Source organism: Sphaerisporangium sp. NPDC051017, from assembly GCF_040683095.1.
Classification (GTDB): Bacteria; Actinomycetota; Actinomycetes; order Streptosporangiales; family Streptosporangiaceae; genus Sphaerisporangium.
Map to the genome: position 1 here is coordinate 1 of NZ_JBFBCI010000002.1, position 115343 is coordinate 115343.

Here is a 115343-nt window from a genome sequence, read left to right on the forward strand (position 1 = left end):
GCGATGCCACCGAAGGTCCTACCCGGTATTAGACCCGGTTTCCCAGGCTTATCCCGAAGTTGAGGGCAGGTTACTCACGTGTTACTCACCCGTTCGCCGCTCGAGTACCCCGAAGGGCCTTTCCGCTCGACTTGCATGTGTTAAGCACGCCGCCAGCGTTCGTCCTGAGCCAGGATCAAACTCTCCAAACAATGTCTGAAAAGCAACCCCGGCAGACACCCCATCACATGGAATGCCAACCAAAGGAATCCATCCCCACACAGACCACCGAACCGGCAGCCCGCCATGAGAGACGGAGGTTCATGCATGATTCATGCACTGGCTTTTAACACACTGTTGAGTTCTCAAGAAACGGACGCGTACACCGCCAGAACCGTGATCTAGATGATCGCGGCCCCGCCCGGGGCGTTCATCTTCATTTTTTACTTTACCAGACCCGAGCGATTCGGCCAAATCAATTGATCTGAATCGAATCACTCAAATCCGTAAAAGTATTTCACCCCGTCGCCAAGGCAACCCGGTCAACTTACCCTGTCACCCACAGCGTGTCCAATCGAGCCGTCAAAGACAGCTAGAGCCGTACCAGCGTGGGTGACACGTCAGAGTCAGACCCTTCATCATGAGACGGAGGAATCCGAGAGCCTGTCGTTCGGGATACCCCGGAGTCAGGCGCCGTTCGGCAGCCCGTCGTTCCTGGAGTGATCAAAACATTAAGCCTCGTTCGCGGGTCCGTCAAATCGCCGCTGAGCCCGGACAGGCGCGCCACCTCGCCGACCTGCGACGACGCGCCAAAGTCTCACGGAGCCGCTACAGGACTGTTACCAACGGCGCACCGGCCCCTGGCGCCGCGCGCAGGGGCCGGTGGCGGTGGCACAGGGGTCACCCGGCGGCGACCTCTACCCCGCCGACGGACCGCTTCCCGCGCCGGAGCACCAGGAAGCGCCCGTTCAGCAGGTCTTCGGCGGCCGGGACGTACGCCTCGTCGGTGACGCGCGTGTTGTTCAGGTACGCCCCGCCCTCCTTGACGGCACGGCGGGCGGCGGACTTGCTCTCAACGACCCCGCTCTCGGCGAGCAGGTCGACGTAGGAGGCCCCGAGTGCGGGCACGGTCGTCCTCGGCACCTCGGCGAGCGCCGCAGCGAGCGTCCGCTCGGGCAGCTCGGTCAGGGAGCCCTGTCCGAACAGCGCTCCCGAGGCGGCGATGACGGCGGCGCACTCGCCGGCGCCGTGCAGCAGGGTGGTGAACTCCTCGGCCAGCGCGCGCTGGGCCTCGCGGGCCGCCGGCCGTTCCGACGCGCTCTTCTCCAGCGCCTCGATCTCCTCACGCGACCTGAAGCTGAAGATCTTCAGGAACTTGACGACGTCGCGGTCATCGGAGTTGAGCCAGAACTGGTAGAAGGCGTACGGCGAGGTCAGCTCGGGGTCTAGCCACACGGCGCCGCCTGCGGTCTTGCCGAACTTCGTGCCGTCGGCCTTGGTGATGAGCGGGACGGTAAGCGCGTGCACGTGCCCGCCCTCGACGCGGCGAATGAGATCGCAGCCCGCGGTGATGTTGCCCCACTGGTCGCTGCCGCCGATCTGGAGCGTGCAGCCGAACCGCCGGTGGAGCTCCAGGTAGTCGTTCGCCTGGAGGATCTGGTAGCTGAACTCGGTGTAGCTCAGCCCTTCTCCGGCCAGACGAGCCGAGACGGACTCGCGGGCCAGCATGCGGTTGACGGGGAAGTGCTTGCCGACGTCGCGCAGGAAGTCGATCGTCGACAGGCCCGCCGTCCAGTCGAGGTTGCTCACCAAGACGGAGCCGGAGACCTCGGACAGGTCGAGGAACTTCTCCACCTGAACGCGGATGCGCTGCACCCACTCGGCGACGACCTCGGTGGAGTTGAGCGCGCGTTCCTCGCTCTTGCCGCTGGGGTCGCCGATGAGGCCGGTGGCGCCACCGACCAGCCCGACGACGCGGTGCCCCGCGCGCTGGATGCGCGTGAGGGTCAGCAGCGGCACGAGGTTGCCGACGTGCAGGGAGGGCGCCGTGGGGTCGAAGCCGCAATAGACCGTGATCGGACCCTCGTTCATCGACGCCCTGAGCGGGTCGATGTCGGTGGACTGCGCGATCAGGCCGCGCCACGCAAGGTCATCGAGGATGTCGGTCACGATCCTGGCTTTCGTTCGTCGTCGGTCGGATTGGTGGCTGTTCGCCTTGTTCACAGCCTGCCCGATCATCTCACCGCCGCGCCACTCGAAAGCGGTGCCGGGGCGGCGCGGGGCCGGGGCGGGTCAGTTCGGCCTGGTCTTGGGGACGTGCTTGCGGTACGGGGAGACGGTGGGGTCCGCGTCGATCCAGAAGCGCCAAGGGACGTCGGCCGCGGAGGAGACGCCGGTGCGCGGGCCGGAGCGGATCAGCGCGGGGTCGGCCGGGTGGCCTTCCAGAACGCGGAACGTGCCGCCCTCGGCGCAGCAGTCCAGGCCGTTGTGCGCGCGGCCGATGCCGAGCGCGACGGCGAGCCGCGCGGGCCCGCGGGCCAGGTCACGCTCCGGCAGGGGGCGGCCGGGGCGGGTGAGCGCGGGGGCCGTGGCCGGCCTGTGGCGGCGGGTGCGGACGAGGTCCGCCCCTTCGATCACCTCCGCGGCGCGTAGCAGCACCCCGGAGCCCATGCCCTCGGGCAGGCATACGAGGTTGGCGCAGAAGTGCATGCCGTAGGTGAAGTAGACGTACAGGTGGCCGGGCGGGCCGAACATCACGGCGTTGCGGGGGGTGCGGCCCCGGTAGGTGTGGGACGCGGGGTCCTCTCCCGGAGGGCCGTACGCCTCGACCTCGGTGAGGCGCACGGCGACCGGCCCGTGGACGAGGACGCGCCCGAGCAGGGCGGGCGCGACCTCGGCCGAGGGCCGGTCGAAGAACTTCCTGTCTAGGAGCCGCTCGCCCACGCCGCCTGGCCGTCGACGATCTCGCGGAGGGCGCCGAGCTGGTCGCGGACCCGGTCGGGGGCGGTGCCTCCGAACGCCTTGCGGGAGGCCAGCGCGCCCTGGACGTTGAGCACGTCGAGGGCGCCGATGCCTTCCCCGGTGGCGGTGGCGAAGTGGGGAGAGATCTTCGCCAGGTCCTCCTCGGTGAGCTTCTCGAAGGTGGTGTCGTTGACCTGGCACCACACGACGAGGTGGCCGACCGCCTCGTGGGCGTCGCGGAACGGCACGCCCTTGCGGACGAGCAGCTCGGCGAGGTCGGTGGCGAGGGCGAAGCCGTCGGGCGCCGAGGTCTCCAGGCGGGCGGTGTTCACGCGCATGGTGGCGACGAGGCCGGACATCGCGGGCAGGACGAGCAGGAGGGTGTCGACCGTGTCGAAGATCGGCTCCTTGTCCTCCTGCAGGTCGCGGTTGTAGGTGAGCGGCAGGCCCTTGAGGATCGTGAGCATGGTCGTCAGGTTGCCGATGAGCCTGCCGGACTTGCCACGCGCCAGCTCGGCGACGTCGGGGTTCTTCTTCTGCGGCATGATCGACGAGCCTGTGGAGTAGGCGTCGTCCATCTCGATCCAGTGGAACTCCTGGGAGGCCCACAGGACGATCTCTTCGCCGAGCCGCGACAGGTGGACCCCGGCCAGGGCGGCGCAGAACAGGAACTCGGCGGCGAAGTCGCGGTCAGCGACGGCGTCCATGGAGTTCGGCGCGGCGGAGGCGAAGCCCAGTTCCTCGGCGACGGCCTGCGGGTCGAGGGGCAGGGACGACCCGGCCAGGGCGCCCGCGCCGAGGGGGGACACGGCGGCGCGGCGGTCCCAGTCGCGCAGCCGGTCGACGTCGCGGGCGATGGCGTGGACGTGCGCCAGCAGCTGGTGGCCGAAGGAGACCGGCTGGGCGTGCTGGAGGTGGGTCATGCCGGGGGCCGCGGTGGCGGCGTGCACTTCGGCCTGGCTCATCAGCGCGGTCTCCAGCTCGACCAGCCGCGAGACGATGTGGCGGACGTGGTCGCGCAGGTAGAGGCGCAGGTCGGTGGCGACCTGGTCGTTGCGGCTGCGGCCGGCGCGGAGCTTGCCGCCCAGCGAGCCGAGACGTTCCAGCAGGCCGCGCTCCAGCGCGGTGTGGACGTCCTCGTCGGCCACGGTGGGCCGGAACGCCCCGGACCTGCAGGCCTCTTCGAGATCTTCCAGCGCGTCGAGCATGCGCGTCAGCTCGTCCTCGCTGAGCAGCCCGGCGCGGTGGAGCACCCGGGCGTGCGCCCGGGACGCCAGCAGGTCGTACGGCGCGAGGCGCCAGTCGAACTGCACGCTGACCGACAGGCGCGTCAGCGCGTCGGCCGGACCGCCCTCGAACCTGCCACCCCAGAGCCGCATGGGCTTGCCACCCTCAGCCACCGTGTCCTCGTCTTCCTGTGATTCCTGTGTCATCGACTTGCCCGTTCGAATGCTCAATCCGCGACCCTAGCCCAAAACAGGGACCGGTCGAACGGCGTGGAGGGGGCGCGCCTCCGCTCGCGTCATGCGGTCTGGCCTCGCCGCTCCGTCAGCCTGACCAGGGCCTCCGCGAGGAGGGTTCCTCCCGTGGGGTCCCGGCTGATCACCAGGACCGTGTCGTCGCCCGCGACGGTGCCGAGGATGGACTCCCAGTCGGCGTGGTCCAGGGCGGAGGCGAGGAACTGCGCGGCGCCTGGAGGCGTCCGGACGATCACGATGTTGGCCGAGGCCTCGGCCGAGACGAGGAGTTCCTCGGCGACGCGCCGGAGCCTGGCCGCCGGTGTCTCGCCCGAGCCGACGCGGGTCAGCGGGATGCGTGCGCCGCCCTCGCCCGGCAGGGCGTACACCAGGGAGCCGTCGTCGGCGCGGAGCTTCATCGCACCCAGTTCGTCAAGGTCGCGCGACAGGGTCGCCTGGGTGACCTCGACGCCGCCTTCGGCGAGGAGCCGGGCGAGCTCGGGCTGGGACTTGATCTTGTGCCGCTTGACCAGTTCGGCGATCTTGGCGTGCCTGCCGACCTTGGTGAGCGGGACGTTCATCGTGCCACCAGCCACTGGAGCAGGGCCTTCTGTGCGTGCAGGCGGTTCTCGGCCTGGTCCCAGACGACGCTGCGCGGGCCGTCCAGCACGTCGGCGGTGATCTCCATGCCGCGGTAGGCGGGCAGGCAGTGCAGGACGATGGCGTCGGGCGCGGCCAGGGCGAGCGTCTCGGCGTTGAGCTGGTAGGGCATGAGGGAGGCCACGCGCTCGTCCTTGCCCTCCTGGCCCATGGAGACCCAGGTGTCGGTGGCCAGGACGTGCGTGCCGGCGACGGCGACGGCCGGGTCGGTGAGGACGGTGACCGAGCCGCCGGTGGTCGCGGCGATCTGCGCGGCGCGGTTGAGGATCAGCGGGTCGGGGTGGTAGGCGGCGGGGGCGGCGATCCTGACGTGCATGCCGGCGGTCGCGCCGCCGAGCAGGTAGGAGTGGGCCATGTTGTTGGCGCCGTCGCCGAGGTAGGTGAGGGTGCGCCCGGCCGTGCCGCCCTGGTGTTCGCGGATGGTGAGCAGGTCGGCGAGGATCTGGCAAGGGTGGAACTCGTCGGTCAGGGCGTTGACGACGGGCACCGAGGAGGCCGAGGCCATGGCCTCGATGCGCTCCTGGCCGAAGGTGCGCCAGACGATGGCGGCGACCTGCCGTTCCAGGACGCGCGCGGTGTCCTCGATGGGCTCGCCGCGCCCGAGCTGGGAGCCGCCCGCGTCGATGATGAGCGGGTGGCCGCCGAGTTCGGCGATGCCGACCGCGAAGGAGATGCGGGTGCGGGTGGAGTGCTTGTCGAACAGGACGGCCACCGTCATCGGCCCGGCGAACGGCCGGTGGCCATAGCGGTCCTTCTTCATGGCCTCGGCGAGGTAGAGCACCTCGGACTGTTCGGCGGGGCTGAGGTCGTCGTCGCGCAGGAAGTGCCGGACGGCCGTGAGGGTGCTGTGGGCGGGGCTCATGCGGACGCCTCCGTGAGGATGCCCGGGAGGGCGGTGACGAAGGAGTCGGCCTGCTCGGCGGTGATCACCAGCGGCGGCGCGATGCGGACGGCGTCGGGCTGCACGGCGTTGACCAGGAACCCGGCGCGCTGCGCTTCGGCCTGGACGGCGGCGGCGGAGTCGGTGGTGAGCACGGCGGCCAGCCACAGGCCGCGTCCCCGGACGCGGGCGAGCAGGGGGTGGTCGACGGCGTCGATGGCGGCGGCGAGCCGGGCGCCGACGGTGCGGACGTTCTCCAGCAGCCCGTCGCGTTCGATGGTGTCGAGGACGGCCAGGGCGGCGGCGCTGGAGACGGGGTTGCCGCCGAAGGTCGACCCGTGGTCGCCCTTGGCGAAGATCGTCCCGGTGTCGCCGAAGCCGACGCAGGCGCCGATCGGCATGCCGCCGCCGAGGCCCTTGGCCAGGGTGAGCACGTCGGGGGTGATGCCGTCGTGCTGGTGGGCGAACCAGTGGCCGGTGCGGCCGATCGCCGACTGGATCTCGTCCAGGACGAGCAGCGCGCCGGTGGCGTCGCAGATCTGCCGGGCGGCGGTGAAGTAACCGGCGGGCGGGGGGACGACGCCGGCCTCGCCCTGTGTGGGCTCCAGGAAGACGGCGGCGCAGTCCTCGGTGACGGCCTGCTTGAGCGCGTCGGCGTCGCCGTAGGGGACGAAGCGGACGTCGATCGGGAACGGGCCGAACTGGTCGCGGATCGAGGGCTTGCCGGTCAGGGACAGGGCGCCGAGGGTACGGCCGTGGAAGCCGTTCTCGGCGGCGACGAAGTACGTCCTGCCGGTGGCGGTGCCGTGTTTGATGGCGAGCTTGAGTGCGCACTCGTTGGCCTCGGTGCCGGAGTTGGCCAGGAACACGCGGCCGGGGGCCTTGAGCAGGCCGAGCAGGCGTTCGGCGAGCAGCACCTCGGGCTCGTTGACGAACAGGTTGGAGGTGTGCGCGAGCGTCGCGACCTGGCGGGAGACGGCCTCGACGAGGGCGGGGTGGCCGTGGCCGAGGGAACTGACGGCGATGCCCGCGATCAGGTCGAGGTAGCGCCTGCCGTCGGCGTCCCAGACGTGGCAGCCCTCGCCGCGTACGGGCACCAGGGGCGGCACACCGTAGTTGGGCATGAACGCGGCCTCGAAGCGCTCGCGCAGCGATCCGGCGCTCGCGCTGATCACGTCCGAGCCGGACGCGGCGACGGCTTCTTCCAGGCCGCTCATGACTGGACCTCCGGCAAGACCATGGTTCCGATTCCCTCGTCCGTGAAGATTTCGAGCAGCACCGAGTGCGGCACCCTGCCGTCCAGGACGTGGGCCTGGGGCACGCCGCCGGTGACGGCGGTGAGGCACGCCTCCATCTTGGGCGCCATGCCGCTGGACAGGGTGGGCAGGAGCACCTTGAGCTCCGGCGCCGAGATCCGGCTGATGACCTGGGACGGTGTGCCGTCCGCCGCGACGGGCCAGTCGGCGTACAGGCCCTCGACGTCGGTGAGCACGATGAGCTTGCCCGCGTCCAGGGCCACCGCGAGCGCGGCGGCGGCGGTGTCGGCGTTGACGTTGTAGACCTCGCCGTCCTCGCCGCGCGCGACGGACGACACGACCGGGATGCGGCCGTCGTCCAGCAGGGCGCGCACGGCTCCGGCCTCGACCTTGACGATCTCGCCGACCTGGCCGATGTCGACCTTGCGCCCGTCGACGTCGGCGTGCTTGCGCTCGGCGGTGAACAGGTGGGCGTCCTCGCCGGACATGCCGATGGCGAAGGGCCCGTGCCGGTTGATCAGGCCGACGACGTCGCGGTTGACCTGGCCGACGAGCACCATGCGGACGACCTGCATCGCCTCGGGGGTGGTGACCCGCAGCCCGGCGGTGAAGCTGCTCTCGATGCCGAGCCGGTCCAGGTGGGCGTTGATCTGCGGGCCGCCTCCGTGCACGACGACGGGCTTGAGGCCCGCGTGCAGCAGGAAGACCATGTCGTCGGCGAAGCCCTGGCGCAGGGTCTCGTCGGTCATCGCGTTGCCGCCGTACTTGACGACGACCGTGCGGCCGCGGAAGCTCTCGAGCCAGGGCAGGGCCTCGATGAGGACTGCGGCCTTGGCGTGCGCCTGGTCGCGGCCGGTCCCGGCCCTGAGCTCGCCGATCGTCTCGCCGCTCATGTGGAGTACGCCGAGTTCTCGTGGACGTAGTCCGCGGTGAGGTCGGTGGTGTGGACGGTCGCGCTGTGCGGCCCGGCGGACAGGTCGATGGTGATCGTCACGTCGCGGGGGCGCAGGTCGACCTTGTCGCGGTCGTCGCCCGCGGCGCCGGCGCGGCAGATCCAGATGCCGTTGATCGCGACGTTGACGCGGTCGGGCTCGAAGGCGGCGGCGGTGGTGCCGACGGCGGACAGGACGCGGCCCCAGTTCGGGTCCTCACCGTGGATGGCGCACTTGAGGAGGTTGGACCTGGCCACGGCGCGGCCGACCTCGACGGCGTCGTCCTCGGTGGCGGCGCCCACGACCTCGATGGCGATGGCCTTGGTGGCGCCCTCGGCGTCGACCAGGAGCTGGCGCGCCAGGTCGGCGCAGACGTCGGTGATCTTCTTCTCGAACTCGGCGGGGTCGGGGGTGACGCCGGAGGCTCCGCTGGCCAGCAGCAGGACGGTGTCGTTGGTGGACATGCAGCCGTCGGTGTCGAGCCGGTCGAAGGTCACGGCGACGGCCTTGCGCAGGACGCGGTCGAGCTCGCCGGCGGGGACGTCGGCGTCGGTGGTGACGACGCACAGCATGGTGGCGAGGGCCGGGGCGAGCATGCCCGCGCCCTTGGCCATTCCGCCCACCATGTAGCCGTCGCCCCTGCGGAAGGAGATCTTGGTGACGGTGTCGGTGGTGCGGATCGCGTCGGCGGCGGCAAGGCCGCCGTCCCGGGAGAGCTGGCCGGCCGCGGCCTCGACCCCGGGCAGCAGGGAGTCCATGGGGAGGCGCTCGCCGATAAGCCCGGTGGAGCAGACGGCGATCTCGCCCGCGGAGTCGCCGAGGAGGTCGGCGACCTTCTCGGCGGTGGCGTGGGTGTCCTGGAAGCCGGCGGGGCCGGTGCAGGCGTTGGCGCCGCCGGAGTTGAGGACGACGGCCTTCACCCGGCCGCCGGTGAGCACCTGCTGGGTCCACAGCACGGGCGCGGCCTTCACGCGGTTGCGGGTGAATACGCCGGCGGCCGCGCGGGAGGGGCCCTCGTTGACGACGAGGGCGATGTCGCGGGCGCCGTGCGACTTGAGCCCGGCGGCGACGCCGGCCGCGCGGAAGCCGAGGGGGGCGGTGACGCTCACGCGCACCCCCGGTGGTTCGTGCCGGGCGTCTTCTCGCTGCGCTCGCTCATGGTGCGACTCCGTTGAAGGGAAGGCCGAGTTCTTCTGCAAGACCGAGGGCGACGTTGGTGCTCTGGATCGCCCCGCCCGCGGTGCCCTTGGTCAGGTTGTCGATGGCGATGACGGCGACGACGCGGCCGGACCGCTCGTCGAGGGTCACCTGCAGCGCGGCGGTGTTGGCGCCGAGGGTCATGGAGGTGGCGGGCCAGGCACCCTCGGGCAGCAGCCGCAGGAACGGCTCGTCCTGGACGGCCGTCGCGTACGCCTCGCGCAGGGCGGCGGCGGTGAGGCCGGGGGCGGCGGGGGCGGTGCAGGTGGCGAGGATGCCGCGGCTCATGGGGGCCAGGACGGGCGTGAAGGAGACCGTGACCGGGGTGCCGGCGACCCGCGAGAGGTTCTGCTCCATCTCGGGGGTGTGGCGGTGGGCGCCGCCGACGCTGTAGGCGCTCGCGGAGCCCATGACCTCGCTGCCCAGCAGGTTGGGCTTGGGCGACCTTCCGGCGCCGGAGGTGCCGCTGGCGGCGACCACGACGACGTCGGGTTCGGCGAGCCCCGCGGCGAAGGCGGGGTACAGGGCGAGGGTGGCCGCGGTCGGGTAGCAGCCGGGGACGGCGACACGGCGGGCGCCCTTGAGGACCTCGCGCTGGCCGGGCAGCTCCGGCAGCCCGTACGGCCAGGTGCCGGCGTGCGTGCCGCCGTAGAAGCGGGTCCACTCGGCGGGGTCCTCGAGCCGGAAGTCGGCGCCGCAGTCGACGACGAGGACCTCGTCGCCCAGCCGCTCGGCGATGGCGGCGGACTGCCCGTGAGGCAGGGCGAGGTAGACGACGTCGTGGCCGGCCAGGGTCTCGGGCGTCGTGTCGAGCAGCACCCTTCCGGCCAGGGTGGGCAGGTGGGGCTGGTGGGCGCCGAGCGTGCCGCCGGCGCTGGAACCGGCGGTGAGGGCGCCGATCTCGATGGTGGGGTGGCCGAGGAGCAGGCGCAGAAGCTCTCCCCCGGCGTATCCGCTGGCTCCGGCGATCGCCGCCTTCATCGGACCCCTTTCTGCATGGTCATGCACTGCGACTCATGACCTCCCTAACGAGAGTGAGTATGCATCGTGAAGCATCTTCATGCAAGCGAGACTTGACGACATGGCCGCGGGTTTCTGCCCCCTGGCCTCCGTACCTACCGGTCGGTATCGTCACGTGCCAAAGGGCACTACTCACTCTCGGGAGTCACCGCGCATGACTGTCACTCACGAGCAGGTGCGGGCACAGCTCACCGGCCCCGGACAGCTCTTCGAGATGGAGGAGATCGAGGTCCGCGGGGCGAGGATCCGCACGTGGAAGCACGCCCCCCTGACCTTCCGGGCGATGCTCGGCAACAGCCGCTTCCACGGCGAGCAGGTCTTCCTGGTCTACGAGGACGAACGGCTCACCTACGAGGAGCACTACCGGCGGGCCGCCACGCTGGCCGGCCGGCTCGTCGAGGACTACGGCGTCGTCAAGGGCGACCGCGTCGCCATCGCCATGCGCAACCATCCCGAGTGGGTCGTCGCCTTCTCCGCCGTGCTGGCCGCCGGGGCCATCGCCGTGCCGCTGAACGCCTGGTGGACGACACCCGAGCTGGAGTACGGGCTGTCGGACTCGGGCGCCCGGCTCGTCATCGTCGACGGCGAGCGCGCGGAGCGGCTGCGCGGCAGCGCCGTCCCCATGATCGTCACCCGCGCGGGCGTCGACCTGCCGCCCGGCGCGCGGGAGTTCGGCGAGGTCCTCGGCGAGGTGCGCGCCGACGTCACGCTCCCGGCCGTGGACCTCGGCCCGGAGGATCCCGCCACGATCTTCTACACCTCCGGCACCACGGGCCTGCCCAAGGGCGCCCTCGGCAGCCACCGCAACCTCGCCCAGTCGCCGATGAGCGTGGCGTACGCGGTGCTGCACAGCGTCGCCCTGGCCGGCAAGGACCCCGCCACGGCGGCGGGCCAGCGGCGGATCACCCTGCTCGCGGTGCCGCTGTTCCACGCCACCGGCTGCTTCGCGGTGCTGACGGCGACGATGTTCGCCGGCGGCGGACTGGTGCTGATGTACAAGTGGGACCCCGGGCAGGCGCTCGCCCTCATCGAGCGGGAGAAGGTCACGATCATGACCGGCGTGCCGACCAACACCTGGCAGCTGCTCTCCCACCCCGACCTCGGCACGTACGACATCTCCAGCCTCGGCGGGGTGAGCTACGGAGGCGCGCCGGCCCCGCCGAAGCTGCTGGAACGCATCGGCCACCAGTTGCCGAGGCGGCAGGCGTCCAACGGGTACGGCATGACCGAGACGACGGCCCTGGCCATCTACAACAGCGGGCCCGCCTATCTGGCCAAGCCCGACAGCATCGGCCTGCCGCTCGCGGTCTGCGACGTGCGCGTCCTCGGCCCCCTCGGCGACGAGCTGCCCCCGGGCCAGGTCGGCGAGCTGTGCATGCGCGGGCCGAACGTGATCACGGGGTACTGGAACCGGCCCGACGCCACCGCCGAGACGTTCGTCGACGGCTGGCTGCACACGGGCGACCTCGCCAAGGTCGACGAGGAGGGCTTCGTCTACATCGTCGACCGGGCCAAGGACATGGTCATCCGGGGCGGCGAGAACGTGTACTGCGCCGAGGTCGAGGCGGCCCTGTTCGAGCACCCGGCCGTGGACGACGCCGCCGTCATCGGCATCCCGGACGAGGAGCTCGGCGAGCAGGTGGGCGCGGTCGTCCGGCTCAAGCCGGAGGCGGACGCGACCGTGGAGGAGCTCCAGGAGTTCCTCCACGGGACGCTGGCGCCCTTCAAGATCCCGGTGCGCTTCTGGTTCCGGGAGGCCGAGCTGCCGCGCAACCCCGGAGGCAAGATCCTCAAGACCCACCTCAGGAGGGAGACGCTGGGTCTCTGACCCACTCGGCCGGTGACGGCGGCCACGATCATCGCGGTGTGTGAGCCCCGGGCCGCCCTCGGGGCTCACGCCGCGCGGGAAAAAGCGGTTGTCCGCCGCACGGCGCGGCCTTCACACTGCCGCCTGTGCCAACCACCCCCGCGCGAGCGCTGAAGGCGCTGCTGCTGCGCCTGCGGCTCGACGTGAGCCCGATCCGCGAGTCCCGCGACTTCCGGCTGCTCCTCGGGTCGAGCACGATCTCGATATTCGGCAGCGTGCTCACCATGGTGGCCGTGCCGTACCAGATGAAGCAGCTCACCGGTTCCTACATCGCGGTCGGCCTGGTGAGCCTGGCCGAGTTCGTGCCGATGGTCGTGTTCGGCCTGTGGGGCGGCGCGATCGCCGACGCGCTCGACCGGCGCAGGATCGTCATCCTGTCCGAGGTGGGCCTGTGCCTGACCTCGGTGCTGCTGATGGCCAACGCCGTGCTGCTCCCCCGCGCCACGCAGATCCCGGTCCTGTACGTGGTGGCCGCGATCTCCGCCGGGCTGACGAGCCTGCGCAGGCCGAGCGAGCAGGCGATCATCAACCGCGTGCTGAAGCTGGACCAGATGGGCGCCGCCTTCGCGATCCAGTCCCTGGCCGGCAACGCCGGAATGATCGTGGGCCCGGCGATCGGCGGCGTCGTCGTGTTCGCCCTGGGCCCGGCCACGTCCTACGGCATCGACGTCGTCACCTTCGTGCTGTCGCTGGTGCTGCTCGTCCGCGTCGGCCCGGTCCCCCTGACCGGCGACGCGGCCCCGGCCTCGCTGCGGTCGCTGGCCGAAGGCGTGCGATATGCCGTCCGGCGGCCCGACCTGATGGGCACCTACCTGGTCGACATCGCCGCGATGATCTTCGCCTTCTCCAACGCGCTCTACCCCTTCCTCGCCGACGAGCTGCACGCCACCGCCGCGCTCGGCCTGCTGTACGCGGCGGGCGGGGTCGGCTCGGTGATCGCCTCGGTCACCTCGGGCTGGACGGGCCACGTCCACCGCCACGGCCGCGCGGTCATCGTCGCGGCGGCGGCCTGGGGGGCGGGGGTCGCGCTGGCGTCCGTCATGCCCAACATCTGGCTGATGGCGGTGTTCCTCGCGGTGGCGGGCGGCGCGGACACGATCAGCGGGGTGTTCCGCGGCACCCTCTGGAACCAGACGATCCCGGACGAGTACCGCGGCAGGCTGGCCGGCATCGAGCTGCTGTCGTACTCCACCGGGCCGATGCTCGGCGACGCCCGGGCCGGCCTGATGGCCAACGTGGGCGGCAGCCGGTTCTCCCTGGGCGCCGGCGGGCTGCTGTGCGTGGCGGCGGTCGCCGTCATGGCCGCCGCCCTGCCGAGGTTCCGCCGCTACGACGCCCGCACCGACGAACACGCCCTCGCCGAACGCGCCCGCCGCGAGCAGCCGGCCACCACGTGACCGAAGCACCAGGCACAAGGCGAACCACTTGCTACGGTGGGATGCATGAAGGTCCAGGTCCGGAGCGGAACAATGACAAATTCGGAGCTACCCGACTGGCTGATCCCTCCTCCTGAGGGGTTCCACGCCGAAGACCTCGATCACCTTCCGGATTTGCCTCCGCACACAGAGTTGATTGATGGAAGCTTGGTGCTCGTGAGCCCGCAGAAAGACTTCCGCACTCTGATGCTGTATCTGCTGGAGAACGGCTTGCGCCGCACGGTTCCGGCCGATCTGCGCGTGCGTCGCGAGATGAGCGTGGTTCTGGGCCCGCGACAGCGACCAGAGCCGGACGTCATCGTCTTTCACGCCCGAGCTCTCCGAGGCCCTGACGCCACGGCCTACCAAGCCGAAGATCTGGTGCTCGCGGTCGAGGTGGTCTCCCCCGAGTCAGAAGAGCGCGACCGCAAGCGGAAGCCGTTGTTGTACGCCGAGGCGGGCATCCCTCACTTCTGGCTCGTCGAGAGCTCCGAAGGACGTCCCGCGGTGAACGTCTACGAGCTGGACCCGACGACGCACAGCTACGTCCTTTCCGGGAGCCACCAAGAACGTGTGCGACTCACGGTGCCGTTCGACATCGACATCGACTTGACGGAGATCGACAGGCTCTGACGTCCCCTCCGCGCCTTCAGGTGAGAGACGCTCACCCACTGGGCGGATTGCCGCTTTGCCGCCCGCCACCACGGGTCGCGAACGACACCACCGCACCGACGCCCACCGCTCGGGGCACGAGGGGCCGGATGCCTTCGCCGGGCGTGTGAGGACTTGCTCTCCGCCGCCGTCTAGGGGTGGAGGGCCGTACGCCCCCTCGGCCTAACCCTCGCTCCGCAGTCCTCGCAGATGACGGCGCACCTGGTCGCGGGCGGAGGGGGGCAGTCCTTCGAGGATCCTGCCCGCCCGGTCGCGCGGCAGCGCCCGCAGAACCGTGGCGACGGTCTTCGGCGACACGTAGGCGAGCACCCCGCAGGCCTGGCGTACCGACACCGCCGACAGCGCCTCCACCATCGGGACGGCGGGCGCCGCACCGACGGCCTGGACGACGTAGGCGGCGGTGCGGGCGTGGGCGTGGGTGAGGATCCGGGCGGCCTCGCCGGGCCGGATCCTCACCAGCAGCGCGGACGCCTGGTCCAGGTCCATGTGGTCGATCGTGCGCCCGGCGCGGCTCGCGTTCAGCGTCCGCAGCACCGAGGCGGCGCGGCCCGGGCTGGACGTCATCGTCTCCAGCAGGCGGCCCGCGGTCTTGTACGCGACCGCGGCCAGCACCGCGGCGGCGGTGGTGCCGGGAAGTGCGGCCAGCACCCGCCCGGCCATCTGCGGCTCCAACTCTGCGAGCGCCTGGCCGGCGGCCTTTGGGGGCATCGAGGCGCACAGCCGGGCGGCCGTGTCCGCGTCCATGCCGGCGATCCGCCTGGCGGCCTCGGCCGGTCCCAGGCCGCCGAGCCCCTCGGTGGGCTCGGGCGGGCCGACGACCGGTGGCCGTTCCTCCCGATCGTCACGCGGCGGTTTCAGGGTGGGGGCCGTCGAGCGGCCCGGTTCCACGAAGGTCGGCTCGAAGGAAGGCGGGACCCGCGGGCCGTCGATGACCGAGCGCAGGACCGCACGCAACTCGGGCACGGTCATCCGCCTACGCGGGTCCTTGTCCAGCAGGCGTTCCACCGCGCCGGCCAGCGGCCCCGGGCGAGCAGGCTTGGGCACGGGCACGTCCAGGATGGCCCGCATCATGGCGGGGACGTCGTCGTGCCGGAAGGGCGAGTAACCCTCCAGCGCGCAGAAGAACGTGACCCCGAGCGACCACAGGTCCGACGCCGGGCCGAGCGGCCGTCCCTCGATGCGCTCGGGGGCCATGAACTCCAGCGTGCCGACGAACGCGTGACGGCCGGTGAGCGTGCTCTGGCCGGCCACGTGCGCGATCCCGAAGTCCGCGAGGTACACCCGGCCGTCGTCGCCGACGAGGATGTTGGCGGGCTTCACATCGCGGTGCAGGACGCGGGCGCGATGGGCCGCTTCCAGGGCGCCGAGGACGCGCACGCCGATCCGGGCGACCTCGCGCTCGGCGAGCGGGCCGTCCTCGATCAGGTCGCGCAGGGAGCGGCCCCTGATATAGGGCATGACGATCCAGGGGCGGCCGTGCTCCTCGAACATGTCGTAGATGTCGACCACGCTGGGGTGTTCGATGGCCGCCGCCGCTCTGGCCTCGCGCAGGGCGCGCTTGCGGCGCACGGGCAGCGGCTCCCCGTCGTCGGAGACCACCAGCTCCTTGATCGCGACCTGGCGGCCGAGCACGCGGTCGTCCGCGAGCCAGACGTCGCCCATCCCTCCCCCGCCGAGAAGCTCCACGAGCGCGTAACGGTTCTTGAGCAGGTGTACCGGTCCTCGATCCATCGGGACGGATCAGTCCTCGTCGGGGAACAGCTCGTACCCCCGGGTGCGCTCGGAGCGCCCGCCCGGCAGCGCGGCGGTGCGCGTGTCGGGCATCCCGCGCAGCGCCTCGTCCTCCAGGTCGCCGAAATCGTGACTCGTGCTGACCTGCTCGGACGGCTCCGCCTCCGCGTCGCGGGCGCGCGGCGGGACGAAGGGCTCGGGACCGCGCGGCGGACCGGCGGCCGGGGCGTCGGGTTCGGTGGCGGACGGCCGGTTCCAGATCTCGCGCACCGTCGCGGAGGTCCCCCCGGATCCGAGCCTCGGCCCGGCGTTCAGGCTGTCGCGGGCGTCCAGCAGCTCGTTGCGCGCCACCAGCGCGAGGACCTTCTCGTAGTTGCCGGGCTTCTGCATGAGCTTGACCGCGACCGGCAGGCACTCGATGAGCAGGAACATCAGGAACAGCAGGAGGCGCGCTCCGTTCAGCGTCATGTCCTTGCCGGACACCTCGTTGAGCGCGCGCAGCCGGATCAGCAGCCCGTTGAGGCTCTGGTTCTCCGCGTCGAACGACGCCTGCAGGCCGGCCTGCTGGCGCAGCGCGGCGTCGAGCTGGGAGCGGAGGGCGGGCAGCGCGGCCTTGGCCGAGGCGAGCCGTTCGCTCTTGGCGTTCGCGTCGTTGGCGGCCAGTTCCCGCTTACGGTTCTCGATCTGCGCGTTGAGCGCGTCGACCCTGTTCTTGGCCTTCTTGTAGGCCTTCTCGCTGGCCTTGGCCAGCACCCCGTCGCCCTTGCGCGGGCAGTCAGGGCCGCCGTAGAGCTGGCACTGCCACTCGTCATACTGCCTTTCGCGCTCGTCGATCGCCTTGGCACGCTCGGCGGTCAGCGACTTGATCTTCGGATCCGCGTCCGGGGCCTGTGCGCCCTCGCCGCCGGAGGTGACGATCGCCTCCTGATCGGCCACGGCCTTGCGCAGCCGCGCGATCTGCTGCCCGACGGTGCCGCTGTTCTGCTCGCCCGTGAACGAGTTGGCCCGGTCCTGCTTGATCTCGACGATCTGCGCGTCGATCTCGGACTTGAAGATCTGCAGCACCAGCGGTGTGGAGGTCACGACGCCGAGGAGTACGGCCATCAGGATGCGGGGAACGGCCATCCGCCACCGGCGCGGCCCGTCGGGCTGGATGGAGCTGACGAGCCATCGGTCCAGGCTCAGGATCGCCAGGCCCCAGACGATTCCGGCGGGGACGGCGACGAAGATGCTGAGGCCCAGGGCACTGGACAGGGCGAACGTCATGGAGATGGTGGCCAGGACGCTGGTGGTGAGGACGGCTCCGCCGATGCCCTCGAATTTACCCCGGTCCGTCGGCCACCGTTCGAGGATGTCCGGCCTAGCGCCGGATAGGACAATTAGTAACTTTCTCATCTATTCTCCCCGCAATGGCGGCCTAGGTGGAGCGGAGGACATCCTAAATCGTCCATGCCAGGACCACGAGGTTGTAGCGCGATTAGGCTATACATGTACCTTGCTATAGGGATTGACACCACGCCGCGGGGGCGGCGCCGAGAGGCTCGGCCATATGTGCATGCGTGTGCAACGAGAAGCGCGAGCATTTATCACATTATGGGGAGTGATGGCCGGTTTGTTGTGCCGCGTCATGGGAGCGTTCTTTGACCGAATCGGGTGAGAACCTCCTCGGTAAGGCCCTCGTCGCGGCGATCGCGGAACTCGCCGCCCCCAGGTTTCTCCTCGTGTTCGAGGCGGGCGCCGAGGGCATCGCCGTCCTGCACGTTCGCCGGGACCAGACGGGCACTCCGCGCGGCCGGGTGGGCCACCCCGTGCCCTGGGCCGGCGACCCCGTCGCCACGGCGGAGCGGGCGCTCGCCGCCGCCGAGGGCGGTCCCGGCGACCCCGCCGTCGTCATCGTGTGCACCGCCCCCGAGGACGGGCGGGCCCGCCGGGCCATGGCGTCGCTCCAGGCGGCCCACCCGCGGGCGCTCGCCTTCACCGAGGCCGGCGAGTCCGTCGCCGACCTGCTGCGCCAGGCCATCATGGACGAGCCGCTGACGCAGTCCTACGAACTGGTGGTGCTCAAGCGGCACCCGGCGACCGGGCAGCTACGGCTCGCCTCCCTCCCCTTGTTCGGGCTGGAGGCCCGCCGCGGCGATCGCGTCGAGTTCGCCGTCCGGTGCGAGCCGAGCGACGAGAACGGGACCGTGTTCGCGATCACCGCGTGGCAGGCGCTGCGTCCGGCCCTGCTGTCCGTGCACGCCGCCAAACTCCCGCCCGGCGCGCACACGATCGTGGCGGAGCTGGAGCGCCCGGGCCGCGTGCGCTTCACGGGCCTGCCGGGGCTCGCCCGGTGCGACAGCACCTGGGACGAGCTGGTGGCCGCCGTGCCACAGCGGCTGGACCGTCCTGCCGACCCGGCCCACCTGATCTGCGCCGTCCAGGTCAGCGGGCCGGAGGAGCGCGTCCGGGCGCGGCTCGACCGCGTCGGCCAGCTCCTCTCGACGCTGGCCGACGCAGAGGCGGGCCGCACGGTGGTCTCGCTGATCGCCTATGCCTCGCACGTCTTCCAGCGCGGCGTGCCCGACCAGCCGGTCACCGTCCCCTGCTGGCGCTCATCCCCGCGCCGGGCACAGGAGGTCCTGCTCCGGCTGGAGGAGCGGCACGTGCGCCCGCCGGAGGCCGGGACGCACGACTACGCCTACGCGGCGCAGGTCGAGGACATGCTGGCCGAGGTGACGCACAGGCTGGGCGACGGCGGCCGGGAGCGGACGGCGCTGCTCACCGTGGGCGACCGGCCGCCGCACCCGCCCCGGGCGAACGCCTCGGAGATCCTGCCCTGTCCCCGGCGGCTCGGCTGGGAGGCGCTCCTGGCCGGTCTGGAGAACAGGCTCGCACTCGGGGCGATCTGCGACCAGCCCCCCGAACGCGCCCACCCGGTCTGGTCCCGCCTCGGCGCCACCGCGCTCGCCCACCTCGACGCGATGGACGTCGACGAGTTCGGCGCGTCCCTCGGCCTCGTGGCGTCCCAGGTCCAGCGCGTTCCCTTCCCCTTCTCAGCGGCGTCCTGACGAGGACGCGATGCGTCAGATCCGGCGTCAGATCCAGATGAGGACACCATGCCCCCCGAACAGCAACCATCGGCACGTCCCACACCCAACATCGCCGTTTGGGGCGCACCCGGCAGCGGGAAGACCACGTTCCTGGCCGCGCTCAACATCGCCCTGATCCTCAAGAAGGGCCCGTGGAAGGTGGTCGGCGCCGACGGCCCGTCCCGCGACTTCCTCATCGAGATGACCAGCGCGCTGTCGGAGCAGCAGCGCTTCCCCGACGCGACGCTGGCCCTCGGCCAGTACAAGTGGTTCCTCACCCGGCAGATCGAGAAACGGCGCTGGCCGCTCGGCCGCAAGAGCGTCCAGAGCGAGCGGATCGGGCTGGACGTGCTGGACGCGCCGGGCGGGTTCTACAGCGCCAAGCGGGCCAGCGCGCCCACCAGCCGCGAGGAACTGCTGAACAACCTCCAGGGCAGCCGCGGAATCGTCTATCTGTTCGATCCCATCCGCGAGCACAAAGTGGGCGACGCCTTCAGCTATCTGCACGGGGTGCTCACGGAACTGGCCGGGCGGATGCTCACCGGGAACCGGTACGCCGGCGACGTCCTGCCCCACCATCTGGCGGTGTGCGTCACCAAATTCGACGAGCTGAAGGTTCTGCAGACGGCGGAAAAGCTCGGATTGCTGGCCCCCGACCCCGATGACCCTTTCGGATTCCCGCGGATTGACGACGACTACGCCGAAGAGTTGTTCGAACAGCTCTGCGGCATATCGCGCTACGGCAACGCGAAGATGGTGGTGCCCGCTCTCAAGCAGCATTTCCGGCATGACCGCATCAAGTTCTTCGTGACCTCGTCGATCGGGTTCTACCTGGACAACGAGAAAGGCGCGTTCGATCCGGACGACCCGCAGAACCTGGTGCCGACCGCGAGGCCGGCCGCCGGCGAGGCCGGCACCGCGACCTCGCCCGGAAGCGGCTTCCAGATCCGCGGCCCGGTCCATCCGATCAATGTGATGGAGCCGATGGTCTGGCTCGGCCGGCGGATCTCCGCCGAGCGCCCGGCAGGGGAGACGAGAGGGTGAGCCGCGAAGTGAAGGTCACCGCCGAGTGGGCGCTGTGGGGAAAGCGTCCCGGCACCGACGACGACTACAGCGTCCTGGACTGCAGCCGGGGCCCGTTCACCCGCGAGGACTTCCACGAGATCCTCACGAAGTGGTCGCCCGGCACCCTGCCGAACCTGCCCCAGGTGACGATCAGCTGGGTGTACGGGCGCGGCGACGTGCCGTACGTCGGCCTGGCCGTCCAGGCGTGGTCGGGCCAGCGCGACGGCTTCGGGCGGCCGATCGCCGTCACCAGCTACTTCTGCGTACCCTACGCCCAGCTGGCCGCCGGGCCGGTCTCCTACCAGGCGCTGTACGAGGTCCTCGCCGCCCACAGCCTGCCGGTGGACGGACCGCTCATCGTGAGCGTCCCGGCGTCGGAGCCGCACCGACTCGCGGACACCGCCGACGACACGGCCATGGCGGCGGCCGCGCTGCTGCTCGCCGACGCGCAGGTCTGCGTGACCGGTGGCGGCCACCTGCCCATGACCGAGCGCCTGCGGTACCTGGACACGGTGGCCGCGCTGCTCCCCTACGGCCTCCGGACCCGGCTGACCGCCTCCACGTGGACCGACAGCTCGGCGACGCACCAGATCAAGCTCTCCTTCGCCAAGCGCCCGCGTGAAGGGGCCTCCACCCTGACCTTGGGCGGAGGAGCGGAAGGATTCAGCACCTGGTCCGACGTCTCCCGCTATTTCTACGACGTGCTGACCCGCCGGGCCCCCGGCGAGATAGCCGAGGCCTTCGCCGTGGCGACCGACCCGCTGACGTTCAAGGAGGCGCCGAGGCAGGCACTGGCCGCGCTCGGCGACTCCGGGCACCGGCCCGTCCACGGCTCCTCGCCGCTGCCCGCGTTCTACAGAGGCCTGAACCGCTGCGGCGAGCTTCTGGAACAGGGGGAGTACGCCGATCTCGACGACCAGGTGGCGGAGCTGGCGCGGTTGCTGCGCTCCCAGGTGCCGAGCGCGCACGAACGCGAGCACTACCGTGACATCGTCGAGTCGCGGCTGCTGCCCCGGGTGGACGCCATCCCCCGGGCCGGCCTCAGGGACGCGGTCTACGACCTGGCGCTGCCTCTCGGGTACGGACGGCTTCTGACGATCAACATCATGGAGCGGGTCCTGTCGTTCACCGGAGGGGGATCCCCGGCGTACACGGCCATGGCGCGTATGAAGACGATGGAGCCGCAGGCCATGCTGCTGCTGGCCATGCGCGTCCAGGATCCCGACAGGTCGCGCCTCCTCTCGGCGATACAGACGCCCGATCTCGTCAGGTTCGCCGCGGCCGAGGCGTGCGACCCGCCGGTCGTCCGGTTCATCCACGCCGAGCTGGTCGGCCGCGGCGGCGAGGGCGGCGACGACCCCGAGATCGCGCCCGCGCTGAGCGCGCACGCCTACCTCGCTCCCGCGATCGCGAGGCTGTACCGCGACGACCACACGGCCCAGAGCGCCGCGCTGCGGGGGCTGCTGGTGGCCGCCTACGGGCCGTCCCTCGACCACGCCCAGGTGCAGGAGGTCCTCGGCAGCGTGCTGCCCCCGGAGTGGCGGCCGGTGGTCTCGGCCGCCACCTCGCTGTACGGACACGCCGCGCCGGCCCGGGAGCAGGCCGCGCCGGACGCGCGGACCTGGCAGAACTCCCCGGGATCACCCCCCGGCGCGATGCTGGAGGCGCTGTCCGGCGGCCCGTCCACGCGGCGATACGAGAAGGATGAGGCCCGCGACCCGTGGTGGCGCCGCGTCTCACTGTCCAACGGGATCTTGTTCATCTGGTTCACGCTGGTGATCATTGTCTGCGCCATCGGTGTGTCCCTGCTCGTGGACTTCCTGAACCGCTAGCCCCCGCGACCGATGAGGACGGCCGATGGTACGAATCACCGCCGAGTGGGCGCTATGGGGCAAACGTCCGGGAACCGCGGACGGCGACGACGTCCTGGCGTGCAGCGACGGGCGATTCGACCGGGACGACTTCGGCGAGATCATCGCCCGGTACACCCCCGGCGCCCCCGCCAACCTGCCCCGCGTGACGATCAGCTGGGTCAACGGGCACGGCGATACCCCCCACGTCGGCATGGCGGTCCAGGAGTGGTCCGCCGAGCGTGACGGCATGGGCCGCGACATCGCCCTCACACGGTACTTCTGCCTGCCCTACGCCGAGCTCGCCCAGGGTCCGGTCGATTACGAGACGCTCTACCGGGCACTCGCCCCCCGCACACTGCCCGCCGCGGGCCTGCTGACCGCGGACGTTGCGGCGCTGGACGTGGAGGAGACGACCGACCGCGCCGACCAGACCGCCATGGGCGCGGCGGCGCTGCTGCTCACTGGGGATCCGGTGTGCGTGGTGGGCGCCGAGGGAGTCCCGATGCCGGCCCGGCTTCGTTTCCTCGACAGCGTGGCGGCTCTGCTCCCCTACGGCCTCAGGAGCAGGCTGACGCTCTCGACGTGGACCGACAGCGCCTCACGCCACCGCATCAAGCTGTCGTTCGCCCGGCACGCCCCCGAGGGCGCGCACGTGATCGGGTGGGGGGAGCCGGTACGGGTCGCCGAAGCGCCGGAGACCGTCCGGCGCTACCACGACCTGCTGGCCGACCACCCCCGCCTCGGCGACCTGGTCGCGCGGTTCGCCCGCGACACCACACCGCGGTCGCTGAGATCACCGGACATCGCCGAGCTCGACGATCCGTCCCCGGGCGGCGGGTCCGGATCCGCTCCGCCGCAGACCCTGGGCGGGCTGCTGCTCGCCTGCGCCGACGGCGTCGATGAGGGGGACACCCGGCGCGTGGCCCGGTGCCTGTCCCGGCTCGGGTCCCTGCCGCGCACCGGGGACGCCGCCGAGCGCGACGCCCTGCGCCGGATCGTCCGCGACCGCCGGATCCTGGTGGCGGCCCGGTCCCTGGACCCTGCGCTGGAGGCACACCTGTACCCGGTGGTGCTGGACCTGGCCTACGGCCCCGACCCGACCGTGGACGACTTCGAAGACCTGCGCCGGAACGCCGACCACTGGCTGTCGCCACAGCTCGCCATGGCCCTGTCCCGGATGGCCGTGACCGATCCGGCGGTCACGCTGCGGCTGGCCGCGTACCTGCCGCCCGGCGAACTCGTGAAGGTCCTCGCCCCTCTGCCGACCGGCGACCTGGTCGCGGCCGCGGTGCGGGAGCCGCTGGACCGGCAGGCGCTGGACGTCATGTGCGCCGAGCTGAGCGTGCGAGGGGACGATCCGGCCGGTCGGCCGGCCGTCCACGCGGCGCTGCGCCGGCACGGGTACGCCGTCGCGGCGATCCACTGGCTGCATCCCGGCGACCCCGAGGGGCAGATCCGCCGGTTCCACCCCCTGCTCGCCGCCGCTCACGGCCCGGTGGTGGAGGCCCGCGTGGTGGCCGAGGACTTCCCCGCACAGCCCGACCCGGCGTACCTGCCGCTGCTGGCCGCGCTGGCGGCGCTGTGCTCGCCGGACGCCCGCAGGGAGCTCACCGAGACCGTCTTCGCCGGCATGCTGCGGCGGGCCGACATCAGCGAGGAGACCGTCGGCCGTGCCCTCTCGGGCACGCCGGGGGGAGGCGAAGAGGCGCCCGCCGCCCGGGCAGGAAACGGCCGCCGTTTCGGCCTGTTCGATCGCCGCCGCTCCCAGGCGTGACCCGGCGTCCGCCGCCGGACGAGCCGAACCGAGCCATTTTGTCCGGGTCGGTATCACATCGGCCATTGATCCGATGTGGGGGCGAGCGTATGTTCCTCCCAAGTTCCCTAAATTCGAGCACGCCTCATGTTTTGGGGGTCCTCACATGCACGCTCGTCTCCGGCGGACGATCACGGCGGTCTCGGCGCTGGCGATCATCGCGCTGGCATCCCCCGTCGTGCCCGCGTCGGCGGCCGTCTACACCGCCGACGACTACTGCCTCGGCCAATGCGCGGACGTCCTGCCACCCGGTGAGAACGGCAACGCGACGCTGGTCGAGATCCTCGCCAACCAGGCGTTCGGCACCATGCCGCGCCACAGCGGCGACCAGCTCGGCAAGTACGCCGGCCTGATCGGCGGGTACACCGGGCTGACCGACGACCAGATCGCCAGGTTCTTCAACGACTCCTCCTTCGGCGTGCCCGCCGGGCAGGTGGAGAGCACGGTCAGCCCGCGCTCCGACGTGACCATCGTCCGGGACAAGGCGACCGGCGTCCCGCACATCACCGGCACCACCCGCGAGGGGACGATGTTCGGCGCCGGGTACGCGGGCGCGCAGGACCGGCTGTGGCTCATGGACCTGATGCGGCACGTCGGCCGGGGCGAGCTGACCCCCTTCGCGGGCGGCGCGCCGGGCAACCGCGCGCTGGAACAGAGCGTCTGGCGCAACTCGCCCTACACCGAGGCCGACCTCCAGGGGCAGATCACCCGGCTCAGGGACTCCGGCCCGCGCGGCGCCCAGCTCTACGCCGACGTCCAGAGCTACATCGCCGGGATCAACGCCTACATCGACCGCTGCATGGCCGACCGCAACTGCCCCGGCGAGTACGTGCTGACCGGCCACCTGGACGCGATCACCAACGCGGGCGGCCCCAAAGACTTCACCATGACCGACCTCGTCGCGGTCTCCGGGGTGATCGGCGGGCTGTTCGGCGGGGGCGGCGGAGCGGAGATGCAGTCCGCGCTGGCCCGCGTCGCCGCGCGCGCCCGGTACGGGACCACGGCCGGCGACCAGGCGTGGGCGGCCTTCCGCTCGCAGAACGACCCCGAGGCGACACTGACCCTGCACGACGGCCAGAGCTTCCCCTCGGGCGACGCGCCGTCCGGCGCCACCGGCGTCGTGCTGCCGGACGCCGCCACCACCGCGCCCGTCGACATCACCGAGAACGAGTCGGGCTCCGCCACGGCGCCGGTCCCGGCCGCCGCCCGCGCCAAGGGCGTTCTGGACGGGCTGACCGTCGACAACTCCCACCCCGGCATGTCCAACGCCGTGGTCGTGTCGGCCGCCGAGTCCGCCACCGGGCATCCCATCGCGGTGTTCGGCCCGCAGACCGGCTACTTCGCCCCGCAGCTCCTCATGCTCGAAGAGCTGACCGGGCCCGGCATCAAGGCGCGCGGTGCCGCGTTCGCCGGGCTCAACCTGTACGTGCTGCTCGGCCGCGGCACCGACTACGCCTGGAGCGCGACCTCCAGCGGCCAGGACATCACCGACACCTACGCCCTGGAGCTCTGCGACCCCGGCGGCGGCCCGGCGACCACGTCGTCCGACCACTACATGTACCGCGGCGCCTGCACGGCCATGGAGACGCTGAAGAAGACCAACGCGTGGAAGCCCAACACCGCCGACTCCACCGCCGCGGGCTCCTACGACCTGGTGATCAAGCGGACCAAGTACGGCCTGGTGACCTGGCGCGGCACCGTCGGCGGCAGGCCCACCGCCTTCGCCGCGCTGCGCTCGACGTACCAGCACGAGGCCGACTCGGCGGTCGGGTTCCAGATGTTCAATGAGCCCGCCCAGATGGGCGACGCCGCGGCCTTCACCAACTCGGCGTCGAAGATCGGCTTCGCGTTCAACTGGTTCTTCGTCAACTCCTCCGACGCGGCGTACTTCATGTCCGGCAACACCCCGGTCCGCTCGGCGGTCTCCGACCCGAACCTGCCGATGACCGCGGACGCCGCGCACGAGTGGGCGGGGTACGACCCGGCCACCAACACCGCGACCTACGACGCGCCCGGCACGCATCCGCAGACGGCGAACCAGGACTACCTGGTGAGCTGGAACAACAAGCAGGCCAAGGACTACGGCGCGGCCGACGGCAACTTCAGCTTCGGCACCGTCCACCGGGTGGACCTGCTGGACGTCCCGGTCAAGGCCGCGCTCGCCGGGGCCGGCAAGCTCGACCGGGCCGGCACCGTGAAGATCATGGCAGACGCCGCCGGGACCGACCTGCGCGGCAAGGAGGTCCTCCCCCACCTGCTGCGCGTCCTCAACAGCTCCCCCGTCACCGACCCGGCGCTGTCCTCCACGGTGTCCAAGCTGTCGGCGTGGGCCTCGGCCGGGGCCAGGCGGCTGGAGACCACACCCGGCAACCCCGGGAGCAAGATCTACGCGCACGCCGACGCCATCCGCGCCTTCGACGCATGGTGGCCCAGACTCGTCCAGGCCGAGTTCAAGCCCGGCCTCGGCGACGGGCTGTACCAGTCGCTGGTCAACGCGCTGCAGATCAACGAGTCGCCGTCCGGGCACCAGCAGGGCGACGTCTCAAGCTTCCCGACCTCGGCGAACGAGGCGCAGGCACACAAGGGGTCGGCGTTCCAGTACGGCTGGTGGGGCTACGTCAGCAAGGACGTCAGGTCCGTGCTCGGCGACCCGGTGGCCGGTCCGCTGCCCCAGAAGTACTGCGGCGGCGGGACGGTCGCGGGCTGCCGCACCGTCCTGCTGAACAGCCTGTCGGCGGCGCTCACCGAACCCGCCACCACGACCTACCCGGCCGACGACGCGTGCGCGGCGGGCGACCAGTGGTGCGCGGACGCCGTCCGGCACTCACCGCTCGGCGGGATCAAGCAGTCGCTGATCTCCTGGCAGAACCGGCCGACCTACCAGCAGGTCGTCTCGTTCCCCGCCCACCGGGGCGACCCGATCGCCAACCTGGCGGCCGGGGTCAGCGCCAAGGCGTCCAGCACGCAGATCATCCCCTACTACCCGGCCGGCAACGCCGTGGACGGCGATCCGACGACCCGCTGGGCGAGCGCCTCCAGCGACGACCAGTACCTGCAGGTCGACCTCGGGTCCGCCAAGACGGTGTCCCGGGTCGTGCTGCGGTGGGAGGCCGCCTACGCGGCGGCGTACGCGATCCAGACCTCGGCGGACGGCTCGACCTGGACCACCGTCGCCTCCACGACCACCGGCGACGGCGGCGTGGACAACGTCACCTTCTCCCCGGCCACGGCCCGCTACGTCCGCATGAAGGGCGTCACGCGCGGCACGACGTACGGGTACTCGCTGTACGAGCTGGAGGTCTACTCACGCTGAGACGACCGAGGGGTGGCGCGGGAACACGATCGCTCCCCGCGCCACCCCTCGGCGGCGGGCCGTCAGGCGCCGCGGAGCTGGGCCCCGGTGCGCTCGGCGGCCAGGGCCACGGCGGCGTCGCGGGCCGCGGTGGTCTCCTCGACGGTGAGAGTGCGGTCGGGGGCGCGGAAGCGCAGGGTGTAGGCGAGGGACTTGTTGCCCTCGCCGGCCTGCGCGCCGGTGTAGACGTCGAACAGCCGGATCGACTCCAGCAGCTCGCCCGCCCCCTGCTTCAGCGCCGCCTCGACGTCGGCGACCCGGACGTCCGCCGGGACGACGAGCGCGACGTCCTGCGTGGCGACCGGGTAGGCCGACACCGGCCTGGCCTGGGCAGGACCGGGCAGCGCGTCCTCCAGGACGCTGAGCTCCAGCTCCATGGCGCAGGTGCGCGGCGGCAGGCCGAAGGCCTCGGCCACGCGCGGGTGCAGCTCGCCGGCGTGGCCGACCAGCGTCTCGCCGAGGTGGAGGGCGGCGCACCGGCCGGGGTGCCAGGGCGCGTGGCGGTCGGCGCTGATCGACAGCTCGACGCCGGCCTCGCGGGCCACCGTGCGGGCCGCCTCGATGGCGTCGGCCCAGGTGGCCGGGCGGCCCTGCCCCCACCAGCCGGACCGGTCGCGCTCGCCGGCCAGCACGACGGCGAGCCGCAGCGGCTGCCGGGGAAGGGCCGCGGTGATCGTGGCCACCTCCTCCTCCGTGGGCTTGCGGTCGACTCCCAGCACCGGCGCCTTGCCGGGAGCGCCGGGCTCGGGGCGGTACACCAGGCCGGTCTCGAACAGCGCGACGTCGCCGAAGCCACGGCCGACGTTGCGGACCAGGGTCTTGAGCAGCCCCGGCAGCAGCGTGGTGCGCATCAGCGGCTCGTCCTCGCTGAGCGGGTTGGCCAGGCGCATCGCCCGGCGCCGCGCGTCGTCGGCCGGAAGCTGCAGGTCGTCCAGGTCGCGCGCGCCCACGAACGGGTAGGCGAGCGTCTCGACGTACCCCGCCGCGGCGAGCGCGCGGCCCACGCGGCGGCGCAGGCGCTGCGCCTCGGTCAGCCCGGCCCCGGCGGGCGCGGCGGGCAGCACCGAGGGCAGCTTCTCGTACCCCTCCAGCCGGATGACCTCCTCGGCGAGGTCGTTGGGGTCGGTCAGGTCCGGGCGCCACGACGGCGGTGTCACCGTGAGCAGCCCGGCGGCCGCGCTCGGCCCGTCCAGCACGTCGGCGGGGTACGAGGCGCCCTCCGCGCCCTCCTGCCCGCCGGCGTCGGGTGTGCCGGTGACCGTGCAGCCGACCTGCTCCAGGCGGCGCACCACGGTCTCGCGGCCGTAGGTCACGCCCGCGACGCGGTCCGGGTGGTCGGCCGGGATGGTGATCGTCGGGGGCTCGACGTCGATCGAGACGTCGGTGACCCCGGCGCCGGCCGTGCCCCCGCCGAACGCGACCAGCAACTGCACCGCGCGCCACGAGGCGTACAGCGGCAGCTCGCGGTCGACGCCGCGCTCGAAGCGGCGCGACGCCTCGCTGATCAGGTTGTGGCGCCGGGACATGCGCGCGATGCCGCTGGCCGAGAAGTGGGCCGCCTCGATCACCAGGTCGCTCGACTCGCCGGAGATCTCGGTCTCCAGGCCGCCCATCGTGCCGGCCATCGAGATCGCCCCGGACTCGTCGGTGATCAGGATGTCCTCGGGGTGGAGCTCGCGCACGACGTGGTCGAGCGTCTCCAGCCTCTCGCCCGGCTCGGCCCTGCGCACCGCGATCGGGCCGGTCAGGCGGGAGCGGTCGAAGGCGTGCAGCGGCTGGCCGAGCTCCAGCATGACGTAGTTGGTGACGTCGACGGCCAGCGAGACGGGACGCATGCCCGCGCGTACCAGGCGCACCTGCATCCACATCGGCGTCTCGGCGGAGGGGTCGAACCCGGAGACCGCGCGCAGCACGAAACGGTCACACGCCGAGGGGTCGGCGATCGAGGCCGGGTGGGCCTCCTCGGTGAAGGCGGGCGGCTCGACGTCGGCCGGGTCGCGCCAGGGCACGCCGAACGCGGCGGCGGCCTCGCGGGCCACGCCCCGGATCGACAGGGCGTACCCGCGGTCGGGGGTGACCTCCAGCTCGATGACGTCGTCGCGCAGGCCGAGCAGCTCGACGACGTCGGCGCCGAGGTGGGTGCCCGCGGGCAGGATCAGGATGCCGTCGTGGTCGTCGCCGACGCCCAGCTCGCGGGCCGAGCAGATCATGCCGTCGGACACATGGCCGTAGGTCTTGCGGGACCCGACCTCGAACCCGCCCGGCAGCACGGCGCCGGGCAGCGCCACCGCGACCCGGTCGCCGACCGCGAAGTTGGTGGCGCCGCAGATCACCCAGCGCGGCGCGGCCTCGCCGACCTCCACCGAGCAGTAGCGGATCGGCTTCTTGAAGCCGGTGAGCTCCTCGATGGACAGGACCTCGCCCACCACGACGTTCTTGATGTCGTAGCCGACCGACTCGATCGACTCCAGCTTCAGGCCCGCGGCGGTGAGCTTGTCGGCGACCTCGTGGGCGGTGACGGCGGGCAGGTCGACGTACTCCCGCAGCCAGGAAAGCGGGAACCTCATCAGGCCTCCATACCGAAGGGGAGCGTGAAGCGCACGTCTCCCTCGACCATGTCTCGCATGTCCTCGGCGTTGTTCCGGAACATCAACGTCCTCTCGACGCCCATTCCGAAGGCGAAACCGCTGTAGCGCTCGGGGTCGACGCCGCAGGCGACCAGCACGCGCGGGTTGACCATGCCGCAGCCGCCCCATTCGATCCAGCCCTCGGACTTGCAGGTGCGGCACGCCGGGTTGCCCGGGACGGCCGAGGCGCCGCGGCAGACGAAGCAGCGCAGGTCCATCTCGGCCGACGGCTCGGTGAACGGGAAGTAGTTCGGCCGGAACCGCGTGTCGATGCCCTTGCCGAACATGACCTCGGCGAACCGGTCGAGCGTGCCCTTCAGATGGGCCATCGTCAGGCCCTCGTCGACGGCCAGGCCCTCGACCTGGTGGAACACCGGCGTGTGCGTGGCGTCGAGCTCGTCGGTGCGGAAGACCTTGCCCGGCGAGACGACGTAGACCGGCAGCTCGCGCGACAGCAGCGCGCGGATCTGCACCGGCGAGGTCTGGGTGCGCAGGACCATGCCGGAGTCGACCGAGCCGACGAAGAACGTGTCGTGCTCGGAGCGGGCCGGGTGGTCGGGCGCGATGTTGAGGGCGTCGAAGTTGAACCACTCGCCCTCGAGCTCCGGCCCCTCGGCGACCTCGTAGCCCATCGCGACGAACCCGTCGGCGATGCGCTCCTGGAGCGTGGTGAGCGGGTGCCTGGCCCCCCTCGGCGCGCGGTCCCACGGCAGCGTGACGTCGACGGTCTCCTCGACCAGGACGCGTTCGTCGCGCTCGGCCGTCAGCACCGCCTGCCGGGCGGCCAGGGCCTCGCCGATGGTCTTGCGGGCTCCGCCGACGCGCTTGCCCGCCTCGGCCCGGGCCTGGGGCGGCAGCGCGCCGATCTCGCGGTTGGCCAGGGCGATCGGCGACCGGTCGCCGGAGTGCGCGAGGCGCACCTGCTTGAGTTCGTCGAGGTCGGCCGCCGCTTCGATCGCGGCGATGGCTTCGGCCTCCATGCGCGCCACCTCGTCGGCGTGCAACGGCGTCACCTCGACCGGGTCATAGGTGTTCGACAAGAGTGAGCTCCGTATCCAGGGCTTGAGCGGGCACGAGTCTAGTCCGTCCGGGGCGGCGGACCTGCCGGGCGGCGGGCGGCTGTGGACAACCCGCCCGCGCTCCTCGTAGGCATCCGGGCGCGGCGGTGGCCGGCCGGTGAATCACGGCGTGGTCAGGCCCACCGGGCGCTCCCCGCGACGCCTCAGGCGAAGTCGGGAGTGCCGGCGGGCATGGTAAATCGGAACTCCGCGCCGCCGCCGGGCGCCCGCTGCACGGTGATCGTGCCGCCGTGGGCCTCGACGAGGCCCTTGACGATGAAGAGGCCGAGGCCGGTGCCACCGCGACGGCGGGCGTTGCCCCGCCAGAACTGGCGGAAGACGCGCGAGGCCAGCTCGGGTGCGACACCCTCACCCTGGTCACGCACGGACACGGCCACTCCCCATTCGACAGGCTCCACCACTATCGTCACCGTACCGCGTCCGTGACGCACCGCGTTTTCCAGCAAGTTGCCGAGGATCTGGTCGATCTTGTCCTGGTCGAGCCACATCTCGGGCAGATCGCCGAGCACGCCCAGCCGGAAGCGGTCCTCGGGCTCGCCCGCGGCCACACGGCCCTCGATGATCTTACGGGCGCGGGCCGGAACGTCGACGACCTGGCGGTGGACCTGCAGGCGGCCCGACTCGATGCGCGAGACGTCGAGCAGCTCGGTGATCAGCCGCGTGACGCGGTCTGCGTCGGCGTTGACCGTCTCCAGCATCACGCGCTTCTGGTCGTCGGTGAAACGGCCCCACTTGGCCAGCAGCGTCGCGGTGAAGCCCTTCACGCTCGTCAGCGGGGAGCGCAGCTCGTGGGCGACGGTGGAGACCAGGTCGGCCCGGCTGCGCTCCAGGCGCGCCCGGGCCGCGGCGCCGCGCAGTGTGATCACGACGCGGACGACGTCGCCGCCGCGCGCGGGGTTGCGCACGAACCGCGCCGACACCAGCAGCTCGTGACCGCCGGGCAGGTAGAGCGAACACTCGGGCTGGCGGCTGCGGATGCGCAGGCCGCCGTAGGCGTCGAGCCACTTCCACCAGTCGCGGCCGTCGTTGTCGCGAAAGGGCAGGACGTCGGGAAGGTGGCTGCCGACCACGACCTCGCGGTCGGCGCCGGTGAGCCGGCAGGCGGCCTGATTGAAGGCGATCACCCGGCCGCGCTCGTCGGCCACGACGACGCCGTCGGGGAGGTCGTCGACCTCGATCAGGCATGCGGCATCGGCAGTCCGCCGGTGGGTTGGTCCGCCGCGCACAATCGCCTCCTCGACCCTACAGGGCCGACAATAGCGGGTTTCCCGTGCCCGACGGCAGCCCTACGCCGGGCATCAGCCACGCCTCCATGCCCGATCGGACTGGCCGTACACCTCCCCGGGGCCGGGTCCCGGGCGCGTCCGGACGCGCCCGGGCCGCGCGCGTCACGGCGTCCGGGCGGAGCGCTGGGCGCGCGCCGAGGCGTACAGGCAGACGGCGGCCGCCGTCGCCAGGTTGAGGCTCTCGGCGCGGCCGTAGATGGGCACGCGGACGACCTCGTCGGCGAGGGCGAGGATCTCCTCGGGCAGGCCCCACGCCTCGTTGCCGAAGATCCACGCGGTGGGCCCGGTGAGGTCGACATCGTCCAGCGTCCGGTCGCCGGCGCCGTCGGCGGCCAGGACCCGCAGGCCCGCCTCCTTCAGGTGGCTCACCGTCCCGGCCGTGGGCGCGGAGGTGACCACGGGCAGGTGGAACAGGCTGCCGGCGCTGGCGCGGACGCACTTGCCGTTGTAGGGGTCCACCGAGGCGTCGGTGAAGACGACGGCGTCCGCGCCGGCCGCGTCCGCCGTCCGCAGAACGGTGCCGGCGTTGCCGGGGTCGCGCACGTGCGCCAGCACCGCCACCAGGGACGCGCCGCCGGTGACCGCCTCGGCCAGGGGCACGTGGACGAACCGGCACACCGCCAGCAGGCCCTGCGGCGTGACCGTCTGGGCGAGGTCGGCCATGACCTCGCCGCTGGCGCCATACACCGGTACGCCCGCCACGCGGGCGGCGGCGACGATGTCGGCGTGCCTGGCCCCGGCCTCCGCGGTGGTGAACAGCTCGACAGTGACGCCGGGCAGCGCCAGCGCCTCCCTGACGGCCTGCGGGCCCTCGGCCAGGAACGCGCGGTCGCGGTCCCGGAAGGCCCGCTTGGTCAGGCGCTTGGCGGCCTTGACCCGCGGCGACTTGATGTTGGTCAGCTCGGACCCCGCCATTGTGCCCTCCTGGACGGCGGGGGCGCGCGGCGCGGTCACGCCGGCGGCCCCGGGAAAGGCGAACGACCCGCTCCCGGAGAGAACGAGTCGTTCACGTGCGTTCGTACGTGCGGAGGATCAGCCGGCGACCGGCGCGTTCACGTCCGCGGGCAGCGCCTTCCTGGCGGCCTCGGCCAGCGCCGCGAAGGCCTGGGCGTCGTTCACGGCGAGGTCGGCGAGGATCTTGCGGTCCACCTCGATGCCGGCGGCCTTCAGGCCCTGGATGAACCGGTTGTAGGTGATGCCGTTCGCGCGCGCGGCCGCGTTGATGCGCTGGATCCACAGGCGCCGGAAGGTGCCCTTCTTGTCCTTGCGGTCGCGGTAGGCATAGGTCAGCGAGTGGAGCATCTGCTCCTTCGCCTTGCGGTACAGCCGCGACCGCTGACCCCGGTAACCACTCGCCCGCTCGAGGACGACGCGGCGCTTCTTCTTGGCGTTGAGCGCCCGCTTTACGCGTGCCATTGTTCTATCTCCCCGGGGGTTCGGTTACTTGCCGAGCAGCTTCTTGATCTTCTTGGTGTCGGCATCGGACATGACGACCTCAGGCGCGAGACGGCGCGTCCGCGTGGACGGCTTGTGCTCGTTGTAGTGGGCACGGTTCGCACGGCGGCGAATGACCTTGCCTGTCCCGCTGAGACGGAACCGCTTCTTCGCACCGCTGTGCGTCTTCATCTTCGGCATGACAGCCGTATCTCCCTCGTCGTTCGTCCGTGCCGATGTCCCGGGTCAAGCTACCTCAGCCGGGAGGAGTCGCCTCCCGAGAGGACCTGACCCGGTCTCGGTGTCTTCCCACGCCCGCCGAATCGTCAGGCGGGTCGCGTCACTGGCGCGGCTCGGACACCTGCGCCATGTCCTGCTCGAGGCTCTCGCCCGCGGCGCCGGACTCGTCGCCCTTGGATCGGGCCGCGGCCCGCTCCGCCTTGGCTTCGGCCTTCTTCTTGTGCGGCCCGATCACCATGATCATGTTTCGGCCGTCCTGCTTGGGCTGCGACTCGACGAAACCGAGCTCGGTGACGTCCTCCGCCAGCCTCTGCAGGAGCCGGAAGCCCAGTTCGGGGCGCGACTGCTCGCGTCCGCGGAACATGATGGTGACCTTGACCTTGTCCCCCGCTTTGAGGAACCGGACGACGTGACCCTTCTTGGTCTCGTAGTCGTGCGGATCGATCTTCGGCCGGAGCTTGATCTCCTTGATGATCGTGTGCGCCTGGTTGCGGCGCGCCTCGCGTGCCTTCATGGCGGACTCGTACTTGAACTTGCCGTAGTCCATGAGCTTGCACACGGGCGGGCGAGCCGTGGCCGCGACCTCGACGAGGTCGAGATCGGCCTCCTGGGCCAGCTTCAGGGCGTCGCCGATCGAGACGATGCCGACCTGCTCGCCGTTCGGCCCCACGAGACGGACCTCGGGCACACGAATACGCTCGTTGATGCGGGGCTCAGTGCTGATGGGACCTCCTAGGTACCTGGCATTTGTCCGCTGATTGCTCGACCGTGCCGGGGAGCCTCTCCGGAATGCGAAAAGCCCCGCACGTCGCGCATGCGGGGCCACCAGAACCCATCGGCCACTCGGCCGCGAGCTCCCCGGAAGTCTCCGGTGTGATCCTTGGACCCATCGGCCTCGCGGTCGATCAGGTGGGAGGAAGACCTCCGCTTGCGCGTCCAGCAGTCACGCCGGACCGATCAAGCAGTTACATTACCACAACACCACGTGCTCACAGAATCATCCCCGTCGTCATTACGTTTGGTGATTTCCAGGACACGGTAAGTGATGGCTCTAATAACATCGAACACAACAACCCGGACGGACCAGATGGAGGCCGCACATGGCCCAGTGGCAGTTGCAGGAAGCGAAGCAGAAGCTGAGCGAGGTGCTCAGGCGGGCCCACGAAGAGGGACCGCAGGTGGTCACCCGTCATGGTGAGGAGGTCGCCGTCGTCATCGACATCGCCGAATACCGGCGCATGAGGCACGGCGCGCCCGACTTCAAGAAGTTCCTCCAAGCCGCGCCGGATCTCAGTGTGCTGGAGATCCACCGGTCGAAGGAGCCCACCCTCCCTGTAGAACTGGTCTGAGCCGATGGCATTCCTCCTAGACACCAATGTGGCCTGCGAGGTCACCAAGCGGCAGCCCAACTCCCACGTCGGAGAGTGGCTCGACATCGTCCCCGGACCTACGCTCTATATCAGCGTGATGGTCCTTGGTGAGATCCGCCAAGGGGTCGAACGCCTGCGCGAGCGTGATCCCGCCCAGGCGGGCGTCTACGAGACGTGGCTCGCACGGCTACGGCACGAGTTCGTCGACCGCATCGTCCCCGTCACCCCCAACATCGCCGAGGACTGGGGGGCGATGAACAGCTCCGATCCACTGCCGCTGGTGGACGGCCTGTTGGCCGCCACCGCGCGGTCAAATGGCTGGACGATGGTGACGCGCAACGTCAAGGACTTCGAGCGGACCTGGGTGCGGGTGCTCAACCCGTTCGAGCCGCTCGTCTGAGGATCTCGGCCTGGCCGGCCGCGCGTACCGGCTCCACGGGCACCGCCCCTCGACCCAGCCCCGTGTAGAGCTCGACCTGGCGGACGGCCTGGTGCAGGAGCATCGAGAACCCGCTGACGACCGTGCCCCCGGCCTTGTCCACGGCGCGGGCCAGCGGCGTCGGCCAGGGGGCGTAGACCACGTCGAACACGGCGGGGACGGACGCGAGGGCCTCGGCGTGGGCGTCGGCCGCGCCGGGCGGCAGCGTCGAGATCACGAGTTCGGCGTCCAGCACCGTTTCCAGCTCGCCGAAGGTGTGAACGGCCAGGCTCGTGCCCAGCCGCTCGGCCACCTCCAGCGTCTCGCGCGCCCGCGAGCGGTCGCGCACCACGAGCGCCGCCTCGGACACGCGCAGCTCGCGCAGCGCCGCCAGCGCCGCTCCGGCCGTGGCGCCGCCGCCGAGGATCGCCGCGCTCTTGGGCGCCCGCACCCCCGATTCCGCGAGCGCCTGAACGATGCCGTGAACGTCGGTGTTCTCGCCGTGCCGGGCGCCGTCGCGGAACAGCACGGTGTTGACCCCGCCGACCTCGACGGCGAGATCGGCCACGGTGTCCAGCAGCGGCAGCACCGCCCGCTTGAGCGGCATGGTCAGCGACAGGCCCGCCCATTCCGGGCCGAGGCCGGACATCAGCCCCGGCAGGCCCGCCTCGTCGCATTCGATCGCGTCGTAGCGCCACCCGCTCAGGCCGAGCGCCGCGTACGCACCGAGGTGGAGGGCGGGCGAGAGGGAGTGCGCGATGGGAGAGCCGAGGACGGCGGCCCGGCGTTCCATCAGCCCGCCCCGTGGTTCTTGTTGAACTCCTCGACGAGCTTGAAGAACTCCGACTCCGAGTCGGTGAACTTGGTGATGCCCCGCTTGGGATCGGTGGTCACGAAGAACAGCCAGTTACCCGGGGCCGGCTTCAGCGCCGCCTGGATGGCGTGGTCGCCGGGGTTGCCGATCGGGCCCGGGGGCAGGCCGAGGCGCGCGTAGGTGTTGTACGGCGACTTGCTCTTCAGTTCCTCGTGCGTCGCGGCGATGCCGAACTTGTTGAGGCCGTACATGACCGTGCTGTCCATCTGCAGCTTCATCTGCGGGTCGCGGTTCAGCCGGTTGTAGATGACCCGCGCGACCTTGGACATGTCGCGCACGCTGCCGGACTCGGCCTGCACGATGCTGGCGATCGTGATGATCTCCAGGGGCGTGCGGCCCACCCGCTTGGCGGAGTCGACCAGGTCGGCGTCCTTGGCGGCGTCGTTGAAGCGGCTCACCATGCTCGCGAGGATCTCGTCGGGGGTGGCCTTGGGCGCGATCTCGTAGGTCGCGGGGAAGGCGAAGCCTTCGAGCCTGCCCTTGGCGTAGGGCGGCAGTTCGAGCGCCTTGGCGTCCTTGGCGGCCTTCTGGAAGACCGACACCGGCTTGCCCGTGGCCGTGGAGAGCTGTTCCAGGATCTGCGAGAGGCGCAGGCCCTCCCTGATGGTCAGGGTGGTCTGCATCCGGAGCTTGGGGTCCAGGAGCGGGACGGCGCTCGCGGCGGCCATGCCCTTGCGCAGCTTGTACTGGCCCGGCTGGAGGGAGGCCGTCTTGCCCGCGGCGTCGATGGCGTTGACGAACGCCCGCTCACTGGCGACGACGCCCCGGTCGACGAGGGTCTGCGCCACGTCGCCGGCGCTCTGGCCCTCCTTGATCTCCACCACGACCTCGCCGCTGCCGGGTCCGGTGAAGTCGTCGGCGACGGCGACGTCACGGACCCAGGTGTAGCCGTAGTACCCGCCGACGCCGAGCACGCCGACGATGATGATCATTGCGACGAAGAACGCCGCGAAACCCTTGCGGCGTTGGCGGCGCTGGCGCCTCCTGCTGCGCGCGCGGGAGGCTCTGGAGCCACCACGAGACCTGCGCCGGGGACCCTCGTCGTCCCCGGCACCCAGCAGACTATCGAGGTTGAGATCGCTCATAGGTGCGCACGCCAATCTCCCTGGACGACCTGCCCGCCGTCAAGCGTGTGCCCCATATCGATACGACATACAAGACAAGTCATCGTTCCATCGCCCGGGGACGCGACGGCGAAGACCACCGGACGCGTACGGGAGGTGGGGGCCATCCCGCGGGGCATCAGTGCTGCCCGAGACGTTTGTGCAGCTCTTCTCGGAATTTCACGAACTCACTCTCTTTGCTAGTGAATCTCGTGATTCTACGTGCTGGGTCAACCGTGACAAACCAGTACCAATCACCCTGCGCCGGGCTCAGCGCCGCACGTAGCGCCGCCTCGCCCGGGTTGCAGATCGGCCCCGGAGGCAGCCCTGGATGCATGTAGGTGTTGTACGGAGTGTCACGCTTGATCTCGGCATGTGAGGCCACGATGCCGTGCTTGCCCAGGCCGTACATCACGGTGCTGTCCATCTCCAGCTTGGCTCGGGAGGCCAGCCGATTGTAGATGACTCTCGCGATCTTCGGATAGTCGGCCTCATGACCGCCCTCGGCCTGCACGATGCTGGCGATCACCACCACGTCGCGCGGCGTGAGACGCTGCCGCGCCGCCCCCGCCTCCAGGTCGACGCGGGTCGCGGCCCGCTTGAACCTGCGCACCGAGGCCCTCAGCAGGTCCTGCGGCCGGGTCGTCGGCTCGATCTCGTAGGTGGCGGGGAACAGGAAGCCCTCGGCCGCCCCGTTGGCGTACGGCGGGAGGCCGAGCCGGGCAGGCGCGGCCACGATCGTGGCGAGTTCGGCGGCGGGCAGGCCCGACCCCTTGGCGAGGCGGGCGACGGTCTCGTTCGCGCGCAGCCCCTCGGGGACGGTCACGCGCCTGCGGATCCTCGCCTTCGGCGACAGCAGCGTGTCCAGGGCCAGGGCGGACGCCATGCGCTTGCGCATCCGGTAACGTCCCGGCCTGAGGTTGTTCGTCGCGCCGCGCCGCTCGACCGCGCCCACGAACGCCCTGGCGCTCGCGACGACCTCCGCGCGGACCAGCGTCTCGGCGATCTCGCCGGCGCTCGCGCCGGGGGCGATCTCCACGACGACGGGGTCGGTCCCGGGGCCGTCGAAGTCGCCCGGGGAGATCAGCGGCCTGAACAGGGCGAACGCGCCGGCCAGTCCGGCGGCGACCAGCACCGCGCTGCCGCCCCCGACCAGGGCCAGCAGCGCCCGCCGCCCGCGACGCCGCCGCTCCTCCTCCCTCTCCGGCTCACGATCCTCGCTGAACCGGATGAGCCCCTCGGAGTCGGCGGTCTCCTCGGCCGCGCGCGGAAGCGTATCTCCCGGGCTCTCGGCGGCCGCCTCTTCGCCGGCGCCGGGGCCCGCGTCCGCAGCGCTGGAACGGTCCACGGGCGCGGCGGGGTCGTCGGGACCCTCGTGCGGGTCTCGCGGACGGGCGTCCTCGGGGGTGCCGGGGCCTTGCGGCTCGTCCGGGCTGTCCGGCCCCACCCGGCCCTGCCGCTCGCGGGCCTCCCGCTCCCCGCCGGAGGGCGTGGACGGACGGTCGTGGTGCTCGGGCTCGCCGGGCGGGCCGGGCGGGCGGGTCACTGGACCGGCCCGGCGCTCGATTCTCCTCCGGGGCGCCGCCCCGGTGGCTCGACGGGTCTGCCCGGCGGCGCGCCGCTCGCGCGCTCGGCGTCCAGGGCGGCCTGCAGCAGCACGACGGCTGCCGCCTGGTCGACGACGCCGCGCTGGTTCTTGGCCTTGACCCCGCTGGCGCGCAGCCCCTGCTGGGCGGTGACGGTGGTCAGCCGCTCGTCGTACAGGCGCACGGGTGTCGGGGCCAGTCGCGCGGCCAGGCGCACGGCGAACGCGCGCGCGGCCTCGGCGGCATGGCTCTCGCGGCCGGACAGCGAGGTCGGCAGGCCGACGACGACCTCGATCGCCTCGTGCTCGGCGGCGAGGGCCGCGAGCCGGTCGAGATCGCCCCTGCCGCGCCGGACCGTCTCCACCGGCGTCGCGAGCAGCCCCGAGGGGTCGCTGCGAGCGACGCCCACGCGGACGGACCCGACGTCGACGCCGAGCCGGACCCCCCGCCTCACGACGCCCCGCCCGGCGGCGAACAGACCTGTGGACGCGCGGAGGCCCGGACGGTGGCGAGGGCCCGGGCATGCGGGCCGGGCCGGGTGCGGGGACGGAGCCGGGTCAGGACAGGGTCTCCCGGATCGCGCGCTCGACGGCGTCGAGTGCCTCGCCGATCGCCTCCGGACGGGCTCCGCCGCCCTGCGCGACGTCATCTTTACCGCCACCGCCACCCCCAAGTGCCTTGGCGGCGACGCCGACCAGTCGCCCGGCCGCAAGGCCCCGGGTGCGTCCCGCATCATTCACAGCGGCGACCACGACCGGCCGGTCTGCGGGCACACCGGCGACCACGATCATCGCAGCGCGGTCACCGGGGAAACGCCCGCGCACTTCCAGAGCGAGTTTACGCAGGTCATCGGGCGAGGTTCCGTCAGGCGCGCGGTGCGTCACGACGGCGACCCCGTTGATGTCACGGGCGGAGGCGGCGAGCTCGCCGGCGGCGGCGAGCACCTGGGCCGAGCGGACCTTCTCCAGCTCGCGCTCGGCGGTGCGCAGGCGGGTGACGATGCCCTCGATGCGCTCGGGCAGTTCTTCGCGGCGCGCCTTGAGCTGCTCGCTGAGCTGGGCCACCAGGACGCTCTCGCGGGCGAGGAAGCGGAACGCGTCGATGCCGACCAGGGCCTCGACCCGGCGCACGCCCGCGCCGATCGACGCCTCGCCGAGCACCTTGATCAGGCCGAGCTGGCCGGAGCTGGCGACGTGGGTGCCGCCGCACAGCTCGCGGGAGTACTCGCCGACCTCGACGATGCGGACCTCGTCGCCGTACTTCTCGCCGAACAGGGCCAGCGCGCCCATCGACCGGGCCTCGCTGAGCGAGGTGTGGTAGGCGTGGACCTTCAGGTCGTTGATGAGGACGGCGTTGACCTCGTCCTCGACGTCGCGCAGCACGCTGGGCGGGACGGCGCCGGCGGCGGTGAAGTCGAAGCGGAAGCGGCCGGGCGAGTTCTCGGAGCCGGCCTGGGCCGCGGTCTCGCCGAGGGCGTTGCGGAAGCCGCGGTGGACCAGGTGGGTCGCGGTGTGGCTGCGGGAGATCGCGCGGCGGCGCTCGATGTCGATCTCGGCGTGGGCGTGGTCTCCGGCCCGGATCTCGCCGTCGCGCACCTTACCGCGGTGGACGACCAGGCCCGCGAACGGCGACTGCACGTCGCCGACCTCGACCGAGGCGCCCGCGGTGCGGATGACACCCTGGTCGGCGAGCTGGCCGCCGCCCTCGGCGTAGAAGGGGGTGCGGTCGAGGACGACCTCGACGGTGGCACCCGCGCCCGCCGCCGGGACGGAGGCGCCGTCGACCAGGATGCCGACGACGGTGGCCTCGGCGGTGATGTGGTCGTAGCCGAGGAAGTCGACCCGGCCGGCCCGGTCGAGCATCTCGCCGAGCACCGAGACGTCGGCGTTGCCGGTCTTCTTGGCGGCGGAGTCGGCCTTGGCGCGGTCGCGCTGTTCCTGCATGAGCCGGCGGAAGCCCTCTTCGTCGACCTTCAGCCCCTGCTCGGCGGCCATCTCCAGCGTCAGGTCGATGGGGAAGCCGTAGGTGTCGTGGAGCTGGAAGGCCTGGGGGCCGACGAGGATGGCGCCGCCCTTGCGCTTGGTCTCCTCGACGGCGGCGTCGAAGATCGCGGTGCCGGTGCGCAGAGTGCCGAGGAAGGAACCCTCCTCGGCGTCGATCACCGTGTGGATGTTCGCGGCGTCGGTCTTGAGCTCGGGGTACTGCTGGCCCATCACCTCGATGGTGGTGGCGGTGAGCTCGTGCATGTAGCGTTCCTCGCCCGCGCCGAGCAGGCGCAGGTTGCGGATCGCGCGGCGCAGCATGCGGCGCAGGACGTACCCGCGGCCCTCGTTGGAGGGCAGGACGCCGTCGCCCACGAGCATGACGCCGGCGCGCAGGTGGTCGGCGACGACGCGCAGCGAGACGTCGGCCCGGGCGTTGCGGCCGTAGCGGGACTTGGTGAGCTCGGCCGCCCGGTCGAGGATCTTGTAGGTGGTGTCGATCTCGTAGATGTTGTCGACGCCCTGCAGGATCGCCGCCATGCGCTCCAGGCCCATGCCGGTGTCGACGCTCTTGGCGGGCAGGTCGCCGAGGATCGGGAAGCCCTCCTTGCCGCCGCCCGCGCCGCGCTCGAACTGCATGAAGACGTTGTTCCACACCTCGAGGTAGCGGTTCTCGTCGGCGATGGGGCCGCCGTCGCGCCCGTACTCGGGGCCGCGGTCGTAGTAGATCTCCGAGCAGGGACCGCAGGGCCCGGGAACGCCCATGGACCAGAAGTTGTCGGCCATGCCCCGGCGCTGGATGCGCTCGGCGGGAACGCCGATCCCGTCGTGCCAGATCGACTGCGCCTCGTCGTCGTCGAGGTAGACCGTGACCCACAGGCGGTCGGCGGGGAAGCCGAACCCGCCCTCGGACTCGGGCTTGGTCAGCAGCTCCCACGCGTACGGGAGGGCCTGCTCCTTGAAGTAGTCGCCGAAGGAGAAGTTGCCGAGCATTTGGAAGAAGCTGGCGTGGCGGGTGGTCCTGCCGACCTCGTCGATGTCGAGGGTGCGCATGACCTTCTGGGCGCTGGCCGCGCGGGGGTAGGGGGGTTTCTTCTGCCCGAGGAAGTAGGGCTTGAAGGGCACCATGCCCGCGTTGACCAGCAGCAGTGTGGGATCTTCCGCGACAAGGCTGGCCGAGGGCACGACGGTGTGACCGCGCTCCTCGAAGAAGCGTAGGAAGCGGCGGGCGATCTCTGCCGACTCCATCTCAGCGGCCGTCCTTTTCGTGTCTGGTTTCTCTTACGGTGTCGAGTTCGAAGCGCGCCCGCAGCTCGGCCTCACGGTCCGCGGCGAGACCCTGGACGTCCCGCGCGAACAGGCGCGCCTCGGCCAGCAGGCCCAGGGCGCCGTCGGCGGCGCGGCGCGCCACGTGGTCGGGCTTCAATGCTTGCAGCTTACGCATGGCCCAGATGCCGATGTACGCGCCGAGGGCCAGCCAGAACAGCCGCCTGATCATCGGCGCCGTCCTTCGAGCGAGGCGCGGGAGGAGCCGGCCCGGCGCGCGGCGACCGCGCGGCGCAGGCCGTGCGCCAGCGCCGAGATCTTGATGACCGGCCTGGCGAAGAGCGTGGAGGCGACGCCGGTGACCTTGACCATGTTGCCGCTGACCTGCTTCATGTCGCCCGCGATGGCCTCGACGGCGACGAGCTGGCGGTTGGTCTCGGCGACCGTGAGGCTGACCTCGTCGAGCAGCGGGACGACCCGGTCGTTCAGATCGGCCATCAGCTTGGTGGTCTGGGTGAGCAGCCGGGCCAGCCTGACCAGCACCACTGCCAGAAAGCAGACCAGTATCGCCCAGAACATGGCGACGATGAGGCCGGCGACCTCTCCCGCGGTAAGCATCTCGGTGCGTCCCCTCGTAGCGCCTTGCGGATGCGCGGCCCGGCTAGGCGATGGAATGGGGAGACCCTATCGCGCCCGGGAGCCCCGCCCGTGCCCAGCGCGCCCGCCTGTGGACGGCGGAGCGGACGACGGCCCCGCCTGTGGAAAACCTGACCCCGGGGTCACGAGGCGCCGCGCAGGAACTCTCTGATCTTGGTCCAGCGGTCGGCGAAGTGCTGCTCTCCGCCGTGCCGGGTGGGCTCGTAGTAGCGGCGCTCGCGGACCTCCTCCGGCGCGTACTCCTGCCGCACCAGGCCGTGCTCGAAGTCGTGGGGGTACTTGTAGCCCTTGCCGTGGCCGAGCTTGGCGGCCCCGGGATAGTGCGCGTCGCGCAGGTGGCCGGGCACCTGCCCGATCAGCCCGCGCCGGACGTCCTCGGACGCGGCGCCGATGGCCTTGACCACGGCGTTGGACTTGGGCGCCAGCGCGCAGTGGATCACCGCCTGGGCGAGGTTGATGCGCCCCTCGGGCAGGCCGATCATCTGCACCGCCTGTGCCGCCGCCACGGCGACCTGCAGGCAGGTGGGGTCGGCCATGCCGACGTCCTCGGAGGCGAAGATCACGACACGGCGGGCGATGAACCGCGGGTCCTCCCCCGCCTCGATCATGCGGGCGAGGTAGTGCAGCGCGGCGTCGGCGTCGGAGCCGCGCATGCTCTTGATGAACGCGCTGACGACGTCGTAGTGCTGGTCGCCCTGCCGGTCGTAGCGGACAGCGGCCTTGTCGACGGCCTTCTCGACGGTCTCGACGGTGATCTCGCCCTCGGGCACGAGCAGGGCCGCCGCCTCCAGGTAGGTGAGCGAGCGGCGCGCGTCTCCCCCGGCCAGGCGGACCAGATGCTCCATCGCCTCGGGAGCCAGGCGCACCCGGCCGGCGAGCCCGCGCGCGTCCGCCACGGCGCGTTCGAGGACGGCGCGGACGTCGGCCTCCGACAGCGACTCCAGCGTCAGCAGCAGGGAGCGCGAGAGCAGCGGGGAGATCACCGAGAAGAACGGGTTCTCGGTGGTGGCGCCGATGAACGTCACCCAGCGGTTCTCGACGGCGGGCAGCAGCGCGTCCTGCTGTGCCTTGTTGAAGCGGTGGACCTCGTCGACGAACAGGACGGTCTGGCGGCCGGTCATGCCGACCTCGGTCCTGGCCTGGTCGATGGCCGCGCGGACCTCCTTGACGCCGGCGGAGACGGCCGAGACCTCGACGAAACGGCGGGCGGTGACCCCGGCGACGACGTAGGCCAGCGTCGTCTTGCCGGTGCCGGGAGGGCCCCAGAGGAACAGGGACATGGGCGCCTCGCTCTCGACGAGCCTGCGCAGGGGCGTCCCCGGCCCGAGGAGGTGGCGCTGGCCGATGACCTCGTCCAGCGTCTTCGGCCGCATGCGCACGGCCAGGGGCTCCTGGGCCTTGTGCGCCTCCTCGGCCGCCGCGTCGAACAAACTCTCCACGCGTTGACACTACCGCCGATAGAGCAGGTCCACGGTGTCGTGGTTCGCGCCCCACGTCAGGTCGAGGGTCCAGCAGCCGGGCTCGGGCATTTCGGTGATGCTGGGATAGATCTCCCCGGGCCCGGCGCCAGAGGGGAAGCTCAGCTCGACGACGGGACGCGTCCCGCCACGCGGGTGGGCCAGGACGCGCATGCTGTACTCCCCGCGCCTCTCCCGGACGTACCAGAGGATCTTGTTGGCGGGGTTCTGGGGTTTCCCTGCCCGCAGCGGCTCGGTGAACAGGTAGCCGACCGCGTTGCCCTCACGGCCGAGCACGAACGGCAGGACGGGCGCGTTGACCGTGGCCCAGGCGGGCGGGGACCCTTGCCGGACCGGCGTGTCCCCGCATCCCTCCCGGGTCGCCGAGCCGGCGGGCGCGGCGGCCGGGGCGGAGGGGGCCGTGCTCGCGGACGTGCTCGCGGACACGGAGCCCGGATGCGGGGAGGCGCCCGGAGAGGCCGGCGAGAGCGAAGAGGAGGCGCACGCGGCGGCGGCCGCCGCGCACACCAGAAGCGTCACCGCATATCTCATGCCCCTACTACCGCCCCGCGGGCGGCGAGGTTCCGGCGGTCAGCTGCCCCAGGCCGCCGTGGCGCCCGTGTGGCCGGCGCGCAGGACGTAGAAGCCGGCGACCAGGGCGAGCGGGACGGTGACGACCGCGAGGACGGTGGTCGTGGTCTTGCCGAACCTGGCGGCGGAGTACACCAGCAGCAACGAGACGACGCCGAGCCCGATGGAGCTCAGGAGCAGCGGCAGGGCGAAGCTCTCGTGTTCCTCGAGGCGCTGCGCGAGCGGCCCCTGGGGCGCCCCTCCGGAGAAGAGCCGCGCCTGGAACGCCTCGCCGCTCTCACGGGCGGCGAAGGCCGTCACGGGGGCGGCCACGGCCAGCACGACCACCGCCCAGCCGAGTACGGGGCGCCAGCGCGGAACCACACCGTAGACCACGGAGCCGACCGCGAGCAGCGGGATGAAGATCACGGCGGTGTGGATGATCAGTGGGTGGGCCGGCAGGCCGAGAACCTCGTCGAACATGTCTGGGCTCCATGTGAGGTGACGTGTCGTCCCTTATACGCACCGGGAGCTCCCTTGGTTCTCCGGGCGGCTCCCGGCCCACGCGGGAACCCTCGCCACGCGGGTCCAATCATGCCCCACGGGACGTCAAGATCTTGTAAGAAGTCGTCCCGACGACATTCCCCGGCGCAACCAATCCCGGTCGAGGCCATCGGTCAAGAATGATCTTCGAAGCCGTGCCAACTGCACTTTTTATCCGGCCTCAACGTAAAGGCCGGTACGATTCCCGAACACATCAAGTCATCTATCGGCAAATGGAAGGCATACCGTGACCGACGTGGATCGCCAGACCCAGCTGGCACGGGAGCACCGCGAGCGACAGGAAGAGCGGGCCAAGAACGGCACGTCGAAGCGGAACACGATCATCGGCGCCGTCGTGGGCGTCGTGGTCGTCGCGGGCGGCGTCGTCGCGGCCACCACGCTCATGGGGGGCGACGACAAGAAGCCCGGCGCGGCCCCCTCCGCGTCCTCCTCGGCGTCGGCGTCGTCCTCAGCCGACCCCTCCGCGTCCGTGTCGGCGCCGGCCGTGCTCCCGACCACGGCGCCGGCGGCCGTCACGTGCTCCTACCGCAAGGACGACACGGACGCGCCCGCCAAGAATGTCGGCACGCCGCCCTCGAAGCCCGACATGAAGGCCAAGACCATGACGATCGACACCAACCAGGGGACGATCGTCATCCAGCTGGCCACCGACGCGGCGCCGTGCACCGTGAACTCCTTCGAGTTCCTGGCGAAGAAGAACTTCTTCGACAACACCCGGTGCCACCGCCTGGCAACGCCCGAGACCGTCGGGCTCGGCATGCTGCAGTGCGGCGACCCGCTGGCCAAGGCCGACGGCAAGAGCAAGGACGACGGCGCCGGCGGCCCGGGCTACCTCTTCGGCGACGAGAACCTCGGCGGCCTGTCGCTCGGCCGGGGCACGGTCGCGATGGCGCAGGCCAGCGAGGACGCCAACTCCAACGGCAGCCAGTTCTGGATCAGCTTCTCGGACGAGAACACCCAGCTCAGCGACCAGGGCGCGGCCTTCACGCCGTTCGGCGTGGTCGTCAAGGGCATGGACGTCGTCGACAAGATCGCCAAGGGTGGCATCATCCCCTTCAACGGCGACGTCATGGCGGACGTCCGCGGCGAGGGCTCCAACGCCCCCAAGCTCCCGGTGATCATCAAGAACCTGACGGTCTCCCACTAGACCGCGACCGCCGGCGACGGGACGGGCGGGACAGAGCGAAACCAGAGCGAAAGGGGTGAGCCCCGGCGCGGCAGGCGCCGGGGCTCACCCCTTCTCGGCTCTCACGGCGTCGTGAGCGGCCCTCAGGCGCCCGGCGCCGGGGCGCGCTTGGCGTCGACCCCGGCCTCCTTGCGCTGCTCGGCCGTGATCGGCGTGGGGGCGCCGGTCAGCGGGTCGAACCCGGAGGCCGTCTTGGGGAAGGCGATGACGTCGCGGATCGACTCGCCGCCCGCCAGCAGCATGCAGATGCGGTCCCAGCCGTAGGCGATGCCGCCGTGCGGCGGGGGGCCGTAGTTGAACGCCTCCAGCAGGAAGCCGAACTTGCTCTCGGCCTCCTGCTTGGAGATGCCGAGCACGTCGAAGACCCGCTGCTGCATCTCGGCGCGGTGGATACGGATCGACCCGCCGCCGATCTCCATGCCGTTGCACACCATGTCGTAGGCGTACGCCAGGGCCTCGCCCGGGTTGTCCTGGAAGTTGTCCGCCCACTCGGGCTTGGGGCCCGTGAAGGGGTGGTGCACGGCCGTCCAGCCGGTCTGCCGGCCGACCTCGTCGAGCACCGGCTCGAACATCGGGGCGTCGACCACCCACAGGAAGCTCCACAGCGACTCGTCGATGAGCCCACAGCGCCGCCCGATCTCCAGCCGCGCGGCGCCCAGCAGGTCACGGGAGGCCGCGGGGACCCCGGCGGCGAAGAACACCGCGTCGCCCGGCGATGCGCCCGCGGCCTCGGCCAGGCCCGCGCGCTCGGCCTCGGTGAGGTTCTTGGCGACCGGGCCGCCGAGCTCGCCGTCCTCGCCCACCAGAACGTACGCCAGGCCCCTGGCGCCGCGCGACTTGGCCCAGTCCTGCCAGGCGTCGAGCTCCTTGCGGGTCTGGGAGGCGCCGCCGGGCATGACCACCGCGCCGACGTAGGGCGCCTGGAAGACCCGGAAGGGCGTCTCGGCGAAGTAGCCGGTCATCTCGACCAGCTCGCAGCCGAACCGCAGGTCCGGCTTGTCGGAGCCGAAGCGCGCCATGGCCTCGCGGTAGGTCAGCCGGGGAAGCGGCAGGGGAAGGTCGTAGCCGACCGTCTCCTTCCAGATGCGGCTGATGAGTGCCTCGCCGAGGGCGATCACGTCGTCCTCGTCGACGAACGACATCTCGACGTCGATCTGGGTGAACTCCGGCTGGCGGTCGGCGCGCAGGTCCTCGTCGCGGAAGCAGCGCGCGAGCTGGTAGTAGCGCTCCAGGCCGCCCACCATGAGCAGCTGCTTGAAGAGCTGCGGCGACTGCGGCAGGGCGTACCAGGCGCCCGGCTGGAGGCGGACCGGCACCAGGAAGTCGCGGGCGCCCTCGGGGGTCGATCGGGTGAGGTCGGGCGTCTCGACGTACACGAAGTCGTGCTCGCGCATGACCTCGTGGGCGAGGTAGGTCGCCGTCGAGCGGACGCGCAGCGCGTGGGCGACCTGCTGGCGGCGGATGTCGAGGTAGCGGTACTTCAGCCGCGCCTCCTCCGAGACGCCGGCGCCGCCCTCGATCGGGAACGGCAGCGGCGCGGACTCGCTCAGCACCTCGACCTCCGAGGCGACGACCTCGATGTCGCCGGTCGGCAGGTCGGGGTTCTCGTTGCCCTCGGGACGGGTGCGCACCTCGCCGGTGATCCGGACGCAGTACTCCGAGCGCAGGTCGTGCGCGTGATCCTCCTCGCGGAACACCACCTGGGCGGTGCCCGAGGCGTCGCGCAGGTCGATGAAGACCACGCCACCGTGGTCGCGGCGGCGTGCCACCCATCCGGCCAGCGTCACCTGCCGACCGGCGTGCTCCTTGCGCAGCGACCCGGCGGTGTGGGTGCGGATCATGGGGTCAGTCTCTCCTTAAGAGTGGTGACGATCTCAGCGAGTGGTACGGCGTCCTGTTCGCCGCTCGCCAGGTTCTTGACCTGGGCCGTTCCGGCGGCGATGTCGCGCTCGCCGAGGATCACGGCGTAGGCCGCCCCCGAGCGGTCGGCGCCCTTCATGGCCCCCTTGAGGCCCTTGCCGTCGAAGGCCATGTCGGCGGGCACACCCGCCGCGCGCAGCTCGTTCACGAGCCTGAACATGCGCCTGGCGGCCTCCTCGCCGAGGGGCACCCCGTACACCGCGACGCGGGCCGGGGCCTCCTGGGAGAGGTTCTCGGCCTCCACGGCGAGGATGATGCGGTCGACGCCGACGGCGAAGCCGATGCCGGGCAGCGGAGGGCCGCCGATGTCCTCGGACAGGCCGTCGTAGCGGCCGCCGCCGCCGATGCCGGACTGGGCGCCGAGCAGCGGGTGGTCGAACTCGTAGGTCGTGCGCGTGTAGTAGTCGAGGCCGCGCACCAGCCGCGGGGCGTCCTCCCAGGGCACGCCGAGGTCCTCCAGCAGCGCGCGGACGCGGTCGTGGTGGGCCTTGCAGGAGGCGCACAGGTGGTCGGTGATGAGGGGTGCGTTCTCGACCTGGGCCCTGACCTCGGGGCGCTTGTCGTCCAGCACCCGCAGCGGGTTGATCTCGATGCGCGCGCGGGTGGCCTCGTCCAGGTCCAGGCCGCGCAGGAAGTCCTGCAGGGCGGCGCGGTAGGCCGGGCGGCACTGCTTGCAGCCGAGCGTGTTCAGCAGCAGCCGCACCTGGGTCAGCCCGAGGGCCTGGTAGCCCGACCAGGCCACCGCGATGGTCTCGGCGTCCACGGCCGGGTCCTCGGTGCCGATGGCCTCGACGTTGAACTGCTGGAGCTGGCGGTAGCGGCCGGCCTGCGGGCGCTCGTAGCGGAAGGCCGGGCCGGTGGTCCACAGCTTGACGGGGAGCTGGCCGTGGTGCAGGCCGTGCTCCAGCGTCGAGCGCATCACGCCCGCGGTGAACTCCGGCCGCAGCGTGACCGACCGGCCGCCGCGGTCGGCGAAGGTGTACATCTCTTTGGTAACGACATCGGTCGACTCGCCGACACCGCGGGCGAACAGCTCGGTGTCCTCGAAGACCGGCACCTCGATGTAGGAGTAGCCGGCGTTCTGGGCCGCGGCGGCGAAGGCCGCGCGCACCGCGAGGAAGGTCGCCGAGCGCGGCGGGAAGTATTCTGGTACGCCCTTGGGCGCCTGAAAGCTCATTTACAGTCCCCTGGTTGGACCCGCGAACGGCGCAGCCTCGGCGAGGTACGGGTTGGCGGCGCGTTCGCGGCCGATCGTCGTCTGTGGTCCGTGACCGGGCAGCACCGCGGTGTCGTCCGGCAGCGTCAGGCACACACGGCCCAGGCTGCGCAGGATGGTCGGGTAGTCACCGCCCGGTAGATCGCTGCGGCCGATGGAGCCGGCGAACAGCAGGTCCCCCGAGAACATGACACGCTCCTCCGGAAACCTGAACGTCACCGACCCCCTGGTATGGCCCGGCGCGTGGTCGACGGTGATGGCCATGCCCGCGATCTCCAGGACCGAACCGTCGGCCAGCTCGCGAACGTCGTCGGGCTCGGTGAACTTCAGCCCGCCGAGCAGATCCTGCCCGGCCCCCAGAGGGAAGCCCTTGGCGGGATCGGCGAGGAGGTGGCGGTCCTCGGGGTGGATCCACGCCGGGACGTCGCGCGCCCCGCAGACCGGCGCGACCGACCACATGTGGTCGATGTGCCCGTGGGTCAGCAGCACCGCGACCGGCTTGAGCCGGTGCTCGCGCAGCAGGGCGTCCACCCCCGCCATGGCGTCCTGACCTGGGTCGACGATCACGCACTCCTCTCCCGGGGCGGGAGCGGCGACGTAGCAGTTCGTCTGGAAGGAGCCTGCGGCAAAGCCGTCGATGAGCACGGGAACGGACCTCGATGTGATCGATCTCGTCAAGGAAAGCGGATGGGAATGTAACCGAAGGGTACCGGTGCGGGTCGCCGGGCTGCGAACCATCGCCCGCGGGCCGATACGATTCGCCCACTCCATAAAGGTGGCGGTCGCCCAGTGAGGCGACCAAACGGATCAACTCGGACAGTCGGGAGGGCACAGCGGTGGCGACCGGCAAGGACCGTCAAAAGCAGCTGGCACGAGAGCATCACGAACGGCAGATGCAGCGGCGCGTCGAGCGGCAGCAGCGGCAGAAGCGCGTGGCGATCATCGGCACGACGCTAGGCGTGCTAGTCGTCGTCGGCGGCATCTTCGCGGCCGTCGCGCTGGTCGGTGGCGGCGACTCCAAGACCGAGGCCGCGACGGCCACCCCGTCGGCGTCCGCGTCCGCCTCGGCGCCCCCGGCTCCGAAGCCCTACGACGCGGCTACCGGCACGTGCGACTACGTCGCCGACACCACCGGGGGCCCGGCCAAGAACGTCGGCATGCCGCCGGCGAAGGCCGACACCAAGGTGAAGACGATGACGCTGCAGACCAACCACGGCGACATCGTCATCGACCTGGCCACCGACAAGGCGCCGTGCACGGCGAACTCGTTCGCGTTCCTGGCGAAGCAGAAGTACTTCGACGGGTCCAAGTGCCACCGCATGGGCGAGGCGGCCTTCCCGATGATCCAGTGTGGTGACCCGCTGGCCAAGGCCGACGGAAAGAACCCCACCGACGGCCAGGGCGGGCCGGGCTACCGGTTCGCCGACGAGAACCTGACGGGCGCACAGTACAAGCGCGGCGTGGTGGCGATGGCCAACAGCGGTCGCGGGACCAACGGCAGCCAGTTCTTCATCATCTTCGGGGACCTCCAGCTTCCCCCGGACTACACGCCGTTCGGTACCGTCACAAAGGGGCTCAAAATCCTGGACGATGTGAGTAAGAAGGGCGTCCTGGCCGGGGGGACGGGCGACGGCACGGGTGCTCCCAAGGACCCGGTCGAAATCAAACACGTGACAATCTCTGGCAAGAGCTGACGTAATACACCAAGGACGCTTAGCCTCCTGGAGGCTGATTCGAGTGCGGGAGGACACGGTGAGCACCGACCCGTGGGGCCGGGTAGACGACGACGGCACCGTCTACGTTCGTACGGCTGAGGGAGAACGGGCCGTCGGGTCCTGGCAGGCCGGTGAGCCGGAAGAGGCCTTGGCCTACTTCCATCGGAAGTACGACGAGCTGGCCACCCAGGTTGAACTGCTGGAGCAGCGGGTGCGGGGCACCGACCTGCCGCCCGCGCAGGCCGAGGCGACGATCGTCAAGCTGCGCGAGTCGATCTCCGAGGCCCACGCCGTCGGCGACCTGGCGGCCCTGGAGGCCCGTCTCGCGGCGCTCACCGACCTGGTCGGCAAGCGCCGCGAGGAGGTCAAGGCCGCCAGGGACCAGGCGCGCGCGCAGTCCCGGGAGGTCAAGGAGCGCATCGTCGCCGAGGCCGAGCGCATCGCCGAGGACACCACTCACTGGAAGTCGGGGGGCGAGCGGCTGCGCCAGCTCGTCGAGGAGTGGAAGACGGCCGAGCGCATCGACCGGGTCACCGAGGCGGCGCTGTGGAAGCGGCTGTCGGCGGCCAGGACGGCCTTCGCCAAACGGCGCAAGTCCTACTTCGCCGGGCTGGACGAGCAGCGCGAGTCGGTGCGCAGCACCAAGGAGCGCATCGTCTACGAGGCCGAGGAACTGGCGACCTCGACCGACTGGGGCGATACGGCCTCGGCCTACCGGGACCTGATGCGCCGCTGGAAGGCCGCCGGACGCGCCTCGCGGGAGGCGGAGGACGACCTGTGGACGCGGTTCAAGGCGGCCCAGGACCAGTTCTTCCAGGCCCGTTCGGCGGTGTTCGCCGAGCGGGACGCCTCCCTGCGGGAGAACGCCGAGGCCAAGGAGCAGATCCTGGCCGAGGCCGAGCGCATCCTGCCGGTGACCGACGCCCGCGCCGCCCGGGGCGCCCTGCGGGGGGTGCTGGAGCGGTGGGAGGCCGTCGGCCCGGTGCCGCGCGAGTCCCGGGACAAGCTGGAGGGCGGGCTGCGCCGCATCGACGAAGCCGTCCGCAAGGCTGAGGAGGCCGAGTGGAAGCGGTCCAACCCCGAGGCCAGGGCCCGCGCGCAGAACACGGTCGACCAGCTCCGTCGCTCGATCGAGCAGCTTGAGAGCCGGCTGGGCAAGGCCAGGACCGCGGGCAAGGACAAGGACGTCAAGGAGGCGGAGGAGGCCATCGCCGCCCGCCGCTCATGGCTGGAGGAGGCCGAGCGCACGCTCGCCGAGTTCTCCTGAGCCGCCCCCTGTGACCGTCCGCCGAGCATGAGCGGGCGTCCCGGCCGACCTGACCGGCCGGGGCGCGTGCACATCCGACCTCTGTACGCGGGCGTTCAGGCTCGACGGTGCGGTGCGGCGCGCGGTCCGGCACGCCTCACCGGGTACGGGATCACGCCCTCATGGCGGACGCGCCGGCCTCGGGCCTCAGTTGGTGACGCGGTAGACGTCGTAGACGCCCTGGACGTTGCGGACCGCCTTCAGCACGTGGCCCAGGTGCTTGGGGTCGCCCATCTCGAAGGTGAACTTGCTGACGGCCGTGCGGTCGCGCGAGGTCGTCACCGACGCCGACAGGATGTTGACATGCTGGTCGGACAACGTGCGCGTGACGTCCGACAGCAGGCGGGGCCGGTCCAGCGCCTCGACCTGGATGGCCACCAGGAACACCGAGTCGTCCCCGGGCGACCAGCTCACCTCGACCAGGCGGTCGGGCTCGGCCCGCAACTGCTCGACGTTCGGGCAGTTGGTGCGGTGGACCGAGACGCCGTGGCCGCGGGTCACGAACCCGACGATGTCGTCGCCGGGCACCGGGGTGCAGCAGCGCGACAGGCGCACCCACACGTCGGAGTCGCCCGCCACGATGACGCCCGCGTTGGTGCCGCTGCGGGGCGGCCGACCGCGCAGCTTGGTGGGGACGGCGGCCTCGGCGATGTCCTCCTCGGCGCCCTCCACACCGCCGAGGGCCTGCACGAGCTTCTGGACGACCGCCTGCGCGGCCGTGTGGCCCTCTCCGACGGCCGCGTACAGCGCCGAGACATCTGAGTACCGAAGGTCCCTGGCGAGCGCCAGGAGGCTTTCTCCCGACATCAGGCGCTGCAGCGGCAGGCCTTGCTTGCGCATGGCCCTGCCGATCGCCTCCTTGCCCGCCTCGATCGCGGTCTCGCGGCGCTCCTTGGAGAACCACTGGCGGATCTTGTTGCGCGCCCGGCCGCTCTTGACGAACTTCAGCCAGTCGCGGGACGGCCCGGCGTCGGGCGACTTGGAGGTGAAGATCTCGACGGTGTCGCCGTTGCTGAGCCGCGACTCCAGCGGCACCAGGCGGCCGTTCACCCGCGCCCCGATGCAGCGGTGGCCGACCTCGGTGTGGACGGCGTAGGCGAAGTCGACCGGGGTGGCGCCCTCGGGCAGCGCGATCACCTGGCCGCGCGGGGTGAAGACGAAGACCTCCGACACCGACAGGTCGAAGCGCAGCGACTCCAGGAACTCCCCCGGGTCGGCGGTCTCCTTCTGCCAGTCGAGGAGCTGGCGCAGCCAGGCCATGTCGCCCGCGGCCTTCACCCGGGCACCGGCCGGGCCCGCGGCGCCCATCTCCTCCTTGTACTTCCAGTGGGCCGCGACGCCGTACTCGGCGCGGTGGTGCATCGCGCGGGTGCGGATCTGCAGCTCCACGGGCTTGCCCTCGGGCCCGATGACCGTCGTGTGCAACGACTGGTACATGTTGAACTTGGGCATCGCGATGTAGTCCTTGAACCGGCCGGGCACCGGGTTCCACCGAGCGTGGATCGTTCCTAGCGCGGCGTAACAATCGCGGACCGTGTCGACGAGGACGCGGATGCCCACCAGGTCGTAGATGTCGTCGAACGCGACCTCGCGGGCGATCATCTTCTGGTAGATCGAGTAGTAGTGCTTGGGCCGGCCCTTGACCGTCGCCCTGATCTTGGCCTCGCGCAGGTCGCCCGAGACGTTCTCGATGACCTCCTGGAGGAACACGTCGCGGCGCGGGGCCCGCTCGGAGACCATGCGGGCGATCTCGTCGTAGCGCTTGGGATAGAGCATCCCGAACGCGAGGTCCTCCAGCTCCCACTTGATCGTGTTCATGCCGAGGCGGTGGGCCAGCGGCGCGAAGATCTCCAGCGTCTCGCGGGCCTTCTGCTCCTGCTTGTGCCTCGGCAGGTAACGCAGGGTGCGCATGTTGTGCAGGCGGTCGGCGAGCTTGATCACCAGTACCCGGATGTCGCGGGACATCGCCACGACCATCTTGCGGACGGTCTCGGCCTGCGCGGCGTCGCCGAACTTCACCTTGTCCAGCTTGGTCACGCCGTCGACCAGCAGCGCGATGTTCTCGCCGAAGTCGGCCCTCAGCTCCTCCAGGCCGTAGGCGGTGTCCTCGACGGTGTCGTGGAGCAGGGCCGCGCACAACGTCTCGTCGTCGGTGCCGAGCTCGGCGAGGATGGTGGCGACGGCCAGCGGGTGGGTGATGTACGGATCGCCGCTTTTGCGCTTCTGGTCGCGGTGGTGGTAGGCGGCCACGTCGTAGGCGCGCTCGATGAGGCGGAGCTCGGCCTTGGGATGGGTGGCCCGGACCGTCTTGAACAGCGGTTCCAGAACCGGATTCATCGCTCCACCCCATTGCCCCCCGAACCGGGACAGCCTGCGCCTTACGACAGGTGCCGCCGGCTTGTCGTCCGTGCCCGCGGGCGTGGCTGGACCCGTTTCGTCCACGGGCGCGGATACGGGCGCCGAGGTGTCCGTCACCTCGGGCAGGGCCACATCACGGGGCACTCAGACTCCTCACGTCGAGTCCAGATTCTCCAGTGTATCCGCGCCGGAGACGCCCGCCTTCCCGCCTGAGATCAGACGGCCACCAAGGAGCGCACGTCGACGCCGGTCAGGCGGTCACGGCCCTTGAGGAAGGCGAGCTCCATCAGCACCGAGACGGCCACGACCTCGGCACCTGCCCGGCCGACCAGCTCCACCGCCGCACGGGCCGTGCCGCCCGTGGCGAGCACGTCATCGACGATCAGGACGCGGTCGCCCGGGGCGAATGCGTCGCTGTGCACCGCGATGACGGCGGAGCCGTACTCCAGATCGTAGGGCTCTTCGAGCACCGCGGCAGGGAGTTTTCCCTTTTTACGGATGGGCACGAACCCCGCCCCCGCCTTGTAGGCGACGGGCGCGGCCAGGATGAAACCGCGGGCCTCGATGCCCACCACCTTGTCGACGTCCAGCTCGTCGGCCAGGGCGTCCACCACGGCGGCGAACGCGGTGTGGTCGCCGAGCAGCGGCGTGATGTCCTTGAACACGATGCCGGGGCTGGGGTAGTCCGGCACGTCGCGAATGTGGCCGAGGATCGTCGCGGTGAGGTCGCTCATGGGGATTTGGGACTTCCTTCCTGACTGCAGCGAAGCGCCCCCGTGACACCGGCGAAGGGATCACGGGGGCGCCGCGGAACGTGACGCGCGACTAGCGTTTCTTGCGCTTGGGTGCGGCCGCCGCGCCGTTGGCCGAGGCCGCCGGGCCGGTGGACGTGGCCGCCGTGGCGGGTTCCTTGCCCTTGGCGCCGGACGGGGCGTCCTGCGCGGACCCGCCCTTGTTGGAGGCGAGCCGCTTGGCGATGGCCATGTACTTCGGCTCGCGCTCCTTGAGGTTGACCAGCAGCGGCGTCGCCACGCACAGCGAGGAGTACGTGCCGACGATCATGCCGACGAAAAGCGCCAGCGACAGGTCCTTCAGGGTGCCCGCGCCGAACAGCGTGGTGCCGATGAACAGGATGGCCGCCACCGGCAGGATCGCGACCAGCGTGGTGTTCAGCGAGCGGATCAGCGTGTGGTTGAGCGCGTTGTTCGCCGCCTGGGTGTAGGTCATCTTGGAGGTCGTGCCGAGCTTGGCCGTGACCTCCTTGATCATGTCGAACACCACGACGGCGTCGTAGAGCGAGTAACCGAGGATCGTCAGGAAGCCCAGCATCGTGGCCGGGGTGACCTCGAACCCCGACCAGGCGTAGATGCCGGCGGTGATGACCAGGTCGTGGAGCAGCGCGACCACCGCGGCCAGCGCCATCTTCCACTCGAAGGCCATCGTGAGGTACAGGATGATCGCGATCATGAAGACGATCAGGCCGATGACGGCCTTCCTGAGCACCTCGCCGCCCCACGTCGGGCCGATGATCTGCTTGCTGATCTGGTTGCCCGCGATGCCGAACTCCTTGGCGACCGCGTTCTGGACCGTGGTGACCTCGGCTGCCTTCAGGCTCTGGGTGGTCACCCGCCACCGGCCGCCGGCCTCCTGGACGGTGACCTGGTGGGCGCCGGCGCCCTCGACCGTGGAGCGGACCGTCTCGATCGTGGACGAGGCCGGCTTGTCGAAGCTGAAGACCGAGCCGCCCTTGAACTCGATGCCCAGGTTGAGGCCCTGGATGACCAGACCGGCGATGGAGATCACCAGCAGCAGGCCGGACAGCAGCGACCACAGCTTGTAACGCCCGACGAAGTCGATGTCGACCTCGCCGCGGTACAGGCGGCGGCCGATCGAACCGATGCGCGACATCAGCCCTCCTGCGAAACGGTCGTGCGGGCGGCCGCGGGCGCCTCGCGGCCCATGCGCTCGGCGTCGAGGCCGGACAGCTTGTGGCCCTTGGAGAAGAACGACAGCCTGGCCAGCAGCGCGACGAACGGCTTGGTGAACAGGAACACCACGACGATGTCGATCAGCGTGGTGAGGCCCATCGCGAAGGCGAAGCCCGCGACGCCGCCGACCGCCAGGAAGTACAGGACCACGGCGGCGATGAACATGACCGCGTCGGCGATCAGGATCGTGCGCCGGGCGCGGACCCAGGCGACCTCGACGGCCACCCGCAGCGAGCGGCGGCCCTCCTTCATCTCGTCACGCATGCGTTCGAAGTAGACGATGAAGGAGTCGGCGGTGATACCGATGGAGACGATCAGACCGATGATGTGCGGCAGCGACAGCCGGAAGTTGGCGTTGTGGCCGAGGATGACCACCGCCTCGTAGGTGAGGGTCGTCGCCACCGCGAGGCTCGCCACCGCCACCAGGCCGAGGCCCCGGTAGTACAGCAGGGAGTAGATCACGACCAGCACCAGGCCGATGGCGCCCGCGAGCAGGCCGCCCCGGAGCTGGTCGGCGCCGAGCGTGGAGGAGACCTCCTCGATCGAGCTCTGCACGAACTTCAGCGGCAGGGCGCCGTACTTGAGCTGGTTGGCCAGGTCGGTGGCGGTCTTCTGGGTGAAGCTGCCGGAGATGCGGGCCTGGCCGCCCGGGATCGGCTCCTCGATGACGGGGGCGGAGATGACCACGCCGTCGAGCACCATGGCGAGCTGGTTGCGCGGCTGCGGGGCGCTGGTGATCTGACCGGTGATCTTCGCGAACTCGCTGGCGCCCTTGCTCTTGAAGTTGACCTGGACGATCCACTCGCCCGTGGTGGAGTCGACACCCGAGTTCGCGCCCGCGACCTCGGTGCCCTTCACGGCGGCCTTGTCCAGGATGTACTTGGCGACGCCGTCGTCGCTGCAGGCCGCGAGCTGCTTGTCCGCGTTGTCCTGGACGCCCTGACCGCGGTCCTTCTTGGTGCAGTCGAGGGTCTTGAACTGCTCGGCCACCGCAGGGTCGACGCCGCTCAGGTCGACACCGGCGAGCGGGTCCTCCTGGGCGGGGGGCGCGGGCGCGGAGGCGGTGGGCGCCGCGGAGCCGCTGGGCGCGGCCGAGCCGCTCGGCGCCGGGGTGGCCTTGCTCTTTGCGTCGCCCTTGGCGTCGCCCGTGGCGGACGCGGAGGGCGCAGGGGTCGGGTTGGTCAGCGCGGAGGACAGCGCCCGGCCGGCCGGGGTGCCGCTCGGGACCGGCTTGGCCGTGGCGATGGGCTTGGCGGTCGTGCTCGGCTCGGCCGACCCCGAGGGGGCGGGGGTCGCGCCGCCGGACGGGGCAGGGGTGGCCGGGGCGGTCGGCAGCTTGCCCGGCGTGGCGTTGGCCGCCGCGACCGCGAGGACTTGACGGAAGCGCAGCTCGGCCGTGGTGCCGACCAGCTTGACGACCTCCTCCTGGCCGGCGCCGGGAACGGAGATGACGATGTTGTCGCCTGCCTTGGCGACCTCTGCGTCGGAGATGCCGCTGCCGTTCACCCGGTCACGGATGATGTTGACGGCCAGGTCGAGGCTCTCCTGGGAAGGCGTCGCACCGCTCTGCGTGACCGGGGACAGCGTCACCGTGGTGCCGCCGGCGAGGTCGAGGCCGAACTTCGGCACGAGTGCCTTCTGCAGGAGCATCACCCCGCCCATGGCGAGGATGAGCGCCAGGAGCGCCAGGAGCACGCGCCCCGGCTTACTCTGGCTACTGGTCGATGGGGCCACTGGTGGTCAGTTCTTTCGTCAAGAGGGGTTTGCCGTGAGCCTACTCAGGACTTCGTGTTAGTCGAGCCCTCGTCTCCCCGGCGTTCCGGGGCGTTGTTCACCGTCTCGTCGGTTACGGAGTCCCGAACGCCCGGGGTCCCGTCTTCACCGTCTTCATTTTCCACCGTCTCCTCGACCGGAGTGACCACGCGGCCGATGGAGGCCTTGATCCAGCGGGTCTGGACGCCGGGCGCGATCTCCAGGATCAGGTCGTCGTCGTCGACGGCGGAGACGGTGGCGAACAGGCCGGTCGTGGTCATCACCCGGGTGCCGGGCGTCAGGTTGCTCTGCATCTGCACTTGCTCCTGCTGCCGCTTGCGCTGCGGGCGGATGAGCAGGAAGTAGAACACCACGACCAGCAAGATCAGTGGCACGAACGATCCAAGGCCCTGCACGGGGCTTCCTTCCGGTAAAGGACTGACCGGCCTGGCGCCGGAGGTCTGGAGGCGATGGGCACGGCAGCACACTGATCATGTCAGCGTACACGGCCAGCCAAGCCACGGAGTTTAGGCGAGCTTGTCAAAGCCCGGCAACGAACCCACGCTCTAGCGAGCAGGAAAGTTCCCGTTGTAGCCGATCTGTGACCAGCCGATACGACGATTTTGAAACTTTCACGACCGCCTCCGCCGGGGGACGGGGACGGCGTCCGGAGCAGGGCGTTCACCCGCCGGGACGGGCTTCACCAGGAGCGGGAGGCCGCCCGCGCGCGGCCGGGGGCCTCTAAGTCGCTGTAAAGACGCCTGTCAGAAACCCCCCGTATCAGGGATCTTCGAAAAGTGTCGGCAGGCCCGGGGCCCCGAACACGTCCGGCGGAGGGGTGAGCCCGAGGTGGGCCCAGGCGGAGGCGGTGGCGACCCTCCCCCGGGGGGTGCGGGCGAGCAGCCCCTGGCGCACGAGGAACGGCTCGGCGACGACCTCGACGGTCTCGGGCTCCTCGCCGACGGCCACCGCCAGGGTGGACAGGCCCACGGGGCCGCCGCCGAACTTGCGCAGCAGCGCGCCGAGGACGGCCCGGTCGAGCCGGTCGAGCCCCTCGGCGTCCACCTCGTACAGGTTGAGCGCGGCCGAGGCGATGTCGCGGCTGATGACACCGTCGGTGCGGACCTCGGCGAAGTCGCGGACCCGCCTGAGCAGGCGGTTGGCGATGCGGGGCGTGCCCCGCGACCGGCGGGCGATCTCGTGGGCGGCCTCATCGGGGAGCCGCAGCCCGAGCAGGCTCGCCGACCGGCGCAGCACCTGCTCGAGCTCCTCGACGTCGTAGAAGTCCATGTGGGCGACGAAGCCGAAGCGGTCGCGCAGCGGCGCGGGCAGCAGCCCGGCGCGGGTCGTGGCGCCGACCAGCGTGAAGGGCGCGATCTCCAGCGGGATGGCGGTGGCGCCGGGGCCCTTGCCGACCACGATGTCGACGCGGAAGTCCTCCATCGCCAGGTAGAGCATCTCTTCCGCGGGGCGGGCCATGCGGTGGATCTCGTCGATGAACAGGACCTCGCCCTCCGACAGCGTGGAGAGGATGGCCGCGAGGTCGCCCGCGCGCTCCAGGGCGGGCCCGGAGGTGAGGCGCAGGGGCATGCCGAGCTCGGCCGCGATGATCATGGCGAGGGTGGTCTTACCGAGGCCGGGCGAGCCGCTCATCAGCACGTGGTCCGGCGGGCGCTCGCGGCGCAGCGCGCTCTGCAGCACCAGGGAGAGCTGCTCACGCACCCGGCCCTGGCCGATGAACTCGCTCAGCCGCTTGGGCCGCAGCGCCGACTCGATCGCCCGCTCGTCGCCCTCGGCGTCCGGCGACACCAGATCTCTGTCCAGGCTCATCGCGGGCCCCTATCGCACGCTCAGGGCCCGCAGGGCCGCCTTCAGCAGGGTGGCGACCTCCGGCACGCGGCCGGCGGCCTCCTCGGCCTCGGCCTGGGGCGAGACCGCGGCGATCGCCTCGTCGGCGTCCCTGGAGGAGTAGCCGAGGCCCACCAGGCCCGCGTGCACCTGCTCGCGCCACATCTGCCGCCGGGCGCGCCCGTTGAGCGCGGCGTCCACGGCCTGGTCCGGCGTGCCGAGCTTGTCCTTGAGCTCCAGGATGATGCGCTGGGCGCCCTTCTGGCCGATGCCCGGCACCATGGTCAGGGCCTTGACGTCGGCGCTCGCGACGGCGACCCGCAAGGAGTTCGGCGCGTGGACGGCGAGCATGGCCAGCGCCAGCCTCGGGCCGACGCCGGAGGCGGTCTGGAGCATCTCGAAGACCGCGCGCTCGTCGTCGGTGGCGAAGCCGTAGAGCGTCAGGGAGTCCTCGCGGACGACCAGGGAGGTGGCGAGCCGGGCCTGCTCCCCCGGGCGCAGCGTGGCGAGCGTGGCGGGCGTGCAGTGGACCAGGACGCCGACGCCGCCGACCTCGACGACCACAGAGTCGGGGGCGAGGGCGGCGACACGGCCGGAGACCGAGGCGATCACGGGGTTCCCTTCGCGGACGTCGCGGCCGCCTTCGCCTTGGCGACGGCCGCGGCCAGGCGGTTCTGCGTGCCGCCCCGCCAGATGTGGCAGATGGCGAGCGCGAGTGCGTCGGCGGCGTCCGCGGGCCTGGGCATGGCGTCGAGGCGGAGCAGGCGGGTGACCATGGCGCCGACCTGGGCCTTGTCGGCGTTGCCGTAGCCGGTGATGGAGGCCTTGACCTCGGAGGGGGTGTGCAGGGCGACGGGGAGCCCGCGGCGGGCGGCGCAGACGATGGCCACGGCCGACGCCTGGGCCGTGCCCATCACCGTGCGCAGGTTGCTCTGGCTGAAGACCCGCTCGACCGCGACGGCGTCGGGCCTGAGCTCGTCGAGCCAGCGCTCGATCTCGGCCTCGATCGCGACGAGGCGTGCGCCGATGTCGTCCCCGGCGGGGGTGCGGGCGACGCCGACCTTGACCAGCGACAGCGGTGCGCCCGCGCGGCCCTCGACGGCGCCGAGGCCGCAGCGGGTGAGCCCGGGATCGACCCCCATCACCCTGAGCTCCGGTAGCCGCACCGGCACGCCTCCCCAGATCGCCGAACACATGTTCGGCCCCGAACTCTACCCCGGCGGGCGCGGCGGCGCACCCAGGGACACGCGGCCGGGCTCAGAAGTAGTCGATCATGTAGGGCTTGGCGACGAAGGCGGCGCCGAGGAGATCGTCCGAGCCGGCCGTGCCTCCCGACAGCAGCCCGGCGCGGCGCACGCTGCCGGCCTGGACCCCGGCGAACAGGGCCGAGAAGCCGCCGATCGTGAGGCGCGGGACGTCGCCGCCCTCGGACGCGGTGGCTCGCACGGCCTGGCCGCGGCCCGAGGCGATGGTGAGACGCCAGGCCCCGGAGTTGGCGGGGCGCTGCGGGTCGGCCACCTCGACGAGGGTGTCGGCGGACACCCCGGCCGGGTAGCCGCGCGCGGCGACGGCGGCGGGCAGGTCGATCACCCGCAGCATCCAGCGGGTGAGCTTGACCGTGTCCTTGGACCGCTCGCGCAGCAGCCACAGCATCGGATCGTCCGGCTCGACGCTGGCCGTCACGCTGGGGGCGACGGAAGGCAGGGCCGACCAGCGACCACAGCCTCCACGCTGTAGCCTCCGAGCCGGCCCTGTAGTTGCCTACCTCGATCGTGCGGCAGCCGCTGTTCCCAGCGGTACATCACTTGGCGCGCTCCCCGGCCTGAAGGTCGGGGATTCAGTCTGTGCCACTGCGTGGCACTTCTGCGGCTTCCTGCTTCATCGACCTGAGCCACCGAAGTGGTCTTATCAGGTCTCCACAGGCTTTTGAACCTTCCGGCTCCGTTCCCGCCCAGCCCGGCGGTACCTGACGCGATCAATCTACCGGACACCGATTCGCCTCGGCAGCGAATCCGCTGTTCTTGCCCGGCCAGAGAGCCCGTTCCCCAGTGCCTGAAGATGAAGCCAAAGCATTGCAGGCGAATCCGGTAGCCGTTTCTAGGAGGTCAGCGAAGTCGTCGTCATCCCTGCGATCTCGGGGCACGATGGTGACGCTCACGATGCCGTCCATCGACAGGCAATGGCCATGCCACCACTGCTCGTAGTCGTTGATCCTGCGCGTCTACCAGGCGGTCGTCACCGCAGACCCGAGGTAGCGGCCTTTGGACAGGGACGGCTACACCGGAGCCAGCCGCGGCGCTACGCTACCAGCCCGGGAGGGACCGAACACCCGCTTGCGGTTGTCCAGCACGGCACCGAGAGGTCGTCGGCCGTCAGGTCACGGATCTCCACGACCGACAAACCTACGGCGGACCACCGGAACGGGTCGAACCCTTTTCAGGCGGCCCGCTGGCGTGGTCAGGCGGTACCTATGGCCGCGTGTCCGGGGCGCACTTCAGGCGGTGTTCTTCCGTCGTCACTCGGAAGGGCTCGCTCCTCACCCTTCCTCCCTCCTCCAGAACACCGCCGCGCCCCGAACAGGGTCAGTCGAGCTTGGCGAGGACGTCGTCGCTGACGTCGAAGTTGGCGTAGACGTTCTGCACGTCGTCGCTGTCCTCGAGGGCCTCGATCAGGCGGAACACCTTGCGCGCGCCGTCCTCGTCCAGGGGGACGCTGAGCGTGGGCAGGAAGCTGCTCTCGGCCGAGTCGTAGTCGATGCCGGCGTCCTGGAGCGACTTGCGGACCGGGACCAGGTCACCGGCCTCGGAGACGACCTCGAAGGACTCGCCGAGGTCGTTGACCTCTTCGGCTCCGGCGTCCAGAACCGCGGCCAGCACGTCGTCCTCGGCCAGCTCACCCTTGGGGACGATCACGACGCCCTTGCGGTTGAACATGTAGGCCACCGAGCCGGGGTCGGCCATGGAGCCGCCGTTGCGCGTCATGGCCACGCGGACCTCGGAGGCGGCGCGGTTGCGGTTGTCGGTGAGGCACTCGACCAGCACCGCCACGCCGCCGGGGGCGTACCCCTCGTACATGATGGTCTGCCAGTCGGCGCCGCCCGCCTCCAGGCCGCCGCCGCGCTTGCGCGCGCGCTCGATGTTCTCGATCGGCACGGAGTTCTTACGCGCCTTCTGGATGGCGTCGTAAAGGGTCGGGTTGCCTTCCGGGTCCGGACCACCGGTCCGGGCCGCCACCTCGATGTTCTTGATGAGCTTGGCGAAAAGCTTGCCCCGCTTCGCGTCGAGCGCGGCCTTCTTGTGCTTCGTCGTCGCCCATTTGGAGTGGCCGGACATCGGCTAGAGCTCCCTCACCATCTCGACAAAATACGAATGAACCCGCGTGTCCCCGGTCAGCTCGGGGTGGAAGGACGTCGCGAGCAGAGGTCCCTGCCGGACCGCGACGATCCTATCCCCAGGCTCGGCCAACCCCAGCACCTCGACATCCTCGCCCACGGATTCGACCCATGGGGCGCGGATGAAGACGGCGCGCAGCGAACCGCGGCCCGCGAAATCCAAGGATGCCTCAAAAGAGTCGATCTGGCGGCCGAAGGCGTTGCGGCGCACCACCATGTCGATGCCGCCGATCGTCTGCTGGCCCTCGATGCCGCCCTCGATGCGGTCGGCCAGCATGATCATTCCCGCGCACGAACCGTAGGTCGGCATGCCGGACTTGATGCGCACGCGCAGCGGTTCGAGCAGCTCGAAGGCCTCGGCGAGCTTCCACATGGTGGTGGACTCACCGCCCGGGATGATCAGCGCGTCCACGGCGTCGAGCTCGGCCGGGCGGCGCACGGCGACGGCCCTGGCTCCGGCGGCCTCCAGAGAGCGGGCGTGTTCACGCACGTCGCCCTGAAGGGCGAGCACGCCGATCGTCGGCGTGGTCGTCGTGGTCGGCGCAGAGGTCACCGTGGTTCCTTCCCCTCACTGCACGGGTCGTCGCCCGCTGGTCGTTTCCGGGGACGCGGCGGACATGGTGGACACGGAGGACACGGCCCCTCGCGGCCGTCACCTGCCGGCGGTCGTCCTCGAAGGCCCCGGACGCGGCGGATGCGGCGCGCGTCAAAAGCGTAGGGCCATGCCGAACAACGTCCCAAACCGCCCAGGGCTTCCCCCGCCGGAGGCCCGGGACGCCAGGCGGACTCAGGGCCGGCGCAGGAGTCCGGGGACCTGGTCGGGCACCTCGAAGGTCGCGGCCGTGAGGGCGGGGGCGCCGGGCGTGCTGACGTACCGCAGGATCTTGAAGTCGGCGACGACCGCGGTGGGCGTCACCTTCACCATGAGGTATCCGCGGCGCCTCAGGTGGAACTTCAGATGGGGGTTCTTGTCCAGCAGCGCGTCCCTGGCCCGGTCGTGGTCGTGGCCGTCGCCGCCGCTGCTGATCGAGGTGACGGCGAGCTCGGTGCCGACCAGGCGCGAGGACTCGTCGTCGTAGTCGAGGGCCAGGTCGCCCGCCCAGTGCGAGTGGACGTCGCCGGTCAGCACGATGGCGTTGCGCACCCCGGCGTCGACCCAGCCGCGGGTGACCCGGGTGCGGGAGGCGGAGTAGCCGTCCCAGGAGTCCTGGCGCACCTTCTTCTCGCCGCTCGTGTGCTTGTCGCGCTGTCCGAAGAAGACCTGCTGACCGATGATGTCCCACAGCGCCTTGGACTCGCGGAAGCCCGCCAGCAGCCACCGCTCCTGCTCGGCCCCCGTGATCGTGCGGTTCTCCACGCGCGACTCCGGGCACTCCTGGAAAGACGCCCCGCAGATCAGCGGGTCGCGGTACTGGCGGGTGTCCAGCAGGTGGATCGTGGCGAGGGTCCCCCAGCGCACGCGCCGGAACAGCTTGATGGCCGGGCCCTTCGGCACGGCGGTGCGGCGCAGCGGCATGTGCTCGTAGTACGCCCGGAACGCGGCCTCGCGCCGCTCGGCCGGCAGCAGGCTCATCCAGTTGTTGCGCACCTCGTGGTCATCCATGATCGGCAGCCACGGCGCGACCGCGTGCGCCGCCCGCAGGTCGGCGTCGGTCTTGTACAGGGCGTGCCTGCGGCGGTACTCGGTGAGCGTGCGTGCCTCGGGCCCCTCGTGCTCGCGCGGGTTGCCGCCCGGGCACGGCATCTCGCCCTTGCCGTACTCGTAGATGTAGTCGCCGAGGTGCAGCACCAGGTCGGGACGCTCCTGGGCAGCCCTGCCGTAGGCGGTGAAGTGGCCGTGCTGGTAGTTGGCGCAGGAGGTCACGGCCATGCGCAGCGCGCCGGGCAGCGACGCCGGGGCCGGGGCCGTCAGCGCGCGGCCGATCGGCGAGACGTACTGGCCCGCCTTGAAGCGGTACCAGTACTCGCGGCCCGGCTCCAGGCCGGCGACCTCGGCGTGCACGCTGTGCGCCCACTCGCGCACGGCCTCCTCGGTGCCGCGCCGGACGACCCGCGCGCAGGCCGGATCGGTGGCCACCTCCCAGTAGACCGTCACCGGCGCGGACGGCATCCCGCCGAGACCGTCCTCGGCCAGCGGCGTGGGCGCGAGCCGCGTCCAGATGACGAAACCGTCGGGCGCGGGATCGCCGCAGGCGACGCCCAGTGTGAACGGGTCCCCATAGGAGACCCGCAGGGGTGGCATTCCGGACGCCAGCCCCAGCACGAGGAACGATCGCCTGTCGATCACATGACGATCATCGACTATTCACAGCAAACGCCAGGCATAGGGAATCCCAGGTCAGAGGGGATATTTCTGGCGATGTCTCTTTGGCGCGGCCCCATACGGAGGCCGCGCCACGGGAGCCCCTACCAGCCGCGCGTGGCCAGGCGGTCGGCCTCGGGAAGGGTGGAGACGTTGATGCCGACCATCGCCTCGCCGAGGCCGCGGGAGACCTTGGCGATCACGTCGGGGTCGTCGTAGAAGGTGGTGGCCTTGACGATCGCGGCGGCGCGCTTGGCCGGGTCGCCCGACTTGAAGATGCCGGAGCCGACGAACACGCCCTCGGCGCCGAGCTGCATCATCATCGCGGCGTCGGCCGGGGTGGCGATGCCGCCCGCGGTGAACAGCACGACGGGCAGCTTGCCGGACTTGGCGATCTCGGCGACCAGCTCGTACGGGGCGCGCAGTTCCTTGGCGGCGGCGTACAGCTCGGCCTCGTCCAGGGACGCGAGGCGCTTGATGTCGCCGCGGATCTGCCGCATGTGGCGGGTGGCCTCGACGACGTTGCCGGTGCCGGCCTCGCCCTTGGAGCGGATCATCGCCGCGCCCTCGGAGATGCGGCGCAGAGCCTCGCCGAGGTTGGTGGCGCCGCAGACGAAGGGGACGGTGAAGGCCCACTTGTCGATGTGGTTGGCCTCGTCGGCGGGGGTGAGCACCTCGGACTCGTCGACATAGTCGACGCCGATGGCCTGCAGGACCTGCGCCTCGGCGAAGTGGCCGATGCGGGCCTTGGCCATCACGGGGATGGAGACGGCCTGGATGATGCCGTCGATCATGTCGGGGTCGCTCATACGCGACACGCCGCCCTCGGCGCGGATGTCGGCGGGCACACGCTCAAGGGCCATGACGGCCACCGCGCCGGCGTCTTCGGCGATCTTGGCCTGGTCGGGCGTGACGACGTCCATGATGACGCCACCCTTGAGCATCTCGGCCATGCCACGCTTCACACGGGCGGTGCCGGTGACGGCGGGGTCGGTCACTTCGGGGGTGCTGCTGGACACGATCTTACCTCACGAGGGCGACAATGGGTTCAGGTCCATGGTAGGCGCTGATCAGCGTCCGCCTGGACGCTCCCGATCGTCACAAGTGACGCCGATTTTTGGACAAGCCGTACGACCCGCGGGCGGGCTCAGGGCTGGACGGGCTTGGGAGCGGCGAGGACGACCCAGACCTGGCCCCGGCTGAACGTCATCGGCTCGCCGTCCGGGGTGGTGAACCTGGTGCCCGTATTCTCCGAGCCGCGCGACCACTTGGCCGTGTAGGCCTTTCCGTCGCGCAGGACGACGGCCTTGCCGGTGCCGGTGGTCTGGATCAGCGGCGTGTAGCTGCCGGTGAAGTCGTGGAACTGCGAGCGGGTGGTCTTGGCGTACTGGACCACGATGGTCGGCGCGCCGAGCTGACCGCCTTCGGCAGCCATGTCCGGCTTGCCGTCCTGGGCCACCAGCCAGCGCTTCTGCGCCGCGGACCAGGTGAAGGTGAACCGGGCCGCCGGATATTTTACGGTAAAGCTCTTCTTGGGTACCCCGCCCGCCGGGGCGTCGCCGAACTCGAAGCCGATGTCGCGGGCCTTGGTCGCCTTGGGCGCGCCCGCCAGCAGCTTCTTGGTGTCGGCGAACAGGTTGTAGGGCGCCACGCGTCCCGGCTGCCGGAAGTACGCGCCCGGGTCCGCGCTGTCGGAGACGTCGAACAACGACGCCTCCCTGACCAGCGGGATCATCTTGGTCTGCACGCCGGAGTAGGCTAGCGCGGGCTTGCCGAACATCGGGAGCAGGTGCAGGTCGGAGATGCGGGCACTGCGGACGGGCCCGACCTTCGCCGGCATCTTGGAGGAGAAGATCGCCATGAGGCGGGTCAGGCCGCCCTCCACCTGCTCGACGAACACCAGGTCGGCGCTGCGCAGGCCGAGCTGCGGCTTGCCGGACGCCGTGTTCTCGATCTTCACGGCCAGCACCGGCCTACGGCTCGCCACCGGCTGCCCGGTGAACGGGTGCTCCGGCGGCGGGGCGGGCGACGAGGACGCCAGGGCGGCGGGCGCCGTCTGCTGGGACGCCGGCGTGGCCCCACCGGAGGACGAGCAGGCCACGGCGGGCGCCAGAAGGGCCGCCCCTGCCAGGGCGACGCCGATCACCCGTTTTGCTGGCATAGCTGCGGCTCCTCCCGATTTCTCCTGGAAACGCCACGAAGCTTACCTACGGCGGACACCGCTGATACACGAGATCAGACGAGTCGCGTCACTCGCGTCTCAGGCGCTCCTCTGGCCCCGTACGCGGCGGAACGCTCCACCGTCTCCCGGGCGCGCGCGGCGCCGCGGCCGGGCGCTCGTTCAGGTCTGCTGGGCGAAGGAGGCGGGCTCGGCGTCGTCGATCTCGAAGTAGGACGGCGGGTCGGTGTGGCCGGCCAGGCGCAGGGTGCGCGCGAGCCAGCGGCGCTGGGCGCGCCGGGTCACGTCCACCGCGTTGTTGTAGAACCGGCGCGAGTAGATCACCTTGGTGACGGCGGTGTCCAGCTCGGCCACCAGCGCCGCTCCCCCGGGGGCCTCGGCCAGGCGCTCCCGGAAGCGCTCCTGGTCCATCACCGCCCTGACGGTGCGCGACAGGTCGCTCTCGGCGTGCTCGCGTTCGTCCGGCCCCGCGGTGCGGGCCTCGTGCGTCGCCGCGGCCAGAACCAGGCTGGTCGCGGGGTCGAGCACCCGTGAGGCGGCCAGTTCCATGCAGACGGCGGCGCGGCTGATCAGCGCGGCGTCCAGCGCCGCCCGGGCGGTCTCCAGGCGGATGTGCATGCGGTCCAGCCGCCCGGCCCGCCAGGAGATGTAGACGGCGGCCAGCGCGATGATCGCGCCGACCAGCAAGACGATGGTCATCGTGTTCACAGGACGGCCCCGCGTTGCTCCTCTTCCACGCCGCCGGAGCCCGTCGCCGCCACGGTCTCGTAGACGCGGACGACGTCGCGGGCCACGGTCGACCAGTCGTACCTGCGGACGGCCACGCGGGCCTCGTCCGAGAGCTTGGCGCGCCGCTCGGGGGCGTCCAGCAGGGCGGCCGCCTCGCGCGCCAGCGACCCGGCTTCGCCGGTGGCGAACAGCGCGCCCGCCTGGCCCTCGCCGAGCACCTTGCGGAAGGCGGGGATGTCGCTGGCCAGCACGGTCGCCCCCGCCGCCATCGCCTCGGCGAGGACGATGCCGAAGCTCTCGCCGCCGGTGTTCGGCGCGCAGAAGACGTCCACGGAGTGGTAGGCGCGGGCCTTGTCCTCCTCGCTGACCATGCCGAGGACGCCGACCCGGTCGCGCAGCGCCGCGGGCACCTTGGACAGCACCTCGTCGGCGTCGCCCGGCCCGGCGACCAGCAGCCGCAGCCCCGGACGCTCCGGCGCCAGCAGCGTGAAGGCCTCCAGCAGCACCGGCAGGCCCTTGCGGGGCTCGTCCATGCGGCCGAGGAACCCGATCACGCCGCCGTCGGGACCCCAGCCCGGCAGCGGCTCGGCCTGCGCGTACCGGCTCACCGTGACGCCGTTGGGGATCAGCACCGCGTCGCCGCCCATGTGCTCCACCAGGGTCTTGCGTGCGGCGTCGGACACGGCGATCCTGCCAGTGATCTTCTCCAGCGCGGTGTGCAGCACCGGCGCCGTGACCGACACCGCGCGCGAGCGCTGGTATGAGGCGTGGAAGGTGGCCACGATGGGGCCGCGGGCCGCCCAGCAGGCCAGCAGGCCCACCGACGGGACGGCGGGCTCGTGCACGTGCAGGACGTCGAAACGTCCCTCGCGCAGCCATTTGCGCACGCGGCCCGCCGACAGGAAGCCGAACGCCAGGCGCGCCACCGAGCCGTTGTAGGGCACGGGGACGGCGCGGCCGGCGGAGGTGACGTAGAACGGCAGCGGCGCGTCGTCGGAGGCGGGGGCGATGACCGAGACGTGGTGACCGTCGGCGATGAGCGCCTCGGCGAGGTCGCGGACGTGCGCCATCACGCCGCCGGGCACGTCCCAGGTGTAGGGGCACACCATGCCGACCCTCATGGGGCGGTCACCGGGGCTCCAGGTCGTCCAGCCAGATGCGCTGCAGCATGTGCCAGTCCTCGGGGTGCTCGGTGATGCCTTCCTGGAAGGCGCGCGCCATGGCCTGGGTCATGGCCGTGATCTTCTCGTGCCGGGAGCCCTCGGCGGGGACGGGGACCTCGTCATGGATGCGCAACCCCCAGCCGTCGCCGTCGAACCACAGCGTGGCCGGGTGCAGCGGCGCGCCCGTCTGCAGGGCCAGGAGGGCGGGGCCCGCGACCATGCGCGTCCTGCCGTCGAAGAAGTCGACCTCGACGCCCTTCTCGGTCAGGTCGCGCTCGGCGGGCAGGCAGATCGCGCGTCCCTCGCGCAGCCGCCGGGCGAGCGTGCCGAAGGCGTGCGCGGTGCCGCCTCCCTTGGCCGTGAGCGGCAGCACCTCCATGCCGAGGCTCTCGCGGAACGCGACGAACCGCTCGTACAGCGACTCGGGCTTGAGCCGCTCCATGACCGTGGTGAACGGGTGGCCGTTGTGGATCAGCCAGGCGCCGGCGAGGTCCCAGTTGCCCATGTGCGGCAGGGCCAGCACGATGCCCCTGCCGGAGGCGATCGTCGAGAAGATCTTGTCCCCGCCTTCGACCCGCATGCCGGCGAGGATGCGCTCCTTGCCGATCACGGGCAGGCGCAGCGCCTCCATCCAGTAGCGGAAGTAGGAGCGCAGGCCGGCCTTGCTGAGGTCGCGCACGGACGGGTCGGCGGCGTCCTTGCCCGTCACGCGCGCGAGATTGGACTCCAGGCGCCGGACGGACTTGCCCTGACGCCGCCACATCAGGTCGGCGATGAGGCGGAACGCCCACCTGGCCACCGGCTCGGGCACCCTGGGCACGAGGACCCAGCCGAGGTGGAAGGCCCAGACCACGAGCCGATCAGCCAATGCGAGGCTCACCCCCAGAAGTCGTGAGACGTCCTACGGCGCGTGAAGAACGCCGTACGTTCATGTTGGCACCGTCTGGCGGTAAACGTGGAGGATCCGCTGCCCGGCGGTGAACGCGCTGGCCGCGGCGAGCAGCCACAGCCCCGCCGCCAGGATGTACGGCACGCCGAGGCCCGACAGCCCGGCGGCGACCAGCACGACGAGCAGCCGCTCGGACCGCTCGGCCAGGCCGACGTCGCAGGTCAGGCCGAGCCCCTCGGCGCGCGCCTTGGCGTACGAGACGACGGCGCCGGCGACCAGGCAGAACAGCGCGACGCACGCGAGGACCGTGTCGCCCGTGGACATGAACCACAGGATCAGCCCGGAGAAGATCGCCGCGTCGCCGACGCGGTCCAGGGTGGAGTCGAGGAACGCCCCCCAGGTGCTGGTGGTGCCGAGCATCCGCGCGAGCACGCCGTCCAGCAGGTCGGCGAGGACGAACACGGTGATGACGACCGTGCCCAGGAACAGCTGCCCGCGGGGGTAGAAGCCCAGAGCTCCCGCCGCCACGCCGAGCGTGCCGATGACAGTGATGACGTTAGGACTGATCCCCCGGCGGGCCAGCGCCTGGCCCAACGGGGTCAGCGCGCGGGTGACGGCGGGGCGCAGGAGCTTCAACATCGCGGTCCGATCGTAGGACACCTGGGGCACGAGATTCGAACGAGACCTGATGAGGCGGCCCCTGACGTGCGAAGTCGGGTGCGTTGACCCGTGCCGGAGGGGTAAGGGAAGGAGACGGGAGGGCGACCGTCCGGCGAACAACGGGACAAGCTCAGGCGTCGATTCGCAAGCACAATTGCCCGAGCCCTCTTGTGATCCGCGCCACAGAGGTAAAGGGTGTAGGGCACCGCGCTCTCTCGGGCGGCGGGCGCGGCGGCGGACGATGTGGCCGCGCGCGGCCGCATCTCACGGCGAAACGCGGGAGGCGACGTGCCGGAGAAGACCACGGGCGGACCAGCAGGAGCCGCGGGCAGGGCACCCTCGGCCGACCGGCCGGATGCGGTGCGCAATGTCGCGCTGGTCGGCCATTCCGGATCAGGCAAGACGACGCTCGTCGAGGCGCTGCTGGCCGCGACGGGGACCATCCAGCGCACGGGCCGGGTGGAGGACGGCACCACGGTGAGCGACTTCGACGAGGTCGAGATGCGCCAGCAGCGCTCGATCAACCTCGCCCTCGCCCCCGTGACGTACAGCGGCATCAAGATCAACCTCCTCGACACTCCCGGGTACGCCGACTTCGTCGGTGACCTGCGGGCGGGCCTGCGCGCGGCCGACGCCGCGCTGTTCGTGGTGTCGGCGGCCGACGGCGTCGACGGGCTCACCCGCATGCTGTGGGAGGAGTGCGCCGCGGTGTCCATGCCGCGCGCGGTCGTCATCACCAAGATCGACCACCACCGCGCCGACTTCGACGAGGTGGTCGCCACCTGCCAGGACGCGTTCGGTGACGGCGTCGCCCCGCTCTACCTGCCCGTGGTCGAAGACGGGCACGTCAAGGGCCTGATCGGGCTGCTGACGCAGAAGTTCTACGACTACGCCTCGGGCGCCTGCGCCGAGACCGAGCCGGGCGCGGCCTACCAGGAGCAGATCGAGACCTACCGGGGCACGCTGATCGAGGGCATCATCCAGGAGAGCGAAGACGAGTCGCTCATGGACCGGTACCTCGCCGGCGAGGAGATCGACACCAAGGTGCTGATCGACGACCTGGAGAAGGCCGTGGCGCGCGGCGGCTTCTACCCCGTCCTCGCCACCTGCGCCAGCCCGTCCGCCGGCGTCATCGTCGGCATGCGCGAGCTGCTGGAGGTCATCACCCAGGGATTCCCCTCGCCCATGGAACACCCGCTGCCGGAGATCACCACCATCGACGGACGGCCGGCGCCCGCGCTGACGTGCGACCCCGAGGGGCCGCTCGTCGCCGAGGTCGTCAAGACCACCAGTGACCCGTACGTCGGGCGCTTCAGCCTCGTCCGGGTGTTCTCGGGCACGCTGCGCCCCGACATGGTCGTGCACGTCTCCGGGCACGGCATGGCCGACCGCGGCCACGAGGACCACGACGTCGACGAGCGCATCGGCGCGCTGTCCTCGCCGCTCGGCAAGACGCAGCGCACGACCACCAGGTGCGTCGCCGGGGACATCTGCGCGGTGGCCAAACTCGGCCGCGCGGAGACCGGGGACACCCTCTCGGACAAGGACTCGCCGCTGCTCATGCGGTCCTGGGCGATGCCCGAGCCGCTGCTGCCGGTCGCCGTCCGCGCCCGGTCCAAGGCCGACGAGGACAAGCTGTCGCAGGCCCTGGCGCGCTTGGTCGCCGAGGACCCGACGCTCCGCCTGGAGAACAACGCCGAGACCCGGCAGCTCGTGCTGTGGTGCATGGGCGAGGCCCACGCCGACGTCCTGCTCGACCACCTGTCCAAGCGCCACGGCGTCGAGGTCGAACGCGTGGACCTGCGGGTGCCGCTGCGCGAGACCTTCGGCGGCAAGGCCCAGGGCATGGGACGCAACGTCAAGCAGACCGGAGGGCACGGCCAGTACGCCATCTGCCACGTAGAGATCCAGCCGCTGCCCTCGGGCGGAGGGTTCGAGTTCGTCGACAAGATCGTCGGTGGTGTCGTGCCGAGGCAGTTCATCCCCTCGGTGGAGAAGGGCGTGCGCGCGCAGATGGAGCGGGGCGTGCTCGCGGGCTACCCCGTCGTGGACATCCGGGTGACGCTGTACGACGGTAAGGCGCATTCGGTGGACTCCTCGGACATGGCGTTCCAGATCGCGGGACAGCTCGCGCTCAAGGAGGCGGCGGCCAAGGTCCCGGCGCTGCTGCTCGAACCCGTGGACGAGGTCTCGGTGCTCGTCGAGGACGACCACGTCGGCGCGGTCATGTCCGATCTGTCGTCCCGCCGGGGACGCGTGCTCGGCACCGAGCCGGTGGGCGTCGGGCGCACGCTGGTCAAGGCCGAGGTGCCCGAACTGGAGATCACCCGCTACGCCATCGACCTGCGGTCCATGTCGCACGGCACCGGGACCTTCCACCGGTCGTTCCTGCGGTACGAGCCACTGCCGTCGCATCTGGCCGACAAGCTGCGGTCGGCGGCCGAATAGCCGGGAGGGACGGGGGCGATCGGGGGGCACGTCCGGATCGCCCGTGACCGTCTCGCCGGCGAGCGAATCGGAGGACCGACGGCGACCCGGGGTCCGGGCGGACGCGCCCGGGCCTTCCCGGCGTCGTCCGCCTCGGGAGGCGTCCCAGTGAGCCACACGACCCGGTCGGATCGGGCGCCCTCCACTGCGGAGGGCGCCGGGTCCGTGCTGTTCAAGGGCGGCGTTCATACCGGCTGTTCCACCGGCCGCCGGGGCTACGGTAAGCCATATGTCACCCACGCGGCGTGGCCCTTCGCCCACAGATCGCCCGGCCCGGGGACGCTGGATCACGGGAGACGGCCCGTCCGCAGGTGGACGCCGGATGGACGACCCTCGTGCCGTCCCTGCGACCGGCGGCGGCCCGCGATATCAGGAGCAACATCCGCCACGCCGACCCCTGTGATCACGATCACATCACAAGACGATTTCTTTTATCGGGCCTTACCATCTCTTTGCCGATGCCAGACTGCTGTCTCATGCGAAACGGACATCGGCCTCTGGCGGCCGCGGCCGCCATCGCGGTGGTCACCACCGGCCTCGCGTACTCCTTCGGCCCCGGCGCCACCCCCGCCGACAGCGAGAGCCGGCGCGCGCCCGCGTCGGGAAGCCGGGCGGCGAGCAAGGCGTCCGCGAAGGCGTGCGAGGTGAGCGCCAGGTTCCCGAAGCGGCAGCTCCGGGGCGTGTGGATCGCGACCGTTCACAACGTCGACTGGCCATCGAAGACCGGCCTCACCCCCGAGCGGCAGCAGGCCGAGTACACCCGCATCCTGGACGAGGCCGTCAGGCGCAACTTCAACGCGGTGTTCGTGCAGGTCCGCCCGGCCGCGGACGCGATCTACAAGTCCCCCTTCGAGCCCTGGTCGCAGTGGCTCACCGGCACCGCGGGCAAGGACCCCGGGTGGGAGCCGCTGCCCTTCCTCATCGCCGAGGCGCACCGGCGCGGGCTGGAGTTCCACGCCTGGTTCAACCCCTACCGCGCGTCCGACAAGGACGACACGAGCAAGCTGCCGGCCACCCACCCCGCGCGGGTGCATCCCGAGTGGGTGATCGGGCACGAGGGCAAGCTGTACTTCAACCCCGGCCTGCCGGAGGTCCGCGCCTACACGACGCAGATCGTCACGGACGTCGTGCGGCGGTACGACATCGACGGCGTGCACTTCGACGACTACTTCTACCCGTATCCCGGCAAGGGAACGAAGTTCGCCGACGCCGCCGCCTTTACGAAGTACGGCAACGGTAAGTCGCTGGCGGCCTGGCGGCGCGGCAACGTGAACAAGCTCGTCGCCGAGGTCGGCCGGGCCGTACACGCCGCCAAGCCGCACGTCAAGTTCGGGATCAGCCCGTTCGGCATCTGGCGCAACAAGTCCGACGACCCCACCGGATCCGACACCAAGGGCCTGTCGGCCTTCGACGCCATCTACGCCGACGCCCGCGCCTGGATCAAGGCCCGGTCGGTCGACTACGTCATGCCCCAGCTCTACTGGCCGCGTGGTTTCGCCGCCGCTGACTACGCCAAGCTCGTGCCCTGGTGGGCGGACGCGGTCAAGGGAACCGGCGTTCACCTGTACATCGGGCAGGCGCTGTACCGGGTGGGCACCAAGGACGCGCCGACCTGGACCAAGTCCGGCGAACTGCCCGCCCACCTGGCGCTCAACCGCAGGTACCCCGAGGTCATGGGGGACGTCTACTTCAGCGCCGCGCACCTCGGCAAGAACCCGCTCGGCGTGCTGGACAAGATCGCGAAGGACCACTACCCGCGGCCCGCCCTCCTGCCCCTGGTGGAGGCGCGCGGGGGCGCCGCCCCGGCCGCGCCCACAGGGCTGCGCCGGTCGGGCGGCATTCTGGTCTGGAAGCCCTCGGCCGGGGCGCGCGCGTACGCCGTCTACCGCGTGGCGGGCGCCGAGCCGGACGCGTGCGCGACCGCAGACGCGCGCAACCTTCTCGCGGTGGTCCCCGCCACGGAGGCGCCCGAGCAGTCGTTCCCCGTCAAGACCGGCGGCACCTACCTCGTCACCGCCCTGGACCGCCTGACCAACGAGAGCGCCCCCGCCACGGCCGTGCTCCCCTGATCCTCGGGCTCCCGCACGTCACCGGCCGCCCTGGCCCGGACCTCGTTTTCCACAGGTCCCGGCGGGGCGGCCGGGTTTTCCACAGATCTGATCCGCGTGGACGTCGCGGGTCGCCGGGCGGTCTACTGTGGGACCCGCGGACGCCCTCGGCGGGTCCCGGCGGCCTGGCTGCCCCGCCCGCCACCTGGGCATCCGGCCGTTTCCTGGACCGGGCGGCCGGCTTTCCCGTACGGTTCCAAAGGTTCGCCGGAAGACGATCATGGGAGGTCATCGGTGAGGCGGGCGTTCGGCGCGTTGGCTGTGATCATATTGGGGCTGCTCATGGCCCCCGCCGCCGCGCGAGCGGACTCCCCGTCACGGGCGGGCTCCCTTGCGCGGGCGGGCTCTCCGGCGCGGGTGGCCCTGATCGGCGTGCCAGGCCTTCACTGGCACGACGTGAACGCCACCGACACCCCGAACCTCTGGCGGCTGGCGGGCGGCAGCGCGCTCGGGTCGCTGTCGGTCCGCACCGTCGGCCGGATCACCTGCCCGTACGACGGCTGGCTGACCGTCTCGGCCGGGGTACGCTCGGCGGTCGGCTCGCGGTGCGGGTTCCCGCCCCCCCTCGAGCAGCGAGACGCGGGCGCGGTCATCCCCGACTTCAAATGGCTCTGGACCGTCCGCGACGTCGAGACCGCCGGCACGCTGGGCGAGGCCGTCCACGCGGCGGGGCAGTGCACCTCGGCGGTCGGCCCCGGAGCGGTGCTGGCGCTGGCCGACCGCTCCGGCCGGGTCGACCGCTACGCGCCCACGCCCGACAAGGTCACCGACTGGTCGGCCTGCCGCGTGCTCGCCGTGGACGTCGACGATCTGATCCGTCCCTACATCGCGGCCGACCGGCTCGCCGACGTCCCCGAGAAGCTCTCGCCCGCCCAGCGCAAGGCCGCGCTGAAGGCTGCGGACGCCAAGGCGGGCGCGGTGCTCGCCCTACTCCCGCCGGACACCTCCGTGGCCGTCGCGGGCCTGGCCGACCACGGGTCCGAGCCGCATCTGCGCGTCGCGATGTGGCGGGCGCCGGGCGCGCAGGGCCGTCTCCTCGGGGCCGCCTCCACCCACCGCGACGACATGGTCATCCTCCCGGACGTCACGGCGACGCTGCTCACCACCGCCGGCGTACCCGTCCCCCCTGCCGTCATCGGCGTCCCCTGGGCGCCGAGCCGCGCGGTCTCCCTCGAGGACGGCACGGCGACGCTGCGGCGGGCCGACGTCGCGGGCCAGACGATCCGCTCGGTCGGCGGCCTGTTCTTCACCACGCTCGCCGTGCTCCAGGTGACGTTCTACGCCGTGGCCTTCCTGCTGCTGCGCCGGCGCCGCGGGCTGGAGTCGGTGCGCGTCGCCGCCCTGGCGCTGGCCTCGGTCCCCGTCTCGACCTATCTGATCAACCTCACGCCATGGGACGCCGCCGCGGTGCCCGCGCTGGCGCTGGTCGCCGGCGTCCTGGCCTGCGCGGGCACGCTCACCGTGCTGTCGCTCGCCTTCCCGGCCCTGTGGTCGCGCCTGCGGGGCCGGCCGCGAGGCGCCGGCGTGCTCGGCCCGTCCTCGGTGGTGGCGGCCGTCACGGCCGCGGTGCTCCTCGGCGACCTGCTGACGGGCACGACGCTGCAGTTCGACAGCGTCATGGGGTACACCGGCGTCGTCGGCGCCCGCTACTCCGGGCTCGGCAACATCCCCTTCGCCCTGCTCGCCACCTCGGTGCTCCTTCTGGCCACGGCGGTCGCCGACAGGCTCGTCCGGGCGGGCCGTCGCCCGGTGGCCGTCGTGCTCGTGGCGGCCCTCGGCGGCTTCGCCATGATCCTCGACGGCTGGCCGGGGATCGGCAGCGACTTCGGCGGGGTCATCGCGTTCGTGCCGGGCATCGCGGTGACCGCGCTGCTGGTGGCCGGCAAGCGGGTCTCGATCGTCAAACTGGGGGCCTTCTGCGTGGCGGGCGGGGTGCTGGTGATGGCCATCGCCTACCTGGACCACCTACGGCCGCCCGGGTCGCAGACCCACCTCGGGCGGTTCGCCGGTCAGGTGATCGACGGCACCTTCCTTCCGGTGATCATGAGGAAGCTGTCGGCCATGCTGAGCACGCTGCTCTCGCCGAACCTGATGCCGATCGTCCTCGCGGCGTTCGCCTTCCTGGTCTTCGCGCTGCTGCGCCCGGGGGCCGCCAGTGCCGGGGTGCTGCCCGTGGCGTTCGAACGCGCTCCTATGCTGCGCGCGGGCCTGATCGGCACCCTGGTCAGCGGCGTGGTCGGCACGCTGGTCAACGACTCCGGCGCCGCCGTCCTCTCCATGGCCCTGGCCCTGGCCGTCCCGCTGGTCCTGTCCGCGGGCATCGCCGCCCTCGCCCCTGTTCCCCCGGCCAAAACCACCCCCGTCCTCCGCCCCCTCCCCACCTGACCGGCACTGACCGGCGTACCCCGGCCACCAGCTGACCGGCAGGTCCGGCGTCCTCGACCACGCGCCGGCGGGTGGACCACCGGGTGCCGGTTCCCGGCGAGCGCACACCCGGCCCGCAGGCCCCAAACCGCCCAGTGGGCCCGCCTGCCCCAAAGCGCGCGCCAAACCATGCGCCCAGGCGGTTTCCAGGTCGTGCCCAGGCCGGGTGCCCGGGCCGTGAGCCGTTCGTGAGGTGCTTGGAGGAAGGGGTCAGGCAGCGGGCCAGGCGTCGGCGAGCAGTTCCCGGGTGCCCTGGAGGAGCTGCGGGAGGACCTTGGTGTGGCCCACCACCGGCATGAAGTTCGTGTCGCCGCCCCAGCGGGGGACGACGTGCTGGTGCAGGTGGCCCGCGATGCCGGCTCCGGCGACGTGTCCGAGGTTCATGCCGACGTTGAAGCCCTGAGCGCCGCTCGCCTTGCGCAGCGCGAGCATCGCGCGCTTGGTGAAGTCGGCCAGCTCGGCGGTCTCGGCGTCGTCGAGGTCCACGTAGTCGGCGACGTGGCGGTACGGGCAGACCATCATGTGGCCGGAGTTGTACGGGTAAAGATTGAGCACGGCGAACACGCTGGAGCCACGGGCCACGATCAGCCCCTCCTGATCGCTCATCTTCGGGATCTCGCAGAACGGGCAGCCGTCGCCCGGGCCCGTGCCGGTCGGCTTGTTCTCCCCTTTGACGTAGGCCATCCGGTGCGGGGTCCAGAGACGCTGGAAGTTGTCGGGTTCTCCGGCACCGGACTGCTCAATGGGCTCCTGCATGCCTTGCAGCATAGGACGACCCACCGCGGTCCCGCCCGCCGGGATCGTGCGCAGGCCCACCCAGGACCCCGTCCGTGCCTATGGCCGAGCCTTCGACCGGGCGGTTCGGGGCGCTGCTGAGGCGGTGTTCTTCCGTCGTCACTCGAAAGGGGCTCGTTCCTCGCCCCTTCCTCCCTCCTCCAGAACACCGCCGCACCCCGAACAGTGCCTATGGGCGCGCCTCCGGCACGGCGGTTCGGGGTCAGACCTGGAGGCGGTTCTCCACGGCGGTCGTGATCTCGGTGATGGCCTCTTCCAGGAGGACGCCGTTCTTCTGGTCGCCGTTGCGGTAGCGGAAGGAGACCGCGCCGGCGGCGACGTCGTCGTCACCGGCGAGGAGCATGTACGGCACCTTGGACTTCTGGGCGTTGCGGATCTTCTTCTGCATGCGGTCGGCCGAGGAGTCGACCTCGACGCGGATGCCCCGCTCGCGCAGCCGCTTGGCGACGTCGTTGAGGTAGGGGACGTGGGCGTCGGAGATCGGGATGCCGATCGCCTGCACGGGCGCGAGCCAGGGAGGGAACGCGCCGGCGTAGTGCTCGACGAGGACGCCGAAGAACCGCTCGATCGACCCGAACAGGGCGCGGTGGATCATGACGGGCCGCTGCCGCGACCCGTCGGCGCCCTGGAACTCCAGCTCGAAGCGCTCGGGCAGGTTGAGGTCCACCTGGATGGTGGACATCTGCCAGGTGCGGCCGATGGCGTCCTTGGCCTGCACGGAGATCTTGGGGCCGTAGAAGGCCGCGCCCTCGGGGTCGAGGACCAGCTCGAGGTTCTCGGCCTGGGCCGCCATGCGCAGCGCCTCGGTGGCTTCCTCCCAGACCGCGTCGCTGCCGATGGACTTCTCGGGGTCGCGGGTGGACAGCTCCAGGTAGAAGTCGTCGAGGCCGTAGTCGCGCAGGAGCCCGAGGACGAACCGCAGGAGGCTCTTCAGCTCGTCCTGCATCTGCTCGCGGGTGCAGTAGATGTGCGCGTCGTCCTGCGTCATGCCGCGCACGCGGGTGAGGCCGTGCACCACGCCGGACTTCTCGTAGCGGTAGACACTGCCGAACTCGAACAGCCGCAGCGGCAGCTCGCGGTAGGACCGCCCGCGCGAGCGGAAGATCAGGTTGTGCATCGGGCAGTTCATGGGCTTGAGGTAGTAGCGCGCGCCCTCGAGCTCCATGGGCGGGAACATGCCGTCGGCGTACCAGTCGAGGTGGCCGGAGACCTGGTACAGGTTCTCCTTGGTGATGTGCGGCGTGTTCACGAAGGAGTACCCGGCTTCCTCGTGCCTGCGCCGGGAGTAGTCCTCCATGATGCGGCGGACCACGCCGCCCTTGGGGTGGAAGACCGCGAGCCCCGAGCCCAGCTCGGCCGGGAAGGAGAACAGGTCGAGCTCGGCGCCCAGCTTGCGGTGGTCGCGCTTCTCGGCTTCCTCCAGCAGGTGGAGGTAGTCGTCCTGCCTCTCGCGCGACTCCCAGGCGGTGCCGTAGATGCGCTGGAGCTGGGGGTTCTTCTCGCTGCCCCGCCAGTAGGCGCCGCCGGAGCGCATCAGCTTGAACGCGGGGATGACGCGGGTGGACGGGAGGTGCGGCCCCCGGCACAGGTCCTTCCAGCAGAGCTCGCCGGACTTGGGGTCGAGGTTGTCGTAGATCGTGAGCTGGTCGCCGCCGACCTCTACGCTCTCTTCGTCGGCCGCGCCGCCCTTGAGGCCGATCAGCTCGAGCTTGTACGGCTCGGCGGCGAGCTCCTCGCGGGCGGCCTCGTCGGAGACGGCGCGCCGGGCGAAGGCCTGCCCCTGCTTGACGATCTCCCGCATGCGCTTCTCGATGCGCTTCAGATCGTCGGGCGTGAAGGGGTGCTCGACGTCGAAGTCGTAGTAGAAGCCGTTCTCGACGGGCGGGCCGATACCGAGCCGGGCGTCGGGGAAGATCTCCTGCACGGCCTGCGCCATGACGTGGGCGGTGGAGTGGCGCAGGATGGCGCGGCCCTCATCGCTCTCGATCGTGACGGGCTCGACGACGTCGCCGTCGGCGACCTCGGCGGCCAGGTCGCGGGGCTGCCCGTTGATCTTGGCGGCGATGACGGTGCGGCCGTCGGCCTCCAGCACCTCGCCCGCCGTCGTGCCGCCCGCGACCACACGCTCGGCTCCGGCGAGGGTGACGCGTATTTCTGCGGCGGCAGGCACGATGACTCCAAGGAATTCGCAAGGTGTGGATTCTGCGTTGTCGTGCTGATGCTACCGGGAACGGCCGTCGATTTTCGCCGCCGCCCGCGCCTCACGGCCCCGCGGCCCACGCCTCCGCCACAGCGCAGTCCACGCCTCGCCACGGCGCCGGCTAGGCCTTGCGGCGGACGTCGTCGGGCTGGAAGCCGAGGGCGGTGAGCTGGGCGCGGTCGCCCCGGAAGACGTTGCGGTCGATGCGGCCGTGGGAGTACTGGTGGATGGTCCACCGGTTCCAGGGCGGCGGCACGGCCGGGCGTCCCTTGGGGTGGCTGGGCGCCGCGATCCACAGCGGGTAGTCCTCCAGCCCGTGGCAGTAGCCCTTCCTGGCGAAGGACAGGAAGGTGTAGATGATCGGCCGCACGCCGGTGACCAAGGTCATCACGCGGCACCAGCGCCGGGCGAACGCGGCGACCTCCTGCGGCGGCAGGTGCCCGGAGCGTTCCAGGTCCAGGGCGATCAGGTCGCCCCGGCGCAGGCCGCCCGCCGCGTCGATCACGTCCAGGAAATGGCGGACCTGGTCGTCCGGGTCGCCCTTCGGGTGCCCGAAGTGGTAGGCCCCGCAGACCATCCAGTTCTCGCGCATCGCCGCCCAGTTGCGGGCGAACCACTTGTCGGTGAAGCCGGTGCCCTCGGTGGCCTTGGCGAAGCCGAAGTCGACGCCGTCGATCGCGTGGTCCGCCCAGTCGACGGACCCCTGCCAGTTGGACACGTCTATGCCGTGCAGCATCAGGGCCACACTCCCCCCGTCGGTCGCCCCGGGGGATTTTAGCCACAGGATCGCCCCGGCCCCGGGTGGGACACGCCCGCCGTCCGGGAGCGTCCGCGACGCGAACGGGGCCGCCGGTGGCCGCCGATAGGGTTGGCGCATGGAGCCGGACGGAGTGAGCAGGCTGCTGGCCGAGGCGGGGGTGGACGCGCGCCGGCTGCGCGCGGCGCTGGCCCTGCTGTCCGACGGCACGTGGTGGACGCCGGCCGATCTGATCCGTGAGACGGCGACCTCCCGGCGGGCGATCGAGGCCCTGCTGCGGGAGGCCGGGGCGCAGCGGTCCGGTGACCGGTTCCGGCTGACGCCCGGGCAGGCGCGCGCGTACGGCGAGCCGCCAGGCGACGCCCCCGCCGACCCCGTGGCCCATCTGCTCCCCCGGCACGCCGGCGTGGTGGAGCGCATGGCGGAGCTGGTCGCGGGCGGTCCGCGCGGCCGCCACGTCCTGGACCACGTGTCCGCGACGCCGGAGACGGTCGTGCGCAGGGCGCTGCTGCTGGGCGCGCGGTTCTGGCTGCCGGGCTCACGGCTGCTGTGCGTGGGCGATCACGACCTGACGTCGCTGGCGGTGGCGATGATCCACCCGGGCGTGCAGGTGACGGTGGTGGACGTGGACGACCGCATCCTCGCCTACATCGACGACCGCGCGGCGGCCCTCGGGCTGGACGTGCGGACCCGCTGGGCCGACCTGCGCCTGGGCCTGCCGCCGTCGGCCCGTGAGCGGGCCGATCTGGCGATCACCGACCCTCCGTACACGCCCGAGGGCGTCGGGCTGTTCGTGGCGCGCGCCGTCGAGGGGCTGCGCGATCCGGAGCACGGGCGGGTGCTGCTGGCGTACGGGGCGAGCGAGCGGACGCCCATGCTCGCGCTGAAGGTGCAGCGGTCCCTCGTCGATCTCAATCTCGCCCTTGAGGCGATATATCCGGACTTCAATAGGTACGACGGCGCGGAGGCCATCGGCTCCGCCGCCGACCTGTACGTCCTGCGGCCCACCACCAAGACCCGCCCGGCCGTCGCCGCCCGGGTGGAGCGCTACGGCACCGCCATCTACACCCAGGGCCCGCAGGCGGTCGAGGCGCGCGCGTCCGCGGCCCCGGATCCCGCGTCCCCGCCGTCCTCGGGGCCGTCCCCTGATCTCTCGGGCGAGGAGTTCGAGGTGCTGGTGGGCGACTGGCCCAAGGACGTGGCGCCCCGCGCGCCGAGGGCCCGCCTGTCCACCTGGCTCGCCAAGCCGTACGCCTCGTCCCCGGCGCGGGTGGCCATCGCCGTGCCCCCGGGCCTCGTCGCCGCGATCCCTCGCCTGCTGCTCGCCACGCGCGCCCGCCATGTCCGCGCCCTGGCCGAGGGCCCGACGCCCGGCCTCGACGCGCTGTCCGTCCTGTACGCGATCACCGCCGAGGGCGGGGTCGTCGACGCGGTACGGCTGCCACCCCCGGCCGGCCCGGAGGACCGGCTGCTGCGCGCCCTGCTGGACAACGCGCACGGCCGCCTCGCCAACGTCTGGCGGGAGGGGCTGATCCGCGCCCACGGCCACCTCACCAAGAAGGGGGCGCGCGCGATCGTCGACGAGGTCGCGCCCTGGGCCGGTGACGTCACCGTCCTCGAACTGCCCGGACACCGCCTGCGCGCGCTTCCGGAAGCCGTCCTCCGGTCGCTGCGCCTGGCCGCCGCGACCCCCGCGGACGACGACACCCGGGGCGGCGTCGAGGCCGCGCGACCCCTGAGAGATGGTTGAGGGAGGAAGACCGCAGGGAGGTGGCGTCATGCGCCACAAGCAGTGGACGGTGGAGATACACATCCTCGAGGACGACAACGACGACCTCACCAGGGCCCGGGCCGTCCTCATCACCCGCACGGGCACGCGGCACGAGAGCGTCGGGTACGCGCGGCGCAACCCGGCCGACCGGCCCGTACCGGAGATCGGCGACGAGCTGGCCGTCGGCCGCGCGCTGGCCGACCTCGCCGACAAGCTGACCGGCGACGCGGCCGAGGACGTCGCCCAGCTGGCCGGGCAGGGCAGGCAGGGCTGAGCGGGCGGGCTCGCCTACGGGCGGGGCGCCGGTGGGGCCGAAGGGCCCGGGCGTTCGGGACCTCCGGCCCCTCCACCGGGAGCCCCCGCCCGGCGTCAGATGGAGGTGAGCGACCCGACGATCCAGGGAGGTTCGACAATGTCTGTGCCGACGCGCCGCGAGCCGCGAGGGCTGGTACCCGACCTGCTGGACTGGCTGGAGGCGCCGTTCTCCGGCGGCAGGTCGTACACCGGCGGGCGGATGGTCCGGTTCGAGGACACCATGAAGGACGGCCACTACATCGTCCGCGCCGAGCTGCCGGGGATCGACCCGGAGAGCGACGTCGAGGTGACCGTGGAAAACGGCGTGCTCACCGTACACGGCGAGCGCAAGGAGGAGCGGTCGGAGCCGCACCGCACCGAGTTCGTGTACGGCGAGTTCAGCCGGTCCATCTCGCTGCCGTCGAACGCCGACGAGCACAACGTCAAGGCCGTGTACCACGACGGCATCCTGGAGGTGGACATCCCCCTCACGGAGGAGCAGCCGAAGGCCCAGCGGGTGCCGGTCGAGAAGCAGTCGTAGCGAGGCGCCGTGCGACACGCCCGCGGCCGGGACCTTCGGCCCTGGCCGGGACGGGTCGCGCGCGGTTAGCGTCCATCTATGATCCGCGTGTTCCTGGTCGACGACCACGAGGTCGTCCGGCGCGGCGTGGCGGCCCTGCTGACGGCCGAGGACGACATCGAGATCGCCGGTGAGGCGGGGACGGCCGAGCAGGCCGTGGCCCGCATCCCCGCGCTCAGGCCGGACGTCGCCGTGCTGGACGTGAGACTGCCCGACGGCAGCGGGGTCGAGGTCTGCCGGGAGGTCCGCTCGCGGACGCCGGGGCTCGCGTGCCTGATGCTGACCTCGTTCGCCGACGAGGAGGCGCTGTTCGACGCGATCATGGCGGGCGCGGCGGGGTACGTGCTCAAGCAGATCCACGGGTCCGACCTGGTCGGCGCGGTGCGGACGGTGGCGGCGGGCCAGTCGCTGCTGGACCCGCAGAGTACCGCGTCCATGCTCCGCCACCTGCGCGACCAGGCCGCCGCGCGCGACCCGCTGGCCGCGCTGACCGGGCAGGAGCGGCACATCCTGGAGCTGATCGGCGAGGGCCTGACCAACCGGCAGATCGGCGAGCGGCTGTTCCTGGCGGAGAAGACGGTCAAGAACTACGTGTCGAACCTTCTGGCCAAGCTGGACATGCAGCGCCGCACGCAGGCGGCGGCCCTGGCCGCCCGCCTCAGGTCCGGCCGCCGCGACGAGCCCGGATGAACCCGGAGGCCGGGGCCGCCAGAACCGCCGGGGAAGCACGGCGGCGGTCAAGCGCGCCCTGATCTTTGCGCAAATGTCCTATATGAGGCTTTCATCCGGATTCGAGTGAGGCGTGTCGTGGGACACTCCTTGTATGGCGGACGTCCAGCCGCGTTCGTTGATGCCGCACATGCGGCTCGACGAACTGCTGTCGGAGCTCCAGGTCCGGCTCGACGCGGTGCTCGCGACCCGCGACCGGGTGCACGCCCTGCTCGACGCGGTCGTCGCTGTCGGCAGCAACCTGGATCTCGAGACGGTGCTGCGCCGCATCGTGGAGACCGCCACCACTCTCGTCGACGCGACCTATGGCGCCCTCGGCCTCATCGGCGAGGGCGACACGCTGATCCAGTTCGTCCCCGTCGGCCTGTCCGAGGACGAGATCGCCGGCATCGAGCACTGGCCGCACGGCCTCGGCCTGCTCGGGCTGCTCATCAAGGAGCCCCACCCGCTGCGGCTGCACCACATCGCCGACCACCCCGAGTCCTACGGGTTCCCGCCCGGCCACCCGCCGATGGGCTCGTTCCTCGGCGTGCCGATCCGCGTCCGCGGCGAGGTCTTCGGCATCCTCTACCTCACCGAGAAGCGCGGCGGGGGCGCGTTCGAGGAGGAGGACGAGGCGATCGTGATCGCCCTGGCCACCGCGGCCGGGGTCGCGATCGAGAACGCCCGCATGTACGAGGAGACCCGCGGGCGCGAGGCCTGGCTGCAGGCGTCCTCCGAGGTCACCACCAGCCTGCTGTCGGGGGCCGACTCGCGCGACGTGCTCACGCTGGTGGCCCGCCGGGCGCGCGAGATGGCCGGCGCCGACGTCGCGGTCGTGCTGCTCCCGGCCGCCGGGGGCGAGAAGCTGCGCGTCACGATCGCCGACGGGGTGGCCGTCGAGGACGTGGCCGCCGTCGAGGTGGTCGTCGCCGACTCGCTGTCCGGCCGCGCCTTCACCGGCGGGGAGCCGGTGGTGGTGACCGACCTGGCCGATTGGGAGATCCCCGCGGTGATCTCCGGCGAGCTGCGCGTCGGCCCGGCCGTGGCCGTGCCGCTCGGCGCCGCCGGAGCCGTCCGCGGCGTGCTCTCCCTGGGCAAACGGTCGGGCCGCATCCCGTTCAGCCGCTCGGACGTGCGCATGCTGCACTCCTTCGCCGGGCAGGCGTCCATCGCGCTGGAGCTCGCCGAGGCCCGCCAGGACGCCGAGCGGCTCGGCCTGCTGGAGGACCGCGACCGCATCGCCAAGGACCTGCACGACGTCGTCATCCAGCGCCTGTTCGCCGTCGCCATGACGCTGATGAGCGCGGTGCGGCTGGTGGAACGGCCCGAGGCGGCCTCGCGGATCCAGCACGCCATCGACGAACTGGACGGCACGATCCGCCAGATCCGCTCGACGATCTTCGCGCTGCAGACCCCTCCCGAGGAGCCCGCCACGACGCTGCGCGCCCGCGTCGTGGAGCTGGTGGAGGGGGCGCGCGGCCACCTCGGCTTCACGCCCGGCCTGCGCATGGAGGGCCTGATCGACACCGCGGTCTCCGCGGAACAGGCCGAGCACCTGCTGGCGGTGCTGCGCGAGGCGCTGTCCAACGTGGTCAGGCACGCCGGCGCCTCCCGCGCCGGGGTGACGCTGGAGGTCGGGGGCGGGCGGCTCACGCTCCTCGTCGAGGACGACGGGGTCGGCCTGCCGCCGGAGGGCCGCCGCAGCGGCCTGCGCAACCTCGCCGACCGCGCCGCACGGCTCGGCGGCACCTTCGAAGCCGTCCGCACCGGAGCGTCCGGCACCCGCGTGACCTGGCGGATCCCCCTCGATCCTCAGCCGTGACGGCACCTCGGGCGTGTCGGCGTCCTCAGGCGTACGTCCTCAGACGTACGTCCTCAGACGGTGTCCTCAGGCGTGACGGCGCGGGCGGACGATCGCGACCGGGCAGCGGGCGTGGCGCAGGACGCCCTGGCCGACCGACCCCGCGAACGCCGAGCCGGGCGGGCCCGCGGGCGGGGACCCGACGACGACCAGGTCGGCGTCCCGGGAGGCGTCCACGAGCGCCGGGACGGGATGCCCGCGGACGGCCGTGCCGGTCATCCGCACGTCGGGGTAGCGCTCCTGCCACGGCGCCAGGCGCCGGCGGACCCGCGCGGACTCCTCGTCGAGCGCCTCGTGCACCCCGCCCGCGAAGAGGGTCGCGTACGGCGTGAACGGCGGGGTGTACCAGGCGTACACGACGTGCGCGTGCGCCCCGCGCGCCCGCGCCTGTGCGAGGGCGAAGTCCAGGGCGGCCTCGGACTCCTCCGTCCCGTCGAAGCCGGCGACGACCGCGCCGTGCCGGGCGGGCCCGGAGCGGCGCACGACGATCACCGGCCCCTCGGCGCGCCCCGCCACCGACCGTCCCGTCGAGCCCAGCACCATCCCGGGCAGGCCGCCGAGCCCCTTGCTGCCCAGGATCAGCTCGTCGGCGCCCTCGGACTCGGTGGCGAGCCTCTCGGCGGCCGCGCCGAAGACCAGCGCGGCGCTCACGTCGATCCCGGGGGTGTGGCCGTGCACCCGGTCGACGGCGGCGGCGAGCGCGCCCTGCCAGAAATCCGTGAGGGAGTCCGGGTCGCGGGCGCCCGCCCGGGGCGGCAACTGGTAGGACCAGGGCTCGCGCACGTGGACGATCCTCAGCCGGGCCCCCACGCGCCGGGCCTCGTCGGCCGCCCAGTCCAGGGCGGCCGCCGCCGACGGCGAGCCGTCTATGCCGACGACGATCGTTCCGGACATGGCACACCTCCGGCGCGTCGCGAGCCGGTCACATGAACAGAGGAGGCACGGTGACGAGGTCGTCGGTCTCGTAGGACAGCCGGTCGTCGACCTCGATCACGCCGTCGACCGCCCGCACGCCGTCGACCGCCGCCGCGATCTGCGAGCGCCTCGGGACGACTCCGCGCAGCGACACCAGTCCGGGCTCGACCCGGATCGACACCGCGCGCGGGTCGACTCCCGCCCGGGCCAGCGCGTCCTCGACGTCGGCGCGCACCTCCTCGGGCGGGCGGGCGAAGATCTTGAGCAGGTCGGACTGGTGCACCGTGCCGACGATCTTCCCGTCGTCCTCGCCGACCACGGGGAGCTGCCGGACGTGGTGGTCGTGCATGATCCGGGCGGCCTCCCTGACCGTCGTCCGCGCGGTGACGGTGATCGGAGGCGTGGTCATGAGCTGGCCCGCCGTGCCGCCGGCGGCCTTGGCCCGCTCCGCGCGGCGCGCGCGGCCCTCGAACACCCGGCGGTGGCCGGGCTCCTCGATCTCCTTGAGCAGCAGGTCGTGGGCCGAGACCATCCCCACCGGCCGGCGGTCCGCGTCGATCACCGCGACGGCGCCCACCTTGAAGCGGCGCATGGTCGCGACGAGATCGGCGAACGACGTCTCCGGCCGGACGGCGATCGCCACCCTGCCCATGACGTCCTCGACGCGCATGACCGTCACCGCCTCCCCGGCTCGCCCCTGTTTCGAGCATCTCGCCGGGGACGTGGGCGCCGTCAGCGCCGAAGGTCCCTGGCCGCGGGGACCTTCGGCTCGGCCGCAGGAGGCGTGCTCAGCGCAGGACGGCTCGGCCGGGCCTCGCCGGACACGACACGCGCCCGGCGGCCGCCCTCTACGCCCAGGGACGGAAGACCGCCCGCACGCAGCCGTCCTTCTTGTTCCTGAACAGGTCGTAGCCCTTCGGCGCCTCGTCCAGCGTCATCGTGTGTGTGGCGAGGTGGGCCGTGCGCAACTCCCCCTTGTCGATCAGGTCGAGCAGCCTCGGGATGTAGCGCTGCCCGTGCTGCTGCGCGCCTCGGACGGTGAGCCCCTTGTTCATGATCGCGCCGAGCGGGAACCTGTCGACGAGCCCGGCGAAGACGCCGAGGATGAACACCGACCCGCCCTTGCGGCAGGCGTAGACGGCCTCCCGCACCGCGAACGGACGGTCGAGCTCCAGGCCGAGCCGCTGCCTGGCCATGTCGTACATGGTCCGCGGCCCCCCGGTCTCGGCCTCCAGGCCGACGGCCTCGATGCAGACGTCCGGGCCGCGCCCGCCGCTGCGTTCCTTGAGTTCGGCGATGACGTCGGTGCGGGTGTAGTCGATGGTCTCGGCCCCGACGTGGCGTTCGGCCATCGCCAGGCGCTCGGGGTACCGGTCGATGGCGATCACGCGGTCCGCGCCGAGCAGGATCGCGGCCCGCGCCGCCATCTGGCCGACCCCGCCGCACCCCCACACCGCCACCACGTCGCCGGGACGCACCCCGCCGAGATCGGCGCCCATCCACCCGGTGGGGGCGGCGTCCGAGGCGAACAGGGCGTTCATGTCGTCCACGCCGTCGGGCACCGAGAACGCGCCGTAGTCCACGAACGGGACGCGGACGTACTCGGCGTGGCTGCCCCGGTACCCGCCGAGGGCGTGGGAGTAGCCGAAGACGCCGGCGGGGTCGCTGCCCCACATCATCTCGGTGAGGGCGGGCTCGACGTTGCTGTTCTCGCACAGCGACCACATGTCGTGCTCGCAGTGCCAGCACCGGCCGCAGCCGATGACCGAGCACACGACCACGCGGTCGCCCACCTTGTGGCGGCGGACCTCCGAGCCGACCTCGACGATCTGGCCGATGAACTCGTGACCGATCACGTCGCCGGCGCGCATGGACGGGATGTAGCCGCCCAGTAGGTGCAGGTCGGATCCGCAGGTGGTGGTCAGCAGGACTTTGACGATCGCGTCCTGGGCGTTGAGGATGCGCGGGTCGGGGACGCGCTCGACGGAGAGCTCGTTCACGCCCTGCCAGCACAGCGCCTTCACAGCCGCCCCTCCCCACCGGCGCGCTGCGCGGCGAGATCCACGATCCGGCCGGTGGGCGTGAGGCGCTCGGGCCACTCGTCGGGGCGCAGCACCTCCCCCGTCTCGATCAGGCACTTCGCCTGGCGCAGGGCTCGGCGCACGGCCTGGCGCGGGTCCTCGCCCTCCAGGCGGGCCAGGACCTCGCCGACCCCGGCGGGCACCGGCCTCAGCGGTCTGGCACCGAGTTCGGTCCCGCGGCCGCCCGGCGCCTCGCGCACCTGCACCTCGATGGTGTCGCCGAGCCGCGCCAAGGGCTCGGGCAGGCGGCCGTCCGGCACGACCTCGTCCGGGCCGCGATTGATCGTCACCATCATCCAACGGCCCGCCTCGCGGACGGCCCGGGCCTTGGTGCGGCGCGCGGTGAGCCATCGGGTGACGCCCACTCCGATACCGCCGACGGCCATCGCCCCCAAAACAGCACGATTCATGCCCCTCCCCCCCTTGATGGGACAACTGCTCGGATCGCTACCCACCCCGATCCGTCGCTACGTCACCCCGGAGGCACTTGAGGAGGAGTTGACGACCGCTTGACCGGGAGCGGCCATCTCCTATCGCTTATAGGAGTGAGAAAGGTACGACATACCGCCATACACCGCCTGCACAAGGTCACAAACGGGTCGCGCGGGATTCGCGGTGGAGGAGAGCCGGAACAGCCCAAAACGCTCCCTCAGGGCATTGTCTTATCGTTCTCACACCTAACGTCCAGGATTGGCGCGGACACCCCGCCCCGGCGAATGACCGGCGCCGGTCACGCGAGCCGGCCCCTGAGGGCATGATTGTTACGGTCCAGCGAAATGAACCGGACAATCGGCGCCTCGGACGGCCATTAGATTGCGGATCCGGCGGCCGGGAGACCCTTCGGCCGAACTTGGCCACCGCCGCACCGGCCATGGCGAGTACGCAAGAGGCGGGCGCCCGATACTGGCGTACTTCCGCCCGCCCGTCAAGTACCGCTACGTCTCCATGATTTCTGGGCGGAGCCACCCGCATACGCCGCGCCCGGTGCACGGAACTCTCGTGAACATGTGATCGCCGGCGCGGCGGGCGTTATGCGAGGGAAACAGCGAGCCGCGGCGATGCGCGACACCCGCTCACGTTTTCCGGGAACTACACGGAGATCGGCGGCCGGCGTGGTAACACACCGGCCTGGTAAGGAAAAGTGCTCATCACGACAATTCGGTGAAGTCAGCACTACATGGCGGAAGATCGGCCCGGGGCGCCCGCCCCCGGAGCATCGCGACTCCGCAGGCCAGAGGGGTGGTCGGGCCGGCGGAGAGCGAGAGCCGCGCTCGGCCGCCTCGTTGCCTCGGCGGCCATCGCCCGGTGTGAGCACTGCCGCGCAAAGACGGTCCGCGAGACATGTACCCGGTGGAGGATCACATGCTCGCCGGATGGCTAATGACGGTGTGCGGGGTTAATCATTCACTGTGCCGCTTCGTACTGGGCCACGATGTGCGAGGCGATCCGGCCCCGCTCGCTGACGTTCAGCCCATGCGCCTTGGCCCAAGCCCGGATCTCGGAGCTTTTGTCGCGAGAGGGGCGCTGGGCGGCGCCGCGCTTGCGGCCCCGGGCGGGCGCGCCCTCGGCCCGGCGGGCGCTGGAGACGAAAGGCGTAAGGGCCTCGCGGAGATTCCTGGCGTTTTTGTCGTTCAGGTCGATCTCGTAGCTGGTGCCGTCAATCGCGAAGGACACGGTCTCTTTTGCTTCGCCGCCTTCCAGGTCGTCGATGAGTAGCGTCTGGATCTGTGTGGCCATCTCCCACTCCTTTCACAGGGCTTAGTTTGACACCTCAAGAATATACCCGGTTTCCCCCGCATCCCACTCAGAGAACAGGACGATGCATTGGCCGACCCTTGACGTAACTTAGCCGTTTCAGACCCCGACCCCATTATCAGAGCGCCTACCAGCGCATGACCGGGCCGCCGGCCGCCTCCGGCCCCCGAAAATTCGTGCCCGGACGACGCCTGCGGGCGCGCCGGGGCATCGCCGACTACACGGATTGGGCCCACATGAGCGTTCTGGCGTTAAGAGCCATGGGCCGCAAAGGGTGTTCGCCCCTCAGAAAGTGACCGCTTCCGGACAGCACCCGGGCTCGGACCGCCCATCCGTGGTGTCTGCTCGCGAAAGCCCGCGCGCGCCCTCCATCGTAAGCGAGCGACCCCTCCGTCAGCGGCCCCTGCCACGCACCGGTCCCCGTACAGTGGCCTCATGGGCATGGTCAAGACCGTCGGGCTGGTGCTCCACCCTCAGCGCGACTCCAAAGAGGCCATCGACACCATCGTCGAGTGGGCGCGCGCCAGGGACGTCACGGTGCTCGGCCTGCCGGACGAGGTCGGCCGCATCGACTGCAGCGCGCGGGCCGTCGACGCCCACGCGCTCGTCGACCGCGCCGACCTGCTGGTCAGCCTGGGCGGCGACGGCACGATGCTGCGCACCATGCGCCTGCTGACCGGGCGCTCCACCCCCGTGCTCGGCGTCAACCTCGGCAGGCTGGGCTTTCTCGCCGAGATCGACGTCGAGGACCTGCCCCCGGCGTTGTCGGCGATCGACAACCACGAGTTCACCGTCGAGCCGCGCATGGCCGTGCGGGCGACCCTGCCCGGCGGCATTGCGGTCACGGCGTTCAACGACATCGCCCTGGTGCGCATCCCCGGCGACCGCCTGGCGGCCGTGTCCATCTCGGTCGAGGGCCACCCGTTCGTCCGCTACGCCTCCGACGCGGTGATCGTGGCGACGTCCACCGGGTCGACCGCCTACAACTTCTCGGCCGGGGGGCCGATCGTGTCCCCGCTGGTCGAGGGCTTCCTGGTCGTGCCGTCGGCGGCCCACTCCACGTTCAACCGGGCGCTCGTGCTCTCTGCCGACGAGCACGTCGTGCTGGAGCTGCTGCCGACGAGCGGTGAGCTCGCCGTCGAGGTCGACGGCGCCGTGCAGGGGCGCCTCACGGCGGGCGACCGCGTGACCGCCGGCGCCGTGCGCGCCGCCGGTCACGTCGTGCGGCTCGGCACGACCACGTTCTACGAGCGCGCGCGGCGCAAGCTGCGGGTCAGCGGCAGCGCCGAGGTCGAGTGAGCGACGGCCGGCTCAGACCCGGCCGCCTCAGACCAGACCGCCTCAGACCAAACCGGCCAGCGCCCGGCGCAGCGCGGCCACCCGTCCCTCGACCGCGCGCACGCTGACCCCGGCGTCGGGCAGTATGGCGTCGAAGCCGTGGAAGGCGCCGGGAAAGATGTGGAACTCGGTCGAGACGCCCGCCCGCAGCAGCCTCTGCGCGTAGTCGGCGCACTCGTCGCGGAAGACCTCCAGCTCGCCGACGTCGATGTAGCTCGGCGGCAGCCCCGACAGGTCGGCGGCGCGGGCGGGCGCGGCGTACGCCGGCACGGCGGCGGTCCCGACGGCCTCGCCCAGCAGCGCCGTCCACCCGAAGATGTTCTCCCCGCGGTTCCACATGACGGCCTCCTCGAACTCCCGGCTGGAGGGGGTGTCGTTGCGGTCGTCGAGCATGGGCGAGAGCAGGAACTGGAAGGACACCGCCGGCCCTCCCCGGTCGCGGGCGAGCAGCACGGTGCCCGCCGCCAGGCCGCCCCCGGCGCTGGAACCTCCGACGGCGACGCGGTCGGGGTCGACGCCGAGCTCGCCCGCGTTCTTCGCCGTCCACACCAGGCCGGCATAGCAGTCCTCGACGGGCGCCGGATGCGGGTGCTCGGGGGCCAGCCGGTACTCGACCGACACCACCACGCAGCCGACGTCGCGGATGTAGCGCGCCAGGATGGCGTCGTCCATCTCGACCAGGCCGAGCACCATGCCGCCGCCGTGCATCCAGTACAGGACGGGCAGCGGCCCGCAGCGCCCGGCGGGGCGGTGGACGCGCACCCGCAGGTCGGGGTCGCCGTCCGGTCCCGGGATCATGCGGTCCTCGGTCTCGACGCCCGGCACGGCGGCGGGCGGCATGGCGGTGAAGGCCTCGCGCATCCGGCCGCGCACGCCCGGCAGGTCCGCCGGCGACATCCGGGCGAGGTCGACCGGCGGCAGGAACGCGCGTTCCAGGCCCTCGGCGAGTTCGGGGTCAATGTTGGGGTGAAGCGGCATGTCATTCACCTCATAGAAACGTGGGAACAAAGCGTGGGAACAGGGTGGAACGGCGGCGCGTCCCGGGACGCCGTCACCGTGACGTGCGGTACATCCGGACCTTGCCCGTCAGGGAGCGCCGCCAACGGCGACATGCCGTCGATGACCTGCCGTTTCCCTCTTCTTCAGCTTCTCGGGCGGTTCCATGACGCGGCGCCGGGGGTTCCGCACCCCCGGCGCCGCCGCCGAGCTCACCGATGGCGGCGTCTCATCCGGGCGCGCGGGCGCCGCGCCGTCCAGTTCGCCCAGGCCGCGCCGATCATGGTGGCCGCGCCGAGGACGATCAGCACGGCGGGACGGCGCCTGGCCTCGTCGGAGACGCGGCAGGCCGCTTTCCGCACCGGTCCGGACATGACCGTGCCGGCCCGGTCCGCGGTGGCGCCGCGGACCCGTCCCGCCATACCGGACGCCTTCTCCTTCGTCACGGCCATCGTCCGCCGCGCCCGCGCCCTGACGTCCACCTTCTGCGCGAGGGCCTCGACGGTGAGGCCGAGTTCCTCCCGGGTGCGGTAGATCTCGTCCCGCAGCCGGTCCTCCTCCGACCAGTAGACCTGCGGATGGTGGACGGGCTCGTGCTCGACGTACTCGGGCGGCGCCTCCGGGCGGGGCCCGAGCGACGACTGCGACAGCCCGGCGAGGGGGTCGCCTCGGCCGTGGCTGACCACGGGCTTGACGTACGGCTTCGGCGGCACGTGCACCTGCGGGACGTTCAGCGACTGCTCCATGGAGGCGAGGTTGGCCGTGCCGGGTTCCTGCCGGTGCAGGCCGACCTCTCCGGCCGTGGGACGGTACGGGGTCCCGATCGGGTCTCTCTCTGTCATCGGTGCGCACTCTCCTTCAGGACGTCGACGTCGGCCTTCAGGCTTCTGATGGCCTCCTCGGGGAGGGGCGGCGTGGCCCTGCTCATCTGCTGCTTGCCGACCAGCGCCATCACGCCGGTCACGATCAGCACCGCGACCCCGACGATGAGGGCGGCGAGCCATCCGGGGAGCACGAGCGCGAGCGCCAGGATCGCCGTGGCGACCAGCGCGCCGCCGCCGTACAGCGCCATCACTCCGGCGCCGCCGAACAGCCCGGCGCCGAGGCCGGCGCGCCTGCCCTTACGGCTCAGCTCCAGCGACGCCAGCCTGATCTCGTCGCGCACGAGCCGGGACACTTCCTCGGACAGGTGCTTGATCAGCTCGGCGGTCGACAGTGAGGCGTACGGGTTGGTGACGGGCCGGGCTTCCTTCAGGTCGGTCATGGCGTTTCCCTTTCTGTGCTCGGCGGGGTACGGCGCGACAGCGCGATGAGCGCCCGCTCCACGCCGCCGCGGGTGGCCGGCCGTCCGTAGCCGGCGTCGGCGCCGAGCTCGGTGAGCGCCTCTCGATCGTGCGGCCCAGGCGCTGATCACGCGGGGGCCGGCGCGTCCGTCACGGCGGGCGGGATCACCGGCACCCTGATACGGACGGCCCGGCGGTCACGACCGGGCGCCCGCCGGGCCGCTCATGGCTCAGGCCGCGGCCCCGGCGCCTGCGCAGGATCCCCGGCTCGGCGGGGCCGCTCACGCGCGGTTCGACGGTCACGAGGACCCCATACCCGTGAGCCGGGCGGCAAACGGGCCGCTCACGCGCGGGCCCCGTGCCACGGGTGTGACGGTCGCGCCGCCACACCCGGATCGCGCCGGCTCACACCTGGTGGGTCCTGCCGCCGGGCATTCCCCCGGTCCTGCCGCCGGGCATTCCTCCGGTCATGCCGCCGGGCATGTGCGCACCGGTGCCGGGCATCTTGCGGTTCCCCACGGCCATGGCGCCGAGTCCCAGGAGCAGGATGACGGCTCCGGTGACGACGTTGTTCCAGATGGATCCGGTCGTCGCCGACCGCATGACCCACGGGGTGATGATCGTCCAGATGCCCAGGATGGGCAGCATCCAGGTCAGCCCGTACGTACGACCGTACGCGGACGCGAACCCCAGGGCGAGGGCGGCCACCACCAGCCCGGTGATCAGGTTGTTCACCGAGAGCCGGGGCAGGCTCGTGTTGAAGCCCACCACCCACGGCGATATCGCGAGATAGAGCCCCGCGAGCAGGGTCAGCCCTTCGATCACCTGCGCGACCGCGCTCGACCCCGCCCTTTCGTACTTGGCTCGCATCGCGACGATATCGGGATGCGCCTCCAGGCCGGTCGGTCTAGTCATGACCTCACCGCCTTCCGACTTCCTTCGCGGAACGGATCAATGTGGCCATACCCCTGTGGAAATCGCAGGTCACGGAGGGCTGAGCAAATATTTCGGCTGATGATGGCCGATCATCTGGTTTGACCGGACGAAAACCAGAAGAAATGACCGGGGCCCGGGACGCGCTCGACGCGTGCCCGGGCCCCGTCCCTCAAGCGTTCAGATCACGGCAGGGTCCAGGTCTGCGCGCCTGTTCCGTTGCAGTCGTAGATCTGCAGTTGCCGCCCGTTGGTGGTGTCGGACGCCGGGATGTCCAGGCAGCGCCCGGACTGCGGGTTGCGCAGCGCCCCGTTGCCCTGCGCCGACCACTGCTGGGCGCCCGTGCCGTTGCAGGTGTACAGCTGCACGAGCGTGCCGTTGGCCGTCCCGCTGGCCTTGACGTCCATGCACTTGCCGAGGCCGCGGATCGTGCCGTCGGTGCCGATGGTCCAGCGCTGCGCGGCCGAGCCGTTGCAGTCGTAGATCTGCACCTTGGTGCCGTCGGCGGTCGAGCTGGCGTTGATGTCGACGCACTTGCCGAGACCGCGGATCTCGCCGGTGCGGGCCGCGGGAGGCGTGCCCGCGCCGGCGCCGGTGAAGGTGTAACTGTCGACGTCGTACAGCGCGCCGGTGCCGCTGCCGGTGAACACCAGGTAGAGGTCGTGGGTGTTGTCGTCCGGCTTGTTGACCGGTGCGGTGACCTCGGTGTAGTTGTCCCAGCCGCCCGTCCCGGCCACGGCGACGCGCGCGACCTCCGGGCCGGTGGGCGAGTCGAAGCGGAAGGACAGCGTGCCGCCGGCGCCGGCGGAGCTGACGCGCGCCTTCACCCCGGTGATGCCCTTCAGGCTGACCCCGTGGTGCCTGACCCACTCGCCGTTCTGGATGTCGCCGAGGCGCTTTCCGCCCTCGGCCGCGGCCTGGTCGACCAACTTGGGGCCGTTGAGCTGAACGAAGTGCTCGGCCTGCCACTGCTTGGGCCAGAGCGTGATCTCCTTCTCCCCGGTGAGCGGGACCGTGCCGGCCGCCCCCTTGTCGGTGTAGGAGGACCGCAGGACGAAGAACTGCACCGCGTCCAGCCCCGCGTGGATGGGGCCGGTGTTGAAGGTGGAGCCGCAGCCGGTCCCCTGTCCCATCTCATGCGCGTGCTCCTGGTGGCCGAGGGCCGCCCGGACGATCACACTGGCACAGGGGACGGTGCCGTCCTGCGGGTCGGTGGCGCCGGCCGTCGCGATCAGCTCGTCGCCCCAGCCGAACATGCCGCCGTTGGGCAGGCCGTTGAGCGTCACCGTCGGCCGGTTGTTGCCCACGACGATCGGGACGAGCACCGTTCCTGACCGGCCGGTCCCGTCGTTGACGGTGAGGCGGGCCCGCTTGTCGCCGTTGGTCGTGTACGTGTAGCTCGCGTTGGCCGCGGTCGAGTCGGTGGTGCCGTTGTCGTCGAAGTCCCAGGCGTAGGTCAGCGGGTTGCCGTCGGGGTCGGAGCTGCCGGCGCTGGAGAACGCGACGGTCAGCGGGGCGAGGCCGTTGTCCTTGTCGGCGGTGGCGACGGCGATCGGCGAGCGTCCACCCTGGACGTAGTTGATCTTGTAGAGGCCGGCGTCCGCGGCGCCCGAGAAGTAGCCGCTGCCGTACTCGAGCAGGTACAGCGATCCGTCCGGCCCGAACTCCATGTCGATCGCGTGGACGAAGCTCATGCCCGACAGGACCGGCTCGATGACGGTCGGCGTGCCCGTGGAGGGGTTGCCGTTGTCGAACTGGACCTCCTTGATCCAGTTACGGCAGTACTCGGAGATGAGCCACTTGTCGTCGTAGTACTGCGGCCACTTGACGTCGGAGTTCAGCGCCGGGTCGTAGTGGTAGACCTCGGTGTGGTTGGGCGAGCCACAGCCGCCGGGGCTGTCCAGCGCGGGCCATTCCCTGCTGCCGCCGTGCTGCTCCCACACCAGCGCGGGCTTGGTCGGCGGGAGCTGCTGGAGTCCGGTGTTGCGCGGGGAGTTGTTGACCGGGCCGGTGGTGCCGCCGCAGGGGAACCAGCCGCGGGGGGCGTTGGCGGCGAAGTCCCAGTCGTTGTAGGCGACGTTCGGCCCACCGCAGTAGGGCCAGCCGTAGTTGCCGGGGCCGGTGGCGCGGTTGAACTCGTCGTAGGCCGCCGGGCCGCGGTTGGGGATCGTGGCCCCGGCGTCCGGGCCGACCTCGCCCCAGTACAGGGTGTTGTTCGCCTTCTTGTCCACCCACACGCGGTACGGGTTGCGCGTGCCCATGATGTAGATCTCGGGCCGGGTCTGGGCGGTGCCCTGCGGGAACAGGTTGCCGGCGGGGATCGTGTAGGTGCCGTTGTCCTCGGGGTGAATCCGGTTGATCTTCCCGCGGAGGTCGTTGGTGTTGCCGGAGGTGCGCTGGGCGTCGTACTGCGGGTTGCGGCTCGTGCGCTCGTCGATCGGCGCCATGCCGGCAGAGTCGCCGCCGGAGTTGGTGTTGTCGCCCACCGCGAAGTACAGGTTCTCGCTGGAATCCCAGGTCATCGAGCCTGCGGAGTGGCAGCACATGTCACGCTCGGTCGGCCACTCGATGATCAGGTCCTCGCTGGCGGGGTCGAGCACATTGGTGGAGGTGTTGAAGGTGAACCGGGAGATGCGGTTCACCAGCGGCGTCACCTTGGGTGAGTAGAAGAGGTACACCCAGTGATTGGAGGCGAACCGCGGGTGCAGGGTGATGCCGATGAGCCCGTCCTCGAACCGCGCGTCGAGCTGGAGGGTCAGCGCGACGGTCGTGGCCTTGGTGGCGGGGTTGTACAGGCGGACCTGGCCGCCGCCGGAGCTGGTGCCCCGGTTGATGTAGAGCACCTTGCCGTCGGGCAGGACCGACAGCTCGATCGGCTCGCCCATGGACAGCCCGCCGTCCAGCTTGACCTTCTCGAACCCGCTGGTCGGCGGGGGCGCGAGAGCTGCCTGCCTGACGGTGACCGCTGCTGCGGCGAGGGGGGTCACGGCGGACGGGGAGGCGGAGGCGGCCGTGGCCCCTTGCAGGGCCGTCGCGGCGAGGGCGAGGATCACTGCGCCGACGACCGTGCGTAAGCGCGCGGAAACTGACACGAAATCTCCTGGGGGGTGGGAGGACGGGAGAGCTCGGCACGGGGACTCCGTACCGGGGAGAGCCGCCCGCGCCGCCGGGAGCGGGCGCGGGCCGGTGTGGTGTGGGGGCCCGGGTCAGAGACCGAGGATGTTCAGGTCCCAGAGGGAGTGGCCCCACTGGGTGGCGCGCTGGGTGCCGTAGACCCGCACGCAGCGGCCGCTCACGTCGCCGAGCGGAATGTCGTCGATGCCGCCGTCGCCGTTCGCGGTGGAGTACACCGTGGTCCACGCCGCGCCGCAGCCGGGCGCGACCTGGATCTGGTACGCCCGCGCGTAGGCGACCTCCCAGTTCAGGCGGACCAGCCTGATGGTCCGCGTCTGGCCGAGGTCCACCTGGATCCACTGCGGGTCGGAGTACGCGCTGCCCCACCGGGTCGTGAGGTCGCCGTCGACGGCACGCGGGCCGACGTGCTGGGATCCGGGCTCGACGCTGGATACGGTGACCGGGCGGTTGCGCGCGTAGTCGACGAGGGCGGGGGCGTCGGTCTTGATGCGGATGTCGCGGTAGTTGATGTCCATGCCGTCGCCGTCGTTCTGCACGCCGATGTAGCCGTTGGCGATGTTCCGCGTGCTGATGTAGTCGTTGATCTTGACGTCGTTGAGGATGACCTCGACGTGCCGGCCGTGCAGCCTGATCTCGTAGGTGTTCCACTGGCCCGGCGGGCGCAGCGCCTGGGCGCGCAGCGCGGCGTCGGGGGCCTTGAAGCTGTAGACGCTGCCGGTGGTACGGCTGGGGTCGGCGTCGGTGGCGTCGATCTGGATCTCGTGGCCCTCGTTGACCGGCTTCCACGGGTCGCCCTGCGGGTCGGAGAAGCCGATGAACACTCCCCCGTTGTCGTCACCGGGCATCATCCAGTCGAGCTTGAGCGAGTAGTTCGCGAACGTGCTCACCGGATACCACAGCAGGCCCATGCCACCGAAGGACTTCAGCGTGCCGTCCACGATGGTGAAGCCGCCGGGGCCGGCCTGGCGCCATCGGCTGAGGCCGGCCTGGGTGCCGTCGAACAGGGAGGTGTACCCGGGCTCGGCCGCCAGGCCTTCCTTGGCGGCGGGCGCGGCCTGCGCCGTGGCCGCCGTCAGGGGTGTCGCGAGGGTCGCCGCCACGGCCACCACGGTCACGGCGCGCCGCAGCAGGACGGCGGAGCGTGCGAGGGCCGCGCGGGCACGGCGCAGGGCCGTGCGGGGCGAGGCGGGGGTGCGGTCGGGAAAGCGCGCGTGCTCGTCCATCACGGATCCTTTGGGAGGGGATCGAGGGATTCGAGGGGATAGGAGCGCGCCGCCGCACCTGTCCGCTAAAAGTCGGAGCTGATGGGACCTAACTTTCGCCGCTGTGGACGAAACTTTGACACGTGACAACTGAAGCGTCAAGGCAGTGAGTGGCCCCGGTCCCTGCCCTCTACCAGGGCGGGAGGAAACGGCGGACGTACGGAGGGCGTCGCGTCCCCCGGCCGCGCGCCGGAGGCGCGGATCACCGGTCTTCGCAGCGCGCCCGAACAGGTCATCCGATCAATCCGGGTATCAGGAGGCGGGAATGGCGAGCTCACCGGAGCGCCGCCGCCCGGTGCGGCCCCGCACGGACAGCAAGCCTCGGAGGTGCGGCCCGGCACGGCCCCGCACGCCACCGGGCCCGGGCGACGGCCTGGCGCCTCCGCCGGGAATGACCGTCGCCGGAAAAACCGCCTCAGTACTCGTCCAGCATTCTGCGGATCATCGCGGCCGTCGCGGAGGCCGACTCGGCGTCGACCACGAGCGCGTTCATCACTGCGTAGTAGCGATCGATGTCGGCCTGCTTGTCCGGGAAGATGACACCCACGAGCTGCGGAAGGCACACGACGTCGCTGAGCTTGGTCGCCGACGTGCGCATGATCGCCATCGGGCCGCCCATCGCGCCGTGCTCGCCGCGGCTGAACGGCAGCACCTGGATCGTGACGTTGGCGCGCCGGCCCGCCTCGAGCAGGTACTCCATCTGGGCGCGCATGATGGCCTCGCCGCCGACCCGGCGCCGCAGCGCCGACTCGTCCAGGACCGTCCACAGCCTCACGGTGCCCGGCTCCACCAGGATGCGCGCGCGCTCCATCCTGAGGCGGACGCGGCGCTCGATCTCGTCCTCCGAGACGCCAGGGTGCAGCGCGCCGATCAGCGCGCGGGCGTAGTCCTCGGTCTGCAGGAGCTCGGGAACGCACAGCGGATCCCAGCTGCGGATCAGCGCGGCGCCCTGCTCCAGGCCGATGTAGGACTCGAATGAGGGGGGCGTCAGGTCGTTGTAGGCGTGCCACCAGCCGGGGACGCTGGCCTGCCGTGCCATCGTGAGCAGGGTCTCGCGCTCGGCGTCGCCGGTCACTCCGTACAACGTCAGCAGGTCCTGGACGTCGCGGGCCTTGAAGCCGGTACGGCCGAGCTCCAGGCGGCTGATCTTGGTGTCGGAGGCGCGGATGCGGTACCCGGCCTCGGCCCGGCTGAAGCCCCCGGCCTCGCGCAGACGGCGCAGCTGGGCGCCCACGAGCATGCGCAGGACCGTGGGACCGGCCTGGCGGTGGTCGAGTACCTGGTCGTCCTCCAAGTCGTCGTCAGCCGGGAAACGGCTCAAAACTCCCCCTCAGTCACAGAAACCACCGACCACCCTCACCGCGCCCCACACCACCAGCGTCTCACGCTGCCGGCACACCCAGTACCGATCTTTCGCAGACGTGACGAGCCCACGAAACCGCGCCGCGCGCACGAGAAGAACGGACGGCGGCCCGAAGTTGGATCGTCTTCCCTGCGCCGGGCACTGTCAACTCACGACCGGCGCAGGACATGACGATATCTGTCAAACGGCCGGGAAGACGCGGGAGCGGGCCGCGTTCACCGGCAAATCGCGGCCCAGGTCAGGGGTGCGGACGTTCGCCGGCCCAGCGTTCGGTGTGTGCCTTGACCAGCCACGCGTTCACGCGCGTCATGTCGGGGTGCTCCGGGAGCGGCGAGGTGGTGGTCAGGCGTTCAAGGCGGGACTCCAGCTCGGCGGCGACGGCCAGGGCCTCGTCCTTGGTGTGCCCGCCCTGGCGCAGTTCGACGATCCACGTGCGCCACGGCTCCGGCATGGGCAGGGTGACGCCCCCGGTCTCCAGCAGTTCCACCCCCTGCAGCCCGAGCCGCACCATGTGCCCGGCGTACTTCACGTCGAACCCGTACAGGGCGATCAGCTCGGGACGGTTGGTGCGTGTCCCGTTCGGGCGCTCGACCATGTGGTCGCGCTGCGCACGCAGGTAGCCGAGGAACCGGTGGCCCGCCTGCCGGGACAGGACCATGTCCGCGTTGGCGCGCAGGTCCTCGCCGGTGCGCGTCATGGTGACGATCTCCTCGGGCGGGACGAACAGCGGCAGCAGCACCGTCGGGTTGCCGGTGACGGCGAGCCGCATCCACTTGCGTAAGGAGTAGATGATCAGGTCCAGATCGCCGGGGCCCGAGCGCACCCCCTCGGGCTGGGTGCGGTACACGTACTGGTCGAACCGGTTCAGACCCATGACGTACTCGGGCGGCTCCAGGCAGATGCCCATCTCGTCGCGGTCGTCGGTGCCCGCGATGTTGGTCCCGTGCACGCCGGAGCCGACCTGGCAGCGCAGGATCGTCAGCTCGTCGGCGACGGCGCGGAACTCGGGCGTGGAGTGCTTGGTCCAGCTCACGATCCCTCCCCCATGGCCGGCCGGGCACGACGCGAGGGACGCGATCGGCTCGGCATGGGATCAATCCTGGCCAACCGGTGGATCCACGATCAATTCATTTCCGGAACCGCGCCGTTTGGTGGCGTGTTCGCGCGGTGCCGCGGCGCCGGCCGCGGTGATCTCGAACGTGCGGTGCCGCTGCGCACACGGCCGGTCTCCTAGAGGTTGGAGAACCAGGCCAGCACGGCGATGCCGGGAGCCTCTCGTGGGGAACCGGTGACCGGCTGGGCCACGAGCGTGGCGGCACGGCCGTCGGAAAGGCCGACCTCCACCACCGCCGCCCGGCCTTGCGCGACCAGATTCACCGCGGCCTCCTGCAGAGCGAGCCGATCGCGCGGAGACAGATCCCGCAGCTCCGAACCCGGGACGGGGTGTGCCACCTTGACGCCCCGTTCCCGCACGAACGCCTCCAGCAGGGCGCGCTCGCGGTCGGTGGCCATGTCGAGCAGGCGCCGCTCGACGGCGGTGGCCGAGCGCTGGGCAAAGGCCATCAACTCCGCGTTCGCCCGCTCGTTCGGGCAGGTGATACCGACCACCCCGGCCACGCGCCCGCTGAGCGGATCACGTACCGGCGCGGCCATGCCGGTGATCCACCGCAGCGCCTCAGCGAAGTGCTCACCACCCACGATCTGGCAGGGACGCCGTTCCACCAGCGCCGAGCTGAAAGCGGTGGTGCCCACATCGGCCTCGGCATAACTGGAACCGGGCGCGGCACCGACCGCGTCCAACGCTCTGCGCAAGCCCGGGTCCCCCACGGTACGCAGGAAAATCACGCCCTTGGCATCGCCCAGGAACACGCACGCCGCGGTGCCCGCGATGGTGGTCTGCAGCTGCTGGAACACCGGCCGGGCCGCGCGCACCAGGCCGCATTCGAAGTCCAGGTCCTCAAGCAGGCGCGGCTGGACGGTGTCGGGGCTGAGCCCAACCGCCTGGCACCGCCGCCAGGAGTCCAGGACCGACGCGCGTACGCGCTGCCCCGCGGGCTTGCCGTCCAGGAACCGCTCCATCAGCGTGCCCGCGAGTCCTCCCCCATCGTTCCAGCCATCTGCCATCGGGCTCACTCCCCCGACTTTCACATTGTGAGCGCTGCGATGTACACCCCACTGTCAGGATAGGGACACACCACATCACCCGCACCCGCCCGGTACGGTCTCGCCGTCTTACCAGGCGTCTTGGGCGTCACGCGGCCTGGCGCGCCGGCGCTCGCCGGTCAGGACGCCGCCCGGGCGTCAGCGTAACACGCCACCGCCCGGCTCACCCGAGGGCCGGTGGCGGGGCTTAGTCGCTCAGAAGATCAAGAAGGCCGCTTCTGACGAATCAGAAGCGGCCTGCGGCCTGGGTGGGCGATACTGGGATCGAACCAGTGACCTCTTCGGTGTGAACGAAGCGCTCTCCCGCTGAGCTAATCGCCCCTTCCGCGCCGGGCTTCCCGTGCTGACTTGGTCGGCCTGACGCGGAAAACCATACCTCACTCCGCGGCGCGCTGGCGAACCGGCGGACGAAACCGATCACGAAAGGTTCGCCGGAGTCCGGCGGCGTGGCGCCCTGTTGTCATAGCATCGTCATGCCCCATACTCATCCGAATCGCACCACTTATGATCTTTACCCCGAGACACCCGTAGATGCCCCGTAGGACGGCCGGAACGACACGCAAAACCCTTGCAAACAGGCGCCTCTAAGCGATGTTTGACCAGGTAGAGGCATAAATGTCGCGCTGTGATGTGCGTTACAGAAGGCCTCAGGAGCGGAATCTCTCCTGCAGTGCCTTCGTTCCGCAGACATGGCTCCGGACGAAGTCCTTCAGAGCACCGCAACCCGAGCCCCGCGCAGGGGACCCACCGACGAAAGGGCTGGCTGACGATGAATGCCACCGTCTCTGCCGAGCTGGGCCTTCGACTTGTGGTCCCCGACCGTACGGCCGTCCCCCTGCTCGCCGGCCTCAGCTACACGGCCGATGACCCGTACGCCATCCGGATAGCCTTCCATGTGGGGAACGACGAACCGGTCGAGTGGATCTTCGCCCGCGAACTGCTGACCGTGGGCATCGTGAGACGCGTCGGAGACGGTGACGTCCAGGTGTGGCCCGCGCGAGCCGACGGTGAACGCACCCTGAACATCAGTCTCACCTCACCCTTCGGACAGGCTCTGTTCGAGGTGCCGCTCCACCCGCTGACCGAGTTCCTGCACCGCACCTATGAGCTGGTCTCCGCCGGCCGCGAGACCGACTTCATGGACCTGGACGAAGAGCTGTCGAACATGCTGTGGAGTTCCTGACCCCCGGACCGCCCCCGGCTCGCGGAGTTCCTCCCCCGGCCTCACCTCAGGAGCGCGCGCATCCTGCCGATCTCCACGCGCTGCCCGGACGCCATGTCCGCGGCCATCGCCCGCATGATCTGATCCGTGCCGCCCGCCAGCTCCTCCCCCGCCATCGTGACCGCCCCCTCGTGGTGCCTGATCATGAGCCGTAGCAGCAGCGCGTCGAAGGCCTCCCCGCGCGAGGAGCGCAGCCGGTTCATCTCCTCCAGGCTCGCCATGCCGTACCCCGCCTGCCCGGCCGGCGTCGTGCCGTCCCCGTGGCCGGGGTGATCGGCGGGGACGTCGCGGCCGAGCGCGCGCAGCCATCGCGCCATCACGTCGATCTCCGGGCGCTGCCCTGCCGAGATCCGCGCGCACAGGCTCCTGACCCGCGCGTCCGAGGAGCGCTCGGGAGCCAGACCGGCCATCTCCAGCGCCTGCCGGTGGTGCGGGATCATCCGCTCGGCGAAGAGCACGTCGGCGGCGGACGCGCGCCGCTCCGGCCGTCCGACGCGCTCGCCGGGCGTGGCCGTCCGCCCGGACTCCCCGGGGGCGCCCGGGACGATCACCGGGGCGCCGCCGCCCGCGACGACGGGCGCGCGCCCGTCCTCGGCCGTCCCGGTCGCGGTGGTGCAGCCGGCCACGCCGGATGCCAGCACAACCGTTACGAAAACCCCCCACACACCCGCCCGGTTCGACATAGCTTCCATACTGGTGCAGATTCCCAGCATTCGATCCGACAACGGGGGGCATAGTGGGCACGTGGCGAATCGGGGCGACCGCCGCCGCACTGGGGACGGTCATGATCCTCGGAGGATGCGCCGGCGACCCGGAGCCCTCCGCCACCCCTGCGGCCACGTCCAGCGGCTCGCCCACGTCCTCGGCTCCCCTCACGAGCGGCGGCGTCCAGCACAGCGCCAACGCCCGGCTCGTGGCGAACGTCCCGCTCTCGGCGCCCTTCGACGGCGAGCATGCGTGGGGCACCGACCTGGCCTTCCAGGGGAACTACGTGTTCACCGGAAACTACGAGGGCTTCACGATCCACGACATCAGCGACCCGGCCAAGCCGAAGGTCGTGACGCGGGTGGTGTGCCCCGGCGGCCAGAACGACATCTCGGTGACCGGGAACCTGCTCTTCCTCTCCATCGACGAGCCGAGGAGCGACAACACCTGCGAGAGCGACCACGGTGACCCGTTCACGGGCTGGGAGGGCATCCGGATCTTCGACATCTCCGACAAGTCCCACCCCCGCTACGTCAAGTCGCTGGCGACCGACTGCGGCTCGCACACGCACACCCTCGTGCCGGGCAAGGACGCCTCGAAGGTGTACCTCTACATCTCCTCGTTCGGGCCCGACCCCTCGGCCCCGCACTGCAAGCCGCCGCACGACTCCATCGGGGTCGTCGAGGTGCCGGTGGCCGACCCGGCCCAGGCGCGGGTGGTGGCCCAGCCGGTGCTGTTCCACGACGGCGACGACGAGTCCCAGCCGGGCGCCACGAGCGGCTGCCACGACATCACGGTGTACCCGGAGAAGGACCTGGCCGCGGGGGCCTGCCTCGGCAACGGCATCCTGATGGACATCTCCGACCGCGCCCACCCGAAGGTGCTCCAGCAGGTCACCGACACCGAGAACTTCTCCATCTGGCACTCGGCGACGTTCAGCAACGACGCGAGCCGTGTGATCTTCTCCGACGAGCTCGGCGGCGGGGTCGCCCCCACCTGCGACGCCAAGACCGGGCCGCTGCGGGGCGCGGACGCGGTGTACGACATCAGGCCCGACCACACGCTTCAGCGCCGGGGGTACTTCAAGATCCCGCGGCATCAGACCGCGGCGGAGAACTGCGTCGCGCACAACGGCTCGCTGCTGCCCGTGCCCGGCAAGACCATCCTCGTGCAGGCGTGGTACCAGGGCGGGGTCTCGGTGGTCGACTTCACCGACCCGGACCACCCCAAGGAGATCGCCTTCGTCGACCGGGGCCCGCTCGACTCCGCCGACGGGGAGCCCAAGCTGGGCGGGTCGTGGTCGGCGTACTACTACAACGGCTACATCTACTCCAGCGACATCACCAAGGGCCTGGACGTCATCGCGATCGACGACCCGCTCACCGATCCGGCGAAGACGGTCAAGGTGAACGAGCTCAACGCCCAGACCCAGGTGTCGTACCCGGAGTGATCACGGCCCGGAGTGATCAGGGATCGACGTCGGCCGCGGAGCGCTCGGCGAAGACGCGCATCGCCTTGGCGGTGACCGGGCCGGGCGCGACCGGCAGGACCGTGTCGTCCACCAGGCGGATCGGCTGGATGTCGCGGGTCGTGGAGGTCAGGAAGGCCTCCTCGGCCTCGTACAGCGCGGAGACGGGGACGTCGGCCTCCTCGCCGCCGTGCCATTCGAGCACCAGCGCGCGCGTCACGCCCGCCAGGCAGCCCGAGGCGAGCGTGGGGGTGAGGAGGTGGCCGTCCCGGACGATGAAGATGTTGCTGCCCGTGCCCTCGCACAGGTCGCCCGCGAGGTTGGCGAAGATCGCCTCCTCGCCGCCGTGCACCTTGGCGTAGGCGAGCGCCTTGGCGTTGTCGCCGTAGGACGTGCTCTTCACGCCGGCGAGAGCGCCGCGCTCGTTGCGGGGCCAGGGGACGACGGTGACGCTCGCGGTCTCCGGGAACGGGGGCTGTGCCGCGACGATCACGATCGCGGTCGTGCCCTGGTTACCGCGGTCGGAGCCAAGGGGGCCGTTTCCGCTGGTGTAGGTGATGCGGATGCGCCCGAGCGGCCACGGGGGCGCCGCGGCGAGGCAGGAGCGCACGCCCTCGGCGATGGCCGAGAGGTCGGGGGCGGGCAGGCCGAGGCGCTCGGCCGAGAGCGCGAGGCGGTCCAGGTGCCGGGTGAGCGCGAACGACGCGCCGTTCACGCACTTGATCGTCTCGAAGACGCCGTCGCCGACCATCAGGCCGTGGTCGAAGACGGAAACGCTGGCCTGTGCGGGATCCAGCAGTTCGCCGTTGACCCAGACCGGTACGTTCATCCCAGTTCTCCGTTCTTACGAAATATTGCCGGGTATTGCCAGGTCTACCCGGTTCAAGGTGGCCTCCTCCGCGGTCGCCCGCCGCGGGACGGCGGGCGCGTGCGGCGAGGGTTACCGTGCGTGCGGATCCGCGCGGGCCGGGACGGCCCTCAGGCCTGCCCGGAGGCGAGCGCGATGAGCCGGGACGCCTTCAGCTCGGTCTCGCGCCACTCGCGCTCCGGATCGGAGCCCCAGGTGATGCCGGCTCCGGTGCCGAAACGGATGAGGTCACGCTCGATCCAGAAGGTGCGGATGCCGACGGCCAGCGCGGCCTCGCGCCGGTCGGCGTCGACCCAGCCCACTGCCCCACAGTACGGCCCCCGGGGCTCTGGTTCGAGTTCATTGATGATACGCACGGCCGAGGACTTCGGCGCGCCGGTCACCGAACCGGGCGGGAACGTCGCGGCGAACAGCTCGGCCCACCCCTGCCCCGGCGCCAGCCGGGCGCGGACGGTGGAGACCAGGTGGACCAGGCCGGGATGCTCCTCGACCGCGCACAGGGACGGCACCGTGACCGACCCCACCTCGGCCACTTGGCCGAGGTCGTTGCGCACCAGGTCGACGATCATGACGTTCTCGGCGTGATCCTTCTCCAGCAGGTCGCCGGCGGTCACACCCGTCCCCTTGATCGGCCGGGACTCGACGACGTCCCCCGACCGCGAGAGGTACAGCTCGGGCGAGGCCGAGACGACGGTCGTCCCCGGCACCACGACGGTCGCGGCGTAGGGCGCGGGGTTGCCGCGCGCGAGCCGGGCGGCCAGCACGAGCGGGTCGGAGTCCGGGGGCAGCTCGGCGGTCAGGACGCGGCACAGGTTGGCCTGGTAGACCTCGCCCTGCTCGATGTAGTCGCGGATCCGCCGGACGCCGTCCCCATAGGCCCGCCGGTCGAGCGAGCCGGTCCACCGCAGGGTGGCGGGCCAGGGGCCGGCCGGGCGGGGCATCGGGGCCGGGCGCACCTCGTCGAAGCGGGCGCAGGTGACCTTCCCCTCGTAGGTCACCACGACGGCCCACCAGCCGGTGGCGTCCAGCGCTGCGAGATCGGTGGTCACATCCCGGAGCCCGGTCGCGAGCCGGCCTCCGACATGGGCGAAGTACACATATCCATTGTCTCGCGGTCCGGCCACTCGCCCGCCCCCGTCCAGCACCACGGTGGAGGTGCCGCGCCTGTTCCGCCCCGGCCTGGTGATCGAGAGGTCGTCGCGGCGATCCCCCGGAGGTTACCGCCGTCGCGGCGATCACCCCCCCGGGGGGCGGCCTCGGTCAGGCGAGCGGGCCCGTGACGGACTCGGCGGCGGCGACCAGCGCGCCGTCGCCGACCATGCGGACCGCGGCCTCGATCTCGGGGGCCAGGAACCGGTCCGGGCCGGGGCCAGGGACCTCCCGGCGCAGCACGGCGACCACTGCGCCCGTCGCGGGGGCGGGCCGGAGCGGCGCGCGCAGGTCGATGGCCCGCGCGGCGGTGAGGATCTCGATGGCCAGCACGCGCGTGAGCCCGTCGATCGAGCGGCGCAGCTTGCGCGCGGCCGACCAGCCCATGGAGACGTGGTCCTCCTGCATCGCCGAACTCGGGATCGAGTCCACGCTGGCCGGGACCGCCAGGCGCTTGAGCTCCGAGACGATCGCCGCCTGGGTGTACTGGGCGATCATGTGCCCGGAGTCGACGCCCGGGTCGCCGGCCAGGAAGGCGGGCAGGCCGTGGCTGCGGGCGACGTCCAGCATGCGGTCGGTCCTGCGCTCGGACATGGAGGCGAGGTCGGCCAGGGCGATGGCCAGGAAGTCCAGCACGTAGCCGACCGGCGCGCCGTGGAAGTTGCCGTTCGACTCCACCCGGCCGTCGCCGAGCACGACGGGGTTGTCGATGGCCGAGGCCAGCTCACGGCCCGCGACCACGGCGGCGTGCGCGGCGGTGTCGCGGGCGGCCCCGGCGACCTGCGGCGCGCAGCGCAGCGAGTAGGCGTCCTGCACGCGGGTGCACGACTCGTCCCGGTGGGAGGCCATGATGCCGGAATCGCCGAGCAGCGCCCGGAGGTTGGCCGCCGAGTCGGCCTGGCCCGGGTGGGGACGCAGGGCCTGCAGGTCGGCGGCGAAGACGCGGTCCGTCCCGAGCAGGGCCTCCACGGACATGGCCGCGCCGACGTCGGCCGCCCGGAACAGCCGGCCGAGGTCGTCCAGGGCGAGCACGAGCATGCCGAGCATGCCGTCGGTGCCGTTGATCAGGGCGAGCCCCTCCTTGGCCGCCAGCTCGACCGGCTCCAGGCCCGCCCGCCCCATCGCCTCCCGCGCGGGCCTGAGCACGCCCTCGCCGTCCCGTACGTCGCCCTCCCCCGTCAGGGCGAGCGCGACGTGGGACAGCGGCGCGAGGTCGCCCGAGCAGCCGAGGCTCCCGTACTCGTGGACGACCGGCGTGATCGCGGCGTTCAGCAGGCCCGCGAGCAGCGCGGCGGTCTCGGGACGCACGCCGGTGTGGCCGGTGGCCAGCGTGTGCAGGCGAAGGAGCATCATCGCGCGGACGACCTCGACCTCGACCTCGGGGCCCGACCCGGCGGCGTGCGAGCGGATCAGCGAGCGCTGCAGCTGGGCGCGCAGGTCCGGGTCGATGTGCCGGGTGGCGAGCGCGCCGAAGCCGGTGGACACGCCGTAGGCGGGGGTGGGGCTCGCGGCCAGCTCGTCCACGCGGGCACGGGCCTTGGCCATGGCCGTCACCGCCTCGTCGGTGAGGCGGACGGCGGCGCCGTGCCGGGCCACCCGGACGACATCGGCGAAGCCCAGCGGGCTCGGGCCGACCTCGATGACGGCGGTGGCCCGGACCCCGCCCTCGCGATGCTCCCCGGAGTTCACGACCTCGTTGTCGCGCATGGTGTCACTCTCTTGCTAGGTAACTGGCGTATTGCATGTTAGCCCCTTACAGGGGAACATCGCCGCCAGGCCCTTCCTGCCCAGGTCGGTGAGCTGGAGCACACGCCTGGTGGGCCCGCGCCGGTACCAGTCGCGCTCCAGCAGCGCGCGGGTGATCTCGGCGCCGAGCGCGCCCGCCAGGTGGGGGCGGCGTTCGGTCCAGTCCAGGCACGCGGGGGCGAACCGCCGCCGGGACCGGCGCGCCGCCGCGAGGTCGGCCCCCAGCCCGGCCAGCGCGGCCTCCCCCGCCTCGGTCACCTCGAAGGCGTCGTCGCCGGTCAGGTGGCCCGCGGCCAGCATCGCGCCCAGCAGTTCGACGCCCGCACGGCCGGCGAGGTGGTCGTAGCAGGTGCGCGCCTCACCCAGCAGCCGCGCCTGCCTGGACTGGCGCAGCGACCGCACGGCCGGGCGCGGGCTGACCCGCGCCAGCACCTCCAGAACCTCGGCCACCTCGGGCCCGGCCAGCCGGTAGTAGCGGTGCCGCCCCTGGCTGACCACGGTGACCAGCCCGCCGTCCAGCAGCCGCGCCAGGTGGGCGCTCACGGTGGACGGGCTCACCCCGGCCAGGTCCGCCAGCTCCCCCGCCGCCAGCGCGCGCCCGTCCAGCAGCGCGGTCAGCACGGCGGCCCGCGCCGGCTCGGCGATCAGCGAGGCCACCGAGGCGATGTCGGCGTCGCACGCCACCCGTTGTGCCACCATGTCTCGACGCTAACCCACCCACACTTCGCCCCAGATCGAAGCGTCCCCGGCCCGGACTCCCCGCCCCGCGTCACCCGGTCTTCACTGGCGCCGAGACGCGAGGGGCGATCTCGGTTTGGGGAGTTGGCCGGGATTCGCTAGAGTTCTCTGCGTGAGGCCGGGCGTTCACCGGCCGATCACGCGGACGTGGCTCAGCTGGTAGAGCATCACCTTGCCAAGGTGAGGGTCGCGGGTTCGAATCCCGTCGTCCGCTCGGAGAGGTCTCCACAGAGGGGGCTTGCCCGGTGGAGTGGCCGAGAGGCGAGGCAGCGGCCTGCAAAGCCGCGTACACGGGTTCAAATCCCGTCTCCACCTCTGTTTTACCGGGGCGATTAGCTCAGTGGGAGAGCGCTACCTTGACACGGTAGAGGCCACTGGTTCAATCCCAGTATCGCCCACCACCAAATCCCCAGGTCGCTGACCTGGGGATTTTTCATGGTCACAGTTCCGCGGGGTGCCCGAGGCCTGCGGGCGGCGGGGCGGGCGCGGGGACGTCGGCCGGGTCGGCCCGCCCGCGGCGGATACACCTCGGCAAAAGCGTATGACGTGGCACGCTCCACGACCCGCCCGCGTTACTCCGGAGTCCGGCGATCTTCGTCCGGCGATCCGGACCGTTCAGCCGAGAAGGCTTGTTCGGAGCCTGAGGCCGCCACCGGACCGTGAGCGCTCACGCCCCTGGGCGACCGCGATCCCCCCCGAACCCGGCCCGCGACGGCGCCACATACACGGTCCCGCCCCGAAACCGGACGCCCCCGGCTAGGCCGGCCGCGTTCGCGCGCTTCGGCGGGTGACGCGGGCCGGCGGGGGCCGGCGGGGGCCGGCGGGGGCCGGCGGGGGCTCGGTCAGCGGGCGGCGAGCAGGGCGGCGTTGACCAGTCTCGCCATGCGGTCGGCCGTCGCGAAGCCGGGCTTGTGGCCGGAGTGGTAGACGAGGACCATCACGTTGGCCGTCTGGAACAGGACCTGAGTCTGGTAGTTCGGGCTGGTGGGGTCCATCCGCCGGGTCCAGCTGTAGGCCGCGTCGCCCACGGCGGGGCCCTCGCGGACCTTCGTTCCCGGATACCGCCTGGGCTCGTCCTTCATGTTGGACCGGCTCATGTCGAACGCGGTGAACGCCATGTCGGCCGTTTCGAACCGGGTCTTCTGGATCTCCAGGAAGGTGCCGTCCTTCCGGTCCCACATGCACGCGTCCTTGGTCATGAAACGCTCCTCGGCCGGGCCGCCGAGCAGGATGCGCGCCTGCGCCGCGGTGAGCAGCGAGCATGCCTCGGGGTTGGCGGCGAGCAGGCCCGTCGGCGCTGCCCTGCCGGTGCGGTCAGGCTTCACCGAGGGGCGGCCCGTGCCGGTCGCCGCCACCGACGAGGTGACGCCGGGGGTGGATCCGGACGGAGGGATGACGCCGGCGCTCCACATCAGGACGCCCGCCACGACCGGGACGGTCACCGCCAGCGCGGTGCCGATGACCATCGGCGCCCGGCCGCGGGAGGACCGCCTGCCGGGCGCGGTGGGTCCGGTGGGTCCCGTGACGGCCGCCCGCCGTCCGGGCCCGGTCCGATCCGCCGGCCCGCCGGGGCCGGTCACGCCGACGCCACCCGGACCGGTCGCACCGCCGAAGCCGCCCACGCCACCCGGACCTGTGACGCCGTGGCCGCCCACGCCGCCCGGTCCGGCGGCGTGTCCGGCCGCGTCGCCGAAGGCGGGCCCGCCGGCGACGCCGGGCGCTCCCCCGAAGCCCATGCGGCCGCCTGGCTCGACCGGCGTTCCCGGGACTGCCGGCATCGGGCCGCCGCCGGCGATGGCGTGGAGCCGCGACGCCACCCAGCTCGCCGGGCAGCGCCGGACGGGGTCCTTGTCCAGGATCGCGGCGAGAACGGGAGCGAGCGGCCCGGCCAGGCGCATCGGGTTCGGCTCGTGCATGAGCACGGCCGCCATGATCGCGT

The 115343-nt window shown here is 71.5% G+C and carries 96 protein-coding genes, 4 tRNA genes and 1 rRNA gene (1 of these 101 running past the window's edge); 27 read left to right on the forward strand and 74 right to left on the reverse strand.

The window, feature by feature from the left end:
* From AB0M95_RS02650 to argC, 10 genes are all read right to left on the reverse strand, one after another.
* Nucleotides 1–191, reverse strand: a 16S ribosomal RNA gene (locus AB0M95_RS02650); the annotation flags it as partial.
* 688 nt (nucleotides 192–879) lie between these two features.
* Nucleotides 880–2148, reverse strand: coding sequence for a tyrosine--tRNA ligase (gene tyrS / locus AB0M95_RS02655; protein WP_363758437.1), 1269 nt, complete (start codon nucleotides 2146–2148; stop codon nucleotides 880–882).
* 123 nt (nucleotides 2149–2271) lie between these two features.
* A complete protein-coding gene (locus AB0M95_RS02660; protein ID WP_363758440.1) occupies nucleotides 2272–2922 on the reverse strand; it encodes a DNA-3-methyladenine glycosylase in 651 nt (216 codons plus the stop codon).
* A complete protein-coding gene (gene argH, locus AB0M95_RS02665) occupies nucleotides 2904–4373 on the reverse strand; it encodes an argininosuccinate lyase (protein WP_358522624.1) in 1470 nt (489 codons plus the stop codon). The genes AB0M95_RS02660 and argH overlap by 19 nt, the downstream gene beginning before the upstream one ends.
* Nucleotides 4374–4462: 89 nt before the next feature.
* On the reverse strand, nucleotides 4463–4978 hold the full coding sequence (locus AB0M95_RS02670; protein ID WP_358522588.1) for an arginine repressor: 516 nt from the start codon (nucleotides 4976–4978) through the stop codon (nucleotides 4463–4465).
* Nucleotides 4975–5919 (reverse strand): ornithine carbamoyltransferase, encoded by a 945-nt coding sequence (gene argF / locus AB0M95_RS02675; RefSeq protein ID WP_363758443.1) that lies wholly within the window; start codon nucleotides 5917–5919, stop codon nucleotides 4975–4977. Before argF ends, AB0M95_RS02670 begins: the two co-directional genes overlap by 4 nt.
* Entirely contained in the window at nucleotides 5916–7154 is a 1239-nt protein-coding gene (locus AB0M95_RS02680; RefSeq protein ID WP_363758446.1) for an acetylornithine transaminase, read from the reverse strand. The genes argF and AB0M95_RS02680 overlap by 4 nt, the downstream gene beginning before the upstream one ends.
* On the reverse strand, nucleotides 7151–8086 hold the full coding sequence (argB, locus tag AB0M95_RS02685; protein ID WP_363758449.1) for an acetylglutamate kinase: 936 nt from the start codon (nucleotides 8084–8086) through the stop codon (nucleotides 7151–7153). The genes AB0M95_RS02680 and argB overlap by 4 nt, the downstream gene beginning before the upstream one ends.
* A complete protein-coding gene (gene argJ, locus AB0M95_RS02690) occupies nucleotides 8083–9234 on the reverse strand; it encodes a bifunctional glutamate N-acetyltransferase/amino-acid acetyltransferase ArgJ (protein ID WP_358522581.1) in 1152 nt (383 codons plus the stop codon). The genes argB and argJ overlap by 4 nt, the downstream gene beginning before the upstream one ends.
* A gap of 46 nt (nucleotides 9235–9280) precedes the next feature.
* Entirely contained in the window at nucleotides 9281–10303 is a 1023-nt protein-coding gene (gene argC, locus AB0M95_RS02695) for an N-acetyl-gamma-glutamyl-phosphate reductase (protein WP_363758452.1), read from the reverse strand.
* 193 nt (nucleotides 10304–10496) lie between these two features.
* Between argC and AB0M95_RS02700 the strand changes: the two genes are divergently transcribed.
* From AB0M95_RS02700 to AB0M95_RS02710, 3 genes are all read left to right on the forward strand, one after another.
* Nucleotides 10497–12170, forward strand: coding sequence for an AMP-binding protein (locus AB0M95_RS02700; protein WP_363758455.1), 1674 nt, complete (start codon nucleotides 10497–10499; stop codon nucleotides 12168–12170).
* Between the two features lie 125 nt (nucleotides 12171–12295).
* Nucleotides 12296–13606: an MFS transporter gene (locus AB0M95_RS02705; RefSeq protein ID WP_363758458.1), complete on the forward strand. Its 1311-nt coding sequence runs from the start codon at nucleotides 12296–12298 to the stop codon at nucleotides 13604–13606.
* Between the two features lie 45 nt (nucleotides 13607–13651).
* Nucleotides 13652–14257: a Uma2 family endonuclease gene (locus AB0M95_RS02710; RefSeq protein WP_363758461.1), complete on the forward strand. Its 606-nt coding sequence runs from the start codon at nucleotides 13652–13654 to the stop codon at nucleotides 14255–14257.
* Nucleotides 14258–14458: 201 nt separating this feature from the next.
* Here AB0M95_RS02710 and AB0M95_RS02715 read toward each other — a convergent pair whose 3' ends face one another.
* Nucleotides 14459–16027 carry a protein kinase gene (locus AB0M95_RS02715; RefSeq protein WP_363758464.1) on the reverse strand — a complete coding sequence of 523 codons (1569 nt, stop codon included), beginning with the start codon at nucleotides 16025–16027 and terminating at the stop codon, nucleotides 14459–14461.
* Between the two features lie 9 nt (nucleotides 16028–16036).
* Nucleotides 16037–17422: a DUF4407 domain-containing protein gene (locus tag AB0M95_RS02720; RefSeq protein WP_363758467.1), complete on the reverse strand. Its 1386-nt coding sequence runs from the start codon at nucleotides 17420–17422 to the stop codon at nucleotides 16037–16039.
* A 245-nt stretch (nucleotides 17423–17667) separates the two neighbouring features.
* On the opposite strand from AB0M95_RS02720, the gene AB0M95_RS02725 reads away from it, so the two are divergent.
* The 5 genes from AB0M95_RS02725 (at nucleotide 17668) to AB0M95_RS02745 (ending at nucleotide 27142) form a co-directional block, all read left to right on the forward strand.
* Nucleotides 17668–19077: a hypothetical protein gene (locus tag AB0M95_RS02725; protein ID WP_363758470.1), complete on the forward strand. Its 1410-nt coding sequence runs from the start codon at nucleotides 17668–17670 to the stop codon at nucleotides 19075–19077.
* A gap of 48 nt (nucleotides 19078–19125) precedes the next feature.
* Nucleotides 19126–20142 carry a hypothetical protein gene (locus tag AB0M95_RS02730; RefSeq protein ID WP_363758473.1) on the forward strand — a complete coding sequence of 339 codons (1017 nt, stop codon included), beginning with the start codon at nucleotides 19126–19128 and terminating at the stop codon, nucleotides 20140–20142.
* On the forward strand, nucleotides 20139–21995 hold the full coding sequence (locus tag AB0M95_RS02735; protein ID WP_363758476.1) for a hypothetical protein: 1857 nt from the start codon (nucleotides 20139–20141) through the stop codon (nucleotides 21993–21995). Before AB0M95_RS02730 ends, AB0M95_RS02735 begins: the two co-directional genes overlap by 4 nt.
* Before the next feature lie 25 nt (nucleotides 21996–22020).
* Nucleotides 22021–23790, forward strand: a complete 1770-nt coding sequence (locus tag AB0M95_RS02740; protein ID WP_363758479.1) for a hypothetical protein — start codon at nucleotides 22021–22023, stop codon at nucleotides 23788–23790.
* A gap of 145 nt (nucleotides 23791–23935) precedes the next feature.
* Nucleotides 23936–27142 (forward strand): penicillin acylase family protein, encoded by a 3207-nt coding sequence (locus AB0M95_RS02745; RefSeq protein WP_363758482.1) that lies wholly within the window; start codon nucleotides 23936–23938, stop codon nucleotides 27140–27142.
* 62 nt (nucleotides 27143–27204) lie between these two features.
* Here the strand turns inward: AB0M95_RS02745 and AB0M95_RS02750 are convergent, their stop codons facing one another.
* From AB0M95_RS02750 to infC, 7 genes are all read right to left on the reverse strand, one after another.
* A complete protein-coding gene (locus AB0M95_RS02750; protein WP_363758485.1) occupies nucleotides 27205–29748 on the reverse strand; it encodes a phenylalanine--tRNA ligase subunit beta in 2544 nt (847 codons plus the stop codon).
* Nucleotides 29748–30788: a phenylalanine--tRNA ligase subunit alpha gene (pheS, locus tag AB0M95_RS02755; RefSeq protein ID WP_363759123.1), complete on the reverse strand. Its 1041-nt coding sequence runs from the start codon at nucleotides 30786–30788 to the stop codon at nucleotides 29748–29750. The genes AB0M95_RS02750 and pheS overlap by 1 nt, the downstream gene beginning before the upstream one ends.
* A 242-nt stretch (nucleotides 30789–31030) precedes the next feature.
* Nucleotides 31031–32113 (reverse strand): ATP-binding protein, encoded by a 1083-nt coding sequence (locus AB0M95_RS02760; RefSeq protein ID WP_363758488.1) that lies wholly within the window; start codon nucleotides 32111–32113, stop codon nucleotides 31031–31033.
* A gap of 162 nt (nucleotides 32114–32275) precedes the next feature.
* Entirely contained in the window at nucleotides 32276–33088 is an 813-nt protein-coding gene (locus AB0M95_RS02765; protein WP_363758491.1) for an RNA methyltransferase, read from the reverse strand.
* A 117-nt stretch (nucleotides 33089–33205) separates the two neighbouring features.
* Nucleotides 33206–33589: a 50S ribosomal protein L20 gene (rplT, locus tag AB0M95_RS02770; RefSeq protein WP_358522546.1), complete on the reverse strand. Its 384-nt coding sequence runs from the start codon at nucleotides 33587–33589 to the stop codon at nucleotides 33206–33208.
* A gap of 24 nt (nucleotides 33590–33613) precedes the next feature.
* Nucleotides 33614–33808 carry a 50S ribosomal protein L35 gene (gene rpmI / locus AB0M95_RS02775; RefSeq protein ID WP_114032205.1) on the reverse strand — a complete coding sequence of 65 codons (195 nt, stop codon included), beginning with the start codon at nucleotides 33806–33808 and terminating at the stop codon, nucleotides 33614–33616.
* Nucleotides 33809–33947: 139 nt separating this feature from the next.
* Nucleotides 33948–34571: a translation initiation factor IF-3 gene (gene infC / locus AB0M95_RS02780; protein WP_363759126.1), complete on the reverse strand. Its 624-nt coding sequence runs from the start codon at nucleotides 34569–34571 to the stop codon at nucleotides 33948–33950.
* Nucleotides 34572–34947: 376 nt separating this feature from the next.
* Between infC and AB0M95_RS02785 the strand changes: the two genes are divergently transcribed.
* The gene (locus AB0M95_RS02785) at nucleotides 34948–35196 is read left to right on the forward strand and encodes a type II toxin-antitoxin system Phd/YefM family antitoxin (protein WP_363758495.1); all 249 of its coding nucleotides are present in this window, start codon (nucleotides 34948–34950) and stop codon (nucleotides 35194–35196) included.
* A 4-nt stretch (nucleotides 35197–35200) separates the two neighbouring features.
* On the forward strand, nucleotides 35201–35617 hold the full coding sequence (locus AB0M95_RS02790; protein WP_363758498.1) for a type II toxin-antitoxin system VapC family toxin: 417 nt from the start codon (nucleotides 35201–35203) through the stop codon (nucleotides 35615–35617).
* Here the strand turns inward: AB0M95_RS02790 and AB0M95_RS02795 are convergent.
* The 10 genes from AB0M95_RS02795 to AB0M95_RS02840 form a co-directional block, all read right to left on the reverse strand.
* A complete protein-coding gene (locus AB0M95_RS02795; RefSeq protein ID WP_363758501.1) occupies nucleotides 35592–36428 on the reverse strand; it encodes a shikimate dehydrogenase in 837 nt (278 codons plus the stop codon). The genes AB0M95_RS02790 and AB0M95_RS02795 overlap by 26 nt on opposite strands.
* Nucleotides 36428–37594, reverse strand: a complete 1167-nt coding sequence (mltG, locus tag AB0M95_RS02800; RefSeq protein WP_363758504.1) for an endolytic transglycosylase MltG — start codon at nucleotides 37592–37594, stop codon at nucleotides 36428–36430. The genes AB0M95_RS02795 and mltG (AB0M95_RS02800) overlap by 1 nt, the downstream gene beginning before the upstream one ends.
* Before the next feature lie 157 nt (nucleotides 37595–37751).
* Nucleotides 37752–39158: an endolytic transglycosylase MltG gene (gene mltG / locus AB0M95_RS02805; protein WP_363758507.1), complete on the reverse strand. Its 1407-nt coding sequence runs from the start codon at nucleotides 39156–39158 to the stop codon at nucleotides 37752–37754.
* A complete protein-coding gene (ruvX, locus tag AB0M95_RS02810; RefSeq protein ID WP_363758510.1) occupies nucleotides 39155–39652 on the reverse strand; it encodes a Holliday junction resolvase RuvX in 498 nt (165 codons plus the stop codon). Before ruvX ends, mltG (AB0M95_RS02805) begins: the two co-directional genes overlap by 4 nt.
* A 103-nt stretch (nucleotides 39653–39755) precedes the next feature.
* The gene (gene alaS, locus AB0M95_RS02815; protein ID WP_363758514.1) at nucleotides 39756–42428 is read right to left on the reverse strand and encodes an alanine--tRNA ligase; all 2673 of its coding nucleotides are present in this window, start codon (nucleotides 42426–42428) and stop codon (nucleotides 39756–39758) included.
* 1 nt (nucleotide 42429) lies between these two features.
* Entirely contained in the window at nucleotides 42430–42678 is a 249-nt protein-coding gene (locus AB0M95_RS02820; RefSeq protein WP_358522528.1) for a hypothetical protein, read from the reverse strand.
* Entirely contained in the window at nucleotides 42675–43064 is a 390-nt protein-coding gene (locus AB0M95_RS02825) for a DUF948 domain-containing protein (protein ID WP_358522527.1), read from the reverse strand. The genes AB0M95_RS02820 and AB0M95_RS02825 overlap by 4 nt, the downstream gene beginning before the upstream one ends.
* Nucleotides 43065–43225: 161 nt before the next feature.
* Entirely contained in the window at nucleotides 43226–44542 is a 1317-nt protein-coding gene (locus AB0M95_RS02830; RefSeq protein ID WP_363758518.1) for a replication-associated recombination protein A, read from the reverse strand.
* Nucleotides 44543–44551: 9 nt separating this feature from the next.
* Nucleotides 44552–45100 carry a hypothetical protein gene (locus AB0M95_RS02835; protein WP_363758521.1) on the reverse strand — a complete coding sequence of 183 codons (549 nt, stop codon included), beginning with the start codon at nucleotides 45098–45100 and terminating at the stop codon, nucleotides 44552–44554.
* 51 nt (nucleotides 45101–45151) lie between these two features.
* Nucleotides 45152–45613 carry a DUF2231 domain-containing protein gene (locus AB0M95_RS02840; protein WP_363758524.1) on the reverse strand — a complete coding sequence of 154 codons (462 nt, stop codon included), beginning with the start codon at nucleotides 45611–45613 and terminating at the stop codon, nucleotides 45152–45154.
* Nucleotides 45614–45920: 307 nt separating this feature from the next.
* Here AB0M95_RS02840 and AB0M95_RS02845 point away from each other — a divergent pair, with 307 nt between their 5' ends.
* Entirely contained in the window at nucleotides 45921–46841 is a 921-nt protein-coding gene (locus tag AB0M95_RS02845; RefSeq protein ID WP_358522518.1) for a peptidylprolyl isomerase, read from the forward strand.
* A 122-nt stretch (nucleotides 46842–46963) separates the two neighbouring features.
* Here the strand turns inward: AB0M95_RS02845 and aspS are convergent, their stop codons facing one another.
* The 3 genes from aspS to AB0M95_RS02860 are packed head-to-tail and all read right to left on the reverse strand — an operon-like array spanning nucleotide 46964 to nucleotide 50661.
* Complete coding sequence (gene aspS / locus AB0M95_RS02850) at nucleotides 46964–48721, reverse strand: aspartate--tRNA ligase (protein WP_363758527.1); 1758 nt, start codon at nucleotides 48719–48721, stop codon at nucleotides 46964–46966.
* On the reverse strand, nucleotides 48718–49977 hold the full coding sequence (hisS, locus tag AB0M95_RS02855; RefSeq protein WP_363758530.1) for a histidine--tRNA ligase: 1260 nt from the start codon (nucleotides 49975–49977) through the stop codon (nucleotides 48718–48720). The genes aspS and hisS overlap by 4 nt, the downstream gene beginning before the upstream one ends.
* Nucleotides 49978–50661: an MBL fold metallo-hydrolase gene (locus AB0M95_RS02860; protein ID WP_363758533.1), complete on the reverse strand. Its 684-nt coding sequence runs from the start codon at nucleotides 50659–50661 to the stop codon at nucleotides 49978–49980.
* A gap of 191 nt (nucleotides 50662–50852) precedes the next feature.
* Here AB0M95_RS02860 and AB0M95_RS02865 point away from each other — a divergent pair, with 191 nt between their 5' ends.
* Both AB0M95_RS02865 and AB0M95_RS02870 read left to right on the forward strand, forming a co-directional pair.
* Entirely contained in the window at nucleotides 50853–51710 is an 858-nt protein-coding gene (locus AB0M95_RS02865) for a peptidylprolyl isomerase (RefSeq protein WP_363758536.1), read from the forward strand.
* A gap of 58 nt (nucleotides 51711–51768) precedes the next feature.
* A complete protein-coding gene (locus AB0M95_RS02870) occupies nucleotides 51769–52998 on the forward strand; it encodes a DUF349 domain-containing protein (protein ID WP_363758539.1) in 1230 nt (409 codons plus the stop codon).
* Between the two features lie 186 nt (nucleotides 52999–53184).
* Here the strand turns inward: AB0M95_RS02870 and AB0M95_RS02875 are convergent, their stop codons facing one another.
* The 18 genes from AB0M95_RS02875 to pgsA all read right to left on the reverse strand — a co-directional run bounded on the left by AB0M95_RS02875 (nucleotide 53185) and on the right by pgsA (nucleotide 72275).
* The gene (locus AB0M95_RS02875) at nucleotides 53185–55374 is read right to left on the reverse strand and encodes a bifunctional (p)ppGpp synthetase/guanosine-3',5'-bis(diphosphate) 3'-pyrophosphohydrolase (RefSeq protein WP_358522502.1); all 2190 of its coding nucleotides are present in this window, start codon (nucleotides 55372–55374) and stop codon (nucleotides 53185–53187) included.
* Nucleotides 55375–55610: 236 nt separating this feature from the next.
* On the reverse strand, nucleotides 55611–56129 hold the full coding sequence (locus AB0M95_RS02880) for an adenine phosphoribosyltransferase (RefSeq protein WP_363758543.1): 519 nt from the start codon (nucleotides 56127–56129) through the stop codon (nucleotides 55611–55613).
* Between the two features lie 91 nt (nucleotides 56130–56220).
* Nucleotides 56221–57303 carry a protein translocase subunit SecF gene (secF, locus tag AB0M95_RS02885; protein WP_358522497.1) on the reverse strand — a complete coding sequence of 361 codons (1083 nt, stop codon included), beginning with the start codon at nucleotides 57301–57303 and terminating at the stop codon, nucleotides 56221–56223.
* Complete coding sequence (gene secD, locus AB0M95_RS02890) at nucleotides 57303–59078, reverse strand: protein translocase subunit SecD (RefSeq protein WP_363758546.1); 1776 nt, start codon at nucleotides 59076–59078, stop codon at nucleotides 57303–57305. Before secD ends, secF begins: the two co-directional genes overlap by 1 nt.
* An 83-nt stretch (nucleotides 59079–59161) precedes the next feature.
* The gene (yajC, locus tag AB0M95_RS02895; protein WP_363758549.1) at nucleotides 59162–59530 is read right to left on the reverse strand and encodes a preprotein translocase subunit YajC; all 369 of its coding nucleotides are present in this window, start codon (nucleotides 59528–59530) and stop codon (nucleotides 59162–59164) included.
* A gap of 385 nt (nucleotides 59531–59915) precedes the next feature.
* Entirely contained in the window at nucleotides 59916–60965 is a 1050-nt protein-coding gene (gene ruvB / locus AB0M95_RS02900) for a Holliday junction branch migration DNA helicase RuvB (protein ID WP_363758552.1), read from the reverse strand.
* A gap of 9 nt (nucleotides 60966–60974) precedes the next feature.
* On the reverse strand, nucleotides 60975–61595 hold the full coding sequence (gene ruvA / locus AB0M95_RS02905) for a Holliday junction branch migration protein RuvA (protein ID WP_363758555.1): 621 nt from the start codon (nucleotides 61593–61595) through the stop codon (nucleotides 60975–60977).
* Nucleotides 61592–62125: a crossover junction endodeoxyribonuclease RuvC gene (ruvC, locus tag AB0M95_RS02910; RefSeq protein ID WP_358522617.1), complete on the reverse strand. Its 534-nt coding sequence runs from the start codon at nucleotides 62123–62125 to the stop codon at nucleotides 61592–61594. Before ruvC ends, ruvA begins: the two co-directional genes overlap by 4 nt.
* A 115-nt stretch (nucleotides 62126–62240) precedes the next feature.
* On the reverse strand, nucleotides 62241–62666 hold the full coding sequence (locus tag AB0M95_RS02915) for a sterol carrier protein domain-containing protein (protein ID WP_363758558.1): 426 nt from the start codon (nucleotides 62664–62666) through the stop codon (nucleotides 62241–62243).
* A gap of 899 nt (nucleotides 62667–63565) precedes the next feature.
* Nucleotides 63566–64315, reverse strand: a complete 750-nt coding sequence (locus tag AB0M95_RS02920) for a YebC/PmpR family DNA-binding transcriptional regulator (protein ID WP_363758561.1) — start codon at nucleotides 64313–64315, stop codon at nucleotides 63566–63568.
* Nucleotides 64316–64318: 3 nt separating this feature from the next.
* Entirely contained in the window at nucleotides 64319–64927 is a 609-nt protein-coding gene (gene pdxT / locus AB0M95_RS02925) for a pyridoxal 5'-phosphate synthase glutaminase subunit PdxT (RefSeq protein WP_358522478.1), read from the reverse strand.
* Between the two features lie 234 nt (nucleotides 64928–65161).
* Nucleotides 65162–66661 (reverse strand): alkaline phosphatase D family protein, encoded by a 1500-nt coding sequence (locus tag AB0M95_RS02930; protein ID WP_363758564.1) that lies wholly within the window; start codon nucleotides 66659–66661, stop codon nucleotides 65162–65164.
* Nucleotides 66662–66780: 119 nt separating this feature from the next.
* Nucleotides 66781–67695: a pyridoxal 5'-phosphate synthase lyase subunit PdxS gene (gene pdxS / locus AB0M95_RS02935; protein ID WP_358522473.1), complete on the reverse strand. Its 915-nt coding sequence runs from the start codon at nucleotides 67693–67695 to the stop codon at nucleotides 66781–66783.
* Nucleotides 67696–67823: 128 nt separating this feature from the next.
* Nucleotides 67824–68837, reverse strand: coding sequence for a DUF3048 domain-containing protein (locus AB0M95_RS02940; protein ID WP_363758567.1), 1014 nt, complete (start codon nucleotides 68835–68837; stop codon nucleotides 67824–67826).
* A 180-nt stretch (nucleotides 68838–69017) separates the two neighbouring features.
* Entirely contained in the window at nucleotides 69018–69554 is a 537-nt protein-coding gene (locus tag AB0M95_RS02945; RefSeq protein ID WP_358522467.1) for a hypothetical protein, read from the reverse strand.
* 5 nt (nucleotides 69555–69559) lie between these two features.
* The gene (locus AB0M95_RS02950; protein WP_363758570.1) at nucleotides 69560–70705 is read right to left on the reverse strand and encodes a glycosyltransferase family 4 protein; all 1146 of its coding nucleotides are present in this window, start codon (nucleotides 70703–70705) and stop codon (nucleotides 69560–69562) included.
* Nucleotides 70706–70712: 7 nt separating this feature from the next.
* A complete protein-coding gene (locus AB0M95_RS02955; RefSeq protein ID WP_363758573.1) occupies nucleotides 70713–71615 on the reverse strand; it encodes a phosphatidylinositol mannoside acyltransferase in 903 nt (300 codons plus the stop codon).
* A 60-nt stretch (nucleotides 71616–71675) separates the two neighbouring features.
* Nucleotides 71676–72275: a phosphatidylinositol phosphate synthase gene (gene pgsA / locus AB0M95_RS02960; protein WP_358522615.1), complete on the reverse strand. Its 600-nt coding sequence runs from the start codon at nucleotides 72273–72275 to the stop codon at nucleotides 71676–71678.
* Nucleotides 72276–72584: 309 nt separating this feature from the next.
* On the opposite strand from pgsA, the gene AB0M95_RS02965 reads away from it, so the two are divergent.
* The 3 genes from AB0M95_RS02965 to AB0M95_RS02975 all read left to right on the forward strand — a co-directional run bounded on the left by AB0M95_RS02965 (nucleotide 72585) and on the right by AB0M95_RS02975 (nucleotide 79276).
* Nucleotides 72585–74744, forward strand: coding sequence for an elongation factor G-like protein EF-G2 (locus AB0M95_RS02965; RefSeq protein WP_363758576.1), 2160 nt, complete (start codon nucleotides 72585–72587; stop codon nucleotides 74742–74744).
* 515 nt (nucleotides 74745–75259) lie between these two features.
* Nucleotides 75260–76852 (forward strand): family 10 glycosylhydrolase, encoded by a 1593-nt coding sequence (locus AB0M95_RS02970; protein ID WP_363758579.1) that lies wholly within the window; start codon nucleotides 75260–75262, stop codon nucleotides 76850–76852.
* 273 nt (nucleotides 76853–77125) lie between these two features.
* Complete coding sequence (locus AB0M95_RS02975; RefSeq protein ID WP_363758582.1) at nucleotides 77126–79276, forward strand: hypothetical protein; 2151 nt, start codon at nucleotides 77126–77128, stop codon at nucleotides 79274–79276.
* Nucleotides 79277–79525: 249 nt separating this feature from the next.
* On the opposite strand, the gene AB0M95_RS02980 is transcribed toward AB0M95_RS02975, so the two are convergent.
* The 3 genes from AB0M95_RS02980 to AB0M95_RS02990 all read right to left on the reverse strand — a co-directional run bounded on the left by AB0M95_RS02980 (nucleotide 79526) and on the right by AB0M95_RS02990 (nucleotide 83046).
* A complete protein-coding gene (locus tag AB0M95_RS02980; protein WP_363758585.1) occupies nucleotides 79526–80083 on the reverse strand; it encodes an HIT domain-containing protein in 558 nt (185 codons plus the stop codon).
* A gap of 229 nt (nucleotides 80084–80312) precedes the next feature.
* Nucleotides 80313–82280: a threonine--tRNA ligase gene (gene thrS, locus AB0M95_RS02985; RefSeq protein WP_363758588.1), complete on the reverse strand. Its 1968-nt coding sequence runs from the start codon at nucleotides 82278–82280 to the stop codon at nucleotides 80313–80315.
* Nucleotides 82281–82431: 151 nt separating this feature from the next.
* The gene (locus AB0M95_RS02990) at nucleotides 82432–83046 is read right to left on the reverse strand and encodes a glycoside hydrolase family 25 protein (protein WP_363758591.1); all 615 of its coding nucleotides are present in this window, start codon (nucleotides 83044–83046) and stop codon (nucleotides 82432–82434) included.
* A gap of 139 nt (nucleotides 83047–83185) precedes the next feature.
* Between AB0M95_RS02990 and AB0M95_RS02995 the strand changes: the two genes are divergently transcribed.
* The 5 genes from AB0M95_RS02995 (at nucleotide 83186) to AB0M95_RS03015 (ending at nucleotide 88245) form a co-directional block, all read left to right on the forward strand.
* Nucleotides 83186–84817 carry a bis-aminopropyl spermidine synthase family protein gene (locus AB0M95_RS02995; protein ID WP_363758594.1) on the forward strand — a complete coding sequence of 544 codons (1632 nt, stop codon included), beginning with the start codon at nucleotides 83186–83188 and terminating at the stop codon, nucleotides 84815–84817.
* 28 nt (nucleotides 84818–84845) lie between these two features.
* Nucleotides 84846–85112, forward strand: a complete 267-nt coding sequence (locus tag AB0M95_RS03000) for a DUF1876 domain-containing protein (protein WP_363758597.1) — start codon at nucleotides 84846–84848, stop codon at nucleotides 85110–85112.
* A 138-nt stretch (nucleotides 85113–85250) separates the two neighbouring features.
* Nucleotides 85251–85673, forward strand: a complete 423-nt coding sequence (locus AB0M95_RS03005; RefSeq protein ID WP_363758600.1) for an Hsp20/alpha crystallin family protein — start codon at nucleotides 85251–85253, stop codon at nucleotides 85671–85673.
* 78 nt (nucleotides 85674–85751) lie between these two features.
* Complete coding sequence (locus AB0M95_RS03010) at nucleotides 85752–86402, forward strand: response regulator transcription factor (RefSeq protein ID WP_358522436.1); 651 nt, start codon at nucleotides 85752–85754, stop codon at nucleotides 86400–86402.
* A gap of 133 nt (nucleotides 86403–86535) precedes the next feature.
* Complete coding sequence (locus AB0M95_RS03015) at nucleotides 86536–88245, forward strand: GAF domain-containing sensor histidine kinase (RefSeq protein ID WP_358522434.1); 1710 nt, start codon at nucleotides 86536–86538, stop codon at nucleotides 88243–88245.
* A 66-nt stretch (nucleotides 88246–88311) separates the two neighbouring features.
* On the opposite strand, the gene AB0M95_RS03020 is transcribed toward AB0M95_RS03015, so the two are convergent.
* The 5 genes from AB0M95_RS03020 to AB0M95_RS03040 all read right to left on the reverse strand — a co-directional run bounded on the left by AB0M95_RS03020 (nucleotide 88312) and on the right by AB0M95_RS03040 (nucleotide 93017).
* Complete coding sequence (locus tag AB0M95_RS03020) at nucleotides 88312–89178, reverse strand: universal stress protein (RefSeq protein ID WP_363758604.1); 867 nt, start codon at nucleotides 89176–89178, stop codon at nucleotides 88312–88314.
* Nucleotides 89179–89206: 28 nt separating this feature from the next.
* A complete protein-coding gene (locus AB0M95_RS03025; RefSeq protein WP_363758607.1) occupies nucleotides 89207–89869 on the reverse strand; it encodes a CBS domain-containing protein in 663 nt (220 codons plus the stop codon).
* 178 nt (nucleotides 89870–90047) lie between these two features.
* Nucleotides 90048–91223 carry a zinc-dependent alcohol dehydrogenase gene (locus AB0M95_RS03030; protein WP_363758610.1) on the reverse strand — a complete coding sequence of 392 codons (1176 nt, stop codon included), beginning with the start codon at nucleotides 91221–91223 and terminating at the stop codon, nucleotides 90048–90050.
* A complete protein-coding gene (locus AB0M95_RS03035) occupies nucleotides 91220–91690 on the reverse strand; it encodes a hypothetical protein (RefSeq protein ID WP_363758613.1) in 471 nt (156 codons plus the stop codon). The genes AB0M95_RS03030 and AB0M95_RS03035 overlap by 4 nt, the downstream gene beginning before the upstream one ends.
* Before the next feature lie 994 nt (nucleotides 91691–92684).
* Nucleotides 92685–93017 (reverse strand): Lsr2 family protein, encoded by a 333-nt coding sequence (locus tag AB0M95_RS03040; protein WP_358522425.1) that lies wholly within the window; start codon nucleotides 93015–93017, stop codon nucleotides 92685–92687.
* 453 nt (nucleotides 93018–93470) lie between these two features.
* Between AB0M95_RS03040 and AB0M95_RS03045 the strand changes: the two genes are divergently transcribed.
* Nucleotides 93471–94334 carry an NAD(+)/NADH kinase gene (locus AB0M95_RS03045; RefSeq protein WP_363758616.1) on the forward strand — a complete coding sequence of 288 codons (864 nt, stop codon included), beginning with the start codon at nucleotides 93471–93473 and terminating at the stop codon, nucleotides 94332–94334.
* A gap of 42 nt (nucleotides 94335–94376) precedes the next feature.
* Here AB0M95_RS03045 and AB0M95_RS03050 read toward each other — a convergent pair whose 3' ends face one another.
* The 10 genes from AB0M95_RS03050 to AB0M95_RS03095 form a co-directional block, all read right to left on the reverse strand.
* On the reverse strand, nucleotides 94377–95351 hold the full coding sequence (locus AB0M95_RS03050) for an alpha/beta hydrolase (protein WP_363758619.1): 975 nt from the start codon (nucleotides 95349–95351) through the stop codon (nucleotides 94377–94379).
* A gap of 230 nt (nucleotides 95352–95581) precedes the next feature.
* Nucleotides 95582–96211: a DUF3618 domain-containing protein gene (locus AB0M95_RS03055; protein WP_363758622.1), complete on the reverse strand. Its 630-nt coding sequence runs from the start codon at nucleotides 96209–96211 to the stop codon at nucleotides 95582–95584.
* Nucleotides 96208–96633 (reverse strand): phage holin family protein, encoded by a 426-nt coding sequence (locus tag AB0M95_RS03060; RefSeq protein WP_363758625.1) that lies wholly within the window; start codon nucleotides 96631–96633, stop codon nucleotides 96208–96210. Before AB0M95_RS03060 ends, AB0M95_RS03055 begins: the two co-directional genes overlap by 4 nt.
* A 424-nt stretch (nucleotides 96634–97057) precedes the next feature.
* Nucleotides 97058–97567, reverse strand: a complete 510-nt coding sequence (locus tag AB0M95_RS03065) for an SPW repeat protein (protein WP_358522409.1) — start codon at nucleotides 97565–97567, stop codon at nucleotides 97058–97060.
* Between the two features lie 203 nt (nucleotides 97568–97770).
* The gene (locus tag AB0M95_RS03070) at nucleotides 97771–100677 is read right to left on the reverse strand and encodes a ricin-type beta-trefoil lectin domain protein (RefSeq protein WP_363758628.1); all 2907 of its coding nucleotides are present in this window, start codon (nucleotides 100675–100677) and stop codon (nucleotides 97771–97773) included.
* Between the two features lie 114 nt (nucleotides 100678–100791).
* Entirely contained in the window at nucleotides 100792–101943 is a 1152-nt protein-coding gene (locus AB0M95_RS03075) for a family 16 glycoside hydrolase (protein WP_363758631.1), read from the reverse strand.
* Nucleotides 101944–102397: 454 nt separating this feature from the next.
* Nucleotides 102398–103303: a helix-turn-helix transcriptional regulator gene (locus AB0M95_RS03080; RefSeq protein WP_363758634.1), complete on the reverse strand. Its 906-nt coding sequence runs from the start codon at nucleotides 103301–103303 to the stop codon at nucleotides 102398–102400.
* A gap of 280 nt (nucleotides 103304–103583) precedes the next feature.
* Entirely contained in the window at nucleotides 103584–104378 is a 795-nt protein-coding gene (locus tag AB0M95_RS03085) for a nucleotidyltransferase domain-containing protein (RefSeq protein WP_363758637.1), read from the reverse strand.
* A 197-nt stretch (nucleotides 104379–104575) separates the two neighbouring features.
* Complete coding sequence (locus tag AB0M95_RS03090) at nucleotides 104576–105469, reverse strand: GAF domain-containing protein (protein ID WP_363758640.1); 894 nt, start codon at nucleotides 105467–105469, stop codon at nucleotides 104576–104578.
* Between the two features lie 288 nt (nucleotides 105470–105757).
* Nucleotides 105758–105829, reverse strand: a tRNA-Val gene (locus AB0M95_RS03095).
* Nucleotides 105830–106277: 448 nt separating this feature from the next.
* Between AB0M95_RS03095 and AB0M95_RS03100 the strand changes: the two genes are divergently transcribed.
* On the forward strand, nucleotides 106278–106691 hold the full coding sequence (locus tag AB0M95_RS03100) for an SsgA family sporulation/cell division regulator (protein ID WP_363758643.1): 414 nt from the start codon (nucleotides 106278–106280) through the stop codon (nucleotides 106689–106691).
* Between the two features lie 41 nt (nucleotides 106692–106732).
* Here AB0M95_RS03100 and AB0M95_RS03105 read toward each other — a convergent pair whose 3' ends face one another.
* Nucleotides 106733–107371 (reverse strand): DUF305 domain-containing protein, encoded by a 639-nt coding sequence (locus tag AB0M95_RS03105; RefSeq protein ID WP_363758646.1) that lies wholly within the window; start codon nucleotides 107369–107371, stop codon nucleotides 106733–106735.
* A gap of 95 nt (nucleotides 107372–107466) precedes the next feature.
* Here AB0M95_RS03105 and AB0M95_RS03110 point away from each other — a divergent pair, with 95 nt between their 5' ends.
* The gene (locus tag AB0M95_RS03110) at nucleotides 107467–108885 is read left to right on the forward strand and encodes a hypothetical protein (protein ID WP_358522392.1); all 1419 of its coding nucleotides are present in this window, start codon (nucleotides 107467–107469) and stop codon (nucleotides 108883–108885) included.
* 16 nt (nucleotides 108886–108901) lie between these two features.
* On the opposite strand, the gene AB0M95_RS03115 is transcribed toward AB0M95_RS03110, so the two are convergent.
* The 4 genes from AB0M95_RS03115 to AB0M95_RS03130 all read right to left on the reverse strand — a co-directional run bounded on the left by AB0M95_RS03115 (nucleotide 108902) and on the right by AB0M95_RS03130 (nucleotide 113365).
* On the reverse strand, nucleotides 108902–109732 hold the full coding sequence (locus AB0M95_RS03115) for an aminotransferase class IV (RefSeq protein WP_358522390.1): 831 nt from the start codon (nucleotides 109730–109732) through the stop codon (nucleotides 108902–108904).
* A gap of 149 nt (nucleotides 109733–109881) precedes the next feature.
* Nucleotides 109882–110868 (reverse strand): chorismate-binding protein, encoded by a 987-nt coding sequence (locus AB0M95_RS03120; RefSeq protein WP_363758650.1) that lies wholly within the window; start codon nucleotides 110866–110868, stop codon nucleotides 109882–109884.
* Nucleotides 110869–111031: 163 nt separating this feature from the next.
* Nucleotides 111032–112627, reverse strand: coding sequence for a histidine ammonia-lyase (gene hutH / locus AB0M95_RS03125; RefSeq protein ID WP_363758653.1), 1596 nt, complete (start codon nucleotides 112625–112627; stop codon nucleotides 111032–111034).
* Between the two features lie 15 nt (nucleotides 112628–112642).
* The gene (locus tag AB0M95_RS03130) at nucleotides 112643–113365 is read right to left on the reverse strand and encodes a helix-turn-helix transcriptional regulator (RefSeq protein WP_358522382.1); all 723 of its coding nucleotides are present in this window, start codon (nucleotides 113363–113365) and stop codon (nucleotides 112643–112645) included.
* Nucleotides 113366–113545: 180 nt separating this feature from the next.
* On the opposite strand from AB0M95_RS03130, the gene AB0M95_RS03135 reads away from it, so the two are divergent.
* The 3 genes from AB0M95_RS03135 (at nucleotide 113546) to AB0M95_RS03145 (ending at nucleotide 113805) form a co-directional block, all read left to right on the forward strand.
* A tRNA-Gly gene (locus AB0M95_RS03135) sits at nucleotides 113546–113618 on the forward strand.
* Nucleotides 113619–113648: 30 nt separating this feature from the next.
* Nucleotides 113649–113719 (forward strand) — tRNA-Cys (locus AB0M95_RS03140).
* Nucleotides 113720–113730: 11 nt separating this feature from the next.
* A tRNA-Val gene (locus AB0M95_RS03145) sits at nucleotides 113731–113805 on the forward strand.
* Nucleotides 113806–114246: 441 nt separating this feature from the next.
* Here AB0M95_RS03145 and AB0M95_RS03150 read toward each other — a convergent pair.
* Nucleotides 114247–115343, reverse strand: the 3' portion of a protein-coding gene (locus AB0M95_RS03150) for a serine/threonine-protein kinase (RefSeq protein ID WP_363758656.1). The gene runs 652 nt beyond the window's last position; the window shows 1097 of its 1749 coding nt (coding positions 653–1749); its start codon lies beyond the right edge, outside the window — the gene reads right to left on this strand; the stop codon is at nucleotides 114247–114249.

What these genes read in the sequence shown, in the direction of transcription:
- argH (WP_358522624.1), bottom strand. Translation starts at nt 4,373, where the DNA reads ATGACACAGGAATCACAGGAAGACGAGGACACGGTGGCTGAGGGTGGC.
- AB0M95_RS02670 (WP_358522588.1), bottom strand. Translation starts at nt 4,978, where the DNA reads ATGAACGTCCCGCTCACCAAGGTCGGCAGGCACGCCAAGATCGCCGAA.
- argF (WP_363758443.1), bottom strand. Translation starts at nt 5,919, where the DNA reads ATGAGCCCCGCCCACAGCACCCTCACGGCCGTCCGGCACTTCCTGCGC.
- AB0M95_RS02680 (WP_363758446.1), bottom strand. Translation starts at nt 7,154, where the DNA reads ATGAGCGGCCTGGAAGAAGCCGTCGCCGCGTCCGGCTCGGACGTGATC.
- argB (WP_363758449.1), bottom strand. Translation starts at nt 8,086, where the DNA reads ATGAGCGGCGAGACGATCGGCGAGCTCAGGGCCGGGACCGGCCGCGAC.
- argC (WP_363758452.1), bottom strand. Translation starts at nt 10,303, where the DNA reads ATGAAGGCGGCGATCGCCGGAGCCAGCGGATACGCCGGGGGAGAGCTT.
- AB0M95_RS02700 (WP_363758455.1), top strand. Translation starts at nt 10,497, where the DNA reads ATGACTGTCACTCACGAGCAGGTGCGGGCACAGCTCACCGGCCCCGGA.
- AB0M95_RS02710 (WP_363758461.1), top strand. Translation starts at nt 13,652, where the DNA reads ATGAAGGTCCAGGTCCGGAGCGGAACAATGACAAATTCGGAGCTACCC.
- AB0M95_RS02715 (WP_363758464.1), bottom strand. Translation starts at nt 16,027, where the DNA reads ATGGATCGAGGACCGGTACACCTGCTCAAGAACCGTTACGCGCTCGTG.
- AB0M95_RS02720 (WP_363758467.1), bottom strand. Translation starts at nt 17,422, where the DNA reads ATGAGAAAGTTACTAATTGTCCTATCCGGCGCTAGGCCGGACATCCTC.
- AB0M95_RS02730 (WP_363758473.1), top strand. Translation starts at nt 19,126, where the DNA reads ATGCCCCCCGAACAGCAACCATCGGCACGTCCCACACCCAACATCGCC.
- AB0M95_RS02740 (WP_363758479.1), top strand. Translation starts at nt 22,021, where the DNA reads ATGGTACGAATCACCGCCGAGTGGGCGCTATGGGGCAAACGTCCGGGA.
- AB0M95_RS02745 (WP_363758482.1), top strand. Translation starts at nt 23,936, where the DNA reads ATGCACGCTCGTCTCCGGCGGACGATCACGGCGGTCTCGGCGCTGGCG.
- AB0M95_RS02750 (WP_363758485.1), bottom strand. Translation starts at nt 29,748, where the DNA reads ATGAGGTTCCCGCTTTCCTGGCTGCGGGAGTACGTCGACCTGCCCGCC.
- pheS (WP_363759123.1), bottom strand. Translation starts at nt 30,788, where the DNA reads ATGGAGGCCGAAGCCATCGCCGCGATCGAAGCGGCGGCCGACCTCGAC.
- AB0M95_RS02765 (WP_363758491.1), bottom strand. Translation starts at nt 33,088, where the DNA reads ATGGCGGGGTCCGAGCTGACCAACATCAAGTCGCCGCGGGTCAAGGCC.
- rplT (WP_358522546.1), bottom strand. Translation starts at nt 33,589, where the DNA reads ATGGCACGCGTAAAGCGGGCGCTCAACGCCAAGAAGAAGCGCCGCGTC.
- rpmI (WP_114032205.1), bottom strand. Translation starts at nt 33,808, where the DNA reads ATGCCGAAGATGAAGACGCACAGCGGTGCGAAGAAGCGGTTCCGTCTC.
- AB0M95_RS02785 (WP_363758495.1), top strand. Translation starts at nt 34,948, where the DNA reads ATGGCCCAGTGGCAGTTGCAGGAAGCGAAGCAGAAGCTGAGCGAGGTG.
- AB0M95_RS02790 (WP_363758498.1), top strand. Translation starts at nt 35,201, where the DNA reads ATGGCATTCCTCCTAGACACCAATGTGGCCTGCGAGGTCACCAAGCGG.
- AB0M95_RS02795 (WP_363758501.1), bottom strand. Translation starts at nt 36,428, where the DNA reads ATGGAACGCCGGGCCGCCGTCCTCGGCTCTCCCATCGCGCACTCCCTC.
- mltG (WP_363758504.1), bottom strand. Translation starts at nt 37,594, where the DNA reads ATGAGCGATCTCAACCTCGATAGTCTGCTGGGTGCCGGGGACGACGAG.
- alaS (WP_363758514.1), bottom strand. Translation starts at nt 42,428, where the DNA reads ATGGAGTCGGCAGAGATCGCCCGCCGCTTCCTACGCTTCTTCGAGGAG.
- AB0M95_RS02820 (WP_358522528.1), bottom strand. Translation starts at nt 42,678, where the DNA reads ATGATCAGGCGGCTGTTCTGGCTGGCCCTCGGCGCGTACATCGGCATC.
- AB0M95_RS02825 (WP_358522527.1), bottom strand. Translation starts at nt 43,064, where the DNA reads ATGCTTACCGCGGGAGAGGTCGCCGGCCTCATCGTCGCCATGTTCTGG.
- AB0M95_RS02840 (WP_363758524.1), bottom strand. Translation starts at nt 45,613, where the DNA reads ATGTTCGACGAGGTTCTCGGCCTGCCGGCCCACCCACTGATCATCCAC.
- aspS (WP_363758527.1), bottom strand. Translation starts at nt 48,721, where the DNA reads ATGATCCGCACCCACACCGCCGGGTCGCTGCGCAAGGAGCACGCCGGT.
- hisS (WP_363758530.1), bottom strand. Translation starts at nt 49,977, where the DNA reads ATGAGCTTTCAGGCGCCCAAGGGCGTACCAGAATACTTCCCGCCGCGC.
- AB0M95_RS02875 (WP_358522502.1), bottom strand. Translation starts at nt 55,374, where the DNA reads ATGAATCCGGTTCTGGAACCGCTGTTCAAGACGGTCCGGGCCACCCAT.
- AB0M95_RS02880 (WP_363758543.1), bottom strand. Translation starts at nt 56,129, where the DNA reads ATGAGCGACCTCACCGCGACGATCCTCGGCCACATTCGCGACGTGCCG.
- secF (WP_358522497.1), bottom strand. Translation starts at nt 57,303, where the DNA reads ATGTCGCGCATCGGTTCGATCGGCCGCCGCCTGTACCGCGGCGAGGTC.
- ruvB (WP_363758552.1), bottom strand. Translation starts at nt 60,965, where the DNA reads ATGAGCCTGGACAGAGATCTGGTGTCGCCGGACGCCGAGGGCGACGAG.
- ruvC (WP_358522617.1), bottom strand. Translation starts at nt 62,125, where the DNA reads ATGGGGGTCGATCCCGGGCTCACCCGCTGCGGCCTCGGCGCCGTCGAG.
- AB0M95_RS02920 (WP_363758561.1), bottom strand. Translation starts at nt 64,315, where the DNA reads ATGTCCGGCCACTCCAAATGGGCGACGACGAAGCACAAGAAGGCCGCG.
- AB0M95_RS02940 (WP_363758567.1), bottom strand. Translation starts at nt 68,837, where the DNA reads ATGCCAGCAAAACGGGTGATCGGCGTCGCCCTGGCAGGGGCGGCCCTT.
- AB0M95_RS02945 (WP_358522467.1), bottom strand. Translation starts at nt 69,554, where the DNA reads ATGACCATCGTCTTGCTGGTCGGCGCGATCATCGCGCTGGCCGCCGTC.
- AB0M95_RS02950 (WP_363758570.1), bottom strand. Translation starts at nt 70,705, where the DNA reads ATGAGGGTCGGCATGGTGTGCCCCTACACCTGGGACGTGCCCGGCGGC.
- pgsA (WP_358522615.1), bottom strand. Translation starts at nt 72,275, where the DNA reads ATGTTGAAGCTCCTGCGCCCCGCCGTCACCCGCGCGCTGACCCCGTTG.
- AB0M95_RS02970 (WP_363758579.1), top strand. Translation starts at nt 75,260, where the DNA reads ATGCGAAACGGACATCGGCCTCTGGCGGCCGCGGCCGCCATCGCGGTG.
- AB0M95_RS02980 (WP_363758585.1), bottom strand. Translation starts at nt 80,083, where the DNA reads ATGCTGCAAGGCATGCAGGAGCCCATTGAGCAGTCCGGTGCCGGAGAA.
- AB0M95_RS02990 (WP_363758591.1), bottom strand. Translation starts at nt 83,046, where the DNA reads ATGCTGCACGGCATAGACGTGTCCAACTGGCAGGGGTCCGTCGACTGG.
- AB0M95_RS02995 (WP_363758594.1), top strand. Translation starts at nt 83,186, where the DNA reads ATGGAGCCGGACGGAGTGAGCAGGCTGCTGGCCGAGGCGGGGGTGGAC.
- AB0M95_RS03000 (WP_363758597.1), top strand. Translation starts at nt 84,846, where the DNA reads ATGCGCCACAAGCAGTGGACGGTGGAGATACACATCCTCGAGGACGAC.
- AB0M95_RS03005 (WP_363758600.1), top strand. Translation starts at nt 85,251, where the DNA reads ATGTCTGTGCCGACGCGCCGCGAGCCGCGAGGGCTGGTACCCGACCTG.
- AB0M95_RS03010 (WP_358522436.1), top strand. Translation starts at nt 85,752, where the DNA reads ATGATCCGCGTGTTCCTGGTCGACGACCACGAGGTCGTCCGGCGCGGC.
- AB0M95_RS03015 (WP_358522434.1), top strand. Translation starts at nt 86,536, where the DNA reads ATGGCGGACGTCCAGCCGCGTTCGTTGATGCCGCACATGCGGCTCGAC.
- AB0M95_RS03020 (WP_363758604.1), bottom strand. Translation starts at nt 89,178, where the DNA reads ATGTCCGGAACGATCGTCGTCGGCATAGACGGCTCGCCGTCGGCGGCG.
- AB0M95_RS03025 (WP_363758607.1), bottom strand. Translation starts at nt 89,869, where the DNA reads ATGCGCGTCGAGGACGTCATGGGCAGGGTGGCGATCGCCGTCCGGCCG.
- AB0M95_RS03035 (WP_363758613.1), bottom strand. Translation starts at nt 91,690, where the DNA reads ATGAATCGTGCTGTTTTGGGGGCGATGGCCGTCGGCGGTATCGGAGTG.
- AB0M95_RS03040 (WP_358522425.1), bottom strand. Translation starts at nt 93,017, where the DNA reads ATGGCCACACAGATCCAGACGCTACTCATCGACGACCTGGAAGGCGGC.
- AB0M95_RS03045 (WP_363758616.1), top strand. Translation starts at nt 93,471, where the DNA reads ATGGGCATGGTCAAGACCGTCGGGCTGGTGCTCCACCCTCAGCGCGAC.
- AB0M95_RS03050 (WP_363758619.1), bottom strand. Translation starts at nt 95,351, where the DNA reads ATGCCGCTTCACCCCAACATTGACCCCGAACTCGCCGAGGGCCTGGAA.
- AB0M95_RS03055 (WP_363758622.1), bottom strand. Translation starts at nt 96,211, where the DNA reads ATGACAGAGAGAGACCCGATCGGGACCCCGTACCGTCCCACGGCCGGA.
- AB0M95_RS03060 (WP_363758625.1), bottom strand. Translation starts at nt 96,633, where the DNA reads ATGACCGACCTGAAGGAAGCCCGGCCCGTCACCAACCCGTACGCCTCA.
- AB0M95_RS03065 (WP_358522409.1), bottom strand. Translation starts at nt 97,567, where the DNA reads ATGACTAGACCGACCGGCCTGGAGGCGCATCCCGATATCGTCGCGATG.
- AB0M95_RS03075 (WP_363758631.1), bottom strand. Translation starts at nt 101,943, where the DNA reads ATGGACGAGCACGCGCGCTTTCCCGACCGCACCCCCGCCTCGCCCCGC.
- AB0M95_RS03090 (WP_363758640.1), bottom strand. Translation starts at nt 105,469, where the DNA reads ATGGCAGATGGCTGGAACGATGGGGGAGGACTCGCGGGCACGCTGATG.
- AB0M95_RS03100 (WP_363758643.1), top strand. Translation starts at nt 106,278, where the DNA reads ATGAATGCCACCGTCTCTGCCGAGCTGGGCCTTCGACTTGTGGTCCCC.
- AB0M95_RS03115 (WP_358522390.1), bottom strand. Translation starts at nt 109,732, where the DNA reads ATGAACGTACCGGTCTGGGTCAACGGCGAACTGCTGGATCCCGCACAG.
- hutH (WP_363758653.1), bottom strand. Translation starts at nt 112,627, where the DNA reads ATGCGCGACAACGAGGTCGTGAACTCCGGGGAGCATCGCGAGGGCGGG.
- AB0M95_RS03130 (WP_358522382.1), bottom strand. Translation starts at nt 113,365, where the DNA reads ATGGTGGCACAACGGGTGGCGTGCGACGCCGACATCGCCTCGGTGGCC.